Raw genomic sequence first — 111941 nt, 5'->3', positions numbered from 1 at the left:
GCGCTGGTCAGCGGCGTGCCGACGGGCCGGCGGGCCGCTGCCGACGGGGACGGGCGGGATCGCGCCGCAGGTCGGGCCGGAAAGGCACTGTCCGCCGTCGGTACCGCGCGGATAGGAATGGGCGGGGCGCGGACCCACCGCGCCGCCGAGAGGAGCCGACCCGTGACCCGCCTTCGTTCCGCCGTCCTGGCCCTGGGCTGTACCGCCGCCGCGCTGACGCTGACCGCCGGGGCGGCCCAGGCCGCACCCGGCGACACCACGACCGTCTGCTCCTCCTCGCTGACGCCGGGCGGCTCCGTGGACGTCCAGTGGTGGAACAGCGCCGGCTGCGGCTCGGGCTTCACCCCGAACACCAAGAAGATCATGCAGCTCACCGGGTACCCGGTCGGCACCGTGGTCAACGCCTGCGCCTCCACCTGGCCGCCGGCCGGCTGGACGATCGTGAGCAGCTTCTACGGCTCCGGCTGCAACTACTCCGCGGTGCCGAGCCTGGAGAAGAACTCCTGGCAGCTCAAGCGCGTCTCCTGAGGCCGCTCCGCGCGACTCCCGAGGCCGGTCCGCGGTGGGGGTGGTGCCGGGCCTGACGGCGGCCGGGCGGCCTCAGCTCTCCGGGCCCTCGCGACCGCCGCGCGGACCTCCGGGTGCGGATCGATCGCCAGGGCGTCCAGCAGTCGGCGGCCCCCGGGGTGGACCAGCCGCGGGCGGCTCAGGCCCAGTCCTCCCGCACCTCGGGGCCGGGTGGGCCGTCCGGTGGGCGAGCGCCTCCACCGGGCCGCGGCGGCGCAGCCCGAACCAGTGCGGTGCGGAGCGCAGCTGGGCCGGGTCGCCGGGGTCGCCTGCGGTGCGGAGCGCAGCTCGGCCGGGTCGCCGGGGTCGCCGACCGCCGCGATCCGGGCGAGCAGCACCGGGACGGGCGGCGGCGGGCCGTCCCGCGGGTGCGGGTGGCGCTCGCGCAGCCGGCGGCTGCCGTACTCGCCGCGGACGCGGCAGCCGCAGCACGTGCGTGCAGGGCCGGGTGCCGTGGGCGTCCGGGCGGTAGCGCCAGCCGCTGACCTGCGGCACGGCGCGGACCCGGTGCAGCTCGCGGGCGGCCGCCGCGCGCGGCAGCAACACCTCCCACCCGCGTGGATCCGGCAGTGCGCCGATCCGCCGGACGGCCTCCGCGGCCCGCACCGTCCGCGGGGCGCCCCCGGGCCCGGCCGCCGTAGTGCCCGGCCGGCACCTCCTGTGGGCCGAGCGGAGTTCCCGGTGCGGTGTGTGATGCGGCGGGGCCGCCGGCGGGCGGGGCCGGGCCGTCCGGGTCAGGCGCGGCCCGTGCGGCGGTCGATCAGGGCCGCGAGGCCGTCCAGGATGCGCTCCAGGCCGAACTCCAGTGCCTGGTCGCGGCCGTCAGGATCGGCCATGGCGGCGGCGACCGCCGGGAAGCAGTCGGCGTTCTCCCGGACCACCGTGCCGAGGGCGGCGAGGAGATCGGACTCCGGGGTGCCGGCCGGTCCGGCGGCACGGGACTGCGCGGCGATCCCGCGCACGTGCCCGGTGAGCAGTACGGCGGCGTCCATCCGTTCCGGTCCGGTCAGCCCGTGGCCGTCGAGCACCGCCACCACCCGCTCCAGCCAGGCGAGTTCACGGGGGCCGAGGACCCGCGCGCCGACGGTGGCGTCCAGCAGCCACGGATGCCCGGCGAAGGAGTCGGCCAAGTGGTGGGCCCAGCCCCTGAGTTGCTCCCGCCAGTCGGCGCCCTCCCGGGCGTCCGGCGGCGTACCGACGGCCGACTCGACCATCAGGGCGATCAGTTCGGCCTTCCCGGGGACGTAGCGGTAGAGCGACATCTTGGTGAAGTCGAGCAGTCCGGCCACCTTCTGCATGGAGACCGCGCCGAGACCCTCGGCGTCGGCGACCTCGACCCCGGCGGCGGCGATCCGCTCCAGGCTGAGGGCCGGCTTCGGCCCCCGGGTGGGCCTGGCCGCCGGGCCCCAGAGCAGCCGCACCGTGTCGTTCGCCGCCTCGGTCATCATCCGCTCCCGTCCTGAGGTCCTGAGGTCGCGCGCCAGGGGCTACCACCCGGCGATTCCGCCCCGGGCGTCCCCGCGGTGTGCCCCGTGGGGGTTGCCCTTCCCGTCCAACTGTGTCTACCGTACACAGCAATAAATCCTGTCCGCCAGACACAGTTTCTCGATCCTCGGACGGAGTGGTTTCCATGGGCACCAAGGTCCTCATCTCGGGCGCGAGCATCGCCGGCCCCGCGCTCGCCCACTGGCTGGGCCGGTACGGCTTCGAGGTGACGGTGGTCGAGCTGGCCCCCGCGCTGCGCGAGGGCGGCCAGGACGTCGACTTCCGCGGCCGCACCCATCTGACCGTGCTGGAGTGGATGGGCCTCCTGGAGGAACTGCGCGCACTGGGCACCGGTGGCAGCCCGATGACCTTCGTGGGCCCCGACGGACGCCGAGTGCTGCACCTGCCCGCCGAGTTCGCCGGCGGCGACCTGGAGGTCCCGCGCGGGGAACTGGCCCAGCTGCTCCACCGGCACAGCCGTGCCCGCGCCGAGTACGTCTTCGGCGACACGGTCACGGCGCTGGAGCAGACCCCGGACGCGGTCCGCGTCGCCTTCCGGCACGGTGCGCCGCGCGAGTTCGACCTGGTGATCGGCGCCGACGGGCTGCACTCCACCGTGCGCCGGCTCGCCTTCGGCCCCGAGCGGCGCTACGTCCGCCACCTCGGCTACTACGCGGCCACCTGGCAGCTGCCCGACGACCTCGGTCTGCCGGTCGGCGCGACCGGCCTCAACGTCCCCGGCCGGCTGGCCTCCGCCGGGGCCTCCCACCGCGACCCGCGCCGGGCCGGTGCGTTCTTTCTCTTCGCCTCGCCCGGGCTGCGCTACGACCGCCACGACCCGGCGGGGCAGAAGGCGCTGGTCCGGGCCGCGTTCGCGGGCCTCGGCTGGCGGGTGCCGCAGCTGTTGAAGAGCCTGGACACCGCTCCCGAGCTGTACTTCGACTCGATCAGCCGGGCGGACGTGCCCGTCTGGTCGACCGGGCGGATCGCCCTGGTCGGCGACGCCGCCTGCGGCGCGACCATCGGCGGCATGGGCACCGGTACGGCGGTGGTGGCCGCGTACGTCCTGGCGGGCGAACTGGCCCGGGCGCGCGGCGACCACCGGGCCGCCTTCGCGCGCTACGAGCGGCTGCTGCGCGGCTACGCGCAGGGCTGCCAGAAGGGCGGGGACCGGACCGGTCCGTTCCTCGCCCCGCGTACGGCCGCCGGGCTGCGGTTCCGCAACGCGCTGCTCAACCGCCGCTGGGCGCTGGAGAGGATGCTGGAGCTGGGCCGGCAGGTCAGCAGCGTCGACCTGCCGGACTACGAGCGGGAGTCCGCCCGTGGGGCGGCGGTCGCGGGCTGAGCGGTCGGCGCCCGGCCCGGGAGGTCCGGCGGGGCCGGCGGGTTCAGGGCGCGGCGGGGAGCGGGCCGATCGTGGTGCCGTTGTCGAGCAGTGCCTCCACCTGCGCGGCCGTCCGGGCGGCGCGTTCGACGGCCAGGGTGCGGTCGGGCGCGGGGCGCTCGGCGGACCAGTCCGGGCCCTTGGCGGCGAGCCGGGTGACCCGGCGGCTGCCCGCGGCCAGCAGGAACTCCGTGCCGCGCGGGGAGCGCCACCACGCGGTGTCGGAGGCGCGTCGGGGCCGCAGGCCCAAGGTCCCACCCGTTCGGCCCCTTGGCCCCTGGCGGTCCGGGCCGCCACGGGTGATGCTGCCGGTACCGGTCGGGACGATCCGCGCCCGGGCGGACCAGGAGCGTTTGGACGAGGTGAACCGGCGTGCGGCATGCCACCGTCGAATCCGTGATGACCAGCCCCGTGGTCGTGGTCTCACCCGAGACCGGATTCCAGGAGATCGTGGCGCTGCTGAGCGAGTACGAGATCACCGGCGTACCGGTGGTGGACCCGGACGGCCGGCCGCTCGGCGTGGTCTCGGAGGCCGACCTGCTGCGCACCCTGGCCGCGCAGGAGGACCCGGCCAGTCTGCTGCCCGCGCCCGAGTCGGCGCCCGTCGGACCGGACGGCGAGGTGACCGCGGCCGACCTGATGACGGCCCAACCGGTCTGCACCACGCCCGGCACCAGTGTGGTCGCGGCGGCCCGGCTGATGAGCCGGCACGGTCTGAAGCGGCTGCCGGTGCTGGACGAGGAGGGCCGGGTCGTCGGCATGGTCAGCCGCGGCGACCTGCTGCGGGTGTTCCTGCGCGAGGACATGGTGATCCGGCGGGAGATCGTCGAGGAGGTGCTCGGGCGGATCGACGGCGTCAGCCCGGCCGAGGTCGGGGTGGAGGTCAACCAGGGGCGGGTGGTGCTCAGCGGTACCGTGCCGGAGCCGCACCTGGTGCCGATCGTGCTCAACCTGTGCCGCTCGGTGGACGGGGTGGTCTCGGTGACCGACCGGCTCGGGGCCGGGGGTACGGCTCCGGTCGGCTGACCGGCCGGCAGCTCGTGTGTCCCTTCGTACGTTCCTTCGTGTGTCCCGTCGTACGTTCCTTCGTGTGTCCCCCCGTGCGTCCCGTGGCGTGTCCGTGAAGGGGGACTGGTCGTCCCGGGCCGTGGTCGCCGGTCGTTCGCCCGGGCCCGGACGACCCGTTCCGCATACTGCGGAGGGTATCGGGTAACTCACCCTGTGTGCCCGGCGGTGTGGACTGCCGGGGCGCCGGAGCTTCGGGGAGGCGGCCGTGGCAGTCGTGTTCGACGCGGACTTCACTTCGACCAGGCAGTGGACCGCCGGGCGCAGCAGCGCCTATCCCCGGATGGGGCCGACCAACCGGAGCGACCACAAGCTCGACTACCTCAGCCGCGACTACTGCCCCGACGGGGAGTTCGTGGCGGTCCGGCGGCACAGCGGCGGCCTGTGGAGCTGCAGCCTGCTGACCACCGAGGGCAGTCCGGACGGCTTCCAGCTCCGCGCCGGGGACGAGCTGTCGGCAAGAGTGACGCTGCCCGTCCAGCTGGGCGCCTGGCCGGCCATCTGGACCTGGCGGGACGGCGGCAACGAGGTGGACGTCTTCGAGTACCACCCGGACAATCCGGACCTGCTGGAGATCTCCAACCACGTCCGGGGCGGTTTCCGGTACTGGCACGGCGCGAGCGCCGGGATCGGGCCGGGGGCGACCTTCGACCTGCGGGTGGTGCTCGGCGCGAACTCGGTGGACTGGTACGTGGCGGACGAGCTGGTCTACGCGGACCTGCACGGGGTCGGCTCGGCGTGGCACGCGTACCTGATCGTCAACATCTCGGTGGCGGACGGGACGTACCACGCCCGGCCGCCGTACGGCGGGCCCGACCGGCTGAGCTGGGTGTGCCACAGCCTCCGGGTCGAGCGCTGAGGGCGCTTCTGCGGGCGGGTGGTCGTGGTTGGTCCCCTGCGGTCGGTCACTTGGTCGGTCGCGGTCGCGGTCGCGGTCGCTTGCGGTCGGTCGCGGTCGGTCGCTTGCGGTCGGTGGAGGGCCCGCGGGTCCGAGGGGGCTACGCTCCCGGGGCCGCCCACGGTCCGTGGGGCGCGAAGGAGGCGGTGATCGGGCCGCGGGGGGCGTACCCGCCGTGGGAGCGGGGCAGTGCGGAGCGCCGGAACCAGACCGCCCGACGGTTCGGACCGATGTGCGCGGGGTCGGCCACGTAGAGGTCGTCGCGCGGGGCGCGTTCGTTGCCCGGGGCGAGTGCCGCGTCCACGGCCTGGTCGGCGATCGCGCGCAGCAGCGCGGTGGCGGTGTTCTCGGCGGCGGCCGGTGCGATGGCGAGGGCGGCGAGTTCGGCCCACAGGGCGGTCGAGACGTAGCCGATCGGGGAGTGGCCGAGCGCCGGGTGGGGGCGCGGGTCGGGGTGGTGCCGCAGCAGTCCGGCGGCGACGAGCTGCTCCGGGGAGCGGTCGTCCTCCACGGGATGGAGGGCCACGGGCGGCTGGTGAGCCATGGGCCGCTGGGGGTCGAACACGGGCGGCGGGTGCTGGGTCACGAGCGGCACGCTACCCCGGCGGATGGCCGGGCCGCGTGCCCGGATCCACTTTCCGGGCTTTCCGCGCGTCGTTCCGGCCGTGGACGGGCGCACGATGGTGGTAGCGCGCTGCTCGCCTCGGCGGGCCCCGACGGGCCGGAGGAGGAGGTCCTGATGAGGTACTGGCACGGCCACGGCCGCTTCGACGGCGGCTGGGGCATGGGCTTCATGGCGTTCGGGACGCTGTTGCTGCTGGTGATCGCCGTCCTGCTGGCCGTCGCCCTGTTCCGCTACCTGTCGCGTTCGCGGCAGCCGCTCCCGCCCGGGCGGGCCGCTCCGAGGGGCGGAACGGTGGGAGCGGGTGGTCCGCAGGGCTGGGGCCAGGGCGGGCAGGGGAGCCCGAGGGTGCCCCCGGAGCAGGTGCTCGCGGAGCGGTTCGCGCGGGGCGAGATCGATGCCGAGGAGTACCGGCACCGACTGGAGACGCTGCGTGCGGTGAACGGCCCGGGCGGCGACTGAGCCCGGGGGCGAGGCGCCCGGGCGACGGGGTGTAGGCGAGGGGCTGCGGGCGAGGGGCCGGGCGCGCCGTGGTTCGGGTGCGGCGGGCCCGGCCTGTCGCCGGGGCTTCGGGCGGTCGATGCCGGCGGTCGGTGCTGCGCCGGGGTGCTGAGGGGCTTACTCGACGACCAGCTCGACCGGGATGTTGCCCCGGGTGGCACGGGAGTACGGGCACACCTCGTGCGCCTGCTTGACCAGCAGCTCGCCGGTCTCCCCGGCCAGGGCGTCGGGCAGCTCGACGCGCAGCACGACGGCGAGGCCGAAGCCGGCGCCGTCCTTGCCGATGGACACCTCGGCCGTCACCGAGACCTCGCTGGTGTCCACCCGGGCCTGGCGGCCGACCAGGCCGAGGGCGCTGGCGAAGCAGGCCGCGTAGCCGGCAGCGAAGAGCTGCTCGGGGTTGGTGCCCTCGCCGTTGCCGCCGAGCGCGGGCGGCATGGCCAGGGCGAGGTCCAGTCGGCCGTCGGAGCTGACGGCGCGGCCCTCCCGGCCGTTGGCGGTGGCGGCTGCGGTGTAGAGCGCGTCCATGGTGGCGTTCCCTTCGGTCCTGGGTGGTCCTGCGGTCGGTCGTCCGGGCCGTTTCCGGACCGGTGTCCCGCAGGGCGGCCGCTCCCGGTTGCCCGGGGCCGCTGCGTCGAGCTAAGTAGAGCACGCAATTCAATTGCGCACAACTTAATGGTGCAGTGGCGATCGGTACCATGGCTCCATGACCACTGACCCCGCCGTGGCGGACGAGGAGCTGCTCCGCCTCGACCAGCAGATCTGCTTCTCGCTCAACGCGGCCTCCCGTGCCTTCGGCGGCGTGTACCGGGTGCTGTTGCGGGATCTCGGGCTCACCTACCCGCAGTACCTGGTCATGCTGGTGCTGTGGGAGGAGGGCGGGCTGCCCGTCAAGCGGATCGGCGAGCGGCTGCGGCTGGACTCCGGGACGCTCTCCCCGCTGCTCAAGCGGCTGGAGGCAGGCGGGCTGGTGCGCCGAGAGCGGAGCGCGGCGGACGAGCGGTCGGTCACCGTCCGCCTGACTCCCGAGGGGTCCGCGCTGCGCGAGCGGGCCGGCCAGGTCCCGCGTCGACTGCTCTCGGCGACCGGCCTGCCGTTGGAGGACCTGGCCGCGCTGCGCGGACTGCTGGACCGGCTGACCGTCGCCCTGGATGCGGCGGAGGTGGAGCCGGCGCCGTAGGGGGGTGGGCCGGGCTTCGGGGGCTTGTCAAGCCCCTCGCCCGATCGATGTGATCTGGGTCACATGGTGGCTTCCATGGCCCGGTCTCTGCGGGCGAACCGGCAGGTCAGCGCTGGTGCTCAAAAGTGAACGGAAACGTTCGGCAATTGTCCGCCCGATCCGGTCAACATCCCGGACCTCCCGGACGGTTACACGACGAGCCCCAAGGGGCCGTCGGTGTGCCACCAGGCGGGCCGGCCAGTCGACCCACGAAAGGGGGGCCGCGTGAGCACTCCCGGGCCGGGCGAGGAGCGGGGCCTGCGAGCCGATCCGCTCGGCGACCTGCCGAACGACTTCGAGGCCTTCTTCACCCGAGAGAACTCCGGCTACCTCCGCTACGCCCAGCAGCGCCTGCGTCACCGTGAGGACGCCCAGGACGCCGTCCAGAACGCGGGCGCCGCGCTCTACAAGAACTGGCGCCGGGCCCTGGCCAGCGCCGATCCGCAGGCCTTCGCCTTCAAGATCGTCAAGGACGCGGTGGTGGACGTGCTGCGCGAGCGCCGCCGGGCCGAACGCAAGCGACTGCGGGTGATCGCCCAGCGCCGCCCCGACACCAGCCAGGACGAGCTGGACGAGCTCGCCGAGCTGGACGCCCTGGACTGGGCGATGGAGGAACTCGCGCGGGCCGCGCCCGTCCAGGCCGACGTCGTCCGGCTGCGCCAGGCGGGGCTGTCGTACCACGACATCGGGCGCTCCCTCGGCATCGCGCACACCACCGCCCGCACCTACTACAGCCTCGGACGGCGCCACCTCGAGTACCTGCTGGAGCACCCGGACGACGGCGGGGCGCGGAAGTGAGGGTCGCGGAGCTGCTGCGCGCGCACGCCGTCGAGCTGGAGCGCGAGTTCGACGACCACGACGCCCTGGACTTCACCCGCCGGCTGGCCGAGCGGCTCGCGGCCGCGCGGTGGCCCGCCCCGGCCGGGCGCGAACGTCCCGCCCGGCCGCCCGCCGGTGCCCGGCCGCCGCACGTGCCGGTCTCGGGGGCGAGCCCCGGCCCGGCGGCGGGGGCGGGTGCCGGGGCCGGGGCGGGTGCGGGGGCCGTGTCCGCTCCGCGGTCGGGCGCCGGACCGGGCGCCGCTGCCGGGCAGGCCCGCCGGGCCGGCGGAGGGGCGGAGCTGCGGCGGGACCTGCGGCACCTGTGCGCGGGCGTCGCGGGCGCGGTGGAGCCGGGGGAGCTGGCGCTGGACCTCGAACTCGCCGAGAAGACCGCCTTCCGCACCCTCGGCTGCCTGCTGTACGGCATGGGCCGCACGGCGGATGGCGTCTTCTGGTGGCGGATAGCCGCCCAGTACGGGGACCAACTGGCCGTGCACTGCCTCGCGGTGCACTACACCGCCGAGGGCGAACGCTGCGACGCGGCGCACTGGGCCGCCCAGGCCCAGGACCTCAGTGCCCCCGGACGGCTGCCGGAGCTGGCGCCCGAGGTCCGGCCCGGCGGGGCGGCGGAGCTGGCGCGGGTGCTCGCGGAGCGCTACGACGGCGAGATCCTGCTGACGGTGCGGGAGGCGGTGGAGGCCCGGCCGGGGGCGGACCCCGGGCGGTTGCGGGTCCGCGCCGTGCGGGGGCGGGGGGTGGTGCGGATCCGCTGACGGGGCCGCCGGCGAGGGCCGGGGCGGTGCAGGCAGGAGCGGGACAGGGAGTTAGAGCCGGGCAGGGGGTCAGGCGAGCCCGGAGACGGCGGCTCCCAGGTACTCGGCGCCCAGCAGCAGCGGGACGGCGATCATGATCGCCGCGTTGTGCGTGGCCGTCCAGGCCCGCCACTCGTTGAGGCTCTGCCGTGCGCGGCCGTTCCCCCGGAGGTGGACCGCCAGCGGCAGCAGGGTGCCCAGCGAGCCGAGCAGCACCATCAGGGCTGCGGCCACCGCCTTCTGCCCGCCGCCGGTGGGCGCGGCGGCGATGGACGTGGCCCCGCCGACGACGGGAACCAGGGTCGTCGCGCGGGTGGTGGCCAGGGCCACCGCGAGACCGGCGGACCGGGCGGGCGTCAGCCGGTCGATCGCGAGCAGCCAGGCCGGCGGTGCGGTGACCCGGCCCGGGCGCGGTCGTTCGCGCCACTGCCGCGCGGCCAGCAGGACCAGCACGGTGCCGAGGGCGAGCTTCAGCCAGGACGGCCAGGTCGGTGTGGTGCGGGCGGGGCTCCAGGTGCTGCCCGCCGCCACGACGACCGCCGCCACCGCGGCCAGGCCCAACAGCCAGCCGGCCGTGAAGGCGGCCCCCCGGGCCCGGCCGCGCGGTGAGGCGAGGATCAGCAGGACGGCGATCAGTGGCAGCGGGCCGAGCGCGACCGCCACCGCGGAGGCCAGCATCGGGCCGATCGCCTCACCCATCCGCGCACCTGCCTTCCCGCCGCCGCCCGCCCGTCCGCCATTCAGCGCCGGACGGGCGGGCGGCGCACGGCCGGTGCCGCCGTCCGGGTGAGCGGGTGTGCGGAGGGGTGGGCGGGCGGCTGTGCGGCTGGGCACGCTTGCGGGTCGTGCGCGTTTGCGTGACTGCGGGGGGGGCTATCGGGAGCGGGGAGTGGCGGAGGGCCGCCGCACCGGTGGGGTGCGGCGGCCCCCCGCGGGCGCGCGGCGGGTCAGTCGGTGCCGGACTCGATCGCCGCGTGGTCGAGCGCCGTCGGGTCCTCCTCGTCACCGGTGCCGGCGGCGATCGGGGCGGCACCGCCCGGGGCGAGCTCGCCGATCAGGCCGCTCCACGGCGCCAGCTGGCCGTGCACCGCGTACTGCTCCAGCTTGCTGCGCGAGTCGGCGATGTCGAGGTTGCGCATGGTCAGCTGGCCGATGCGGTCGTCCGGGACGAACGCGGCGTCGACGCTGCGCTCCATCGACAGCTTCTCGGGGTGGTAGCTGAAGTTGGGGCCCTGGGTGTCGATGACCGAGTAGTCCTGGCCGCGCCGCAGCCGCAGGGTGACGCTGCCGGTGACCGGGTGGCCGATCCAGCGCTGGATGCTGTCGCGGAGCATCAGCGACTGCGGGTCGAACCAGCGGCCCTCGTACAGCAGCCGACCGAGCCGCCGGCCCTGGGTGTGGTACGTGGCGATGGTGTCCTCGTTGTGGATGGCGTTGAGCAGCCGCTCGTAGGCGATGTGCAGCAGCGCCATGCCCGGGGCCTCGTAGATGCCCCGGCTCTTCGCCTCGATGATGCGGTTCTCGATCTGGTCCGACATGCCCAGACCGTGCCGCCCGCCGATGGTGTTGGCCTCGTGGACCAGGTCGACGGCGCTGGCGAACTCCTGGCCGTTGATCCGGACCGGGCGGCCGAACTCGAACTCGACGGTGACGTCCTCGGTCGGGATCTCGACCGCCGGGTCCCAGAAGGCCACGCCCATGATCGGGCTGACGATCTCCAGGGAGGCGTCCAGGTACTCCAGCCGCTTGGCCTCGTGGGTGGCGCCCCAGATGTTGGCGTCGGTGGAGTAGGCCTTCTCGGCCGAGTCCCGGTACGGCAGGTCCCGCTCGGCGAGCCACTCGGACATCTCCTTGCGGCCGCCGAGCTGGTCGACGAAGGCCTGGTCCAGCCAGGGCTTGTAGATCCGCAGGTTGGGGTTGGCGAGCAGGCCGTAGCGGTAGAACCGCTCGATGTCGTTGCCCTTGTAGGTGGAGCCGTCGCCCCAGATGGAGACGCCGTCCTCCTGCATGGCGCGCACCAGCAGGGTGCCGGTCACGGCGCGGCCGAGCGGGGTGGTGTTGAAGTACGTCTGCCCGGCGGAGCGGATGTGGAAGGCGCCGCAGGCGAGGGCGGCCAGGCCCTCCTCGACCAGCGCGGCCCGGCAGTCGACCAGCCGGGCCTGCTCGGCGCCGTACGCGCGGCCCCGGGCCGGGACGTCGGCGAGGTTGGGCTCGTCGTACTGGCCGATGTCGGCCGTGTAGGCGTAGGGGAAGGCACCGTGCTCGCGCATCCACGCGACGGCGACGGAGGTGTCCAACCCACCGGAGAATGCGATGCCGATCCGTTCACCGACCGGCAGCTTGCTCAAGACCTTCGACATGGATGCACCCTTGACCCGCGTGAGCGGGCCCCTGATCTAGCGATGTGTAACGGGCTTCGGCGTAATCGATCCGATGCCCGAACTCTGGCATAGATTTGCAGAGTAATGCAAGAGCATGCGGAGACAGGGGGGTGGTGGAGGCCCGCCCAGCCGGTGAGCGCCCAGCGGGGAGGCGGTCAACCCGCCTGCCCGGACGGGTTGTTGCGGTGGTTCAGGAGGCCGCCACGGCCGGCCGGGGCCGCGCCCGGGTGTGCAGCCAGGCGGACCGGGAGGCGAGTGCGCCCAGCCCGAGGGCGACGAGGTGGCCGGCGTCGGCCAGCTGCTGGTCCAGTGCCCAGGCGGCGGCCAGGGCCACGGCGAGCGCCGGCAGGCCGTAGCGGCGCAGCGGGCGCGGGCCCAGCGCGAGGAGGCAGGCGCCGGTGGCGACCAGCCCGTAGCTGATGCCCACGTCCCGGGCCCGGGAGAGCGCGCCTGGGATGCGGGCGGTCACCATCACCCACATGGCGCCCTCGGTGAGCAGCGTGGCGCCCAGGTGCCCGGAGACGAAGACCGCGCCGGCCCGGGCCGGGCCCCAGCGCCACTCCGCCAGCCCCAGGACGGCCGCGACCGCCGCGATGCCCGCCCAGGCCGGGACGCCGTCGACCACCAGGCCGCTGGTGAAGAGCGTCCACCACCGGCCGAGTTCCAGGTGGTGGACGTTGCTGCTGTTGTGGCGGACGAACCGGGCCCGTTCGGCGTGACTGCCGCTCGCCAGCCAGGCGGCCGTCACGGTCAGCAGCAGGACGTAGGCGGCGGTGAGCCGCAGGCGGACGGCGACTCCCAGTGCCGGGTGGCGGGTGTCGGAGGGGCCGGTGGGTGTCCTCGTCGCGAGGCGATCGCTCATCGTGCCTGATGCCCTTGTTCGGCGGTTCCCGGTACCGGCCCGACCGGTGCGTGGCGGGAGGGCCGGGCGCGCCCCGGGACGGTCCGAGCGCCAGCGTACGCGAGCGGTCAGCGGCCCGGTGGGCGGGCGGTGGGCGGCTGCCGGCTGCCGGCTGCTGGTGGCAGGTGGCAGGTGGCGGCAGGGCCGGGCGGGGGCGAGGGTGATGAGGGGGAGGGCGAGGGCGCGCAGTGTCGAGGAGGCGTCGATGGCCGGCAGTACCGCCCGGGGCTCCGGGGTGCACCGGCGGCCCCGGTGGGCGCGGGTCGGCCACGCGGTGTGGGCCTACATCCGGCGCGCGCCGGGCACCTACATCTGGCTGGCGATCCTGCTCGTCACCACGCAGGTGATCCGGCACGTCGATCCGGCGACGGCGGACCGCATCCTGCAGCGGCGCTCGACCAACCTCCACCACCTCCAGAAGTCCCCGGTGCGCGTCCTGGTGACCAGCGCCCTGTGGATCGCCGGCGGCGGCTGGCCGTCCTACTTCCTGCTGTACAACCTCTTCCACGTGCCGGCCGAGCGGTGGCTCGGCACGCTGCGCTGGATCTCGGTGGCGGCGCTCGCGCACGTCGGCGCCACCTACCTCAGCGAGGGCGTCCTCGGCTGGGCGATCCACCGCGGACTGGCCTCCCCGAGGGCCGTCTACACCCTGGACTACGGCGTCAGCTACGCACTCGCCGGGGTGATCGCGGTCCTCGCCTACCTGATCGTGCGGCCCTGGCGGTACCTGTACGCGGCGGGCGTGCTGCTGGTCTACGGGCTGGGTGTGCAGCAGAGCCGGGACTACACCAGCATCGGCCACCTCAGCGCGGCGCTGATCGGATTCGCCTGCTACCCGTTGACCCGGGAGCGCCCGGGCTCCTTCGATCCGGTCGCCTCGGCCCGCGCGGTCCGGCGGTGGGCACGCCGGCGGTGACCGGCGGCGCGTGGCGGCGGGCGGCGCCGGGCTCCCGAACGGCCGAGGCGGCCGCCGGTGCGGGGGCCGGCCGGTATTCGGTGAATGCCAACTGTTCGAACCCGTAAGGCTCTTACCGGCTTCTTACCGTCCGGCTCTTCCCCCCGCCGGGCCGGGCCCAGCAGGCTGACCCCCTGTTTCCGCCGAGTGCGCGCGACCGCGCGACCGGCTCCAGGGGAGGACCGCTACCGTGCCCACCAGGCAACGACGACGGCTGCTGATGAGCGCCGTCACTCTCACCGCGATCGGACTGACCACCACCCAGGCGCTCGCCGCCCCGACGGTGCCGCCGCAGCCGCAGCCGTGGCAGGTCCGGCACCAGGCGGACATCGGGAAGGCGCACGCCCAGAAGGTCCGTGGCGGCGCCGGGGCGACCGTCGCGCCGGGCCTCAGCCCGAAGGCCGAGGCCGAGGCCGGGGACGGCGGGGACGAGGCGGAGAACTCCGCGGAGGGCACCGCGCAGTACACCGAGGCCCGGACCGCCCCCGGCGTGATCGCACCGGGCGCCTACAGCGCGGCCTGGGCGCAGCTGCAGTCCATGCCGCGCACCGGCGGCAACTGGGACCACGTCACCGACAAGCCGTACAACTCCGACGACCCGCGCTACCGGGACGTCAACTCCAACTCCAGCGGCGGCGCCGGCCTGGTGACCGGCCGCATCACCGGCCTGGCAGCCGACCAGGACGGCTACGTCTACGCGGGCGGGGCCAACGGCGGGGTGTTCCGCTCCCGCACCGGCGGCGGGCACTGGGAGCCGATCGCCGACCGGCTGCCCACGCTGTCCACCGGGACCCTGAACCTCGACGAGGGCGGCCGGCTCTGGTACGCGACCGGTGAGTCCAACACCGGTGCGACCTCCTACGTCGGTACCGGCGTGTACCTGCTCGCGGATCCGAAGCACGGCGAGTTCCAGCCCGGCGACCGGATCGGCGGGACGGAGCTGGAGTCCACCATCATCCACGCGCTGCGCTTCGGCGGCGGCCGGGTCTGGGCGGCCACCAGCCGCGGGGTGTGGAGCCACTCCACCACGGACCTCTCCGGCCCGTGGAGGCTGGAGTTCGCGCCCAACCCGGACTACCTGCCGGGCGGCCCGAAGGCCGGTGACCCGGCCGCGCCGTACAAGAACATCGCCAACGACATCGCGATCGACCCCAGGGACCCGGGCAAGGTCGTCCTGGCCGTCGGCTGGCGCGGCGGCGACGGCTACAACGGCTTCTACAGCAAGGGCGCGGACGGGAGCTGGCAGCGCGTCGGTTCGCTCGGCGACCTGCCGACGGACGCGGCGAACGTCGGCAACGTGACCTTCGCCCGCTCGGCCGACGGCTCGCGCTACTACGCGATCGACCAGTCCCCGGAGGTCGCGGCCACCGACCCGGACACCGGGCTCAAGGGCATCTACGTCTCCAAGTCCGGCTCGCCGTTCGGACCGTGGACGCTGGTGGCGGACAAGGAGAAGCTGAAGGGCTCCGGCTCCGCACTCCAGGACGAGGGGTACCAGCCCGGCATCCAGGCCTGGTACAACCAGTTCCTCCAGGTCGACCCGGCCGACCCGGACCACGTCTACGCGGGCCTGGAGGAGGTCTTCGAGACCACCGACGGCGGCGCCGAGTGGGCCACCGTCGGGCCGTACTGGAACAACGGCTTCCCGTGCTGGAGCATCGACCCGGCCAAGCAGACCGGTGACTGCTCGCCCACCACCCACTCCGACCAGCACGCCGTCGCCTTCGGCAGCTACCAGGGCAAGGTCAACGTCTACGTCGGCAACGACGGCGGCATCTACCGCCGCCCCGGCAAGGGCCAGTTGGACGCGTACGGGCACGCCAAGGACTGGACGCCGCTCAACGACGGCACCATCGACACCCTCCAGTACTACTCGGTCGGCGTCGGCAAGGACCCGGCGGACCGCTCCGGGCGGGGCGTGATCGTCAGCGGTGGTCTCCAGGACAACGGCGAGTCCGTCCTGCGGGCCCACGACAAGGTGATGGGCTCCGACTTCGGCGGCGACGGCGCCGACACGATCGTTGACCCGGCCAACGGCTGCAACATCGCCGAGGAGTACGTCTACCTCGACGTCTGGGTCACCCAGAACTGCGCGACCAACGACGGCAGCTGGACGAAGGACCCGAGCAAGGCCACCTCCTTCGAGGTCGCCCCGCCGGACAAGGAGACCAGCGCCGCCCGCTTCATCGCCCCGATCACCGCCGACCCGAAGGACGGCAACACCTGGATCGCCGGTGGCCGGCACGTCTGGGTGCAGCACAGGGGCTACGCGATCCGCAGCGGCAGCGAGTGGGCGAACGCCTACGACCTGGGCGAGGGCCACGTCGCCACGGCGGTGGCGACGGTCGACGGCACGGTGTACGCGGGCTGGTGCGGGCCGTGCAACAACGTCGGCTTCAGCCGCGGCATCGCGGTGGGCCGGACCGACGGCACCGGCTGGCACCAGCTCGCCCTGCCCGTGGACGGCACCCTGCCGAACCGCTACATCTCCTCCTTCGCGGTGGACGAGAAGGACGCCCAGCACGTCCTCGTCGCCTTCAACGGCTTCTCGCGGACCTGGACCGAAGGGCCCGGCGCGGGCGTCGGCCACCTCTTCGAGACCCGTGACGGCGGCGCCACCTGGACCGACGTCTCGGCGAACCTGCCGGACGTCCCCGCGACGTCGGTCAGGATCCTGCCGAACGGCGGCCTCGCCCTCGGCACCGACCTCGCCGCCTTCTACCGCGCGCCGGGCACCACCGACTGGCGGGTCCTCGGCCGCAACCTGCCCACCACCGCGGTGCAGCAGCTGAAGATCGGCCCGGACGGCAAGCTCTACGCCGCCACCTTCGGGCGCGGCATCTGGTCCTTCGACCTGCGCCGCCTCGGCCACGGCCGCTACGACGAGACGGACGACTGACCTGCCGCACCCTCACCCGGCCGGCGGACGTCCGCCCGGGACCTGCCGCCGCTGCCCGGCCCGCTCATGGAAGCGGACCGGGCAGCGGCATCGCGCCGACGGCCGCGCCGCGGCCGTCGGACCCACGGGCGGCGGGACGGCTACCCGCCGACCCGCTGGGACACGCAGACGATGTTGCCTTCGCTGTCCTTGAACCAGGCCGCGCGCATGCCGTCGCCCTCGGCGACGCCGTCGACGGTCCGCAGACCGGGGAAGTCGTACTCCTCGAAGGTGATGCCGCGGTCGCGCAGGCCGGCCATCTCGCCGTCGAGGTCGGTGACCTTGAAGCTGGCGAGGGTGTGAGCGGCCTGCCCGCCGCTGGGGGTGCGGTAGACGGTGAACTGGGTGCCGCCGCTGTCGCAGACGAATTCCTCCTCACTCTCCTCGGCGAGCTTGAGACCGAGGGTGTCGGTGTAGAAGGCTTTGGCGCGGGCGAGATCGGTGGCGGGGATGACTGCTTGCAGCGGAGCGTCTCCAAGCATGGTGATTCGCCTCCTCCCAGTCACCAGGCTAGGGAGGTACGGGCCCGGCCGCCCGGTGGGCACGGGGCCGCTTCGGCGTGTGTGCGGCAGGTCGCCGGGAGTCATGCGGGGGCCAGCCTCCACAGCGAGGTGACTTCGGCGGCACGGGCGGCGCGGAGGAGGGGATCGGCCCGCTCGGGGGCGGTGGCCCGAGGGTGGCGCGGAGCGGTGTCGAGGCGGCCGGTGACGCGCAGACCGGCTCCGGACACCGCGCCGAGGAGGTCTGCGCGGGACCGCAGGCCGAGGTGCTCGGCGAGGTCCGACAGGACGAGCCAGCCCTCGCCGCCGGGCAGCAGACGGTCGGCCAGACCGTCGAGGAAGCCGCGGAGCATGCGGCTGCCCGGGTCGTAGACGCCCTCGTCGAGCCTGGAGCTCGGCCGGCCGGGCAACCAGGGGGGATTGCACACGACCAGGGCGGCCCGGCCCCGACCGGCAGGGTAGAGACCGGTGCCGGCAGCCTCGATCCGGTCGGTGAGACCGAGACGGCGGGCGTTGTCGCGGGCGCAGGCGAGGGCGCGCGGATTGGCGTCGGTGACCAGGACCTGGCGCAGGCCGCGCCGGGCGAGGAGCACGGCGAGCACACCGGTGCCGGTGCCCAGGTCGTAGGCGGTGGGGTGGGTACGGGCGGCCGGCGGCAGCGGCGCCCGGGCGACGAGGTCGACGTACTCGCCGCGGACCGGTGAGAAGACCCCGTAGTGCGGGTGGATGCGGGCGCCGAGGGCCGGGACCTCGACGCCCCTGGTGCGCCACTGGTGTGCGCCGACCACACCGAGGAGCTCGCGCAGGGACACGATTCTGTTGTCAAGGAGCGGTCCGTAGGCAGCCTGGCAGGCCTCGCGGACATCGGGCGCCCGGTGGAGCCGGACGCGGTGATCCGCGCCGAGCGGGACCAGCAGCATGCCGAGGACGCGCGCGAGGCGGGCGCGCTCGCGGCGGTACTGCCGGAAGGCCTCGGCCGGGGAGCCGGGGGCGGATCGGGGCCGGCGCCGCTCGGCGCGGCGGCGCATGGCGTGCAGGAGGCGGAGTGCGCCGGGGTAGCCGCCGTGCCAGAGCAGGGCAGTGCCCTCGCAGGCCAACCGGTAGGCGGCCTCGGCGCGCAGGGTGTCGTCGGCGGCGATCAGGCGGCGCGGTGGCGGCGTGCCGTTCTCGCTGTGCCAGGGCGCGGGCAGGGCGGAGAGGGTGGGCAGGGAGGTGGTACTCGGCCGGTGGGTGTCGGACACCGGGGGCTCCTCGTGGTCGAACGTGCAGGGGGCACGAAGAGCGCTTCGACGAGGAGACGAGCAGCAGGCCGTCGGGCGGCGGCGCCGGCGACAGGGCGGACGCGGGCGTCAGGCCCGGTGCGGCTCGCGCGTCGAAGCGCGAGCCGGGGTGTCACCGAGGACGAGGCCCGGCACGACGGCGAGTCGTATGCCACTGACCATCGGTGGGCCTCCTTTCCGAACGGCTGGTCCTGCGCGGTCGTTCGTACACTTTCACGCACGGTGGCCGTTTGGCAACCGATTTATCACCGGCCCCCGGGCCAGTCGTGCGGCACGCGTTCCAGCACGCCCGCACCGAACAGCTCGTACAGTGGCAGTGACTCCAGGTGGACGTAGCCGATGTGGCAGTCGCAGACCGGCAACGGGCAGGGGCGCGGCCGCAGGCGGGAGCGGTAGCTGCCGTTGTAGAGGTTGCCGAGGACGTCCCGCACGAAGTGGCAGCGGCGCACGGTGCCGTCGCCGTCCACCGACAGCACGGAATCCCCGGTGCGGCACGGCAGCCCGGCGCTGGGGTGGGCGTGGCGGCTGTAGCCGAAGTGCGGGTCGACGGCGGTCCACCCGGCGGCTTCGGCGTCGCTGTAGCGCAGGCCCTCGGCGGCGTTGACCCACAGGTAGACGTCCTCGGCCAGCTCGGCGCGCAGTCGGCGGGCCTCCCCCAGGTGCTCCGGCAGGCCCACGACGCCGACGCTGTAGCGCACGCCGAGCGCGTCCAGCTCCCGGCACTTGGCGAGGAAGCGCTCCCGGGCGACCTGGCCCGGATGGAAGGTGACCCACAGGGCGACGGCATCGAGGTCCGCCTCGGCGAGCCAGCCGGTGCGGCAGCTGAGGTTGGTCTGGATCGCGACGCGGCGCACGTGCGGCAGCCGGCTCAGCTCGACCAGCGCGCGCCGGTACCAGGACCGCACCAGCCCCTCGCCCCAGGGGGTGAACAGCAGCGACAGGGTGTCGCCGGTGCCCGCGCGTCCGGCCGCCCAGCCGGTGAAGCGCTCCAACGCGGCCCGGTCGGCCCGCAGTTGCCCCGGGCTGTCGCGCCGCTTGGCGAACGGGCAGTACGGGCAGTCGTAGTCGCAGGAGGCGAGCGGGCCGCGGTAGAGCAGCGTCAGGTCCCGCGCGCCGTCCTCCGGCAGCGGCGCGGCGGAGGGCATGCCGAGGAAGGTCATTTCGCCTCGTACGCCGTCATCAGCGCCCGGACCTCGGGCGAGAAGAGCATCGGCCCGGCGGCGTCCGAGTGGGCCAGCCCCTCCGGGCTGAGCCGCAGGAACGCCGCGTCGCCCTCGTCGAGCCACCCGCGTTCGGCGAACGCGGCCAGCTCCGCGGGGAAGTCCTCGGCCGGTGAACTGCCGAAGCGGGCGCGGTAGTCCGCCAAGGGCATGCCCCCGGCCTGGAGCAGCGACTGCACCAGGTGCCGCCGGCGCGGCTCCGTGCCGCCCATCCAGTGGCCCACCTCGGCGCGGTGGAAGTCCTCGGTGGCGACGTAGTCGTCGATGATGCCGCGCACCTCGGTGGCGTTCACCGCGTAGTCGAAGGAGTAGTGCAGCCGCGAGGTGTAGGAGCGGGCGCCGCAGCCCAGACCGACCATGCCGTCGGTCTGGCAGGCGTACTCGGCGGCCCCGGCCTGCGGCGAGGCGGCGCGGCGGAACATCCGCATCGACACCTGCTGGTAGCCGCGGGCGAGCAGGTGGTCGCGGCCGGCCCGGTAGAGCGCGAGCCGCCGGGCGTCCCAGGCGGACGCGCTCTCCTGCTCGCCGCGCCGGGCCAGGCCGGTCAGCGGACGGACGTACAGCGGGTACAGGTACAGCTCCTCGGGCTGCCAGCCGAGCGCGGTGTCCAGCGAGCGGAGCCAGCTCGCCTCGGTCTGGCCGTCGATGCCGTAGATGAGGTCGATGTTGAGCACCGGGAACCCGGCCGCACGGATCCGGCCCAGGGCGGCCTCCACCTCGGCCCGCTTCTGCGGGCGGACGGCGGAGCGCGCCTCGGCGTCGTCGAAGGACTGCACGCCCAGGCTCAGCCGGGTGGTGCCCCGGGCGGCCAGCACCTCCAGCCGGTCGGCGGTCGCGGTGGCGGGCGAGGCCTCCACCGAGAGCGGCACCGCCCGCAGGTCGGCGCCCATCCGCCGCTCGGCGATGTCGCACAGCCGCTCCAGCTCACCGGCCGTCAGGTAGGTGGGGGTGCCGCCGCCGAACGCGGCCAGCGCGAACCGTGCCCCCTCGTCCAGCGCCGCGCGCACCGCCGTGGCCTGGCGCTCCAGGGCGTCCAGGTAGGCCGTGGTCAGGCCCTCGGGGCTGCCGATCCGGGTGAACAGGTTGCAGAAGCCGCAGCGGACCTCGCAGAACGGGATGTGCAGGTAGAGGGAGAGGGCGTGCTGCGCCTCGCCGGCCCACAGCTCGCGCAGCGGCGGGCGATCGGGCAGCGGACGGTAGGCCGTCTTGTGCGGGTAGGCGTAGACGTACGACTGGTACGGCGAGTCCGGGCGCGGGGGTGCGGTGGTCATGCGCGCTCCTCGGAGGTCGCGGTGGGGCCCGCCGGCCGGGCGGGGAGGATGAAGTGGGCGTACGGAACCGACCAGACCACCTCGTGGCCGATCCGGTGCCCGGTGTAGCCGTCCTCGCCGTAGGCGGTGCCGTGGTCGGAGCAGACGATCGCGAAGCAGGGGCGGCGGGTGCTCATCGCGGTGAACAGCCGGCCGATGTGCGCGTCCACGTACTCCAGGGCGGCCGCGTGGCTGGCCCGGGAGTCCCCGTGCTCGCGGGTGGCCCCGGGCAGGTGGAACCAGTTCGGCTGGTGCAGCGCCGAGACGTTCAGGAAGAGGAACAGCGGCTGGTCGGCGGGCTGGTCGGCGGCGACCCGCTCGGCCCGGGCGACCTGCTCCTCGAAGGACGTCGGCGAGGCCACGCCCAACTCGGGTGCCCAGTGGCTCTCCTGGAAGAGGCCGGGCAGCACCGAGCCCAGCGGGCCCTGCTTGTTGAAGAACCCGACGCCGCCGATGCACACCGTGCGGTACCCGGCCGCGGCCAGGGCCGTCGGGAGGTCGGCGGCGTCGAAGACCCAGGTGCGCGGGGCGGTGCTCTCCGATCCGGCGAAGCGGGCCGCGAACAGCCGCGGGTGCGGGCCGTCCGGGGAGGCCGGCGTCGGCAGGAAACCGGCCAGGATCGCCTGGTGCGAGGCGTAGGTGAAGCTGCCGGGCGCATGCCGGCGCTCCCAGCGGCCGCCGGGCAGGACGGCGGCGAGGTTCGGGATGCGGCCGGCCGCGGCCAGTTCCTCGGCGACGTCGAAGCGGAGCGTGTCGAGGGTGACGAGCAGCAGGTCGTGGCTGCCCACGACGGCGTTCATGTCGGGGGCCGGGGCGGTGGTCCGGTGGTTCATCGGGCGGGTTCCGTGATCTGGTGGCCCGTCGCCGCGGGCGGCGACGGGGAGGGGGTGGTGAGTGCGGCCAGCTGGGCGCCGTAGGTGTCGAGGCCCGCGGCGGGGCCCTCGGGCAGGCCGGTGAGGTTGGGGAGCAGGTCGCCGAAGGCGTTCACCTCGCCGACCAGGGCGCGCCGCCAGCCGGCCGTCGGCAGCACGTCGACGCCGACCATCGGCGAGCCGGGGAAGCAGGCCGCCGCGCGCTCGGCCGTCTCCAGCAGGACCGGCCAGGCCGGGCCGGCCGCCTCCCGGACCTGCTCGATGCTGCCGCGGGCGCCGCCCAGGTGCAGGTTGGTCATCGGCTGGCCGCTGGTGCGCACCACGGCGTGGGTGGCGCGGCCGGCGACCACCACGACCCGCAGGTCCGCCGAGCGCCCGGACTGCGAGGCCTTCGGGATCCACTGCTCGACGTGCAGCCCGTCCGGCGCCAGGCCGTCGACGATCGCGGCGACCTCCCGCTCGCCGCGGTAGCGGCGCACCCGCAGCGAGTTGTACAGCCGGCCGTCGGCCAGCTCCACCGAGGTGGTGGCCTGCACCTGCCCGCGCGGCCCGAACTCCAGGGCCATCACCCCGGAGGCGGAGGAGCCGTGGGCGGGCTTGACGAAGACCCGGTGCAGCCCGGCCTCGGCGAGGCGCCCGCGCAGGTGCTCCCAGCCGGTGACCTCGCCGCCGAGCGCCCTGGGCACCGGCACCCCGGCCCCGGAGAGCAGGGCGTGCGCCCGGCGCTTGTCGAACATCACGGCGATCTCCTCCGGATCGCCGAGCAGCCGCGGGCCGGGCCGGGCGGCCAGCCGGCGCAGCGCGGTCATGACCCCCGCGTACCAGGGCGCCGTGCCCTCGACCCTGGTCGGCGCATAGCCGGGGCCGAGCGCGGCGCCGCGCAGCAGCCGGTCGACCTCCGGCTCCTCGCCGGGCGACTCGATCCGCAGCAGCCCGTCCTCGGGCAACCGGTACCGGCCGCGCAGCACGTCCAGCCAGGGCAGGACGGCGGGCTCCGGCAGCCCGGCGGCCCGGGCGGCGGCGGCGAAGAGCGTCACACGTCGGTGCCCCGGGTTGCCCAGGACGGTCAGCCGCACGGTCATCTCCTGTGTCCCCGTCTACTCGGCGACGGAGACGTAGCGGTCGTCCTCGTCGTCCAGGTCGTCGATCTCGGCCTCGCTGAGGTCGAGGTCGACCCCGGGCAGGGCCGCGCACAGCCGCTCCGTCATCGCGTCGCTCAGGTAGTGGTGGTGCAGGTCGAGGGTGCGCAGGTGGGTGAGCGGCTGGCCCTCCAGCAGGGCGGTGGCGCCCTCGTCGGAGAGCACGCCCATGGAGAGGTCCAGCGACTCCAGCCGGGCCACCACCGGGGCGTGGGCGACGGCGGCGGCGATCTCGTCCTGGAGCTCGCTGTTGGCCAGCCCGAGGTGGCGCAGCCGCGGCAGCCTGGAGCCGTCCAGGAACGGCGCCAGGTCGTCCAGCGTCGCGTCGCCGCCGTACTCGTCCACGCCGAGCCAGAGGTCCAGGCGCTCCAGCGCCGGCAGCTCGGAGGCGGCGACCGCGCGCACCACGGGGGCGGGCAGCCCGCCGGACTCGAAGCGCAGGCTGGTCAGCGCGTCGTGACGGACCGGCTCCAGGACGAGGTCCGTGCCGCCGCGCACGGCCAGGTACTTCAGCGCGGGGAAGGCGGTGAGCACCGGTGTGACGTCGTCCATCACCAGCCAGGAGACCTCGCACTCGTCGAAGGTCACCTCGGCGAGGAACAGCGCCTCCAGCGCGGGCAGGCGCCCGGCCGCGGCGGTGAGGGCCTCGATCACCGGGCCTATGGAGACGTAGCCCTCCCGGCCGTTCCACCACGGGCCGATCACCAGGGCGCGGACGCCCGCCGGATCGACGTCCCGGAGGAAGGACTGCCAGAGCCGGCCGAAGTCCTGCTCGGAGCGGTAGCCGAGCGCCAGCCGCCAGGCGACGGCGCCGGCGGCGGGCCGCGGCCGGGCGTCGCCGGGGACGAACTCGTGGATCGGCAGCTCGTGGAAGTGTTCGAGGTGGCGGGAGACGGCCATGTCGGATCCTGGTCGGTCGGAGTGGGCGGGGAAAGCGTGGTCGGGGGCGTCGGCGACTACTCGGCCACGGCCACGTAGCGCCACTGGTCGTCCGGCTTGCCGGGCTCGGAGAGGTCGACCTCGACGCCGCCCAGGGCCTGGCGCAGGCGCTGCTGCATCTCCTCGGTGAGGTAGTGGTGGTGCAGGTCGAGGGAGCGCAGGTGGGTGAGCGGCTGGCCCTCCAGCAGCGCGGTGGCGCCCTGGTCGGTCAGCACGCCCATGGAGAGGTTGAGCGACTCCAGCCGGGCGACGACGGGAGCGTGCGCCACGGCGGCCGCGATGTCGTCCTGGAACTCGCTGTTCTGGAGGCCGAGGTGGCGCAGCGCCGGGAACCGGGTGCCGTCCAGGAAGGGCGCGAGGTCGGCCAGCGTCGCGTCGCCGCCGTAGTTCTCCACGCCCAGCCAGAGCTCCAGCCGCTCCAGGGCCGGGAAGTCGCAGCCCGCCACCGAGCGGACGACCGAGGCCGGAAGCCCGCCGGCCTCGAAGCGCAGCGCCTCGAGCGCCTCGTGCCGCAACGGCTCCAGCGCCAGACCTCCCGCGCCTTCCCAGTCCTGCGAAGCGCCGCGCACCACCAGCTCGGTCAGCCGCGGGAAGGCCTTCAACAGCGGCGTGATGTCGCACTGCTGGATCCAGGAGATCTCGCACTCCTCGTAGGTGATGTCGCCGACGAACAGCGCGCGCAGGGCGGGCAGCCGGCCGGCGGCGGCGACGACCGCCTCCATCGGCCCCTGGAAGCTGTCGGGCTCGTCCGGGGCCCACTGGCCGATCACCAGGGCGGTGACGCGCTCGGTGTCCACGGCGCCGAGGAACTGCTCCCAGCACTCGGTGAACGTCGACTCGGACTCGTACTCCAGCCGGATCCGCCAGGCGGCCGCCGCCGCGTCCGGCAGCTTCGCGGCGCCGGAGCCGCCCGGCTCCCCGGCCGCCTGCACGGCCTCCACGAAGTCGAAGACGGGAAGGCCGTGGAACCGCTCGATGTGGGCGTTGACAGTCATGCGCTGCTCCTCTGGGGTCTGGGCCGAACAACTGTCTACCAGCCGGGACTGACAATCCGGTGGCCGGGTCGCCGTCCGGGCGCGTTGTCAGACCCTTGCTCTATGTTCGGGTCCTGGCTCCGGAGAGTGACCGCGGAAGGCGCGGCGGAGCCCTGGGTTCCGGCGACCGCCGGGGTCCGGCCGTACGGCGAGGGAGGACTGATGTACCGCCAGGGCGACGTGCTGATCGTGCCGGTCGAGGAGAGCGCGGTGCCGCCGCGGATCGCGGACCTGGCCGTGCAGCCCAGGGACGCGCGGGGCCGGATGGTGCTCGCGCTCGGCGAGGTCACCGGGCACGCGCACGCCGTGGTCGGCCCCGGGCAGCTGCGCCGGGAGGCCGGGCCGTTCGGCGCGGGCTGGCTGCACCTGCCCGAGGGCGGCCGGGTGGTGCACGAGGAGCACGCGGCGATACCGCTGCCCAAGGGCTGGTACCGGGTGGTCCGTCAGCGCGAGTACGTGCCGGGCGCGGTACGGATGGTCGCGGACTGACGGCCGCCGCTCCGCCCGCCGTACGGGGGTCGGCGGGCGGAGCCGGACACGGCGGCGCAACGCGGTTGTGGCCGCGGCAGGGAACGGGAACGGACGGCCGGGCGGGGAGCCCGGTCGGGAACGGAGCAGGGATGGAGACGGTGATCCGGCACGAGGCCCACGGCGACGGGGCGCAGGAACGGGCGCTGCCCGGGCCCGCCGAGGTGACGGCCCGCTGGCGGGCGGCCGCGGCGGCCACCGGCCCGGGCGACCGGGCGACGGCCGAGCGCGCCGTCCGTGCCGCCTACCGGGCGGCCGGGCTGCCCGAACCCGCGGCGGTCCGCTGGTTCGACTCGCCGCTCGCCGCGACCCAGGCGGCCCTGGAACTGCGCGCGGCGGGCGCGGAGAGCGTGCGCGAGGCGGTGCGCACCCGCCCCTGGGAGCAGGCCAGGCGACGGGCCGTCGAGCGGGTCGGCGCCACCGGGTGGGCGGGCCACTGGGCGCTCACCGGCGGCGAACTCGGCCCGGTCACCACCCCGCTCGCCGACCGGTTGCGCAACGCCGTGCTCGACTGCCTCGCCCCCGAGGCGGACCGGGACGCCGACTCCGCGGTGGCCGAGGAGGCCAGGGCCCGGCGCACCACCGTGCGGCTCGCCCTGCTGGACGCCGTGCGCGGCCAGCACGACGCGCCGTGGTTCGCGGCCTTCGAGGCCGCCGGGGCGGGCGCCGACGCTGCGGCACCCCTCGCCGAGCTGGCCCGGGAGGCCGGCTGGTGGTGGCCGTACCGGGACGTGGCGCTGCTCAGCGAGCGGCCGACGGCCCTGCACCGCGACGAGGCCGGGCGGCTCGACCGGGCGGACGGGCCGGCCCTGGAGTACCCCGACGGCTTCGCCCTGCACGCCTGGCGCGGCATGCCCGTCCCGCCGGACTTCCTGGCGGGCCTGGCCGAGGTGACGGTCGAGCGGATCCGCACCGAGGAGAACGCCGAGCTGCGCCGCGTCCTGCTGGAGCACTACGGCTACGAGCGCTACCTGGCCGACTCCGGCGCCGAGCCCGTCCACCGGGACGAGACCGGGGTGCTCTGGCGGATCGTGCTGCCCGACGACGAACCGGTGGTGATGGTCGAGGTCGTCAACTCCACCCCCGAGCCGGACGGCACCCACCGCACCTACTGGCTGCGCGTCCCCCCGAGCACCCGCACCGCGCGGGCCGGGGTCGCCTGGACCTTCGGCATACCCGAGACGGCCTACCACCCGCAGCGCGAGACCTGACCGAGGGCGCCGACCGGCGTCCCGCAGCGGGCCCCGAGCCGCGCGTGTTGACCCTGACCCCACGTCAGGCCGCACGGTGGGGCGCAACACGAGACACCGACGATCGGAGGGGAACATGAGCTGGTCGGTGGGACAGGTCTCCGGCTTCGCCGGGGTCACGATCCGGACCCTGCACTACTACGACCGGTCCGGGCTGCTCTCGCCCAGTGAGCGCAGCCCGGCCGGCTACCGGCTCTACAACGGCGCGGACCTGGCCAGGCTCCAGCAGATCCTCTTCTACCGGGAGCTCGGCTTCCCGCTCGACGAGATCGCCGAGATCCTGGGGGATCCGCAGGCCAACGCCCTGGACCACCTGCTGGCGAGGCGCCAGGCCCTGACCGAGCAGATCACCCGCCTGCAGAAGCTGGTCGACGTCGCCGAGCGTGCCATCGAGGTCCAGCGCACCGGGGTCGAGCTGACTCCCGAGGAACGCTTCGAGGTCTTCGGAGACGTCGTCTTCGACCTCAGCTACGCGGCCGACGCGCACCTCAAGTGGGGCGAGCGGGACAGCCACCGGGAGGCCCTGGCCCGGGCGGCCACCCATTCCAAGGAGGACTGGCAGCGGCTGATGGCGGAGGCGGCCGAGTGGCGCGGCCGACTCCTGGAGGCCTTCGACGAGGGCCTGCCGGCCGAGGACCGGACGGTGCTGGACCTCGCCGAGCAGCACCGGCAGCACATCAGTCGGTGGTTCACGCCCTGCCCACCGGAGATGCACTGCCGGATCGCCGACGACTACGAGGCGGACGCCCGGGCCTGGCCGGCTACCTCCGTACGGCGATCGGTGCCAACGCCGAGCGGTGCGGCGGGAACGACCGGGAGGCCGTCCGATGAGGATCCTCGTCATGGCCGCCGGGTCGTACGGCGACGTCGCGCCCTACACCGGTCTCGGCGCGCACCTGCGCGGAGCGGGGCACGAGGTCGTACTCGCGGCGCCGGAGGCCTTCCGCGAGCTGGTGGCCGGCAGCGGTCTCGGCTTCCGCCCGCTGCCGGTCGACCCGCGCGTGCCGGGGGGGCGGGTCGACGGGCGGCCGCTCCGAACTGCTCGCGCGGGCCGCGGCGTTCATCGGGAAGCTGGGCGACGCCCTCGCGGACGCCGCCGCGCCCGGAGCCGATCTGCTGCTGCTCGGCACCACCACCGCGCCGCTGGGCTGGCACCTCGCGGAGGCGATGGACGTGCCCAGCCTGGGGGTCTACCTCCAGCTCACGCTGCCGACCCGGGAGTTCCCGCCGGTCGTCGGGGGCGTCCGCTCGCTGGGGAGCTGGGCAACCGGGCGGCGGGGGCGCTCGGCCAGCGGGTCGTCGACCGGCTGCACGCCGAGGCCGCAGGCCGGCTGCGCGCACGGCTCGGCCTCCCGGCGCTCTCCCAGGCCGCGCGCCGGCGGGCGGTGGAGCGGGCGCACTGGCCGGTGCTGCACGGTTTCAGCCCGACGGTCGTGCCGCGCCCGGCCGACTGGCGGCCCGGGCTGCGGGTGGTCGGCAACTGGTGGCCGCACGTGGCGGACGGCTACCGCCTCCCGGCCGAGGTCGAGGACTTCCTGCGGGCCGGGCCACCGCCGGTGTTCGTCGGTTTCGGCAGCATGGCGGCCGGGCAGGGCGAACGGCTGGGCACCCTCGCGGTGGAGGCCCTCCGGAGAGCGGGCGTCCGGGGCGTGGTCCAGGCCGGCTGGGCCGGGATCGCCGGGAAGGGCGACGACGTGCTGACGGTCGGTGAACTGCCGCACGCCCGGCTGTTCCCGCACATGGCGGCCGTCGTGCACCATGCGGGGGCGGGAACGGCGGCAGCGGCGCTGCGCGCGGGGGTGCCGAGCGTCCCTGTGCCGGTGACGGCGGACCAGCCGTTCTGGGCCGCCCGGCTCGTCCGGCTCGGCGCGGCCGCCGGTCCGGTCCGGTTCGCCGAGCTGACCGTCGACCGGCTGGCGGAGGCCGTCCGCCAGGCCGTCGAGGAGCAGCGGCTGCGGGACCGGGCGCAGGCAGTGGCGCGGGCGATGGCGACGGAGGACGGAGCGGGGCGGGTTGCGGAGGCGGTGGCGGCCATGGGCGGGTAGGTGAGGAGGCGAGCGGTCCGGCCTCCGAAGGCCCTCGGGCCGGACGCCAGGAGCCAGGAGGCGCGAGGACAGGAGGACAGGAGCGCAGGAGGTCAGGGTGCTCGGGAGAGCAGGACGGGCTGGAAGAAGCCGGGCCGGAGCTGGAAGAGGACGGAGCGCCGCCCGCCGTAGTCGGCGGCTTGGGGCGCGGTGGAGGTGGGGCGGTCGCGGCGCAGCTCGTCGTACGGGTGGGTGGTGACCAGCAGCAGCCCGCCCGGGCGCAGCACGGGGCGCATCGCGCCGAGCGCGGCGCGGACGTCCTCCGCCGTGTGCAGGTGGGGCAGCGCGTTGTGAGCGCAGACGACGGCGTCGAACCGCCCGTCAGGAAAGGGGAGTGCTTGCATGTCGGCAGCCGTGATGGGCAGCCGAAGGCCGCGCCCGGCGGCCTCGGCAGCGGCGCGGGCGGCGGAGGCCGGGCTGAGGTCGCCGCCGGTGACGCGGTGGCCGAGCGCCGCCAGGCCGAGGGCCTGGGTGCCGGTGCCGCAGGCGCAGTCCAGCACCTCGGCGGGCCCGGCGCCGAGGGCCGCGCGGATCAGGGCGTCCAGCGTGGTGCCCACCGAGGCGCGGAGGGCCGTGCGTACGGCGGTACCGCCGCATGCGCGGTGGCGGGCCGCGGCACGGCCGCTCAGGGCCTCCGGGGCGCGGTGGGCCGTGCAGGTCGGGTCCCCTTCGGCGGCCGCCGCGGGTTTCGGCAGCGGTTCGGCGGCGAACGCCTGGGCACCGGTCCCGAGCACGGCGAGCAGGGACGAGACGAGGGCGGCGAGCAGAAGGGCGAGCCGCTTGCCGCGCGAGATGCGCCGTGCCGACACTGCCGCCTCCCCGCGGGCCCGTTGCCGTCACCGTCGCACTCGGCGTACCGACGGCATGTAACCACGAGGTGAGCTCCGGGCTCCGCCGAGGTGAGATGTCCGCTGCGTCGTGTGAGGATTCTGTCGGGGCCAATCGAGCTTCAGCCAAAGGTGTATGAGTATACGTCAATCGTGTGAAGAATGTGTCGTCCTGTTCGTGGCCGTTCAGCGGTCGCCCGACCCGCCGAGCACGAACGGCTGCCCGTACGGGCAACGCCTCGTGCCTGTACGCCACTTACCCGTGACGGCCGTACCGGGTAAGGAAGGAGGGCACAGCGAAACCGCCGGCCCGAGGAGCGGAAGTCCATGCACGCGCATGAGCCGACGAAGAGCGAGGGGCAACCGCAGCGCACCACCAGGAGCGCGGAGGCCCGGGCGGGGGAGTCGCCAGCCCGGCAGGTGACCGAAGGGCTTCTCCACCTGCAACGCACGGCCGGCAACGCGGCCGTCGGTCGGATGCTCCAGCGGAACCGGCACCAGCACGACGAGGAGTGGATCGGGGCGGGGACGGTGCAGCGCTCCGCCGTGCACGCGGTGCTGCGCACGTCGGGCCGGCCGCTGGAGGAACCGCTGCGGCAGGAGATGGAGTCGCGTCTCGGCGCCGACTTCTCCGACGTCCGCCTGCACACCGGCTCCGCGGCCCGGGAATCCGCCGCCGAGGTCGGGGCGCGGGCCTACACCGCCGGCAGCCACGTCGTGATCGGCGACGGCGGCGGCGACAAGCACACCCTCGCCCACGAGTTGACGCACGTGCTCCAGCAGCGCCAGGGCCCGGTGGCCGGCACCGACAACGGCGCCGGGCTGAGCGTCTCCGACCCGGGGGACCGCTTCGAGCGGGAGGCCGAGGCGAACGCGGTCCGGGTGATGCGCCGGGCACTCGACCGGACCACCCCCGGGGAACCGCCGCGACCCCGCTGACGACCACGACCACGCCAAACATCGGGGCCTCGGCGCCGGCACCGCCCGGGCCACGGCGCGCGGCGGCACCGACACGCGGCCGTGCAGCGCTTCACCGAGGTCGACAGCCCCGAGCTGGGGCGGGTGCGGAGGTCGGAGGGCGGCCTCTACCTCATGCCCCTCACCGACGGCGCGGACACCACCGTCATCTGGGTCGCCGAGGGCGCTCCCCCGCCCCGGGTCTGCGTGGCGACCGGGGAGAGCGGGTCGGTCCTGGGGCGCACCTACGCGGAGTACGAGCCGTCGTCGGCCTTCCTCGCGGACTGCGCCCACACCGCCGAGGAGATCATGCAGGAGCAGCGGCTCGCCCTGGGGCAGGACGCCAGCGAATTCACCCTGGGTGGCAGCCGGTTCGGCCTGGGGCACAAGAAGAACGCCCAGGGCGCCGTGGCCTACGCGAACGCCGGGCCCGGCGGCCCGGAGGCGAACGGCGAGGAACGGCCGCAGCCCGGCCAGGCGTTCGCCATCGTGGAGACCGCGTGGTCGGGCAACTACCGGCGGCCCAGGAACGGGAAGGGGTGGCCGCACCACGTGGCGGCCGTGGTCGCCGTGGACGGGGACGACCACATCACCGTGGAACAGGCCGCGGACACCAATGACGCCCAGGCCGGACAGGGGCACGAGGGCATCGTCGACATGTATACCGCGGGGACGGACCCGACCACCGGGAAGGCGCTGCCCCGCAGCTTCCACAGCCGGAACACCGGCGGCCCGGTGCAGTACTTCTCGGAAGGCGCGATCACCGTCATCCTCCAGCCGATCAACGTGGGCAAGCTCGACGGCGACGACGTGGAGCGGGACCTGGTGTGGTCCTGCCCGGCGGGTCTCCTGCCCGGCGGGCCGGCCCCGCGGCCCCGCGTTCTCAGGACAGCGTGACCAGGTCCAGGTAGGTGTCGTGCCAGAGGTCCTCGTCGCCGTCCGGCAGCAGGAGCACGCGGTCCGGCCGCAGGGCCTCGATCGCGCCCGGGTCGTGGGTGACCATCACGATCGCGCCCGGGTAGGTGCCGACCGCCGCCAGGACCTCGGCGCGGGAGGCCGGGTCGAGGTTGTTGGTCGGCTCGTCGAGCAGCAGGACGTTGGCGCCGGAGTGCACCAGGCCGGCCAGCGCGAGCCTCGTCTTCTCGCCGCCGGACAGCACCCCGGCCGGCTTGTCGGCGTCGTCGCCGCGGAACATGAACGCGCCGAGCACGTGCCGCAGTTCGCCGTCGGTCAGGCCGGGCGCGGCCAGGGCGAGGTTGTCGCGCACGCTGAGCGCCGGGTCGAGGGTGTCGTGCTCCTGGGCGAAGTAGCCCAGCCGCAGCCCGGTGCCGGGGACGACGCGGCCCGAGTCCGGGGCCTCCCGGCCGGCCAGGACGCGCAGCAGGGTGGTCTTGCCGGCCCCGTTCGGGCCGAGCACGACCAGTCGGCTGCCGCGGTCCACGGCGAGGTCCAGGCCGGCCAGCACCGCCCGGCCGTCGTAGGACTTGGCGAGGCTGATCGCGCCCAGCGGCATCCGGCCGCACGGGGCGGGCTCGGGCAGCCGGATCCGGGCGGTGCGCTCGGCCTGCCGGACGGGTTCGAGCCCGGCGAGCATCCGGTCGGCCCGGCGGGCCATGCTGCGGGCGGTGGTCGCGGTGGCGACGTTGGCCCGCATCCGGTCGGCCTGCGCGTGCAGGGCGGCGGCCTTGCGCTCGGCGTTGGCCCGCTCCCGGGTGCGGCGGCGTTCGTCGGCGGCGCGCTGGGCCAGGTAGGCCCGCCAGCCGGTGTTGTGGACGTCGATCGCGGCGCGCTGCGGGTCCAGGTGGAAGACCCGGTTGACGGTCTCCTCCAGCAGGCCGAGGTCGTGGCTGACCAGGACCAGCCCGCCCTGGTGGGCTGCGAGGAACCCGCGCAGCCAGGCGACGGAGTCGGCGTCCAGGTGGTTGGTCGGCTCGTCCAGCAGCAGGGTGTCGTGGTCGGCGAACAGGATGCGGGCCAGCTCGACGCGGCGGCGCTGACCCCCGGAGAGGGTGCCGACGGGGGAGTCCGTGGCCCGGGCGGGCAGGCCGAGCCCGGCCGCGATCCGGGCCGCCTCGGCCTCGGCGGCGTAGCCGCCCCGGGCCTGGAACCGGTCCTCCGCCCGGACGTACGCGTCCATCGCCCGGCGCTCCTCGGCGGGCGACCCGGCCCGGGCCATCGCGGCCTCGGCGGCGCGCAGGTCGCGGACGGCGGCGTCCAGGCCGCGGGCGGACAGGATGCGGTCGGTGACGGTGGCCGACGGGTCGGCGGCGCGGGAGTCCTGCGCGAGGTAGCCGACGGCACCGGTGCGGGTGACCGTGCCGGCGGCGGGCTCCAACTGCCCGGCGAGGGTGGCGAGCAGGGTGGTCTTGCCGGCGCCGTTGCGGCCGACCAGGCCGATCCGGTCGCCGGGTGCGATGTGCAGGGTGACGTCGGACAGCAGCAGGCGGGCGCCGACGCGCACGTCGACACCACGGGTGGTGATCATGGGATAACGCTCCGAAAAAGCAGGCGGACACACGGGTGGCGTGGAAGCTGGTCCGCTGGCTAGGAGATTCGGGGCGTAGACATGGGAGGCACGGTACCGCCCGGGCGGTTCGCGCGCATCCGCATTACGCGGGCGCCGCCGGAAGCGCGGCGGGGCGCTTTCGGCCACCCGCCGGGCGGATGGCGCGCGGAGCCTTCTTGTCGTGGTCACGCTGTGCTCGTTTGCATGTCCGCATGGCCCGACGCGACCTCGTACTCCTGACCGACCACAGCTCGACCGGAGGCAGCCGGCAGGTGCTGGCCGCCGCGGCGCGGACGCTGACCGGGCGGGAGCCCGTCCAACTGGACGCCCGGCACTTCCTGACCGGCGCCGGCGGCCGGATCGAGGCGGACGACGCGGGCGGGCTCCGGCTGGAGGCGGGCGGCCGGACGGTGACCGCCGACACGGTGATCGTCTACGAGGTCCCGCCGCACCGGCGCCGCGCCTTCGAGGACTGCCAGCGGAGGCTGCGCGGATTCGGCGCCCGCTCGCTGGGCACCGGCGCCGAGGCCTGGCGGGCGGCCACCGAGAAGGACCTCACCCTCGCCCGTCTCGCTCGGGACGGCGTGCCGCAGATGCCCGCGATCGCGCTGTCCGGGCCGAGCCCGCAGGCCGCCGCGGACGCCTTCGAGGCGCTCGGCGGCGACGTCTGGGCCCGGCCCTGCGTCGGGAGGGGCGGCGACGACGTCTTCCACGTCACCACCCGCGCCCAACTCGACGCCGCCGTACGGCACTACGCGCGGGCGGGCCTGGACTGGCTGATCACCCGTGACGCCCGGAACCTCCTCCCGGACGGGCGCCGCCACCGGTACCAGGTGGTGGTGCTGCACGGGCGGGTGGTCCGGGCGGTCGAGCACGTCCAGGGGGTCGAGTGCGCCCAGAGGGTCGAGCGCGTCCGGGCGGTCGGGCACGCCCAGGCGATCGAGCGGGTCGAGACGGCCGCCCACGTCCGGGCGGGCCGGGGCGCGCCCCGCCACGATCGCCCGGGTACCGCCCCCACCCTGCTCGACTACACCGAACTGCCGGACGGGCTCGCGGAGACGGCCGTCGCGGCGGCCGCCTCCCTGGGCCTGGAGCTCGCCGGGGTGGACCTCGCCGCGGAGAGCGGCGGTGTGGTCCTGGAGGTCGACGTCCACCCCGCCCTCGGCCGGCGCTGCCTGGAGCAGGTGGCACTGCCGTACGTCGCCGCGCACCTCGGCGAGTAGCGCCCCCGGGTGCGGGGCCGGCGCGGCCCGCGGGCCACGCCGGCCCCGCACCCGCTGCCCCGCTCCCGGATGGCTCAGGCCCGCAGGACCGCCGCCAGCACCGACGGCCGGAACAGCAGCGACGGCGGCTCGATCAGCGACATCACCTCGTGGAACGACGCGGTGACCGCCGGGTCCCGGGTGCTGGCGGCCAGCACCCGGTCGAAGAACCGGTGCTGGAGGCCGACCAGCGGGCCGGAGGGCGCGCCGGTGGTGGCGGGGAAGCGGGCGTCCTCGGTGCCGGAGATCGTCCACGGCACCGCGGAGGCGGCGGCGATGGCGCGCTGTGCCGTCCGCGCCGTGCCGTGCCCGATGCCGCCGTGCCGCTTCACCGTGCGGCGCAGCTCCCGGGCGCAGAACAGGGCGACGGTCAGGCCGTGCCCGTACACCGGGTTGAAGGTGCTCGCGGCGTCGCCGACCACCACCAGCCCGTCCGGTCCACCGCGCTCGTAGCGGCGGCGCACGCCCGGGCCGGGGCGGAAGCCGCGCACCTCGCCCGCCGGTTCGGCCTCCCGCAGCACCTCGTACAGGAGGGGGTCGCGCAGCAGGCGCAGGTGCTCGGTGAAGCCCTCCTCCCCGGCTCCCGGTTCGGCGCCGCGCATCCCGGCGAGGCTGACGATCCAGCGGTCGCCCTCGATCGGCAGCAGCACGGCCATCCGCAGCGCGCTCGGCGCCTTGGTCTGGAGGTAGACCGCCCGGTCGCCGAGGTCGGAGCCGGCCGGCCGGTGGAAGATCCGCGAGGAGTACGCGACGCCCGCGTCCACCCGCTCCTCGGGCACCGGTGGGCAGCCCAGCTCGGCGAGCCAGGCCGGTACGGAGGTCGAGCGGCCGGCCGCGTCCACCACCAACTCGGCCGGTATCCCGACGATCTCGCCGCGCTCCGAGCCGCGCTCCGATCCCCGTTCCGAGCCGCGCTCCGATCCCCGTTCCGAGCCGCGCTCCGATCCCCGTTCCGAGCCGCGCTCGCGGACCTTCACGCCGGTCACCGCGGCCGGCGAGCCGAGCAGCCCGACCACGTCCGTCCCCTCCAGGAACTCGATCGCGGGGTGGGCGCGGACCCGCTCCAGGACGAACGAGTCCAGCAGCGGCCGGCTGCAGGAGAGGAAGCCCGTCCGTGACGGGTACTCGGCCAGCCAGCCGGCGGAGCTCAGCCACCGGACGTCCGAGGCGGTCACCCGCAGCGCGCCCGCGTCGAACAGCTGCTGCCGGATGCCGGGCATCATCTCCTCCAGCAGCCGGTGCCCGGCCTCCACCACCAGGTGGGCGTGCCGCCCCTGCGGAACCCCGGCCCGGAACTCCGCCCCCGCCGGGTACCGGTCCCGCTCCACCACGACGATCCGCTCGGCGAACCCGCGCAGCGCCCAGGCGGCCGCCAGCCCCGCGAGCCCGCCGCCGATCACCACCGCCGTGCCCCGCCCGGGGGCCCTGTCCGAAGAAGTCATGACACGCAGCGTAGTGGCGTACCCGCTCCTGCGTGACGGCTTCGCTGTGGACGAACGTTCCTTCCGGCCAGGGGTGTTGACGGCCTGCGGGGGAGCGGCGCCGGGCGGCCCGCGGGGCGCGGGCGCAGCCGGCGGGCGGCGGCCGCGACGGGGCGGGGCGGAGCCCGGGCCGCACGGGTACTAGACTCGGTCGGGTTGTGTCGGCGCCACCGCCTGGTGCGTGAGTGCCCGGAGGCGAGGAGGTGAGAGCCGTGGAGTGCAGTAGTACGGGTCGAAGTCGGCCCCGCCCCCGGTTGTCCCGCACCACTCGCGGCCCCCGGCACACCTCCTCCCGTACGGCTCCCGCGCGGCACTGACCCCGTCCTCCCGACGGGCGCCGCCGGTCGCGCCGTGCGCGTGGCGGCCGGCCGGGCGCCTCCGGCCCGCCGTGTCCCGTACGGCGGCCGGGCATCCCCCGTGGAGGTCCCCGCCATGTCCGACTGGCGTGTGCGCGCCGTGCGCGCGAGCAAGCGTCCGTTCTCCCGGCCCGTCGTCCGGCCCGCCGACTCCCAGCCGGCGCCCGAGCACTCGATGGACCCGCGCCCCGACCAGCCGGTCGAGCCGGTGACGCTGGAACGTTCCGTCGTGGACGCGGCGGTCTACCGGGACGGCCGCCGGATCGAGGCGCCGACCGACCTCGCCGACATCTACCGGACGCTGCCCGACCGGCCCGGCACGATGGCCTGGATCGGCCTGTTCCGCCCCGCCGAGGCGCAGCTGCTGGAGGCCGCCGACCGGTTCGACCTGCACGAGCTGGCCGTCGAGGACGCGATCGTGGCCCACCAGCGGCCGAAGCTGGAGCGCTACGGCGACACCCTGTTCGTGGTGCTGCGCGCCGCCCGCTACCTGGACGAGGCGGAGGAGGTCGACTTCGGCGAGATCCACCTCTTCGTCGGCCCGGACTTCGTGCTCACCGTCCGGCACTCCCAGGCCCCGGACCTGTCGGCGGTGCGCCGTCGGCTGGAGGCCGACCCGGAGCTGCTGGCCCTCGGCCCGGAGGCGGTGCTCTACGCGGTGCTGGACGCCGTGGTGGACGGCTACGCGCCGGTGATCGCGGGCCTCCAGCACGACATCGACGAGATCGAGACCGAGGTGTTCAGCGGGGACCCGCAGGTCTCCCGCCGCATCTACGAACTCTCCCGCGAGGTGATCGAGTTCCAGCGGGCCACCCGCCCGCTGCTGGAGATCATGAAGAGCCTGGAGGCGGGCTTCGGCAAGTACGGCACCGACGAGGAGCTCCAGCGCTACCTGCGCGACGTCGCCGACCACGCCACCTACGCCGCCGAACGGGTGGACGGCTTCCGGCAGATGCTCCAGAACATCCTGACCGTCAACGCGACGCTGGTCTCGCAGCGGCAGAACGAGGAGATGAAGCAGCTCGCCGAGGCCGGGCACGCGCAGAACGACGAGATCAAGAAGATCTCCTCGTGGGCCGCCATCCTCTTCGCGCCGACCCTGATCGGAACGGTCTACGGGATGAACTTCGAGATCATGCCGGAGCTCAAGTGGGCCTTCGGCTACCCGTTCGCGATCGGGCTGATGGCACTGGTGTGCACCGGGCTGTACCTGGTCTTCAAGAAGCGGGACTGGCTGTAGGGGGCGGGAGGACGGGCGGGCCCGCGCCGGCAGCCGGAGGCGGCCCGTGCCGGTGGCCCCCGCAGCCGGCCGCGGCGGCCGGGCAGCGGGGACGGCGAGCGGGCCCTCACCCGTGTGCCGGATTGACAAGAGGCCTTGCCGCACCGGCAAATGGCAGGCATGGCCGACGAAGAGTTCGAGAACGTCCTCACCACGGTGGGCCCGCGGCTGCGGGCACTGCGCCGGGAGCGCGGCACCACGCTCGCCACACTGGCCGCCGCCACCGGCATCTCGCTCAGCACGCTGTCCCGGCTGGAGTCCGGGCAGCGCAAGCCGACGCTGGAGCTGCTGCTGCCGCTGGCCCGGGAGTACCGCGTGCCGCTGGACGAACTGGTCGGCGCCCCGGCCACCGGCGATCCGAGGATCCACCCGCGCCCGGTGACCAGGAACGGCCAGACCATCGTCCCGCTCACCCGCCACCTGGGCGGCCTGCACGCCTACAAGCACATCGTGCCGCCGGGCCGGAACGCCGGCCCCGACCTGGAGCTGAAGGTCCACGAGGGCTACGAGTGGCTGTACGTGCTCTCCGGGCGGCTCCGGCTGGTGCTCGGCACCCACGACCTGGTGCTGACGGCCGGTGAGGCCGCCGAGTTCGACACCCGCACCCCGCACGCCTTCGGCAACGCGGGCCCGCAGCCGGTGGAGTTCCTCAGCCTGTTCGGTCCGCAGGGGGAGCGCATCCACGTCAGGGCGCGCCCGGGAACCTCTGTTCGGTAGGTTCGTTCCTGACAGGGGGTCTTCGTACCGGCTCCCGCCAGGCCGTCGGGAGGGGCCCAGGAAATGAGTGTGCAGCAGAGCGAGGAGTCCGGCGAGGGCGGCGCGGCCGCGGAGCACGACGGCCCCGGGGCCGGCCGGGCGGCGGAGCCGGGGCCGGGCACCGCGGCGGCCGGTGCGGCGGCCGGTGGGGCCGACGCGGGCACCGGCGCCCCCGAGAAGTCCGGCGAGCAGGCCCGGCGCCCCCGGAAGAAGCGCCCGTTCTGGCAGGAGCTGCCGATCCTGCTGGTGATCGCGCTGCTGCTCTCGCTCGGCATCAAGACCTTCTTCGTCCAGGCCTTCTCCATCCCCTCCGGCTCGATGGAGCAGACCCTCGCGATCGGCGACCGGGTGCTGGTCGACAAGTTCACCCCGTGGTTCGGCGCCGAGCCCGAGCGCGGCGAGGTGGTGGTGTTCCGCGATCCGGGCGGCTGGCTGGAGGGCACGCCGACCACCCCCGGCGACTCCGTCACCGGCACCGTCCAGAAGGTGCTCAGCACCGTCGGCCTGATGCCCTCGGCGGACGAGAAGGACCTGATCAAGCGGGTGATCGCGGTCGGTGGCGACACCGTCGACTGCGAGGCGGGCGCACCGCTGAGGGTGAACGGGGTCGCGCTGGACGAGCCCTACCTGTTCCCCGGGGCGACGCCGTGCGACAACGACCCGGTGGGCACCGTCACCGTGCCCAAGGGCAAGCTGTGGGTGATGGGCGACCACCGCAACAACTCACGGGACTCCCGCTGGCACCACAACGAGACCGGCGACGGCTTCGTGCCGGTGGACAACGTGGTCGGGCGGGCCTTCGTGGTCGCCTGGCCGGTGTCCGACTGGTCCTTCCTGCCCGTCCCGGACACCTTCGACCGGGTGCCGGGCGGGGCCGCGGGTGCGGCCGGCGCGCCGGTCGAGGCGCCGCCCGCGCCGGAGGCCGCGGCGCTCGCCGGGATCGTGCCGCTGGCCCTGTGGCAGCGGCGGCGGTCGCGGAAGGACCGCTGAGGCGGGCCGTCCCCGCCGGCCCGGCACCCCCGTCCCCGCCGGCCCGACCCTCCCCGTCCCGGGTTCGAGCGGCTTCCACGGAACTCCTCCCGCCGATCTCTACACGCCTGTAGAGTTCGGGAGGAGAGCTGCACCCCCGGCGGCCGGGCGCCCCGAGCGGGCAGCCCGGTGGCCGGGTCCGGGTCGGGAGGCGGAGCCGTGATGGAGAGTCAGTGCAGTCCCGTGGGCGCCGGCGGCACGGCGGGGGCGGAGCCGGCGGAGCGGGACGTCCTGTGGGTCTACCAGCCGGTCGAGGTGGACCTCGGGGACGGCGCGTGGGCGCTCGGCCGGATCAGCGGGTGGTGGCGGGACGGCGCCGGGCAGCGCTGGTGCCGGCTGCGGATCGGCCGCAGCGGACAGCCCGCGCACTGGCAGCCGTTCGATCCGGCGAGGGTGCTGCTGCTGCCGGTCTCGGGGCTGTGATCAGGTCGGCCGGAGATTCCTGGCGGAACCGTTCGCTCGGCCCTATCGTCCCTGGGAGCGACCGCTGACAGGCCACTGAGCGACCGGGGACGACGTGAGTTCCGAAATCTACTTCAGCAACAACTACCGCGACCTGTGCGAGCAGCACGGCACCGGCGCGGGCTTCCAGTTCGAGTTCAGCTGCTACCGCTGTTCGGACACCTGGCGCTCGGCGTTCGAGCCGTTCCGGACGGGCCAGATGGCCGGCTGGATAGGCAAGGGCGTCAGCGCGGCCTGGAACCTGATCGGCGGCAACGCCAACACCATCAGCAACGCCGCCGACGGTCTGGCCGGCCAGACCTGGGGCACCTCGCGGGACGCCGCCTTCCAACGGGCCATCGGCAACGCCCAGTCCCACTTCAACCGCTGCGCCCGGTGCACCCACTACGTCTGCGCACGCTGCTTCGACCCGGCCCGCGGCCTGTGCCACAGCTGCGCCCCGGACACCGCGGCCGAGGCGGTGGCGGCCCAGCACCGCGGCCTCAACGATTCCGTCACCGAGCGCGCCTACAAGGCCGGGCAGCAGACCGGTTCCGGGTACGACGTCAACGTGCAGCGCCAGCTGGTCTGCCCGCAGTGCCACACCGAGACCCACGGCACGCCGTTCTGCCCGGGTTGCGGCTTCCGGCTGGCCCAGCCCGTCCAGTGCACGAGCTGTCACCAGGACGTCCCGGACGGCTCCGCGTTCTGCCCGTCCTGCGGGACGAGGCGCTGACACCCCCCCCGGAACGCGGTACGGCGGGGCGCTCCCGGAGCCGTGGCCCGGGGGTGCCCCGCCGTTGCGCGCGGGGTCGGGGTCAGCCGTAGGAGAGGTTGGCGCAGGGGTCGTCGTCCGCCGAGCGGGCGGCGCCGCTGACGCTGCTGGGCAGCGGGGCCGGGGCGGTGGCGGCGCCGGGGGCCGGCGCGGCGGGGCTCGCCGGGTTGGCGGCGGCGAAGTCGTGGCCGAGGACGACGCTGATGCCCCGCCCGCCGGGCTGCAGGGTCGCGCCGGGGAAGAGCCTGGCGACCGCCTCGGCGGCGGTGCGCTCGCCGGTGCCGTACTCGACGACGGTGGTGACGCGCGGCTTGCCGACGGCGTTGCCGACGCCGGTGACGGTGTATCCGGCGCCCTTGACGGTCTCCGCGGCCCGGCCGCCGAGCCCGGTCTCGCCGGTGCTGTTGAGTACGGAGACCTTCACCTCGGCGGCCTTGACCTCCGGAGTCCGGGTCGGTGCGGCCGGGGCCGCGGGAGTGGTGGCGGGAGCCTCGGCGGGGGCGGGGGAGCCGGCGTCGGCGGGGGCGCTCGCGTCCTGGCCGTCGATGGTGCGGTCGGCCTTGAGCGCGGCCCACAGCTGGTCCACGTCCGGGTGCACCAGGGCGACCCGCGGGCCCTCGTAACGCCAGGGCACGGTCAGGAACTTGATGTCGTGCAGGTCGACGTCCTTGAGCTCCATGGCGAAGGAGAGCAGCTTGGCGGCCGAGCCGAGGCCCGGGTCGACGGTCAGCGAGCTGGTGGCCGCGTCGGCGAGCGGCAGCAGCGTGGTCGGGTCCATGCCGCGGGACTTGACCTCCTTGATGAGGGAGGAGAGGAAGGCCTGCTGGCGCTTGGTGCGGCCGATGTCGGAGCCGTCGCCGATGCCGTGCCGGACGCGCACGTAGTCCAGCGCGCTCTGGCCCTCGACCTTCTGCTTGCCCTTGGGGAAGAGCAGCTTTCCCTTGCGGCCGAGGTTGGGGTTGAGGTCCCCCTCGTGGACGTCGTTCGGCAGGCAGACCTCGACGCCGCCGACGGCCTTGGTCATCGACGCGAAGCCGTTGAAGTCCACCACGATCGTGTGGTCGACCCGCAGGTTGGTCAGTTTCTCGACGGCGTTCTGGGTGCAGGCCGGGTTGCCCTGGTCGCTGTTGCCGACCGAGAAGGCGCTGTTGAACATGACGTTGGTCTGCTCCTTGGTCCACCTGCCGTTGGGGAGCTTGCACGGCGGGATGGTGACCAGGGAGTCGCGGGGGATCGATATGCCGACGGCGTGCTTGTGGTCGGCGTAGACGTGCAGCAGGATCGCGGTGTCCGAGCGGGCGCCGCCGTCCCCGCCGCCGCCCAGGTCGCTGTTGCCGTTGCCGCGGCTGTCCGAGCCGATCAGCAGCACGTTGACCGGGGTGCGGCCCTGGGCGTCCGGGGCCGCGGCCTCGGGGCGGTCCTTGCTGAGGGCGTCGCCGTCGAAGGTGTTGAGGTTGCTGTTCAGGCGGTAGTAGAGGGCACCGCCGCCGAGGGCGGCGAGGGCGGTGCAGCCGGCGGTCGCCCAGACCACCTTCTCCTTGGTGCTGCGCTTGGGCTTCGGCTTCGCCCGGCTCGCCGCGCGGCCTTCCGGCATGTCCGAAATGCCCGGGTTCCGACCGGTTCTCCGGCCGGTGCCCCGGCGGCCGCCCGCGCGGTGCGGCGAATTCTCGGCTTCGGGGGAACCCTTGCGGCCAGACACGTCGTCATCCTCCACAGTTGCCACGCGCCCCCGTCGAAGCGGCGGGTTCGCGTGGCCCGGGGCCGGAGCCGATCCGGGCCGGGCCCGTCGCTAAACTTTTACACCGCTGTAGAACTTCAGTGGAGCATACTAGGCGCGGCTGGGAAATCAGCTGGTCAGACCATGAGAAATTGGTCAGAGCGGCTGGCGCGCGCTGCTCCGAACCCTACGAGGAGCACGATGACTGATCGGATCGCACGTTCGATAGCCGGCGCCCTGGTGGCCCTGCTGGCCGCCGTCGGCCTCACCGCCGCGGCGTCGGGGGCGGCAGCGGTGGCCGCACCCCGGACCGTCGCGGCCGCCGCCGCGAACCCGGCGCCCGCCGCGGACCGGGCGCTCGCCGCTGCCCCGGCGCCCGCCGCGAACCCTGCCGGCACCAGTGCGCGGGCCGCCTCCGCCGCCTCCGCAGCCGACTCCGCGCACCTCGCGGCCAAGGACGAGAAGAAGAAAAAGGGCTTCTTCGCCAAGCTGGGCAAGTTCCTGCTGGTCGTGGTGATCCTGATCATCCTGTTCTTCGTGCTGCTGATCGTCGGCATCGTCTACGCCGCCAAGCGGATCTTCAGCCGCCGCAAGTAGCCGCAAGTAGCCGCAAGTAGCCGCACGGAGTCGCATGTAGTCGCACGGAGGCACATCCAGTCGCAAGGCCGCCCGAACCGGCCGGAACGACCCCCCGGGGCAGGCCACTTGGCGGCGATTGGCCCTGTCCCGGGCGCCCGGGCCGCCCGAGGATGAGCGCCATGAGCGACTACCCCTCCCGCCAGGCCCCCGACGAGCTGCACCCCGAGAGCCGGGTCGTCCACCCGCCGCTCGTCGAGGCCGCCGGCAGCCGTCCGCTGGGCGTCCCGCTGCACCAGGGCCACCTGTTCGCCTTCGACACCGGCGACGCACTCGCCGCGGCCCACGGCGGGCCGGACGGCACCTTCTTCTACAACCGCTTCGGCAACCCCACCGTCCGCTCGCTGGAACAGGCCGTCGCCGGACTCGAGGGCGGCGCCGGAGCCCTCGCCACCGCCTCCGGGATGGCGGCGATCAGCACCGTGCTGCTCACCCTGCTGCGCACCGGCGACCACGTGGTCGCCCAGCGCAGCCTGTACGGCGGCACCGTCGGCGCGCTGGCCGACCTCACCGAACGCTGGGGCGTCGAGGTCGACTACGTGGGCGGCGACGACCCGGCCGCGGTGGCGGCCGCGCTGCGCCCCCGGACCAGGGTGCTGCTCCTGGAGACCGTCTCCAACCCCACCACCAGGGTCACCGACCTGCCCGGGCTGATCGCCGTCGCCGCCCGGGCCGGGGTGGTGAGCGTGGTCGACAACACCTTCGCGACGCCGCTGCTCTGCCGCCCGATCGAGCACGGCGCGGACGTCGTGGTCCACTCCGCGACCAAGTACCTCGGCGGGCACTCGGACGTCCTCGGCGGCGTCGCCGTCTTCGCCGACCCGGAGGTGCACCGACGGGTCTGGCGGCGCTCGCTCGAACTCGGCGCCGCCGCCGACCCGTTCGCCGCCTGGCTGACCCTGCGCGGCATGCAGACCCTCGCCCTGCGGGTCCGCCGCCAGTGCCGGAGCGCGCTCGACCTGGCCGGCCGGCTCGCCGCCCACCCGGCGGTCACCGCCGTCCACTACCCGGGCCTGCCCGGCCACCCCGACCACGACCTCGCCCGCCGCCTGCTGCCCGACGGCCACGGCGGCGTGCTGGCCTTCGACCTCGCGGGCGGGCGCGCGGCCGCCGGCACGTTCACCGAGTCGCTCCGGCTCGCCTCGCTAGCCCCGTCCCTGGGCGACGTGCACACCCTGGTGCTGCACCCGGCCAGCACCTCCCACCGGCAGCTGTCCGACGAGCAGCTGGCGGCGGTGGGCATCGGCCCGGGAACGGTGCGGGTGTCGGTGGGCGTCGAGCACCCGGAGGACCTGTGGGCGGACGTGCGGCAGGCGTTGGCGAAGGTGTGAGGCGCGGGGGAGGCGGCCGGGGGGCGGGCTGTCGGCAGTGCTGTGGCATCTCCGGCGCGGGCCGTGGGCCGTGGGCCGGGGTGAGCGGGTGGCGGGTGCAGGTGCAGTGCTGCCGTCCGGCTCGGTGAGATGTCGGTGTCCTCGGCCCGGGAAGGGTACGGGTGTCGGTGGGCGTCGAGCACCCGGAGGACCTGTGGGCGGACATGCGGCAGGCGTTGGCGAAGGTGTGAGGCGCGGGGGAGGCGGCCGGGGGGCGGGCTGCCGGCAGTGGTTGTGTGGTCCTCGGCGCGGGCCGCGGCCGCGGTGAGCGGGTGGCGGACGTAGGCGCAGTGCTGCCGTCCGGCTCGGTGAGATGTCGGTGTCCTCGGCCCGGGAACGGTGCGGGTGTCGGTGGGCGTCGAGCACCCGGAGGACCTGTGGGCGGACGTGCGGCAGGGGTTGGCGAGGGTGTGAGGTACGGGAGAGCCGGGGCGGCCCGCCGCCCGTGGTCCGTCAGCGCGGTCGGGGGCGGGCGACCAGCAGTGCTATGTCGTCCTCGGCGCGGGCCGCCGGCGGGGCGAGCGGGTGGAGGACGGCGTCCAGCAGCTCGTCGAGGTCCCCGGCGGCCGGCAGGCGCAGCGCCGCGAGCCGGCCCAGTGAGACGTCGATGTCCTCGCCCCGGCGCTCGACCAGGCCGTCGGTGTAGAGCAGCAGCGTCTGGCCCGGCAGGAGCGGGTGGGAGGTCTGCTCGTAGCCGCCGAGGCCGGTGCCGAGCGGCGGGCCGGTGGGGACGCGCAGCAGCTCGGTCGGGCGGCCCGGGGCGAGCAGGGCGGGCGGCAGGTGGCCCGCGCTGGAGAGGGTCCAGCGGCCGCGGCCCGGATCGGCGAGGGCCAGCAGGCAGGTCGCCGGACGGGCGGAGTCGTCGGCGGAGATGACATTGTCGAGCTGGCGCAGGATCCGGTGCGGGGGCAGGTCCATCCCGGCGAGGTCGCGCAGCGCCGAGCGGTAGTGGCTCATGTCGACGGCGGCCTCGACGCCGTGCCCCATGACGTCGCCCATCGCCAGCAGGGTGCGCCCGAACGGCAGCCGGACCGTCTCGAACCAGTCGCCGCCGACCACGGAGCTGCTTCCGGAGGGCAGGTAGCGGGAGGCGAGGGCGAGGTTCTGGTGCGGGCTGCCGGGCTCGCTCAGCAGCGCCCGCTGGAGCTCCAGGGCGATGCCCTGGGACCGGGCGAAGCGGCGGGCGTTGTCGAGCGAGGCGGCGGCGCGGGCGGCCAGGTCGCCGAACAGGGCCGCCTCGTCGGCGGTGAAGGCCGGAACGGCGGCGGTGCGCCCGAGGGTGAGCAGCCCGACCACCCGGCCCCGGGCGGCCAGCGGGAGGACCAGCAGCGAGGCCGTCCCGGCCGGGCAGCCGTCCTCGGGCCCGGGCTCGCTGAGCACGGCGACACCGGCGGCCAGGCTGCGCGCGGCGGCCGAGCCCTGCGGGTGGCGGATCGATTTGCCGGGCCGGGGCAGCTCGGCCAGGGCCCCGGCCAGCGCGGGCACCGACCGGGCGCCGGCCCGGTGCAGCCGCTGCGGCGCGCCGTGCCCGGCCCGGGCGGGTTCGGCTGCGGGCGGCAGCACGTCCACAGCGGCGAACTCGGCGAGCCGGGGCACCGCGAAGGCGGCGAGCTCGGTGCCGGTGGTGCCGACGTCCAGGGTGGTGCCGATCCGTTCGGCGGCGGCGTCCAGCAGGGCGAGCCGGGCCCGGGCCTGCTCCAGCTCGCGCAGCTGCTCGCGGGCCGGGTCGGGGTCGTCCAGCACGACGACGACCACGCCGGTGGTCCGCCCGGCGCGCCGCAGGGCCCGGTAGCGCACCCGCAGGCCCGGCGGCACCGGGGCGCCCGCGCCGCCCGGGCCCCCGGTGGCCTGTTCCCGGTCGAGCCCGTCGGCGAGGACCCGGTGCAGGACGCCCAGCGCCCCGGCGAAGGCGGTCCTCCCGGCGGACCGGCCGAGCAGGTCCGCGCGGCGCAGCCCGGTGGCGGCGGTGAAGGCCTCGTTCAGGTACTGCCAGCGCAGTCGCGCGTCGAGCAGCGCGACGCCGACCGGGGCGGCGGCCAGGACCTCCCGCAGCCGCTCCGGATCCTCGTCCGCGCCGTCGCCGCCCGTGATCGCGCCGAGCCGGGCGGCGAGGGCCGCCGCGGTCGCCGCCAGGGAGCGGGCGTCCGGCGTCGCGGGCCGCGGCCCCTGTGCTCGGTTGCCGTGCCGGAAGTGCATACGCCCATGATCACGCGCCGGAGTGCGGCACGCCCACGATCGGGGCGAACGTTGACTGGCCGGAGACGGTGTTGTAACGGAGCGGACGGCGGCGGCCCCGCCCGGGCGGAGCGGCCGAGCCGTCCGGGAGCGGCGGGGGAGCGGGCGGGAGAGCGCCGGATGATCACCGGTCATACTTGGGCGTCGGCGCCCGGCCCCGCACGCCGCGGGCCGGACACCCGGCCGTGCCGTCCCGAGCAGCGCCCGAAGACCGAGACCCGGAGGAACCCGATGCACCCCCACCAGCCGACCAGTCGTCCGGCGGCCGGGGCCCCCGGGGTGCCGTGGAACCGGCAGCGGCTGCGCAGCAACAACGAGTGGCTGCTGCTGGAGCTGCTGCGCACCGGCGGCGGCTCCTCGCGCGCCCAGCTGGCCCGGGACACCGGCCTGTCCAAGCCGACCGTCTCCGCCGCGCTGGCCGAGCTGGAGCGGGTCGGGCTCGTCCGGGAGGCCGGGCGGCTGGCTCCCGAGCGCGGCCGCACCGCCGTACTGTACGAGGTCGACCCGACGGCCGGGCACGTGCTCGGCGTGGACATCGGGCGGGCCCGGCTGCGGGTGGCGGTGGCGGACCTCGCCGGGACGGTGGTCGCCCGCCGGGACGTGCCCAACCGGGGCCGCTCGGCGAACGCCGTCGCGGACGCCGTCGTCGCCGCCGCGCACGAGGCGATCGCCGAGGCGGGCCTGGCGGCCGGGGACATCGTGCACGCGGTGATCGGCACCCCGGGGGTGTGGGAGGAGCAGCGGCGCGGGGTGCGCTACGCCAGCAGCCTGCCCGGCTGGGGCCGGCCGGGGCTGTTCGACCGGATAGGGGAGGGCCTGGGGACGGCCGTCTCGGTGGCCAACGACGCCAACCTGGCGGCGCTCGGGGAGTACACCCTGGGTGCCGGCCGGGGCAGCCGGATGTTCGCCTACCTGCTGGTCGGCACCGGGCTCGGGCTGGGCGTGGTGAAGGACGGCGAGCTGCTGCTGGGAGCGCACGGCGCGCTGGGCGAGATCGGTCTGGTCCCGCTCCCGGGCCGGGCGGGGGAGCCGGCCGTGACGATCGAGCAGGACGCCGCCGCGGACGCCGTGGTGCGCGCCGCCCGGGACTTCGGGCTGGACGGGGACGGCGCGGCGCGGCAGCTGACGGCCAAGCGGGTCTTCGAGCTGGCCCGGGCCGGGGAGCCGGCCGCCGTCCGCGCGGTGGAGCGGGAGGCCGAGCGGCTGGCCTACGCGGTGGCCGTGCTGTCGGCCCTGCTGGACCCGGACCTGGTGGTGCTGGGCGGCGGGATCGGCGGCAGCGCGGACCTGCTCCTGGAGCCGCTGGAGTCGGCCCTGCACCGGCTCGCCCCGATGCGTCCGACGCTCGCGCCGAGCCTGCTGGGCCAGGACGCGGTGCTCTTCGGGGCGGTCTCCACGGCACTGGAGACCGCCCGCCCGGAGGTGTTCGAGCGCCGGACGGCGGGGCCGCGCTGACGGCCGGTCGGCGCTCGGACACCCCGGGCCGGGGGATCAGCCGGTGGCCAGGGTCAGGCCGTAGGCGCCGAGGATCGGGTTGACGGGCTGGAAGTAGGTCTCCCCGCCGTAGGTGCAGTCGCCGGAGCCGCCGGAGGTCACCCCCTGGGCCTGGCTGCCGGAGATGAACGACCCGCCGGAGTCGCCCGGTTCGGCGCACACGGTGGTGCGGGTGACGCCGTAGACGCTGCCCTCCTGGTACGTGACGGTGGTGTTCTGCTCCTGGACGGTGCCGCAGTGCCAGCCGGTGGTGGAGCCGGAGCGGCAGACCGAGCCGCCGACCGTCTGCTCGGTCGAGCCGGTCACCGTCACCGTGCCGCCCGCGTAGTCGTCCACCTGCGGCCGGGCGTACCAGCCGGAGCCGGCCGCGACCCAGGAGTAGTCGTTGCCGGGGAAGGTCGAGCCCTGGAAGGTGCCGATCGAGCTGCCGTTGGCCGCGGTCGCGTAGGAGCCCGGTTGGCCGCAGTGGCCGGCGCTGACGAAGCCCGGCCGCCCGCTCCGGGTGACCGGGAAGCCGATCGAACAGCGGGCGGCGTTGTCGATGTAGTAGGCGTCCCCGCCGCGCAGGTCGGCGAGCGGCCGCGGGGTGGCGGTGGCCGGCTGGATGCGGACCAGCGAGCGGTCCGCCCCGGAGCCGTGCAGGAACGTTTCGGTCTGCGCGGTGTCGGTGGACTGCAGCACCACGGTGTTGGCCCGGACGTCCACGTACCAGAGCGGGGTCGCGCCCGGCGTGCGGGCCGCGGCGGCCCGGTCCAGTGCGTCCTTGGCCCGGGTCAGCTCGGCGAGGGAGTGCCGGACGACGGCGGGCCGCGCGCCGTGGGCGGCGACCGTCCCGGCGGCGGAGGCGTCGGTGATGGCGACCACCAGGGTGGCGTCCGGGCCGTCGAGCCAGGCCCCGCCGAAGCGGTCGCCCAGGGCGCGGGCGAGCACCGGGCGGATCTCGGCGGCCCGGCCCTCCCGGGCGAGCCGGTCGGCGGCGGCTTGCGGGGAGAGGCCGAGGTCGCGCTGCAGGGCGGGCAGCAGCGCGGCCGGGACGGTGGCGGGGGCGGCGGCGGACGGCGCGTCAGCGGGCGCGCCGACGGCGGGGGCCGCGGTGAGGGCGACGGTCGCCAGGGCGGCGGCGGCCGACAGCGCACGGATGCGGAGCATGGGGGATCTCCTCGATCGGTGTGGGGGTTGCCGGAACCGTAGTCGGCCGACCGGCATGGCCGGAACATGCCGAACGCCCCCGCGCTCCGGAGCTATACACCGGTCGAGGGCGCCGGTGGAGGGGCGCCGGTGCCCGGCCGCCCGAAGGTCTCGATCTGCCAACGAGTGGGGGTTCGGTGGACGGTGCGTGTGTGACTCCTGTTTGAATCACACGACTCGTCCAGACGGAACGGAGCGTTCTCCCCCCATGCCTTCACGGATACCCGGCCGCCGCCGGGCCGGCCTGGCCGGATTCGCCGGACTCGTGCTCACCGTCGGCCTGGCGCTGACGGGGTGCGACCCGTCGGCAGCCGACGGCGGCGCCACGGCCACGGCCCCGGCCTCGCCGACCACCGCCGTCACCACGGCCGCGGCGACCACCCCGCCGGTGACGCCCGCCGCACCGGCGCCGGTCGACACCCCGTCGGCCCAGCCGACGCCCGCGGCACCGCCGGCCACGACCCCGCCCGCCGCGCCGCCGGCCCAGCCCACCGCCCCGGCGCAACCGCCCGCGGCCAGGACTCCGCAGCCCAAGGTGACCACGGCCCAGCCGCCGACCGATCCGGAGCCGCCCGCGGCGGCGGCCGGCGCCGGGTGCGACATCCGCTCGGCCGCGGGCAACTGCTACGAGGCCGGGCAGTTCTGCCGGACCGCGGACCTGGGCAGGAGCACCCACGACGCCGCCGGCCGGGTGATCACCTGCCGGATGGTCAGCGGGAAGCCGCACTGGCAGGCCTGAGCCTGCCCGGGGGTTGGGCCGGACTGTCGGGCAGGGCGGGGCCGAGGGTCGGGCCAGACTGTCGGGCAGGGCGGGCCAAGGGTCGGGCCGGGCCTCGGGCAGGCGCAGGCGCGCTCGGCCCGGCTCAGGCGTCGATGACGCCCAGGGTGTCCCAGAACAGGTGCTCGTACCCCTGGAGCAGCAGTCCGTACTCGCGCGCGGTGGCCAGGGCCGGCTCGTCCAGCCGGTCCGGGCCCAGCGCGTCGGCGGCCTGCTGCTCCAGCTCGGGCGCGGGCCGGGCGAAGAAGTCGAAGAACGCGCAGGCCTCGTCGGAGAAGCCGTACCGGCGGCGCAGCGCCTGCGCGATGGCGGCGCAGTAGCCGCCCCAGGCCGCGAAGTTGGCGACGAGGGCGGCGGCCGCGGAGTCGGGCTCGCCGTTCAGGGCGAGCCAGGCGAGGTAGTGCGGGTAGGCCTGGCAGCCGGGCAGCGGCGGGCGCCTCTCCAGGGCGCCGCGGTCGAGGCCGGCGGCGGCACCGAGGGCGGGCAGGGTGCGCAGGGCGGCGCTCTCGCCCTCGGCCAGGGTGGCGAACCAGGCGCTCACCGGCCGGTCCGCGCAGCGGCCGGCGAGCAGCAGCAGGCTGCGGCGGTCGGAACGGATGATCCGGTGCTGCTGGGCGGCGAGCTCGGCCAGCGCCGAGCGCGGTGCGGTGCCGTCGGCGAGTGCGCTGACCAGTGCGGGGGTCGTGTCGCCGGGCGCCAGTTCGGCCCGCAGGTCCTGGATCTGGTCGAGGATCGGGTGGTTCACCGGGGCCTCCGAGGTGCGGTTCGGTCCGGTGCCATTCCTACCGCCTGGTGGTGCCGACACGACGGCGACAGGCCGGGCGCCCGGCGGGGACGCGCCCCCGGTCGGCGGGGTGTCGGGCCGACCGGGAGCCGGTGGTGCGTGCGTGCTGACGGGCGCCGCGCGTGCGACGGGCCGTCAGGAGTCCGCGCAGGCCTTCCCGATGTCGCCGGCGGCGCCGGTGATCGGTGCGAAGTCGGGCTGCTTGCCGTCGGCGACCCGCTTGACGGCGTCCTCCACCGCCTTGGCGAGCCGGTCGGCGGCCGCGTCGACCTTCTCCCCGCTGCCCTGGCGGATCTTCTTGGCCTCCTCGGAGACCTTGCGCAGGGCCTCGACGGTGTGCTTGCGGTGGCTCTCGTCGGTGATCTGCCCGACGTTGATCGCCGAGTCCGCGAGGTCCTGGACGTCCCCGGTGAGGCTGATCGCCCGCTTCCCGCAGTCCAGGGCCTTGTCGGTGTCGCACGCGGTGAACAGCGGGGCCGCGAGCAGCAGCGCGAGCGTGGCGGCGGCCGGACGGTACGGCTTCCTTGTCATGTCCCTATCCCTCCCGACGTCTCAACGCCGCGCCGCCGTACGGAGGTTCCGGAAGTCCGGGGGAACGGCCGGGAGGCCTTCGCCCGCTGCGGACGCCGCCCGTCCGGACACCGGCCCGTGCGGGGCCGGCGTCCGCCCCGCGGGCCGCGTCCGCGGCGCGGGCACCCGGGCGGCCGCTACCGGTCGGAGGGCCCGGACAGCTCCCGCACCAGGCGGGCGATGGTCGGTACGGCCACCGCGTGCGCGTCGGCCGCCCGCAGCACGGCGCCGCCGACGGCGTCCAGCTCGATCGGGCGGCCGGCCTCCACGTCGCGCTGCATCGAGGACTTCATCGTCCCGGGGATGCGGTCGAAGGAGGCGAGCAGCGTCCCTGCGTCCGCCGGCGCGCCGACCGCTCGGGTGACGGCGGCGATCTCGTCCAGCACGGCCAGGAGTTCGGCCCGGTGCTCGGTGCGCACGGTGCCGATCCCGCTCGCGTGGCGGGTGGTCAGCAGGGCGAACGGGGCGAGGAAGGACAGCTTGCCCCACAGCATCGCCGTCTCGTCCTCGCGCACCGCGACCTCCAGCCCGGCGTGCCGCAGCCGCTCGGCGAACCCGGCCACCGGGGAGGCGGGGCCGGCGGCCGGACCGAGCTCGACGGTGGCGAACGGGCTGGTGTGCTCGATCCGCCCGGGCGCCGTCCGGGTGGCCTCGACCCGGATCGTTCCGGCCACCACCCGCCCGGCCGGGTAGTGCTCGCGCAGCACCGCCATGTGGTCCAGGCCGTTGAGCAGCGGCACCACGATCCCGGTGCCGAGCGCCTCCGCGGGCATCCGCCCGAGCGCGGCGGCCAGCGCCGTCTCCTTGACCGTCACGAAGGCGGCGTCCACCGGCTCGCGCAGCACGGTCGCGGCCTCCACCCGGGCGGTGAAGTCGCCGAACCGGGCGCTGTGGACCCGCAGTCCGTCCCGGGCGATGGCGGCCGCCGTCTCCTCGCCGGCCAGGCAGACGACCCGGTGGCCGTCGCGGGCGAGCAGCCCGCCGATCAGTCCGCCGACGCCGCCGGGCCCGAGGACGGCGACGGTCAGGGGGGTGGTGGTCATGGGGGTGGTGGTCATGGGGAACTCCCTTGGTGCGGAGGGTGGCTGAGAGGTGCTGGGGGAGCCGGGCGCGGTTACGGGCGCGGCCGCGGGTGCTGCGGTGGGCGTGGGACGGCGGCGGGCTCGTCCGGGTGGCCGGGAGCCGGTCCGGGCGCGTAGAGGGAGGCCGAGTCGAAGAAGTAGGGCTCCTCGTGGCGCGGCTTGCGGCCCGGGGCGGGCGGCCGGCGCCGGGTGCCGGGCGCTCGGCGCAGCTGGAGACCGTCGAGTTGCAGCACACCGCCCGCCGGGTCGGGCACCGGCAGGCCCTCGGCGCGCAGGGCGGCGGCCAGCTCGTGCGCCGGCCAGCCGAACAGGTCGATCCCGTGGTAGCCGACCGGGCAGGCGGGCCGCGGGTCGTTCGGGTTCCGGCCGACCATGACGGCGTGGAACCGGCCGTCGTCGGCCGCGCCGAGGGTGACGCCCACCCCGGGCAGCGCGAAGGACAGCGCCCAGGAGCAGCCGCAGACGAAGATGCCCTCCACCCCGTCGGGCAGCAGGCCGCCGTGCGGGGCGAGCAGCCCGCGCACCTGCGTCTCGGTGAGGCCGAAGAGCAGTTCGGGCAGCGGGGCCGGCAGGCGCACGCCGTGGCCGGGCAGCAGGTCGATGGTCACCGGCCCATGATTGCCCGGCGGGCGCGGCCGTCGGGAGGCGGGGGCCGGAATGCCGCGGGGCGGGCGGGGCGCTCCCGTGTCCGGGGCTCGGGCCGCCGGGAGGCGGGGAAGCTGCTCCACGCGGCCGGGTGCGCGCCCCCGCTGTCGGGCCGTCACCCGAAGCGGCGATTTCGACGCGGTGGCGCCACGGGCGCGCCGACCGCCCACCGGGCCACCGGGGACGGCCCGGTAGGGCGACACCGCGCCCGACCGGCCGGGACGGCCTCACCCGAACGGCCGAGCGCGGACCGGGACGCGGGCGGCTCCGGCCGGTATAGGTGGCGTGATCCATCGTTCGGAGAGCACCTGCGAGGGGCCCATGACCGACCCGGCCGACACGTCGTCAAGGACGGCCGCCGAGACGCTGCCGGACGCCTACGCCCCCCGGGTCGCCCGGATCCGCGGCGCCATGGAGGCCGGGGACACGGTCCTGGCGGGCCGCCTGGCGGAGGAGCTCCACCACCACGTCGCCCGGGAGCGCGGCGCCCTGCACCCGGAGGCGCTGCGCGCGCAGGAGGTGCGGGCGTACGTCGCGGCCGTCGGCGGGGACTGCCTGCGGGCGGCCGACCTGTTCACCGCGTCCGCCGCCGCCTGGGCCGGGCTGGGCGCGTCGGAGCAGTGGGCGGCGTCGCGCAACGCGGAGGTCTGTCGGCGCCGGGCGGAATCGGCGGCGGCCGCTCCCTCGGCGCCCTCCGGCGCTCCTACGGCCTCCGCGGCCGGGCGGCGCCCGCCCGGCTGCCCGTCTCCGGCCCGGGCGTTCGGGCGCGGCGCCGTGGTCGCGGTCGTCCTGGCGACGGCGCTGCTCTCCGGAGCGGCGGACGCCGGCCCGCGGGCCTACCTCGGGCCCGGTCCGTGGCCGGCCCCCGACGACCAGCCGACCGCCCCCGCCGTCGTGGGCACCCTGGAGCGCTCCGCCCAGTCGGCCTCCCCGGCCCCGGGCCCGGTGCCGCCCCCGCCGGAGGCCACGGCCGCCTCGCCCGTCCCCGCCCCGGACGCCGGACCCGGGGGTGAGCAGGGATCCCCGACCGCCGACCCGGACGACGGCGGGCCCCGGGCGGGGCGCACACCGGTGCCGTCCCCGGGGCGCCGACCGGGCTCCCCGGCCGCCGCTCCCCGGCCGCGCCCCGCCCCCGGCGCGGGCGCGGCCTCCGGCGGCCGCCCCGCCGCATCTGGCGCGGACCCCTGTGACACCGCCCGCGCATACGGCGGCGGGCTCCTCGGCCCCCTCATCGAGCTGTGCCACCGCGCCGCCGGGGCGTCGGGCACGCGGTCGCCCGTCCGCTGACCCGGCCTCACGGACACCCCGGAGGCCCGGGGGGAGGCGCCGAACGCCCGGGCGCCGACGCCGACGGCCGCTCCCGGTTCGTCCACGGCCCGATCGGGCCGCGCGGCCCGATCGGGCGGCCGGCCCGGAGTGCCGTGTGTCGATCCTTCGACAGACCGCTGTCCTACGGCTGTCGTCGCGCGCGAGCGCCCGCCTCCAGCTCCGCCGGGTGCGGCGGGGCGCCGCCGGCGGAGCGGACGGCACCGCGCGAACGGACGGGCCGGTGCCCGATGCGACCGCGGCCGGCTCGGGGTCCGTCGGCACCGCGGGCCGCAGGAGTGAGAGGGTTGGCCGGTGACGGACTATCAATGCGGGAGTTGCTCCCACAGGAGCAGCGATCCCGATGCGTTTCGACAGCACGTGCACCGGACCGGGCAGGTCGACACCTGCGAGGAGGCCGGCATCGGGACCGATGGGGTCGGTGAGGCCGCGGCGGAGTCCGGGCCGGCCGAAGGCAGGCCCGGCAGAGGCAGGGTCGCGGCCGAGATCGGCTTCGGCCTGGCAGCCGCTGTCGCGATCGGGGCTCTCGTCTGGAGCAGGAAGGAAGCCCTGGCCGAGCTGGCGGAGAAGGTGACGGAGAACGAGTACCTGAAGTCTGCCGGCGGTGCGGGGAGGACGCTCAACGGCTACCGCGGACGCTGAGTCCGGCGCCGTGCTCCGCCCGCGGCCGGCTCGACGAGCGGACCGCGGGCCGAGGCGACCTGGAGCCCGGTGTCTCCGGTGCACGGCAGCCCGGCGGGTTCCGGCGGGGCCGAGCAGGCGGAACGCCCGGGCCTCGGCGCGCCCCGGAACGTGCGCCCCGGGTGTGAAGCGCGTGGAACGTGGGAAGCGCCACACTCCCGGCTCCCCAGCGCGCCGGTGCTCGCGGCCCGGTCGGCGGGCGTGGACACTGATCGCCGTGACTGATGTGCGTGAGATCCTGGACTACCAGACCTTCGGACGGGCGGTGCGCGAACTCGCGCAGACGATCGCCGACGACGGCTACGAGCCCGACCTCGTCCTGAGCATCGCCCGCGGCGGGGTGTTCGTGGCGGGCGGTCTGGCGTACGCGCTGGACTGCAAGAACATCCACCTGGTGAACGTCGAGTTCTACACCGGCGTGGGCACCACGCTCGACATGCCCATCATGTTGGCGCCCGTTCCCGCCGCGATCGACTTCACCGACAAGAAGGTCCTGATCACCGACGACGTCGCCGACACCGGCAAGACCCTGAGGCTCGTGCACGACTTCTGCCTGGAGCACGTCGCCGAGGTGCGGTCCGCCGTCATCTACGAGAAGTCGCACTCCCTGGTGAAGTGCGAGTACGTGTGGAAGCGGACCGACGACTGGATCGAGTTCCCGTGGTCGGCGCAGGGCCCGGTGGTCAGGCGCCACGGCCAGGTGCTCGACGCCTGACCGGAGGACGGCGCGCCCCCGGACTATGCTCGCGGCAGGAACACGGGCACACGTGTGAGGGGGGCCATGAGCCGGGTCGTCGTGGTGCACGGAGTGGGGCGGCAGCTCGACACCGCCGAGACGCTGTCGGCCGAGGTGGAGCCGGCGCTGCGCGGCGGCGTCGGCCTCGCGCTGCGCCGGAACCCGGCGCTCGGGCGGCTGGCGGACGGCGACATCGCCTGCGCCGGGTACGGGGACCTCTACCGGCAGGCCGGGACGCGCGGTGAGCGGTACTACCGGGCGGAGGACGTCGAGCCGGGGTACGAGACCGAGCTGCTGGAGGCCTGGTGGCGGGAGGCCGCCCGGCTCGACCCCGGCGTTCCCGGACCGGACGCCCCGGGTGGCGCTCCCGCCGCCCGCGGCGCGGTCGGCCACCTCGCCTCCCGCCCGCTCGCCGTGGACCGGGTCCGCCGAGCCCTGCACGCCCTCACCCGCACCCGCTTCTTCGGCTCCCTCTCCGACCGCCTGCTCGTCTCGGACCTCAAGCAGGTGCGCCGGTACTTCACCGAGCCCGCGCTGCGCGCCGCGATACGGGCCCGGGTCGAGGAGCTGGTCACGCCGGACACCGAGGTGGTCGTGGGGCACTCGCTCGGATCGGTGGTCGCCTACGAGGTGCTGTGCGGGCTGCGGCCGGACCGGCCGCCGCTGACGCTGGTCACCCTCGGCTCCCCGCTGGGGCTGGCGGGGCTGGTCTTCGACCGCCTGCACCCGGCTCCACGGCCCGACGGCACGGGGGTCTGGCCGGGCCCCGTCAAGCAGTGGACCAACCTCGCCGACCGGTGCGACCTGGTCGCCGTCGTCCGCGAACTCGCACCCCGGTTCGGCCCGCAGGTCGTGGACGTGCCGGTGGACAACGGCGCCGAGATGCACAGCATGCGCGCCTACCTGACGGCGGTGGAGACCGGCACGGCGATCGCCGCGGGACTGTCCCGGTGACGGACCGTCCGGCGGAGCACGGTCCGGTGCCCGGCGCCCGGAGCGCGGGCGCGGTGGCGTCCTAGGCTCCGGCGACGAGCATGCCGCCCATCGCGAGCATGGTCGCCGCGACCAGGCCGTCCAGCACCCGCCAGGCCTTCGGCCGGGACAGGACGCCGCTCAGCAGGCGGGCGCCGAAGCCCAGGGCGGTGAACCAGCACAGGCTGGCCAGTGCCGCGCCCGCGCCGAACGCCCAGCGCAGGTCGCCGCGGCCGGAGGCGAGCGAGCCCAGCAGGAGCACGGTGTCGAGGTACACGTGGGGGTTCAGCCAGGTCATCGCCAGGCAGGTCAGGACCGCCCGCCGGACGGAACCCGTCGCCGGGCCGCCGCCGGTGAGCGCGGCCGTCGGGTCGGGGCGCAGTACCCGTCGGGCCGCCAGGAAGCCGTAGCAGAGCAGGAACGCCCCGCCCACCAGGCCGACGGCGGTCAGCGCGGCCGGCCAGGCCGTGACCACCGTGCCCACGCCCGTCACACCGAGCGCGATCAGCACCGCGTCCGAGACGGCGCAGATGGCGACCACCGCGAGGACGGCGTGCCGGCGGGCGCCCTGGCGCAGGACGAAGGCGTTCTGGGCCCCGATGGCCACGATGAGGGAGAGCCCGGTACCGAATCCGGCGACCGCGGCGGCGAGGGTGCTGCTGTTCATGGCTCGACCGTATGGATCGCATATGGATCAGTACAGCTAAAGATTCTAAGGTAACCTTAGCGCTACTTATGGACGAGCTCCCCCTGGACCAGGTCCGGACCCTGCTCGCGGTGGTCGACGAGGGCACCTTCGACGCCGCGGCCGCCGCCCTGCACGTGACCCCGTCGGCCGTCAGCCAGCGCGTCAAGGCCCTGGAGCAGCGCACCGGGCGGGTCCTGCTGATGCGTACCAAGCCGGTACGGCTCACCGAGTCCGGCGAGGTGGTGGTCCGTTTCGCCCGCCAGCTGGCCCGGCTGGAGCGCGACGCCCGCGCCGAACTGGGCCTGGCGGCCGAGCGGGGCCCGGCCCGGGTGCCGATCGCGGTCAACGCCGACTCGCTGGCGACCTGGTTCCTGCCCGCGCTCACCCGGGTGCCGCAGGACCCGCCGATCTGCTTCGAGCTCTACCGGGAGGACGAGTCCCACACCACCGCCCTGCTGCGCGAGGGCCGGGTGATGGCCGCCGTCACCTCCTCGCCCGACCCGGTGGCCGGCTGCACCGTGCGGCGGCTCGGGCAGGCCCGCTACCTGGCCGCGGCCACGCCGGAGTTCGCCGCCCGTCACCTCACCGGGGACCTGGCCGAGGACCTGTGCCGGGCCCCCACCGTGGTCTTCGACCGGCGCGACGAGCTCCAGGACGACTTCGTCCGCTCCCTCACTCGGGGGCGGTCGGGCGCCGGGCCGGTCCGCCACCTGGTGCCCGCCTCGGACGGGTTCCGGGACGCGGTGGCCGCCGGGTTCGGCTGGGGCCTGGTGCCCGAACCGCAGGCCGAGCCGCTGCTGCGGTCCGGCCGGCTGGTGGAGTTGGCGCCCGGCCGGCCGATGGACGTTCCGCTGTACTGGCAGCAGTGGAAGCTCGACTCGCCCGCCCTGTCCACCGTCGCCGAGGTCGTCGTGGCGGCCGCGGCGCAGGCCCTCACGGCCGGCGCCGGGCGCCGTCGGCCGTAGACCTCTCCGTGGGGGCGTGCCGTGGACGCCCCCGCCGCCTGCCGCGCCGTCAGCGCTCGCCCTCCCCGTCCCGTCCGGCCCGGAGGGCGGGGCCGTGGGCGAGCAGGAGGCTCAGCGCCGCGTAGTCCGACCCGGGGCGGCGGACCGGCGTGAACACCTCCAGCCGGTCCCGTTCGGTGCGGTAGCCCGCCCTCGTCGCGCGCCCCGACAGGGCCGGGCTGCCGACGTGTGCCGCCAGCCCCTGGACGTCGAGCCGGACCCCGACGTCCGGGCCCGCGGAGACGAGGGCGATCCGGGACCAGGCGACCGGCGCGGGGAAGGGGGCGAGCGTCATCCCCTCGGCGGTGAAGGTCAGGGCGCCCCAGCGGAACGCGCCGCCCGCGTCGAGCTCGGCCAGGAGGCGTTGCGCACGGGCCTCGGCGACGGCCCGCGTCGCGTCCGTGACGAAGCGCGCGCCGGTGTCGGGGTGCACCTGGGTGATCATCCTCCAGAACCCGCACTCCTCCCGGACCCTGATGTAGTCCAGGCCCCTGAGCCGGATCCGGCCGCCCGCGGAGGGGCGGATCACGGTCTTGAGCACGTCGTGCGAGTGCGCCATGTTGATGCGGACGGACACCCGGGTGGACGTGACGGAGTCGATCTCCTGCCACGTGTACCGCAGCGTGCGGCGCCCCGGGCGGTGCAGCTCGAAGCCGTGCTCGTACTCCCGGATCCGGATCCGGGAGTGCCGCACGCACAGGGCGAGGCACCCCACGGCCGCCCCGAGCACCGACCAGAACGCCAGGCGGAACGAGGACTCCCCGTCGTAGTGTTCGCCGACGAGGGAGCACAGCACGCCGAACACGATGAGGAGCACGAACAGCCCGGTCATCGGCCTGCGGGCGTAGGCCCCCTGGTAGGTCCACACCCGCCGCCCCAGCCGTCCGGTCCGCTCCGGGCCCGCCGTCGTGCCTGCCGACACCCCACACCTCGCCTCGTCGTCCGCCATCGCGCCGTCGAGTCTCGGGCGGGCCGGCGAGGGGGAGCAAGGGGAGAACTACTCAATTCCGCGTGCCCGCGGTGCCGGTACCGTCGGCGCGCGTCCGTAAGATGGCCAGCCATGGGAACGGGGCCGGCCTGGGGAACGGTGGCAGCCAGGGCAAAAGGGGCAGCCACGGGGAGGACCGCGGGCCTCGGCGGTGAACTGACGCCGTTGATCGGGCGGGGGGCGGAGACGGCCCGGATCGCCCGGATGCTCTCCGGCGCCCGCCTCGTCACGCTCACCGGAACCGGCGGCGTGGGCAAGACCCGGCTGGCGCTGCGCGTGGCGGCGGACGCGGCACGCTCCGCCTTCCCCGACGGCGTGCACGTCGCCGAACTCGCCGGCCTGCGGGATCCGGAGCTGCTCGCACCGAGCGTCCTCGGCGCCCTCGACGTGGCGAGCCCGGAGTGCCCCGGCGGCGGTGCGGCGGCCGTCCTCGCCGCCCGGCTGCGCGAGCGGCGCGCCCTGCTGGTCCTGGACAACTGCGAGCACCTGGTCGAGGCGTGCGCGCGCCTGGCCGACGCCCTGCTGCGGGCCGCGCCCGGACTGCGCGTCCTGGCGACGAGCCGGCAGCCGCTCGGCATCGCGGGCGAACGGGTCTTCCCGGTGGAGCCGTTGCCGGTGCCGGACGCGGTGGCCGAGGCCGACGCGGGCCGCGGCCTGCGCGCCCTGAGCGGCAACCCGGCCGTCGCGCTGTTCGTCGACCGGGCCGCCGCCGTGCTGCCCGGCTTCGCCCTGACCAGCTCCGACGCCGATGCCGTCGCCGAGCTGGTCCGCCGCCTGGACGGTCTGCCCTTCGCCATCGAGCTGGCCGCCGGCCGCGTCCGGAGCCTGACACCGCAGGAGATCCTGGAGCGGCTCACGGACCGGTTCGCGCTGCTGACCGGTGGGAGCAGCGTCGCCGCCGACCGGCAGCGCACCCTGCGCGCGTTGATCGACTGGAGCCACGACCTGTGCACGGGCCCCGAGCGGCTGCTGTGGGCGCGGGCCTCGGTGTTCCGCGGCGGCTTCGACCTGGAGAGCCTCGAACGGGTCTGCGCGGACGCCGAACTGCCACCCGCCGCCCTGCTCGCCGCCCTCGACGGACTGGTGGCCAGGTCGATCGTCAACTGCCGTCAGGCAGACGGGCGTTCGCGTTATCACATACTGGAGACGGTGCGGGAGTACGGGCACCAGCGGCTGGCCGCGTCCGGCTCGCTCGACGCGCTGCGAGCCCGCCACCGGGACCGGTACGCCGAACTGACCGCACGCGCCGGGCGGGAGTGGTTCGGGCCCCGCCAGGTCGACTGGTTCACCCGCCTGCGCCTCGACCACCCGAACCTGCGCGCGGCGCTGGAGTTCTGCCTGGAGCGGCCCGGGCAGGCGCGGGCCGGCCTGGCCCTGGCCGTGTCGCCCCGGCACTACTGGATGACCGCGGGCCTGCTCTCCGAGGGGCGGCACTGGCTGTCGCAGCTGCTCGCCGCCGACCACGCGCAGGACGACGGCGGCGACCGGACCGCCCCGGACACCGCCCTCCGCCTCCGGGCCCTGGCCACCGACACGTACCTGCGCATCCTCCAGGGCGCCCCGGAGGCCGAGGTGGGGCACGCGCTCGCCGCCTGCGAGGCGGCGGCCGGGCAGGGCGGCCACCGGCGGGAGGCGGCGTGGGTGCGGCACCACCACGGGATCCTCGCCGTCTGGCGCGAGGACTTCGCGAGCGCCGCCGAGCTGTTCGCGCGGGCGCGCACCGAGTTCCGCGCGCTGGGCTGCCTCGACGCGGCCCTCGAGTGCCGGGTCAAGTTCGCCATCGCGCACGCCTACGGAGGCGAGGCCGCCGCGGCCGCCGAGGCCTGCGACGAGGTCGAGACGGCCGCCCGCGCGCACGGCGAGTCCTGGCTGCACGGCATGGCCCTGCTCGCCCGCGCCCTACTGGCCCTGCGCGCCGGCGCACCCGCCGACGCGACCGCGCACGCCAGGGCGGCCATCGCCCGGCTGCGCCCCTTCCAGGACTGGTGGGACGTGGCCATGTGCGTGGAGGTCGTCGCCTGGAGCACCCGGGACACCCCGCGGCGTGCGGCCCGGCTCCTGGGGGTGCTGCACCTGCTGTGGGAGTCGCTGGGCGGGCGGCTCGGCGCGGCGCCGTTCATGCGCAGGCAGCACCTGCGCCTGGACGCCGAGGTGCGGGAGGCACTGGGCGCCGCCGCCTTCGACCGGGAGTTCCGCCGCGGCGCGCGCACCACCCTGGACGAGGCGCTGGCCTACGTGCTGGACGACCCGGCCGGGGTGCCGGGGCTGACGAAGCGCGAGAGCCAGGTCGCGGAGCTGGTCGCCGAAGGCCTCACCAACAAGGACATCGCGGCGCGCCTCACGATCGCGCAGCGCACCGCGGAGAACCACGTCGAACGGATCCTGGGCAAGCTGGGGTTCGCCTCGCGCACGCAGCTGGCGGTGTGGACGTACGAGCAGCGGGGCTCGGGTCGCCGCGGCGGCCCGGAGTCCGCCGCGGCGGACGGCCGCTGACGGGGCGGCTCCTCGGGGTGCCCGCCGGGTATTCGGCGGCGGCGGGCCGGGCGCGGGGGAAGGATGCCGCCATGGCAGCCGTCTTCACCCTGTCCCGGCAGTACCGTGCCGGGCTGGTGCCCGCCGAGGACCTGCCGATGGCCGCCGCCGGACTGCTGGCGGCGGGCGCCGGCGCTGGCTCGCCCGCGCTGTGCGACCTCGCGGGGCGGGGACGGTACGAACCCATGGCCGCGCTGGCCGAGGTGCTGCGGCAGGCGCTGGAGGAGCCGGGCCTGCCCGCCCCGGGCGAGGACCTCGCCGAGCGTCTCCTGCTGCGGCACACGGCCACCCGGCTGACGGCCGGGGAGATCACCGCGGAGGACGCCCTCGGGGTGCTCCGGCAGGGACCGGCGAGAACGGGACCGGGGTGGAGCGCCGGTTCGCGGCGGTGGTCGGCGAGCCCTGCTGCCGGGACTGCGCGCGCTTCTGGCCGGACGGGGTGCGGCAGGCCTGGGAGCGGGAGGTGCCGGCGGCGGCCGCGCGGGTGGCGGACGCCGACGACCCGCGCGGCGCCCGCTGAGCCCGACGGGGCGGCAGCGGGCGGCGCGGCTGCCCCGCCTCCCGGCCACGGCCACGCGGCCACGGGCCCCCGCCTACGCCTCCGGCACCCGTCGGAGCGGGCCGTCGTGGTCCGCGCCGCCGTCCGCGGTGGCGACGCCCGGCGTGCCGCGCCCGTCGGCCGGGTCCGCGCCCAGCCCCGCGAGCAGGCGCAGCCCGTCCTCGGCCGGGCTGCCGGGGGCCGCCGAGAGGACCAGCAGCTCGATGCCCGGCTCGTCCGGCAGCGCGAAGTTCTCCTGGTGCAGTTCCAACAGCCCGACCAGGGGGTGCCGGTACGCCTTGCGACCGTGGGTGCGGGCGCGGACGTCCGCGCGGGCCCAGAGGCGGCGGAAGCGCTCGCTGCCCATCGCCAGCTCGCCGACGAGCGAGGCCAGCCGGGGGTCCTCGGGGTACTGGCCGGCGGCCAGGCGCAGGTGCCCCACCACGTCGAGGGTGCAGTTCTCCCAGTCCGCGTAGAGGCCGCGCTCGGCCTCCTCGAGGAAGAGGTGCCGGGCGATGTTGAGACCCGGCATCGGGCGGCCGAAGAGGAGCCCGGCGAGGCGGTTCCCGGCGAGCGCGTCCAGGCGGTGGTTCATGATCAGCGCGGGGGCGTCGGCGACCAGGCCGAGGACGCGCAGCAGTTCCGGCCGGACCCGGGTGCCCGGCGTCGTCGCGCGGCGGCGGCGCTGCCGCGCGAGGCGGTAGAGGTGCCCGCGTTCGGTCCCGTCGAGGTCGAGGACGCGGGCGAGTGCGTCCAGGACCTGCTCGGAGGGCTGGGTCGCGCGGCCCTGCTCCAGGCGCACGTAGTAGTCGACGCTGACGCCGGACAGGTGCGCGACCTCCTCGCGGCGCAGCCCCGTGACCCGGCGGCGGCTGTCGGTGGGGATGCCGACGGCGGCCGGATCGACCCGGGAACGCCTGGTCCGGAGGAAGCCCGCGAGATCGTCCATGCGCTCCAGTATGGCCGCGGCGGTGCCGGTGAGGGTGGCCCTGCCGGTACCAGGAAGTCCCGTCCTACGGAAGCGGCGCCCCTGAACGCCGGGCGTCGCGGCGCCCAGGATCGGAGGCGTCCGGTCCGAAGACCTCAAGGAGTCCCCGTGAAGACGCTGATCGTCCACGCCCACCCCGAGCCGAAGTCGCTCAACGGCTCGCTGAAGGACCTCGCGGTGTCCACCCTGGAGGCCGCCGGGCACGAGGTGCGGGTGAGCGACCTGTACGCGATGAACTGGAAGGCGGTCGTGGACGCCGCCGACTACGGCCCCGAGGCGTCGAGCCCGCTGGAGGTCGCCCGGGACTCGGGCCGGGCCTTCGAGGCCGGCACGCTCACCCCGGACGTCCGCGCCGAGCAGGAGAAGCTGCTGTGGGCGGACACGGTCGTCTTCCAGTTCCCGCTGTGGTGGTACACGATGCCCGCGATCCTCAAGGGCTGGGTGGACCGGGTGTTCACCCACCGCTTCGCCTACGGCGTCGGCGAGCACAGCGACACCAGGTACGGCGAGCGGTTCGGCGAGGGCACCCTGGCCGGCCGCAGGGCCCTGCTGTCGGTGACCGTCGGCGGCCCGGAGTCGCACTACGCCGCCCGCGGGATCAACGGGCCCATCGACGACCTGCTGTTCCCGTTCCAGCACGGCATCCTCTACTACCCGGGCATCGAGGTGCTGCCGCCGTTCGTGGTGTACGGGGCGGACCGGCTGACCGCCGAGGACTACCCGGCCGTCGCCAGGGCGTGGGAGCGGCGCCTGCTCACCCTGGAGTCGACCGAGCCGATCGCGTTTCGGCGGCAGAACTTCGGCGACTACGAGATCCCCTCGCTGCACCTGAAGGAGGGTCTGGAGCCGGCCGGCCGTACGGGCTTCGGGCTGCACGTGCGCGGCTGACGGCGGTCCGCCGTCCCGCCCGGCGGGGAGGAGCCGCGGCCGGGCGCGGCTCCTCCTGCGCACGGTCGCGGTGCCGACTACCCGACCGCGCGCAGGGCGTTGACGACGCCGAAGCCGTAGAAGCCGTTGACGCGCCCGCCGCCGGCGCAGGTGGCGTCCACGGTGCCGTCGCCGTTCCCGTCGTACGGGCCGGCCGGGCACCCCGGGTTGTCCGCCTGGGCCCTGAGCATCGCTCGCAGCTGGGCCGGGGTCGCCTGCGGGTGGGCGGACTTCAGCAGCGCGGCCACGCCGGAGACGTGCGGGGCGGCCATGGACGTGCCCTGCTCGTAGCCGTACTGGTTGTTCGGCAGCGTCGACAGGACACCGGGGTGCCCGGACGGCGTGTCGGAGGCCTGGTAGATGTCGCCGCCCGGCGCCGCGACGTCGATCACGCCGAGGCCGTAGCTGGAGTAGGACGACTTGGTGCCCTTGGCGCCGGTCGCACTGACCGTGACGACACCGGGCAGTTGGGCGGGCAGCTGCCAGCAGCGGTGCGGGTCGACCGTCCGGCTCGCCGGGGTGGAGTCGTTGGGGCTGCGGTTGTCGGCGAGGCCGTCGGAGGCCAGGTCGTGGTTGGAGTTGCCCGCCCCGGCGACGGTGAGGGTGCCCTTGCGCTGCGCGTAGCGCTGGGCGCGGTCGACGGCGTCGACGACGGCCTTCTGGTCGGGGTCGTCCAGGCAGTTGTACTGCCACGGGTCCACGTAGTAGCTGTTGTTGGTGATCTGCACCCCGTGGTCGGCGGCGAACACGAAGGCGCAGACGACGCTCTCGGCGTAGATCAGCTGGCGCGGGGTGGGCTGGGAGACGGTGATGCCGGAGACCCGCACGCCGGGTGCCACGCCCGCGATGCCGACGCCGTTGCGGGCGGCGGCGATCGTGCCCGCCACGTGGGTGCCGTGGAAGTAGTCCGGGTCCACCGGGCGCCAGGCGCCGTACGTGGTGTCGGCCCTGCCGCTGGCGCAGTTCGCGGACTGCGCCGGGGAGAAGTTGTCGGCGAGGTCCGGGTGGGTGTCGTCCACGCCGGTGTCGATCACGGCGACCGTGACGTCCCTGCTGCCGGGGTCGGTCTTCGCGGCCCGGTCCGCGCCGATCGCCCGCAGGGCCCACTGCTCGGCTTCGAGGGGCTCGGTGCCGCCGCCGGAGGCCTGCCCGATCCGCGCGGCTTCGGCCGCCGAGAGGCGCCGCACCGCGCCCGTGCCGTCGCCGGTAGCCGCGCCCGCGCCCGGGCGTACGCCTTCGCCCGCGCCTGCGCCTTCGCCCGCGCCGGCCGTCGCCGCGCTGAGCGGTGCGGTCCGCGTGGCGCCCGCCGACCGCACTCCGGGCACCGCGCGCAGCACCCTGCCGAAGTCGGGGTTCGCCGAGTGGGCGACGATGACGCCGATCGTGTCGTAGCTGACGAGGACGGTGCCGCCGGCCGCGGTGACGGCCTTCTGTACCGCCGCGATCGTATGACGGTCGGTCTCGGTGTTGACGACGTACGCCAGGGAGCCGGCGTCCACGGTCTGGGCGGGGGACGGTGTTCGGGGCGTCGCCGAGGCCGACGCGGGGAGGAAGCCGAGCGAGGCGGTCAGCGACAGCACGACCGGTACGGCCGGGCCGAGCCGGAGCAGGGAACGTCGTCGAGCCATGTGGTCTCCACATCTTCCGGGTGCCGGGCCCGGCCGCAGGCGCGGGGCCGGCGGCCGGGCGGGAGCAGGGCGGTGGCCCAAGCCTCGCCCGCCGACGACGGGCGCGACTAGCCGGAAAGTGGCCGGTCCGAGCGCACCGAATCGGATTGCCGTCCGGCGCTCTCCGCTCTCCGCTCTCCGTCCCGCTTGCCCCGCTTGCCCCGCTCGCCCCGTGCCGGGTGCCGGGTGGCCGGGACAACGGCGGGCGGCAGGCGGGCGGTTCAGCCGAACCGGCGGACTGCCGGAAGTCGGGCCCGTGGCAGTACGTCAGCGCTCCGCCGTACGCCGCAGGTCGGAGCACGGGGCCATCCCGGAGCCGTACGGGGGCGGCCGGGGGCGGAACGGAGACTGGAGGCGATCCGAGAAACGCTTCTGCACGAAGGACTGGCATGGCTCTGCGAGACGGACGAACGATTCCCGCGCTGACGGTCGGTGCCGTGACGGCCGCGATCGCGGCGCTCACCCCCGCGACGGCGTTCGCGGCGCAGGAACCGCTCGGGCGGTACGCGCAGCAGGAACTGCGCTGGGAGCGCTGCGACGCGGAGCAGCCGGCGGCCTTCGAGTGCGCCACCCTCCACGTGCCGCTGGACTACGCCGACCCAGGGGGCCGGAGGATCGACCTCGCGGTGTCGCGGATCAGGGCGGGCGGTGGGAAGGTGCGGCACGGGGTGCTGCTGATGAACCCCGGCGGCCCGGGCGTCGGGGGGCTGACCATGCCGGCGGAGCTGGAGCCGCTGCTGGCACCGGAGGTGCGGGAGCGGTTCGACCTGGTCGGGTTCGACCCGCGCGGGGTCGGCAGGAGCACGCCGGTGGCCTGCGGTCTGACGGCCGACGAGCGGAGCATCCCGCACCCCTATGCGGCGGAGACCTTCGCCCGGGACGTGGCCCGGGCCCGGACGGTGGCCGACAAGTGCTGGGCCAAGGCGGGGGACCTGCTGCCGCACATCACCACCCGCAACACGGCGCGCGACATGGACGTCCTCCGGGCGGCGCTGGGAGAGCGCAGGATCTCCTACTTCGGCTACTCGTACGGCACCTACCTGGGCGCCGTCTACACCCAGATGTTCCCCCGGCGCTCCGACCGCTTCGTGCTCGACAGCGCGCTCGACCCGGCGCTCGCCTGGCGGGGGACGCTCCGCGGCGCCGCGCCGGGCGCCGAACTCGCCTTCACCCGGTGGACCGGGTGGGCCGCCGCGCGCAACGCCGAGTACGGGCTGGGCGCCACCCCCGCCGAGGTCCGCACGACGTACTGGGACCTGATCGCCCGCGCCGACCGCACGCCCGTCCCCACCACGGGCGGGGCGCTCGACGGGGGCGCCATCCGTACCAGGTACGCCGACTTCGTCCACGTCGCCGCCGTCACCCCCTGGATCGTCGCGCTGAAGGCGGCGGCGGAGGGCGGGCCGGCCGCACCGGCCGGGCCCGGGGCGTCCGCGGACCCGGGAACCGCCGGCGCGGGGCCCGCCGCCGCGGGCACCGGAACCTCCGCCGCGGGCACCGGAACCTCCGCCGCGGACGCGAGGCCCTCCGGTGCGGAGCAGCAGCAGGACAACCAGACCGCCGTCACCTGGGCCCTGTTCTGCGGTGACGCCCGCGGCTGGCCGCGTGACCCGGAGCAGTACCGCCGGGACGCGATCCGGGACCGGGCCGCCTACCCGCTGGCGGGCGACCTGGGCGCCGGCATCCAACCGTGCGCGTTCTGGAAGTCGCCGGCCCGCGAGGCGGCCACCGCGGTGAACAACGGCGTCGGCGCGCTGATCGTGCAGAACCAGTGGGACCCGCAGGCCACGCTCGCCATGGCGCAGGGCATGCGGCGGGCACTGCACGGGGCGCGGATGGTCACGGTGGCCGGCGGCGAGGGCCACGGCGTGGTGGTGGCCGGGCCGTCCTGCGCGGGCACCGACGTCACGCGCTACCTGACCACGGGCCGGCTGCCGGCCGCGGACCGGACCTGCGGCTGAGGCGGGTCCGGTCCCGGCGGCGCAGGAGGTCGAGGCGGTGGCTCGGGGCGAGCGCGCCCCGGCCCGCCCGTCAGAGCGGCGGCAGATCCGCGGGGCACGGCCCCGACGCCCCCGCCCGTCGCCACCCGCGGCGGGCGGGGGCGATCGACCCGGAGAAGGCGCTCGCGCTCGCGGAGAAGACGCCGTACGCGGCCACCCAGGCCACGGCCGAAGGCGGCCCGATGAGCGCCGTCACCAGGGCCCGGGTGAACCTCAACGGACCGGTCCGCTCCGGACGGATCACCGAGTCGGCGAGCGTGGGCGGCGAGGACCTGCTCGGCGACGGGAGCGCCGACTACCACGGCTACTTTCCAAGGCGCTGCCGGCCCCCGGCCCGTCCACCCGCAAGGGGATGGAGGACTGCGAGGGCACGCCCTGCCACCACCTCGGCGGCACGGTCGACCTGGAGGCGATGAAGGCCGTCGAGCCCGAGCAGTACACGATCCTCAAGGGCAAGGGGGTGCCGGACTTCCAGCTCGACCAGTGGATCGACGCCCAGGGCCGCACCGTCCGCTACGACCGGAAGAACGACCTGCGGGGCGTCCCGGTGCGCTCCCACGGCACCTTCCGGGACTTCGGCCCGGTCGAGAAGGTCGGGCCGCCGCGCTAGGGTCCTGGACGCCATGGCGCCTGTGATGATTGTCAGGTGAACGAAGACCTGACCGTGCCGACGCCCGTCATCCTCGGCATCGACGACCTCCGGGCGCTCCCCAGGGCCACCCGGGTCGCCCGGACCAGCGCCGAAGGCGTCCGGCTCCTGGAGGAGCACCGTGAGGCCTTCGTCGACGAGCTCTGGCTGGACCACGATCTCGGCGGCGAGGACAGCATCATGCCGGTGGTGACCCTCCTGGAGGAAGCCGCCTTCAGCGGACGGCCCTTCCGGATCGGAACGGTCTTCGTGCACAGCGCCAACCCCGTCGGCGCCCAGACCGTCGTCCGGTCCCTCACGCGCTGGGACTACCGGGTCCGGCGGGCGACGGCGTAGGGCGTCCGGCACCGGGCCTGCGTCTCACCCCCGGCCGAGCGCCGGCTCGCCGGGAAGCTCGGTCGGAAGGTGGTCGTAGCCGTGCCGGCCCGGAACGGCCCGGGCGAGCGCCCGGACCAGCGGGGCCGGCGGCGCGGCGAAGATCCCGGGACAGTCGCGCTCGCCGAGCTCCGGCCGGACCGGCCAGGCCAGCCGCTCCCGGTCCAGGTCGTACTGGGCGTCCACCCCCTCCCGGTTGCCCCGGGCGTCCAGGCGCGACCAACGGCCCTCCAGGTGCACGGCGTTGAGGGCGTGCACCACGAATCCGCCCTGGCCGTCCGCCAGCCGCTGGTAGCACAGACCGGTCGGCACGCCCTGCGCCCGCAGCAGCGCGGCCAGCAGGTGCGCCTTGCCGTGGCAGATCGCGTTGCGCGCGGCCAGCACCTCGGAGGCGCGGAACGCCCCGCTGTACGTGCCCGCGTCCGCGGAGTGCGCCACCTGGTCGCGGACGTGCCGGAACGCCGCCTCGGGCGTGGCGGACTCGGCGGCCAGTCGCCGTACTTCGGGGTGCTGATGGTCGATCACCTCGTCCGCCGCGAGGTAGGCGGCGAGGTCGTCGGTCTCCGGTCGCAGGATCATGCCCTCCACGGTGCCGTACGGACGGCGCGTCGCGGGCGGGAATCCACCCCGTGGACAGCAGGAGCCGGGGGCGGGCCGGGCTGCCGGAGGGACCGGGGCGCTCCGGGCCGGGAGCGGCGTCGGGCCGTCCACGCCGGGCCGTCCACGCCGCCGGGGCGTCCGGCAGCCCGACGGCCCGCGGGCCGCTCCTCGGGCCGGGCCCGACGCCCTCGACGCCGAGGCCGGACGCGGCCACTCCACCCGCGGCCGGGCGTGCGGTCCTCAGTCCGTCGTCGCGAGCGGGCGGGTCCGCAGCAGGGCCCGCGCCGGGAGGGCCGTCGCGACGAGGCAGAGCAGCACCGCCGAGGCGGCCAGTGGCACGGCGGTGCCCGGCGGGACGTACGGCGCCGTACCGGCGAGGCCGCGGGCGATCGGGACCAGGGTGATCCAGGCGATCGCGCTGCCCAGCAGCAGCCCGGCCGCGGCCACCAGCAGGGCCTCCCAGCGCATCATGCCGCGCACCTGGCGACGGGTGGCGCCCGCGAGGCGCAGCAGGGCCACCTCGCGGCGGCGGTCCAGGACGGTCATCACCAGGGTGTTGGCGGCGGTGATCGCCGCGAAGCCGCCGAGCACGCCCGCCATCACGGAGTTCGCCCAGTCGCCGGCCTCGCGCCGGCGGTCGGTCTGGGCGACGTACCCGGCACGGTCGGCGACGGTCAGTCCGGCCACCGTGGGCCCGCCGGCCGCCGCGGCCCCGGCGGGGGAGGTTTCGGCGGGGAGCGCCGCCAGCCGCGCGGCGACGTCGGCGCGGTCGGCGCCGGGGGCGTCCGCGACCAGCACCTGGCTGTCGTAGGCCACCGCGGCGTGCGCGGCGACGGCCGCCCGGGGCAGGATCAGCTGGCCGAAGCCGAGGCCGCGATCGTAGGTGGCGACGACCGTCAGCTGGGCCTGGGTGCCGTCGCCGAGCCAGAAGGAGGCGCGGTCGCCGGTCCGGTGGCCGAGCTTGTCGGCGAGGCCGGTGTCGAGGGCGACGGTGTCCGTGCCCCGGGCGAGGTCGGCGAGCGAGCCGGTCCGCACCCCCAGGTCGAGGACCCGGGGCAGCTTCGCCGGGTCGCCGGAGACGGCGAGGACGCCGGCGGAGCGGAGCTTGCCGTCGGAGCGGTAGACGGCGCCGGTGCGCAGCACGCCCACGGCGGTGTCGACGCCGGGCACCCGGGCGGCCTGGTCGGCGGTGCCGGCGGGCAGGCCGGGGCCGGTGGAGCCGAGCACGTGGTCGGCGGTGATCCCGTCGCGCACCTGCTCGCCGGTGGCGTGCTGGACGCTGCTCTGGATGAACAGCATGGTGCCGCAGAAGGCCGTCACCATCGCGATGGGGGTGAGCGCGGACGTCAGCCGGCGGGCGTTGGCGCGGGCGTTGTCGGCAGCCAGCGAGCCGCCGGCCCCGCCCGCGCCCGCCCGCAGCGGCAGGCCCAGGACCCCGGCGGCGATCCGGGCCACCCAGGGGCCGAGCAGGGCGACGGCCACCAGGAAGCACATCACCACGCCGAGCGCGGTGTTGGCGGCGCTCTCGCCGCTCAGGCCGGCCGCGACCACGGTCAGCACCACGCCCCCGGCGATCGCCAGCACGCCGAGCAGGGTGCGCACCACGCCCGCGCGGCCCACCGGCACCGACGCCTCGCCGAGCGCCTGGCCGGGCCGCAGGTTGGAGGCCCGGCGGGCGGCGAGGTGGCCCGCGGCGAGGGCGGCCAGCAGGCAGGTGGCGACGGCGACGAGCGCGGGGAGCGGGCCGACGTCGAGTTCGACGCCCGCCGGGACGGCGCCGCGCGACGCGAGGCCGTCGAACCACCAACGGGCCAGTGCCACACCGGGGACGAGGCCGAGCAGACCGGCGAGGGGGGCCACCAGCACCGCCTCGGTGGCGACGGTGCGGCGGATCTGGCGGGGCGTCGCGCCCACGGCGCGCAGCAGGGCGAACTCCCGGGCCCGTTGGCCGATGGCCAGCGCGATGGTGGACACCACCACGAAGACGGCCGTCATCGTCGCGGTGCCGCCGAAGGAGCCGCCGATCGCGATGAGCAGCGTCCGGCTGTCCCCGAGCGCGGGCTGCTCGACGGAGCCGCGGTCCTCGCCGGTGACCACCCGGAGCCCGGTGGGGGAGGCCCCGGCGGCGTTGCGCCCGGCGGTGTCGCGCAGTGCCTCGCGCAGGTGCCGGGCGAGGTCACCGGCGCTCACGCCCTCGCGCGGTTGGACGGCGACGGCGTCGACGCGGCCGGGGTGGCCGGAGAGCCGGCCGGCCGCGTCGTCGGCGAACCAGGCGGTGGGGCCGGCGCTCTGCGGCGCGGCCAGGCCGGAGATCCGGTACGTCCCGCTGCCGCCGGGGGCGACCAGGCTCAGGCTCGCGCCCGGGGCGAGGTGGGCGGCGCGCGCGGTCGCGGCGTCGAGCACGACCTCGCCGTCGCCGGGCGCGCGGCCCTCGACCAGGGTGTCCGCGCCGCCGGCGATGCCGAGCGCCGCATAGCCACGCCCCGTTAGGCCCGGTGTCGCCGGGCCGGGCTGGACCGGGAAGGCGGAGTCCGCGCGGGCCGCCGCCACCCCCGGCAGCGCGGCGATCCGCTGGGCCAGCGCGGCGTCCACCCGGGCCCGGTCGGCGACGGGCCGGTCGACGGTCTTCTCCTTCTTGTTGACCTTGCGGACGATCTCGACGTCCGGGTTCGCCGCGACGACGACCGGCGCGTTCGCGTAGCGGACCGGCGGCACGGCGGCGGTGATGCCGGTCTGCAGCATGGTGCCGCAGGCCATGATGACGGCCGCCCCGAACAGCAGGGCGACGAAGGTGCCCGCGAAGGAGGCGGGCCGGAAGCGCACCGAGGCGCGGGCGAGTCCGTTGCTCACGCCGCGGCCCCCAGCCGGCCGGTGGCGAGCGCGACCATCCGGTCCGCGACGGACTTCGGATCCGGGTGGGGCAGCTCGCCCGCCAGGGCGCCGTCGGCCAGGAAGACCACGCGGTCGGCGAACGAGGCCGCCACCGGGTCGTGCGTCACCATGGCCACCGTCGCGTCCATCGTGTCCACCGCGTGCCGCAGCAGCCCCAGCACCTCGTGCGCGGTGCGGGTGTCCAACGCGCCCGTCGGCTCGTCCGCGAACAGCACGTCCGGGCGGGTGATCAGCGCCCGCGCGATGGCCACCCGCTGCTGCTGACCCCCCGACAACTGCCCGGGCCGGCGCGCCGCATGCTCGGCCAGCCCGACCTGGTCCAGCAACTCCCGTGCCCTGCCGCGGTCCTGGCGCTCACCGGCCAGGCGCAGCGGGAGTAGCACGTTCTGCACCACGCTCAGCGAGGGCAGCAGGTTGAACGACTGGAACACGAACCCCACCCGGCTGCGCCGCAGCACGGTCAGCCGGTCCTCGCTCAGGCCGGTGATCTCCTCGCCACCGAGGAACACCTCGCCCGAGGTCGGCTTGTCCAGGCCCGCGGCGCACTGCAGGAAGGTGCTCTTGCCGGAGCCGGAGGGGCCCATCACGGCGGTGAAGGTGCCGCGCCCGAGCGCCAGGTCGATGCCGCGCAGCGCGTGCACCGTCTCGGCGCCGCGCCCGTAACTGCGCCGCACCGCCCGCAGCTCGATCGCGGCTCGGGCCCGGTCGGGAGGCCCGGCGGTCGGCCCGTCGTCGGAGCGGTCGTGGCGGCGTGCCATGCTGGTGCCTTCCCTCGTGGATCGTCGCTGGTCATCGACGTGACCAGGCTAGGAACGGCGGGTGCGGCGAACCATGGAGGCTGCTGGCGGAAGGGGGGTGGGGTTATCCCCACCCGCCGTCCCGCGGCCGCGCATTATAGGAGGAGCGCCGAAGGGTATTGCCGCCCCCGGAGTCCGTGGGTCAGTGTGGAAGCGGTGCGACAACCGGCCCGGACGCGCCGTGAGTCGACCACGGAGGTGCCATGGGATCCGCAGCGGTTCACCCGGAGGGCCGTCCGGCCGCGACCGGCGGGGCGCGGGTGCGCGACGTGGTCCGTGACGTGGTGGCCGAGGCCGCCGCGGAGGAACTGCCGCTCGTCGTGTGGCTGACCCGCTTCGACGACGCCTCGGCCGTACGCCGGCTCGCCGGACGCGGCCGCAGCGAGCCGCTGGGCTTCGGACTCGGCGAGGTCGCCGCCCTGGTGACCCCCGTGGTGTGGCTGGCGCTGGACCAGGTGGGGCAGAAGCTCGCGGGCGCCGCGGTGGACGGGGCCGCCAAGGGGCTGAAGGCGGGGCTGCGCAGGGTCTTCCGCAAGGGGGCCGAGCCGGTGACGATTCCGCCGCTGACGCGCGAACAGCTCGCCGACGTACGGCGGTCGGTGCTGGAGTCGGCCGCGCAGCGGGGGATGGCGGAGGACCGGGCGGCGGCGATCGCCGACGCGGTGGTGGCCCGGCTGGCACTGGCCGAACCGGGCGGCGGCGGGCACGAGCCGGCCGGGCTCGCGGCGGGTGGCGACGGAACCGGGGCGGGCGCGCAGGGCCGGGCCGAACCCGACCAGGCCGAACCCGACCAGGCCGACCCGGGCCAGGGCGGCGACCCCGGCCAGGGCGACTCCGACCAGGCTGCGGGGGGCCCGGCCGCCGACGGCGAGGGACGATGACCGACGCACCCGCCGACGCCGCCACCGGCGCAGGACCGCGCCCCGCCCGGGCCCCGGCCCCCGTCCCGGCCCCGCCCGACGAGCGCGTCCTCGCCGCCGGCACCACGCTGCGCTTCGTCCTGCTCCTGCTCCTGCTGGCGGCGGCCGGTGCCAGCATGGTCCCGAGGACCGTCTGGCAGCTCCTCGCCTCCTCCCAGCAGGCCGACAAGGAGGCCGCCTGCTGGTTGGCCGCCGGTCTCGACCCCGGCGCCCCCGTGAACGCCGGCCTCGCCCTGTCCGCCCGGAACGGCTCGGCGCTCAAGGCCTGCACGGCCCGCTACGCCCAGGACTTCGACGGTGTGTCCGTCACCGTGGGCGCGCTGCTGGTCGTCGCGGTCCTCGCCGTGTACTGGCTGCTGCCGGTCTGGAAGGCGCGCAGCTCCCGGGTCGTCGCCCTGGCGGAGCTGGACACGACCGGAGGGCTGCGGCAGCAGCTCGACGAGCTGGTGGCCGCCGCCGGACTCGCCCGCGCGCCCCGCTTCGTCGTCGCCCCGGTCGTGCCGCAGGTCGGCGCCGCGGTGTTCGGCCGCTGGCGCCGACCCACCGTCTGCCTGTACGGCGGGCTGTTCGCCACCAGCGGTACGGACCGCGAGCGGTTCCGTGCCGTGGTCCTGCACGAGCTCGCGCACCTGCGGAACCGGGACGTCGGCATCACCTACGCCACCGTCGCCCTGTGGCGGGTCTTCCTCCTCCTGGTCCTGCTGCCGTGGGCCGCGGTGGGCCTGAAGAACCTCTTCGTCACCGCGACCCCGGCCGCCCGGGGGCAGTTCGCCCCCTTCAACACGCACCAACTGGTGCTCGGCCTCCTGATCGTCGTCGCCGTCCACCTCACGCGCGCCGGGATCCTGCGCAACCGCGAGATCCACGCCGACCTGACGGCGGCCCGCTGGGGCGCGAGCCGGGAGTCCTGGAACGTCCCCGCCCCGCCGCGCCCCGGCCGCGAACGGCCGCGCGCCCTCGCCGCCTTCGTCGAACTCTGGCGCACCCACCCGTCCTGGGAGCTGCGCCGGGCCTCGCTGACCGACCCGAAGGCGCTGTTCGCGCTGGACGCCCTGCCGCTGTTCCTCACCGGGCTCGCCGCCGACATCCTCGTCTGGCAGCTCGGAGGCCTGCCCTTCGAGGCCCTCCCCGCCAAGGCGGTCCTCATCGCGGCACTCGTCGTCGGCATCGGTGGTGTCGCCCTGTGGCGCGCCGTGGTGTACGCCGTCCTCACCGGGCGCCCGGCCCCGCGGGGGTGGCCCGTCGGCCTCTGGCTCGGCACCGGCCTCGTCGCGGGCGAACTCCTCGGCCCCAGGGCGGCCTGGAACCACTGGTGGCCGGCCCACCCCGAGGCCCTGCTGGTCCTGGTCGCCGCGCTGGTCCTGGTGATGACCTGGACCGCCCAGAACGCCGGCTGGTGGATCGCCGCCTGGCGCGGGCGCTCGCTGCGCCCGGTGATGGCGGCGGGCCTCGCCGCCGCCTCGCTGGCCCTGGCCTGCGTCCTGTACTGGTGGTACACCCAGGGCGAAGTGCTGACCGGAGGCTGGCCGTTCAGCACGGCCGGGCTCCTGGGCTCGTACGGCCTGCCCGGGCTGCCGCCGGCCCGCATCGGACCGCTGCTGGAGGTCGCCGCGGTGGTGGGCGTCCTGCCCGGAAGCGTCACGGCGGCGCACAGCCTGTGGTGGGCCGCGGTGCTGCTCTGGCTGCTGCCGCCGCTCGCGCTGGCGGCCGGGCGGCCGGCGGGCCGGCCGAGGTGGCTCGCCGGGGCGCTGCCCGGGCCGGCGGCGGGTGTGCCGCCGACGGCGGGTGACGTGCCGCCGGAGCCGCCCGTACCTCCGCTCCTCGCCCCTCCCGGGCGGCTCCCGGCCCGTCCGGGCCGGTTGCCGGCCGCCGGCCTGGCGGGCGGGCTGGTCTGCTGGGCCGGGCTGGCGGCGGCGAAGGCGCACATGGACACGCCGTCCCCGGCGGCCGTGCGCATGACGGGCCCGTTCCAGCTCGCGTACCTGATGTGGCCGGTGCTGGTGGTCTGCGTCGCGATGGCGCTGACCGCCGCGGTGGTCGCCGCCGTGACGAGGGAGGCCTGGCTGCTCGCCGGGCTCGTCGCGGCCGGCGTCACCGCCCTGGTCGGCACGGCGGGCTCGTTCCTCCTGGCGAGCGCGGACGGCTGCCTCGGCCCGTTGGACGTCATGACCCACACCTGCGGTTGGCGGCCGGGGGCGGTGTGGAAGCTGCTGCGGATCGAGACGGCCTACCTCCTGACCCTGGGGACGCTGCTGGCCGGCCTGGCCGCCTTCGCGGGCCGGGGCGCGGGCCGTGCCGTGAGCCTGCTGTGGCGGCGGCGAGGGCGGGCCGAGCGGCCCCCGGCGGTACCGTCCGCGCCGGCGGTGCGGCCGCCGGCCCGGCCCCGACCGGCGCGGCGGCACGCCGTCAGGGTGGCGCTCCTCGCGGTCGTCGCGGCCGGGGCCCTCGTGACGACGGTGACCGCCGTCCAGCCGTCCGGCCCGCGCGGCGGGACCGCCCGCGCGGTGGAGTCGATGCTGGAGCGGAGCACGAGCGCTCCCTCGGCGGCGATCGCCCTGGTCCAGAACCAGGCCTGGGCCGCGGTCGGGGGCCTGGACCACGTCAACGCGCTGTACACGGCGCAGCGGGCCTACGCCGCCGCCGTCGAAGCCGTGGTGAGCACCGCCGCGAGCGCCACCTCCGACGCCCAGGTCGAGGCGGCGATACGGAGGGTGGGCGACACCTGCGAGGCGCTCGACGGCGCGACCCGGCGGGCCGACGGGTACTTCACCGTTCCCGACCCGGCGGGGCAGCGGCTGTGGGCCGGACTGCTCACCGGCTACCGGCAGTTGGCCACCGCGTGCCGCGACCTCGTGGCCCGGCCGGACGCCGCCGGCGCCCAGGCCGGCGTGACGGCGTACCGGGCCGCCACCGAGGCCGGGGGGCGGATGGTCTCCTGGCTCGCCGCGTCGGGGGCGGTCCGCCGGACCGCCCCCCGGTGATCCGCCACCACCGCGCGCCCCCGGGTGGAGGGGACGTGGCACCACCAGCGGGGTTCGGTTTTCCGAACCCCGGATTCGGGTGCCGGCCCTATCCGGTTCGCGGCTCCGGGCGCCCATGATGGAGGGCATGAACGGGATGACGACGGCCACCGTCACGGCGGCGTGCGACGGACGGACGGGTGCGGCCCGGTCTTCCGCCGCTGCCCTGTCGGTAGCGCCCTGCGACGGGGAGACTGGGGGACATGGGATTCGCCGTCTTCGTGACCTTGCCCGGGCTGATCATCGCGTTGACCGCTGTGGCCTTCGCGGACCAGTTGCTTCTCCGCGCCGGCCGCGCCGGCCTGCTGCCGTGGCGGAACAGCGCCCGGCAGGGCCAGATATCCGCGACCGGGTTCGAGCAGCTCCACGCGAGCTTCTCGCCCGGGAAGCAGAACGAACTCAAGGAGCGGCAGTCGTCGCTGACGATGAGGGAGGACGAGGAGGACGGGGCGCCGCCGAACCGGACGAGGATCGACCTGGACGGGGGCGTCGCGGTCCTCCGGTTGCCGCCGACCGGTCGGTAGAGGCCCGGGCCGGGCCGCCGACCCGGCCCGGGCGCCGGTGGCCCGGGCCGGAGTGCGCACCTTCGGCCCCCGGGCGGGTGGCGGGTGGTCAGTGAGCCTCGGGGGCGCTGCCGCGCCAGGCGTGGATGCCCGGCGAGAGCTCGACCACCTCGGCCGGGTAGGCGCTCCGGACGCGTCGGAGCAGGGCGCGCTGCTCCGCCAGCCAGCCGGGTGCGGGGGAGAGCACGACCCGCAGCGTGACGCCGGTCTCCTCGGCGTCGGAGACGGTCACCCAGAGGCCGCCCGGCCGGCCGGGTTCGATCCGCAGCTCCGGTCCGTGCTCCTCGTCCAGCCAGCGGACGGCTGACCCGCGCCCGAGACGGTCCAGGGCGCTCTCCCACTGTCCGAGGTGGCGGTCCGTCACGAGGGTGACGAACTGCGCGCGCACCGAGTCCGCGGTGACGGTGATCTCGCAGTCCAGCCAGTCGTGTCCGAGCAGCGAGCCCGGCGCGTGTCGTCCGAGGACCCGTACGCGGACGTTCCGGCCGCCGGTCCGTCCGTCGCAGCCGGGGGCGTCCTCGGTGCCGGGGCGGTCGGTCAGTCGTATCAACTCGTTCTGCTGCGAAGCGACTTCACTCACGTCTTGCTCCTGTGGGCAGCGGATCCAGGGGCTGACATCCTCGCGCAGGTGTTCGCCCCGGTGCCAGCCCGGAACCGGCGTGTTCCGGCCGTGCCCGGCCCGGGAAGCGGCAGCGGCCGCCCCGCCCGGGGGCGACGGCGGTGCGCGGGCGGCAGCGCGCGGGCGGCGGTGCGCGGGTGGCAGCGCGCGGACGGCAGCGCGCACCGGGAGCGCCCGCGCGTACGCGGACGGCCCGCCGGACCGTGTGGGTCGGGCGGGCCGTCCGGACGCCGCGGTGTGCGCCGCCGTGCGTGGCGGGTCCGGCGCCGTCAAGGGCACCGTCCTTCGGTGGGTGCGGACCGCTGCCCGGGCCGTACCGGTTTCCGGTCGGTGTGGTGGCGGTCGGCGGGTCAGCGGTGGTCCGGGTGGCCGGTGAGCACGGTGGTGAAGATCGGCTCGCCGTGCTGGTGGCCGGTCACGGTGGTGGTGAGGGCGTCCTGGTCGCCGCCGGGGGTGTGTCGGGCGGTGATCGTGGTGGGCGCGTCGTGCTCGGCGTACCGGTGGAAGGTGGTGGCCGCGGCGGTCGGCAGGACGGCGACCGGGCTGCTCAGTGCGTTGGCGGCCTGCCGGGCCGCCTCCATCAGCACCATGCCGGGGATGTGGTCGTTGGCGTGGTCGAACAGGATCGGGTGCCAGAAGTCGGGGGTGAGGTGCCAGCTGCCGGGAGCGTCCGCCGGGGCCAGGACGACGTCGCACGGGCGGAGCCGGCCGACCCGGGCCGGCGGGAGCGGCTCGGCGGTGACGACCGGCGCGGCCGGGTGCCCGGCGACGTGCCGCCCCCGGCGCAGCCGCTGGTAGGTGGCGTCGGGCACGGTGGTGAAGCGGGCGTACCCGGTGGCGGCCAGCTGGGCTCCCCGGCGCACCACGGTCTCCAGTGCGAAGTCGACCGTGGTGCCGGCGCGGCGCGGCCGGGCGAGGAGCTGGACTTCCAGGGTGAGGTCGGTCGGCGCTGCGCCGATCACCAGCTGGCGCGGCCGGGTGGTGTAGTCGAGGTTCCACATCATGAACTTGTGGTCCAGCGGCACCCCGAAGCGGGTGTGGGCGAGGTAGAGCCCGGCCTGGCGGATCGTTTCGGCGGCCTGGATCGGGTCATGCCGGGTGCCGTCCGGGGTACTGAAGAAGGTGTGCGCTCGCGGCCACTGCGCGGTGACGGCGAAGGTCGTGTCGGTCAGCTGCTCGCTGCCGGTCAGGAAGACCTCGGCGTGGCAGGCGCGGTGGACGTACTCCTTGGCGACGGTGCTGGTCAGGCGAGGCGCCGGGGCTGCTGCCGCGGCCGGGCCGGGGATCGTCCCGGAATCCGTGCCGGCGGCGAGGGCGGAGGCGGGCGTACGGAAGGCAAGCAGAGTCATGGGGAGCGCTCCGAAAGGCCGTGACGGGCGGGGTGGGCTGCTCAGGGCTCGTAAGATACGTACCTTCCGGTTTGGTTTTCAAGGAGCCAGAACAAAGGTTCGTCGGCGGCCGAGCGTGGTCGTACGGGCACGGTAGGTGGTCGGCGAGCACCGCCCGAAGATCGGTTGACCGGAGACGCCTTCGTGACCTGTGAAGATGTCTATACCAAGCCTTGACAGGTTCATTGCCATCCCTGGACCGTTCGTCCCCGTCCCGGCTGCAAGTGGGAGAGGTGACTCCGCTTCAAGGGGCTGTCGGTGAGTTGGTGGTCATCTGTTCGCCTCATACCGTCTACGCGGTTTTCGTCCGCTTGAAGACCGCCCTATGTGACCTGGGACGCAGAGATCCCGACCGGCTGTCGCGGGTAAGATACGGGGTGTTTGGTTTTGTTTGCCGAGCGTTTCGGGTGGGGTGGTTGCGGTGGTGCGACAGGAGCGGGCGATCCGGACGCGTCGGTTGATCCTGGAGGCGGCGGCGTCGGTCTTCGACGAGCACGGGTACGAGGGGGCCACGATCGGTGAGGTGGTGGCCCGCGCGGGAGTGACGCGCGGTGCGGTGTACTTCCACTTCGCCTCCAAGCGGGAGCTCGCCCAGGGGGTCGTGGAGGAGCAGTTCGGCCGCGACGAGATTCCCGAACGGCACTGCAAGCTCCAGGAGTTCGTGGACCTCGGGATGGTGGTCGCGCACCTGATGCCGCGTGATCCGGTGCTGAGCGCGGGCGCCCGCCTCTCGCTCGGCCACGACGTGTTCGGCGACTTCAGCGGCGGTGCGGCGCCCGGCTGGATCCAGCGGGCCGAGGCGGTGCTGGAGACGGCCGGCCGGCGCGGCGAGCTGCTGCCCCAGGTGGTGCCCGCCGAGACGGCTTGGCTGGTCACCGGGGCCTGGACGGGCGTGCAGATCCAGTCCCAGAAGATGTCCGGCCGGTCGGACCTGGAGCGCCGGATCGCCTCGCTGTACCAGCACGTGATGCCCAGTATCGCGGTGCCCGGGGTGCTGGCCACGCTGGACCTCGCGGCGGACCGGGGGAGCCGGGTGGTCGCGGAGCTGGCGGCGGCTCGGGCGGCGGCGGAGGCGGCGGAGGCTGCGGGCGGGGCGGACGGCGAGGCTGCCGAGCGGGCCTGAACCCGGCCTGGTCGAGGCCGGACCGGCGGTCCGGAGCACGAATCCCCGAGGATTGCTCTGCCCAAAAACAAACAGTGCGTTCGGTTTTGTATTGACAAACCGTCTGTCCTGTTTTTGGATAAGCCTCGGGTGCTCGACCGACCTTCCAGCGGACCGTCGCGGACGGTGAGCAGCGGAGCACCCGCCCGGCCGGCGGCCGTCGGGGCCGCCGATCCGTCTGGATATGGGGTGGTCGTCGTGGAGATCCGGGTGCTGGGGTCCTTGGGGGTCCGACTGTGCGGGGTGTCGGTGGTGCCGTCGGCGCCGAAGCCACGGCAGGTCCTCGCCCTGCTGGCGTTACGGGCCGACCACATCGTCCCGGCGGGCGTCCTCGCCGAAGAGCTGTGGTCCGGTCGCCCACCGCGCAGCGCCCGCACCACCGTGCAGACCTACGTCCTCCAGCTGCGCGACCTCATCGACCGCGCGCTCGCCCAGGGCGACGGCGGCCCGGGCGCCTCCTGCGCCAAGGACGTCCTGGTCACCTCGGCCGGCGGCTACATGCTGAACAGCGGTGGCGGAACCGTCGACCTCCAGGAGTTCGACCGCCTGGCCGGCCACGGTTACCGCGCCATGGACGGGGGCGACTTCCCGCTCGCCGCCCGTCAGCTGGGCGACGCACTGGCGCTGTGGCGCGGAGCGGCGTTCGCGGACGTCCCGCTCGGCGGCCAACTCGCGGTCGAATCGAAGCGGTTGGAGGAGAGCAGGCTCTGCGCGCTGGACCAGCGGATCGAGGCGGACCTGCGCCTGGGGCGGCACCGGGTACTGCTCGCCGAGCTCACCGTCCTGGTGGACCGCTACCGCACCCACGAGAGCCTGCACGGCCAGTACATGATCGCGCTGCACCGCTCCGGGCGCCGCGGCGAGGCCCTGGAGGCCTACCAGCGCCTGCGGAACACCCTGGTACGGGAGTTGGGCATGGAGCCGTCCGCGGCCCTGCGCCGGCTCCAGCGCTCCATCCTGCTCGCCGCCCCCGAACGCCCGGAGCAGGAGCAGCCGGGCGTACTCGCCGACGGGCCCGTCGGCCGCGCCGCCCGTCTCACCAGGGTCGGTTGAGCGGTTCCGACCACCGCCGGCCCGGCCCGCCCCGAACGGCGGCCTGCCGTTCGGAGCGGGACCACCGGACATCGGGCTGCGGCGCGCCGCAGCCCGATGTCCGTCCGGTCGCAGCGGGCCCGTGCGCCGCTGCCGGCGGGCGCCGGGACAGACCCGGCCGGCCGGACGACTACTCCCGTCCGGCCAGCACTGCGGTGTTCTGGCAGGCGTGCAGCAGCCACCGCCCGTCGTCCTGCCTGGTCATGACGTACAGCGGGGACCCCTCCGAGCCGCTCCCCGAGCCGCCCTCCCAGTCGTCCACCGCGTCGGAGGCCGCGGAGTGGTAGGCCTGGCGGACCTTGTCGGCGGCGACGTCGGGGCGCAGGAACCGGATGTGCACCGGTTCGTAGGTGGCCTGGCCGTCCCACGCCGCGGCGGGCAGGACGGCCCGGGTGAACTCGGCGATCGCGCACGGGCCGAGGAGGACCCTGCCGTGCGCGGTGGTCCGGATCGCGTCCGGGTGGAACAGGGCGAGGAAGGCCTCCGGTTCCGTGGCGCACTGGGTGTGCCCGACGGCGGCCACGACGCGCTCGATGGCACGGACGTCGTCGGGAACGTTCGGTGCGGCTTCGGTGGCCATCCGGATCACTCCGGGATCTCAAGTGCCCTTGAGGTCAAGCCCGTCGGGGCGTCCCGAAGCGCCCCGAAGCGTCTCGGGTGTCTCGGGCGTCTCGGGGCGCAGCGCCAGGTAGGCGTGGAGGCGGGCCGAGGCGGTGAGCATGGCCAGCCCGCGGGCGGTGAGTCGCTGCTGCCAGCCGTCGAGGGCGGCGGCCGGCTCGCCCGCGCCGCCCGCGGTGCGGATCCGGCGCAGTACGGTGGCGACGTGGGCCAGCGGGTAGCCGCCGCGGCGGAGCAGGTGGGCGAGATCGGCGTCGCGCACGTCGGCCGGGAGGTAGCGCCGGTGGCCGGTGGCGCGGTCCCGGGCGGGGGTCAGGATGCCGGCGGCCTCCCAGGCCCGCAGGGTCGCAGGGGTGACACCGAGCCGGTGCGCGACCTCGCCCACGGAGCGGGGGCCCGGGAGCAGGGGCAGGCCGGTGCCGGGCGGGGCGCCGCCGGCCAGTCGGCCGACGGCCTTGCGGACGGTCGCGAGGGTCTCCCGGTCGCGCAGCAACTGGCGGTGCCCCCGGTCGAGTTCGGTGAGTGCGTCGTCGAGCCGACCGGTGTGGATGCCGGCCATCACCGAGCCGGCGGTCGCGTGGCCGAAGGCCGCGACGAGGGCCAGGAAGGCGCGCAGGGCGGCGGCGTGCAGCTCGGTGTAGACCCGGTACCCGGTGGGCGTGCGGTCGGCGGGCGGGAGGTGGCCGTCGCGCTCGTAGTTGCGGATCGCCTGGGTCGAGATGCCGTGCTCGCGAGCGAGGTCGGCCGGTCGCATGGTCGTCTCCGGTTCGGGGCTGTTTGAGGCTTCGGGCGACGGCTGGGCCGGACGAGCGCGGTGGTGGGGTCGAAAGTCTCAACCGTTTCATCAAGGATACGCTTGAGGCTCATGCATCAGGACAGGTACGACTTCGTCACCCCGGCTTGCGGGCTCCTGGGGCTCGGTGAGCCGACCCACCGGGAACCGGCCTTCGGACGGATCCGCAACGGGCTGTTCGCCCGGCTGGTCGCCGCCCGGGGCTTCCGGTCGATCGCGCTGGAGACCGACCGGGTGGCCGCCCTCGCCGTGGACGCCTATGTCCGCGCGGGCGTCGGCACCCTCGACGCGGTGCTGGCGGAGGGCTTCAGCCACGGCTTCGGGGAGCTCGACCACAACCGCCGACTCGTCGCCTGGGCAAGGGAGTTCAACCGGGAGCGGCCGCCGGGCGAGCAGGTGGCCTTCCACGGGTTCGACCTCCCGACCGAGAACACCAGCGCCCCCAGCCCGCGCCGGTACCTGGAACACGCCTGCGACTACCTGGGGCTGGAGCTCGAACCCGCCGAGGTGGCAGGCGAGGACGAGCGGTGGAGCCGCGCGGAGGCGGTGCTCGATCCGGTGCGGTCGCCGGGCGCCACGCCCGAGGCCGCGCGGCTGCGCTGCCTCGCCGACGACCTCCTTCTCCAACTCCACGCGCGCGCACCGGAACTGGTCGCCGCGAGCTCGTCCGCCAAGTGGACCGAGGCCCGCACCCGGCTGACCACCGGCATCGGCCTGCTGCGCTACCACGCGCAGTCGGCCGTGCGCGGCCTCACCCCGAGCGCCCGGCTCAGCGGCCTGCTCGGCGTGCGGGACGCGCTGATGGCGCAGAACCTGCTGGACATCCGTGCGATCGAGGAGCGGCGCGGACCGACCCTGGTCTTCGCCCACAACCGGCACCTGCAACGCACCCCGAGCGCCTGGGCGCTGGGCGAGCTGGACTGCCGGTGGAACGGAGCGGGCCACATCGTGGGCGCGCTGCTGGGCGACCGCTACGCCTTCGTCGCCGGGAGCCTGGGGCGCAGCGCGGCGATCGCGCTGGCCGAGCCGGCGCCGGGGACGTACGAGGCCCACCTCCAGGGGCGCGGTGCGGTGTGGGTGCTGACGGACCCGGCGCTGCCGGCCGGGGCGCGCCCGCGCACCGACACCGTCCCGAGCCAGGGCTACTTCCCGCTCGACCGGGAGGTGCTCGACGGCGCGGCCGCGCTGCTGCACGTGGCCGACGGGGCGGCGGTGCCGGGCGGGGCCCGGATGGAGGCCGGAGCCTGACCGACGGCAAAGCCTGAGCGCTGTGGGGCCTGAGCGCTGTGGGGCCTGAGCGGCTGCGGGGCCGCCACCGGGCGAGGGGGGCTACCCGGCCTCCGGTTCCTCCCCGGCGCCCGGCCCTGGGTAGGCCCGCCGCAGGTGGGCCACCAGGGCGGCGGTCGGTGGCGCGGCGGGCCGGTCGGTCGGCCAGGCGAGCGCGATCCGCACCCGGGGCACGGGGCTGGTGAGCGGGCGCACCCGTAGGTCAGGCACCGGCCCCGGGTCCGGCAGGACGGCGACGCCGAGCCCGTGTGCGGCGAGATCGGCCAACTGCGGCGGAGCGGCGGCCTCGACGCCGACGGCCGGTTCGACGCCGGCCTCGGCCAGGGCGCACTCCAGCGCGGCGCGCAGTCCGGTGCCGCGCGGGGTGCTCACCAGGGTGTGCCCGGCGAGCGCGGCGACCGGGAGCGCCTTCCCGGCCGCGGCGCCCTCGCCCGGCTCCGGCTCCGGCTCCGGCTCCGGGTCCGCGTCGCCCGGGCCCGGACCGCCCGCGAGCGGGTGGTCCCGCGCACAGGCCGCGACCAGCGGGACCTCCAGCACGGTGTGCAGCGCGAGCCCCGCCGGCGCGGACCGGTCGTCCTCGCCCGGCCGCCCGTTCCCCGGGGTGGTCAGACCGACCACCGCGAGGTCCAGCCGGCCGTCGCGCAGGGCGGCGAGCATCCGCTCGGTGGTGTCCTCGGTGAGCGAGAAGTCGATGCCGGGGTGCTCCTGGCGGAAGGCCGCGAGCGTGGTGGCGAGCCCGGGGAAGGTGCCGAGTGCGGACGGCGGGGTCAGGGCCGCGCCCGCGACCATGCCCAGGCGGACGTGCCCGCGCCGCAGCCCGCCGAACTCCTGGGCCGTGCGGCGGGCCGCGGCCGCGGCGGCGAGCGCCGCCCGGGCGTGCGGCAGCACCGCCTCGCCGACCGGGGTGAGCCGCACGGTGCGGCCCGAGCGGTCGAACAGCGGGTGCCCCAACTCCCGCTCCAGCTGCCGGATCTGGGAGCTCACCCCGGGCTGGCTCAGGTGCAGGAGCTGCGCGGCCCGGGTGAAGCTGCCGTGCTGGGCGACGGTGACGAAGTACTGGAGCTGCCGCAGTTCCATGACTCCTGATCATAGGTGGCAGAACGACCAGGCCTTGGACGGGCGTACGGTTCCGGCCGCAGGCCGGTCACATGACGACCGTGCCGCAGGACCTGGACACCGCGCGGATCCACCGGATCCGCGAGCACCCCGCGGCACAGCGCCGTGAACTCTCCGCGGTGCGCGCCCCCTTGACCCCAAAGCAGGGGAACGCGCCGTCGCCGTACGGAGGTTGGCGGGCCCGCGGGGTGGCCGCGCACATGAGCACCGGCTTCCGGCGCTCGACGGCGCGTACGCTCCTCGGACCCGCCCGCTCCGGTGGCCGGATCCACCGGACGGCCGACCCGGGGCGCCCGCCGGGACGCCGCCGCGACGAGCGGGCGTGAAGCGGCCGCGGCGCCAGCCGAGCACGCCGGACACCCCTGGCGCCCGCCCGTCGGCGGCCTGATCCCGGCCCTCGCCCACGACGCCGTCCACGGCTCCGACATCACCGTGGCGCTCGACGACCTGCCGCCCCGGCTGCCGTTGCCGCGCACGCGGGCCCGGCCGGACGGGGTCTCGCCGCGGGCGCCGCGGTTCTCCGGGGCCCGGCCGAACGGCGTCCGGCCGGAGGCGACGGACACCGGCTGGGCGTACGGCGACGGGCCGCTCACCGTGGCGGGGCGGGCGGGGCACCTGCTGCTGCTCGCGTACGGCCGCCGGGTCCCGGAGGGCCGGCCGGCGGGCCCCGGTGCGGAACGGTCCAGGGCGGTCGACGGGTGGCGAGAGGCCGCCGCCCGGCGGCCCCGGCCGCCGTCATGCGGCTCCCGGGGCCGCGCGACTACGATCGGAAGGAGCCCTTCCGGATGGTGGCGAGACGGAAGCCAGGTCCCCGATGGCCCCGAGGTCCGTGCAGTGGCCGCCGTACGTGCGGGTCGCGCCGTGGTCGCTGACCACCGGCGGGCTGCTGTGGAACGCGCTGGACCCGACCGACTACTGGGGCGATCCGATGCTGGCGGCGGCCGCCGTCCTGGCGGGCGCGCTGCTGACGCTGCGCGACACCGTCGCGGTGGGCGTGGCCACGGTGCTCGGCATCCTGGTGCTGTCCACCCAGGACGGGTCGATCGGGACCGGGGCCGGCTACCTGGAGCTGGCGAACACGGCGTCCGCCGCGCTGCTCGGGATCGGGGTGAACCGGGTGGTGGCCCGGCACGGGCGGCGGCTGGAGCGGGTGCGCTCGGTGGCCGAGGCGGCGCAGCGCGCGGTGCTGCCGGAGCCGCCCGCGCGGGTGGGGCGGCTGACGGTGGCGGCCTGCTACCGGGCCGCCCAGGACGAGGCCCTGATCGGCGGCGACGCGTACGCGCTGCAGTCCACGCCGTACGGCGTGCGCGGGCTGATCGCCGACGTGCGGGGCAAGGGGCTGCACGCGGTCGGGGCGGTGTCGATGCTGCTGGGCGCCTTCCGGGAGGAGTCGCACCGGCTGCCCGGCCTGGCCGCGCTCGCCGACGCGCTGGAGGAGTCGCTGCTGCGGGACGGCGACCGGATGAGCGAGGAACTGCGGCTGGAGGGCTTCATCACCGCGCTGCTGGTGGAGTTCCCGCCGGGGGAGGAGAGCGTGCGCACGCTGGACTGCGGGCACCCGGCCCCGTACCTGCTGGGCCCGTACCCGCCCGGCGGAGCGGCGCCCGGGGTGCGCCGGCTGGACGCGGCCGACCCGGGGCTGCCGCTGGGGATGGGCGGGCTGGGCGTGGCGCGGCCGGAGCCGGAGGGCCGGCCGTTCCCGGCCGGGTGCACGCTGCTGCTGGTGACCGACGGGGTGACCGAGGCCCGGGACGCGGCGGGGGAGTTCTACGACCCGGTGCTCGGGCTGGCGCCGCTGGGGCCGTTCGCCGGGCCGGGCGAGGTGCTGGACGCCCTGGTGGCGGATGTCGAGCGGTGGACCGGCGGGCCACGGGACGACGACATGGCGGTGCTGGCGATCACCCGCCGGGAGGCCGACGGCTGACCGGGGCCGGGGGCCGGGGGCGGGGGCCGGGGATCCACGGGTGCCGCACGGCACGTCCGCCGGCCGGGCCCGGCCGAGGGCCGGGGAGCCCGAGGGCGGCCGGAACCCGTCCGGCGTCGGCCCGCTGGTCCCCTGCTACGGCTCGCTACGGTCACGCCGATATCACGATGAGGTGACGGCGGGGCGGTACTCCATGGGATCCGGCCAAGTTGAGCCTCGTCGTCCGGTGGCCGGAAAGCTCGCGTCCGAATACCGGACGGCGAAATGGACCGCCGGGACCGGAGCCGGCCGGGGCGCCCGATGGGCCGTGCCCCCTTGGCCGACGGGCGCCGTGGGCGGCGCGGCGGCGCGTGAGGCCGCCGTAAGGAGCGCGCAAGGGCCCGCGGGACGAGTGGCGGGATTCGGCCGAGCTGCGGTCCGTCCGGAAAAGGACCTGGTGCTTGCCCCGTGTCGAATGGGTGACCGAGAGTCGCACCGATGAACGAGAAGCCCAGCCCCCGCCAGGCCCGTCTGCTCGGCCACCGCGACTTCCGGCTCCTGCTGACCGGAGCCGCGGCGGCCCAGACGGGCAGTCAGGTCACCCTCGTCGCCCTCCCCCTGGTCGCGGTGGTGGTGCTCGACGCCACACCGTTCGAGGTCGGCCTGCTGACCGCCGCCGAGACCGCCGCCTTCCTGCTCGTCGGGCTTCCGGCGGGCGCCTGGCTGGACCGGATGCGCAAGCTGCCGGTGCTGGTCAGGGCGGACGTGGTGCGCTGCCTGGCCGTGGGGTCGATCCCGCCGGCCGCCGCGCTCGGGGTGCTGACCATGCCGCAGCTCTACCTGGTGGCGCTGGTCACCGGGGTGGCGACGGTGTTCTTCGACGTCGCCCACCAGTCCTTCCTGCCCGCCGTCCTGCCGCGCGAGCACCTGGTGGGCGGCAACGGGGCGCTGGAGACGGTCCGTTCCTCGGCGCAGATCGCCGGGCCGGGCCTCGGCGGCGGACTGGTCCAGCTCCTCGGGGCGCCGCTCGCCATCGTGGCCGACGCCTGCGGCTACCTGGCCTCCGCGCTGCTGCTCGTCCGGATCAGGGCCGAGGAGCAGCTGCCGGAGCCCGCGCCGGGGCGCTCGCTGCGCGCCGAGGTCGGGGAGGGCGTGCGCTTCGTGCTCGGCCACCCGCTGCTGCGGGCGATCGCCACCGCCACCGCCACGTCCAACCTGTTCTCGGCCGTGCTGACCGCCGTGCAGACGGTGTTCTGGGTGCGGGTGCTCGACCTGTCGCCGGGCGCCATCGGTGTGCTGCTGTCGGTCTCCGCGATCGGCGGCCTGGCCGGCGCCCTGTGCGCCGGGCAGCTCGCCCGGTGGATCGGGCAGGCCCGGCTGATCTGGCTGTCCACGGTGGTGACGGCGCCGTTCGCGCTGCTGTGGCCGCTGTCCGGCAGCGGCGCGGGCGTGGTGCTGTTCGGCGTGGCCTCCGGGGTGGTGCTGTTCGGCGCGGTCGCCTACAACGTCGCCCAGGTGAGCTTCCGGCAGAGCGTCTGCCCGCCGGAGCTGCTCGGCCGGATGAACGCCACCATGCGGTTCCTGGTGTGGGGCACCCTGCCGATCGGCGCCCTGGTCGGCGGCGTGGTCGCCGACGCGGCCGGGCCGCGCACCGCGCTCTGGGTCTGCGCCGTCGGCTTCCTGCTGGTGCCGCTGCCGCTGCTGCTCTCGCCGCTGCGGCGGATGCGCGAGCTGCCGGGCCCCGACCGTACGGCCGGGCAGGTGGCGGGGGCCGGCCAGGCGGGGGCCGCCGAGGAGGAGGGCGCGGTGAGTCCCACCGCGTCCTGACCCACCGCTTGCGACCGATCCACGACTCCTTCCGACCGATGCACGACTCCTTTCGACCGAGCCCTGACCGAGCCGCGACCGGAAACCGGAGACCGTTCCCGTGCACGCCAGCATCACCGCCGCCTACCTCGCCCGGTACCGCTCCGCCGCCGCCGAATCCCCGGTGGAGCTGCTCCCGCTGACCGGTGCCCAGCGACGGTTCCTGATCACCCGCCGACTCGCGCCGCAGAGCCGGACCGACGTCGTCCCGCTGTTCTTCGCCTACCCGCGCGGCACCCTCGACCCGGCCCGGCTGGCCCGGGCCGCGGCCGCCGTGGCCGCCCACCACCCGGCGCTGTGCGGCGGTTTCGCGACCGTGCGCGGCACACCCGTGCTGCGCACCGGCGGCCCCTGTGCCGAAGCCGCCCGGATCGCCGTCGCCCCCGGCGGCAGCGCCCGCGCGGCGCTGCTGGCGGCCCTGCTGGACTGGCCCGCCGACGGGCCGGCGCTGCGCCTGCTGCTCGCCGCGGACCCGGACGGCGACGAGGAGCTGCTCGCCCTCGCCCTGGACCACGCCGCCTGCGACGAGCAGTCGCTCGGCGTGCTCACCGCCGAGCTCGGCGCGGCGTACGAGCAGGGCGAGGAGCCCGCGGCCGGGCCGGCCCCCCGGGCGCTGGCCGACTACCGGCAGGCCGTCGAGCTCCAGCTCGCCGCCGAGGACGCCGCCGGCGGGCCCGCCGCGCAGGCCCACTGGGGCCGCCGGCTGGGCGGGTTGGCCGGGGCGGGCGGCGGGGTGGCCACCTCCACCGGCATGCTCGCCGAGCGGCTGCCCGCCGCCGGGGGCGCCGCCCGCGGCGCCGTCTTCCCGGCCCTGCTGGACGCCGTCGGCTCGGCCCTGCGCCGGCTGCACGGGCCGACGGCCGACGGGGGCCCGCTCGCGCTCGGCTACCCGTGGGGCGGCCGCCCGGCCGGTGCGCCCGCCGTGCTCGGCTGCTTCCTCAACACCCTGGTGCACCCGGCGGCTTCGGGGCCGGCTACGGACCTCGACGCCCTCGCGGACGCCTGGTGGGACGACCTGGACCAGGCCGGCACCCCCTTCGACGAGGTGGTCCGCGCCGCCCGCACCGCCGGGGCCCCGTGGTCGGGCGCCCTGGACGGCCTGCTCACCCTGGAGGACCTGCACCGCCGCCCGCCGCTGGTGCTCGGCGGCGTCCCCGGCCGGGAGACCCACCTGGACGGGCGCCCGCTCGCCGCGCCGCTGGCCGTCTCCGCGTCGCAGGGCGACGACCTGCTGGTCCGGCTGGCCTGGGACCGCGACCGGTTCGCCGAGGCCGACGCCCATGAGGCCTTCGACGGACTGCTCGCCGTACTGCGCCACCACCTGCACGCCGGACCGGCCCCGGCGCCGGCCCCCGTCCAGGCCCCTGTCCAGGCCCCTGTCCAGGCCCCGGTTCCGCAGGTCTGACCGGGCCGACCCACCCGGCCCTCGTACCCACCCGAGCCGTCGCACCCGCGCGGCCCCTCGCACTCACCCGAGCCCTCGAACCCGCGCGGCTCCTCGAACCCACCCGAGCCCTCGCACCCGCCCGCCCCCGACCGGCGGGCCCCGTATCCCCGCGGGCCCCACGCCCCGCGGGCCCCGAGCCCCCACCGGATCCACCAGGACGGATCCACCCTGCCCGCCCGCGCGCGCCCGAAGCGCCGCCGGTCGGGCCCCGGACCCCGGGCCGCACCTCACCCCGGTGCGGCCCGGCCACCGGCCGGTACCGGAACACCCCACACCCGCCCCCGGCCACCGCAGTGCCGACAAAGCCCACCACACAAGGGAATCGACGATGTTCGCACTCTCTCCGTCACAGGAGATCGTCTGGCTGCACGAGCAGATGCTGCCCGGCAGCCGCGCCTACAACTTCACCGCCGTCCTCGACCTGTGGGGCGCCCTCGACCAGGACGCGCTGCACACCGGCCTGGCCGCCGTAGTGGCCCACCACCCCGGCCTGCGCCTGGAGTTGGTGCCCAGCACGGAGGGCCTGCCCGGCCAGCGGGTCGCCGAGGACTGCGAGCCGGAGCTGCGCCGCAGCGACTTCTCCGCCGAGCCGGACCCGGAGGCCGCCTTCCGCCGGCTGCTCGCCGCCGAGGCCGAGGAGCCGCTGGACACCGGGCGCGCACCGGTGCTCCGCTGGCACCTGGTCCGGCTCGGCGAGGAGCACCACCGGCTGATCCACGTCGAGCACCACCTCGTCCACGACGGCCACTCCTTCGCGATCCTGCTGCGCGACCTGTTCACCGTCTACCGCGCCACCGTCCTCGGCGAGCCGTACCAGCTGCCCGCCGCCCCCTCCTACGAGGAGCACGCCCGGTCTGCCGCCGACCTCCCCCGGGACCGCGCACTGGACTTCTGGACCCGGGAGCTGGCCGACGCTCCGCGCGAGGTCACGCTGCCCGGCCTGGCCCGGCCGGGCGCCCAACGGCGCCACCGCGGCGGCCAGTTGCGCCAGTCGATCGGCGCTGACCTGGCCGAGCGGCTGCGCGAGCGCAGCCGGACGGACGGCCACACCCCGTTCAGCACCCTGCTCGCCCTGCTCGCCGAACTGCTCCGCCGGCACAGCGGCCACCGCGAACTGGTGATCGGCACCGCCGTCGGCAACCGCCCGGAGGGCTTCGAGGGCACCGTCGGGATGTTCGTCAACACCGTCCCGCTGCGCCTGCGGCTGGACCCGACGGCCCCCGGCACCGAGGCCGTGGACGAGGTGACCGACGTCCTGCTGCGCGCGCTGCCGTACCAGGACCTGCCCGTCCAGGAACTGACCCGCCGGCTCGGGCTGCACACCACCGGCGCCGACAACCCGCTGTTCAACGTGATGTTCAGCGCGCACGACGCCGCCCTGCCCGACGTCCAGGCGCCCGGCCTGGAGGTCTCGCTGTACGAGGGCTTCAACACCGGCACCACCCGCTTCGACCTCGACCTGGTGCTGCTGCCCGACGACCGCCGGGTGGTCGGCGAGAAGCACGGCGCCGCCGGGATGACCCTGGTCTGGGACTACGACGCGGACCTGTTCCGCGAGTCCGAGGCGGTGCTGCTGTCCGAGCGGCTGCTGGAGCTGCTGCGCTGCTACCTGGACCGCCCGCAGGCGCCGATCGCCGACCTGGCCCCCGCGCCCGGGCGCGAGGAGGCCGCTCCGGCCCTGCCCGCCACCCCGGCCGCGCTCGACCCGGCCGCCGCCCACGACCCGGCCGCGCTCGCCCTGCTGGCCGGCACCGAGCGGATCAGCTACGGCGAACTCGACCGGCGCGTCGCCGAGTTGGCCGACCGGCTGCGCGCCGCCGGGGTCGCCCCCGGCCAGCCGGTGGCCGCCGTACTGCCGCGCGGCGTGGACAACGTGGTCGCCCTGCTGGCCTGTCTGCGCCACGGCGCCGTGTACGCGCCGCTGTCCACCGAGGACCCGGCCGCCCGGCTCGGGCTGCTGCTGGAGCGGCTGAGCCCGGCGCTCGTCCTCGCCACCCGGCAGAGCGCGCTGGCGCTGCCCGCCGAGGGCGTCGTCCCGGCGCTGCTGGACGGCCCCGCCTTCCCGAAGGCCGAGCCCGCCGCCGTCCTGGACGGCGCCGCGTACGTGATCCACACCTCCGGCTCCACCGGCGTCCCCAAGCCCGTCCTGGTCGGCCGCGAGGCCCTCGCCGGGTACGTCACCGCGATCGCCGACCGCTACCGCCTCGGCCCCGCCGACCGGGTGCTGCTGTTCGCCCGGCCGTCCTTCGACGTCGCCCTGGAGGAGGTGCTGCCCGCCCTCGCGGCCGGCGCCGCCCTCGTCGTGCCGCAGCGCGACGTGCCCACCGGGCCCGAGCTGGTGGCCGTGCTGGCCGCCCGCGGCGTGACCGTCGCCAACCTGCCGACCAGCTACCTGCTCGCCGTCCGCGAGGACCTGCGCGAGGCGCTGCGCGACGGCCGCTGGACGCCCCGGCTGCTGGTGCTCGGCGGCGAGCGGCTGCCCGCCCGGGCCCTGGCCGGGCTGACCGGCGCCACCACCGTGCTCAACGCGTACGGCGTCACCGAGGCCACCGTCACCTCCACCGTGCACGAGGTCACCGCCGCCGACGTCGAGGAGGACGGCGAGATCCCGCTCGGCGTCGAGCTCGACGGCGTCGGCGTGCACGTCCTGGACGACACCCTGCGCCCGCTCGCCCCCGGCTGCGTCGGCGAACTCGTCGTCTCCGGCGCCATGCTGGCCGAGGGCTACCTGGGCCTGCCGGAACCCACCGCGGCCCGCTTCACGACCGTCCCCGCGCTCGGCGGCGCCCGGGTGTACCGCACCGGCGACCGCGGCTACCGCGACCTGGACGGCCGGCTGCGCTTCCTGGGCCGGGCCGACAACCAGGTCAAGCTGCGCGGCCACCGGATCGAGCTGGAGGAGATCGAGGCCGCCGCCTCGGCCGAACTCGGCGGCCGCTCCTGCGCGGTGCTGCTGCACACCGACCCGCAGGCCGGCCCCCGCCTGGTCGGCTTCCTGGAGGGGGCCGACCGCCCCGACCAGGCCGCCCTGCACGAGGCCCTCGCCCGCCGGCTGCCCGGCGGACTCATCCCGGCGAGCTGGACGGCCGTCGCCACGATGCCGACCCTGCCCGGCGGCAAGCCCGACCGCGCCGCCCTCGCGCGCCTGGCCGAGCAGGCCCCCGAGCCCGAGGAGAGCGCGCCGAGCGACTTCGCCGACCCCGGCCAGCGGCTGATCGCCGACGCCTGGCGCGAGGTGCTCGGCCACGACCGCTTCACCGCGGACTCGCACTTCTTCGAGGTCGGCGGCCACTCGCTGCTCGCCGCCCAGCTCGCCGCGTACCTGGAGCCCCACCTCGGCAGCCGCCCGCCGCTGCGCACCCTGTTCCGCCACGCCGTGCTGGCCGACCAGGCCGCGGCCCTCACCGCCGGAGACGCCAAGTGACCGCCCCCTCCGCCGTCCTGGAGGACGGCCACCGCGAGCTCGTCGAGGCCTTCGAGAGCTTCGTCCGCCGCGAACTCGTGCCGCTGGCCGCCGAGTTGCCCGAGACCGCCGACCAGGTCCCGGCCGACCTGCGGACCTACGTCCGCAAGCGCTCCGCCGCCCTCGGCTTCTACGCGGGCGACTACCCCGAGGAACTCGGCGGCGCGGACATGCCGTTCACCGCCGTCGTCCTGCTGCACCACGCCGCCGGGCGCAGCGGCTGCGTGCTCGCCCCGTACGCGCTGGCCGGCTCCGACGGGCCCAGCCCGCTGCTGCGGCACGGCACCCCCGAGCAGGTCGAGCGCCACCTCGTCCCGCTGGTGCGCGGCGAGCAGACCCGCTGCCTCGCCCTCACCGAACCGCACGCCGGCTCCGACGCGTTCCACCTCACCACCACCGCCGTGCGCACCGGCGACACCTGGGTGCTGAACGGCCGCAAGACCTTCGTCAGCAACGCCGAGCACGCCGGGATCGCCCTGGTCGTCACCGCCACCGACCTCGGCGACGGGGCCGGGCCGACGGCCGGCGCCACCGCCTTCGTGTTGCCGATGGACCAGCCCGGGCTGCGGATCGGCCAGCGCTACGAGGGGATGTCCGGCGAGCCGCTGTTCGAACTGCTGCTGGACGGCGTCACCGTCGGCCCGGAGGCCGTGATCGGCGGCGAGGAGGGCGTCGGCGCGGCCACCGCCCTGGCCATCGACAGCCTCTCGCGCGGGCGCCTGGTGGTCGCCGCCATGTGCAACGGCATCGCCGAGCACGCGCTGCGCATCGGCGTCGAGTACGCCCGGGACCGCCGCGCCTTCGGCCGGGTGATCGGCGACTACCAGCACGTCCAGGAGCACCTGGTGGCCACCCGGGCCGAGGTCGAGGCCTCCAAGCTGCTCACCCTCGCCTGCGCCCGGCTGGTCGACGAGGGCACCGAGTCGCCGGAGAACGCGGCGCTCGCCAAGCTCACCGCCTCCGAGACCGCCGTGCGCGCGGTGGACCGCTCGCTCCAGGTGCACGGGGCCACCGGCTGGGTGCGCGGGCACCCGCTGGAGTTCCTGTACCGCTACGTCCGGATGACCACGATCATCGAGGGGACCTCGGAGGTCCAGAAGGTGATCATCGCCCGTTCCATGGGCCTGAACTGACGCTACGTCACCTTCTGGGAGATGATGATGACGGCACACCCTGACACCACGGCACCCCGCACCGAGGCACCCGCTACCACCGCACCCGCTACCACCGCACCCGCTACCTCGGCACCCGGCACCTCGGCACCCGGCACCGAGGCCCCGAGCATCGGGTACGGCAGACCGCACCGGGACGGCGCGGTGCTCGACCTGTTCACCAGCTGGGTGCACCGCACCCCCGACGCCCCCGCCCTGATCGACGGCGAGCGGGCGTACAGCTACGCCGAACTCGACCGCCTCGCCGACACCGTGGCCGAGACCCTGCGCGGCCGGGTCGGCCCCGGCGACCTGCTCGGCGTCTGCCTCCCCCACTCGGCCGCGCTGGTCGCCGTCACCCTGGCCGCCGCCAAGCTCGGCGCCGTCCACCTGCCGCTCGGCCCGCGCCCCGGCGAGCAGCGGCTGCGCGCCGTCGCCGAGCAGCTGCGCCCGGCCTGCCTGGTCGGCGAGCCGGAGCTGCTGCCGCCCGGCGGCGAGCGGCTGGCGCTGCACCTGCCCACCGCGGGCGTGGTGGCCGCCCTGAGCCCGGGCGGGCAGGTGCGCGTCCCGGCCGGCACCCACTACGCGGTACTCACCTCCGGCTCCACCGGCACCCCGAAGGCCGTCGCCGTCACCGAGCCCGCGCTCGGCTCCCTGCTGCGGTGGTACCGCGACCTGGTCGGCCTCGGCCCCGGGGAGCGGCACAGCCTGCTGATCGGCGTCGCCTTCGACCCGCACCTCCAGGAACTGTGGGCCGGCCTCACCTCCGGCGCGACCCTGGTCGTCGCCCCCGAGGCGGTGCGCTGGGACACCGGCGCGCTCACCGACTGGTGGCGCGAGGCGGGCATCACCGTGGCCATCCTGCCCACCCCGCTGGCCGAGCCCGTCCTCGGCCGGCCCTGGCCCGAGGGCCTGGCGCTGCGCCACCTGCTGATCGGCGGCGACCGGCTGCGCCGCACCCCCGGGCCGGACGTCACCGCGACCGTCCACAACGCCTACGGCCCCGCCGAGGCCACCGTCACCACCACCATGCACGCCATGGCCCCCGGCGGCGACCACGGCACCGGCGCCCCGCCGATCGGCCTGCCGATCGACGGCGTCGTCCTCGTCGTCACCGACGAGGACGGCCGCCCGGTGCCGCGCGGCACGGCCGGGGAGCTGCGGATCGGCGGCCGCGGCCTGGCCGCCGGCTACCTCGACCCGGAGCTGACCGCCCGCCGCTTCGTCGACGCGCCCGTCGGCGTGGAGGGCACCGACCGGGTCTACCGCACCGGTGACAAGGTGGTGATGCGGCCCGACGGCGTGCTGGAGTTCCACGGCCGCCTGGACGACCAGGTCAAGGTCAGCGGCGTGCGGGTGGAGCCCGCCGAGGTCGAGGCGGCGTTCGAGCGCGACCCGCGGGTGCGCCGGGCGGTGGTCGCCGCCGAGCAGGCGCCGACCGGCGGGGCCCGGCTGCTCGCCTTCGTCCGGGCCGAGGACGGCGCCGACCCCGCGGCGCTGCTCGACACCGTCCGGCCCTGGCTGCCCGAGCAGGCCGTGCCGTCCGCCGTCCGACTGGTGGAGCGCTTCCCGCTGGACGCCAACGGCAAGGTGGACCGCCGGGCCCTGCTGGCCGACCGGCCGGCGGCCGACGCCGCGCCGCAGGCCCCCGCGGACGGGGGCAGCCCGGTCGAGCGCACCGTGCTGGAGCTCTGCCGCGAGCTGATCGGCCGCGCCGACCTCGCCCCGGAGGACAACTTCCTGGCGTCGGGCGGCAACTCGCTCGCCGCGGCGAGGCTGCTGGAGGCCCTGGAGAACGAGTACGGCGTACGGCTGCGGGCCCCGCTGGTGCTGCGCCAGCCCGACCTGCGGGCCGTCGCCCGGCTGGTCGAGGAGCGGGCGGCCGGCCTGACCGCGACCGCCTGACCCCGCCGAACCTCCTCAGCGGGGCGCCCCGGCCCACCCGGCCGGGGCGCCCGGAAGGGAACCACCATGACCACCACGACCCCCGAGGCCGCCGCGGCCCCGTCCGGCCGGGCCGCCGCGGCCGCCGGCTCCAGCGCGCCCACCGTGCCCGCCCTGATCGCCCGGCAGGCCCGGCTGCGGCCCGACGCGCTCGCCGTGACCGACGGCAGCACCGCCCTGACCTACCGCGAACTCGTGGACGCCGCAGGGCGGTTGGCCGCCGTCCTGGCCGCCCGGGGCATCGGCCCCGGCAGCGCCGTCGCCCTGCTGTGCGCCCGCTCCACCCGGTTCGCCGTCGCCCAGCTCGCCGTCTGGCGGGCCGGCGCCCTGGCCGTCCCGATCGACCCGGCCTACCCGCGCCCGCGGATCGCCGAGATGACCGCCGACGCGGACGTCCGGCTCGTCCTCGGCGACAAGGGCCTGCTCGCCGAGGCCGGGCTCCCCGAGGAGCGCACCCTGGTGCTCGCCGAGCGCGGCACCGAGGCCGCCGGCGGCACCGCGCCCGACGCCCCCGACGCCGCCGACCCGGCCGCGCTCGCCCTGCTGTACTACACCTCCGGCTCCACCGGCCGCCCCAAGGGCGTGCTCGTCCCGCACGGCGCCGTCGCCGACCTCGTCACCGCCGAGGACGCGATCGAACTCGGCCCGCGCGACCGGGTGCTCTTCCACTCCACCGTCTCCTTCGACGCCGCCACCTTCGAGCTGTGGGCCCCGCTCGCCCGCGGCGCCGCCGTGGCCGTCTCGCAGAGCGAACGGCCCAGCGCCGAGGACCTGGTGCGCGACGTCGAGGGCTTCGGCGTCACCACCCTCTTCCTCACCACCGCGCTCTTCCACCACCTGGCCGCCCGGCGCTCCCGCGTCTTCGGCGTGCTGCGCACCCTGGCCGTCGGCGGCGAGGCGCTGTCCGCCGAGCACGCGGGCGCCGTGCTGCGGGCCTTCCCCTGGCTCGAACTGTTCAACGTCTACGGGCCGACCGAGGCCACCACCTTCACCACCCTGCACCGGATCACCCCGGCCGACTGCGCCGGCTCCGTCCCGATCGGCCGGACCTTCGGCGGCGCCCGCGGGTACGTCCTGGACGAGCGGCGCGCGCCGGTGGCGATCGGCGCCGTCGGCGAACTGTGGATCGCCGGGGAGCGGCTGGCCCTCGGCTACCTCGACCGGCCGGAGCTGACCGCCGAGTGCTTCCGCGAACTGCCGGGCATCGGCCGCGCCTACCGCACCGGCGACCGCGTCGCCCAACTGCCGGACGGCACCCTGGAGTACCACGGGCGCACCGACGACCAGGTCAAGGTGCGCGGCTTCCGGATCGAACCCGGCGAGGTCGAGCACGCGCTGCTCCGGCTGCCCGAGGTCGCCGAGGCGGCCGTCGTGGTGCGCCGCGCCGGGCAGGCCGACGCCGCGCTCACCGCCTGCCTGGTGCTCGCCGAGGGCGCCCGCCCGCCCGTCGAGGCGCTGCGCGCCCGGCTGGCCGAGCAGCTGCCCGCCCACCTGGTGCCCACCGCCTGGAGCGTGCTCGCCGCGCTGCCGCTGACCGGCAGCGGCAAGGTGGACCGACGCGCGCTGGCCGCCGACCGCCCGGCCGAGGCACCGCCGACCGGCACCGCCGGACTCGGCCCGATCGAGCAGGTCGTCGCCGAGGCGTGGAGCCGGGCCCTGGAACGCCCGATCACCGACCCGGCCGCCGACTTCCTCGCCGAGGGCGGCCACTCGCTGCTCGCCATGTGGGTGGTGGACGACCTGCGCGAGGACCTCGGCGTCGAGCTGTCGCTCGCCGACTTCCTCGCCCACCCGACCGTCGCCGCCCAGGCCGACCTGCTGGAGCGCGCCCTGCGCGCCGCCGACGACACCTCCGGAGCCGACCGATGAGCACCGTGGACCAGGCCGACCTGCTGCGCCGCGCCCGCGGCCGCCGCGCCGCCAGCCCACCCGCACCCGACGCCCGGCCCGCCGGGCCGACCGGCCCCGCCCCACTCTCGCACGCCCAGCAGCGGATGTGGCTGATGGACCGCCTCGGCCAGGGCGGCGCCCTCTACAACGTGCCGGTCGCCACCCGGCTGCGCGGCCCGCTCGACCACGCGGCCCTCGCCACCGCGATCACCGGCCTGACCGAGCGGCACGCCGTGCTGCGCACCCGCTACCTGTGCCGGGGCGACGAGCCCTACCAGCAGACCGACCCGGCCGTCCCGGTGCCGCTGCCGGTGCTGGACGCCACCGGCCCGGAGCAGCTCGCCGCCGAGGCCGCCCGTCCGTTCGACCTCGCCACCGGGCCGGTGCTGCGCGCCGTCCTGCTGCGGCACGCGGAGGAGGACCACACCCTTCTCCTGACGTTCCATCACATCGCGGTGGACGGCGGGTCGTTGCGCTTCATCGCGGCGGACCTCGCCGAGCTCTACCGCGCCGCGCGCGACGGCGTGCCGGATCGCCTCCCGTCGCCGGCCCCGCCGTACGCCGACTACGCCCGCCAGGAGCGTGCCCGCGAGGCCGAGCTGACGGCCGCCGCCGACACCCTGGCGGCCGGGCTGGCCGGGGCCGGGCCGCTGTCGCTGCTGCGGCCCGTCCCGCCCGGCGCCCGCGAGCGCCGCGCCCTGCTGCACACCGCCCCGCTGGAGCCGGCCGTGGTGGAGCAGCTGCGCGTCCTCGGCGCGCGGCACGGCGCGACGCTCTTCACCGTCGTCCTGACGGCCGCGTTCGCCACGCTGGGCATCGCCTCCGGGCAGGACGACCTCGTCCTCGGCTGCGCCGCCGGCCACCGCGGACGGCCCGAGTTCCGCCGGACCGTCGGCCTCGCGGTGAACACCCTCGCGGTGCGGGCGAACCCCTGCGGGGACCGGCCGTTCACGGAGCTGCTCGGCCTGGTGCGCACCGCCCTGCTCGACGCGCAGCAGCACCACGAGGTGCCGTTCGACCTGGTGGTCGAGCGGCTCGGCGCGGCCGGGCGCGGTGCGGACGGCACGCCGCTGCTCTCGGTCAGCTGCGACCTGGTGCAGACCGTCGACCCGCTGGTGCTGCCGGGCCTGGCGGCCGAGAACGTCGAACTCGACCTGGGGTTGGCCAAGTTCGGCCTCACCCTGCTGCTGGAGGACGGCCCGCGGCCGCGCTGCCTGCTCCAGCACGACCTGGCCGCGCTGGACCGGGACACCGCCGCCCGGCTGCTCGACGCCTTCGCCCGGCTGCTCACCGCCGTGGCGGGCGAGCCGGAGCGGCGGCTGTCCGAACTGCCGGGGGAGCGGCTGACGGCCGCCGGGCAGCCGGCCGCCGAGCACCCCGTCGTGGCAGCCCTCTCGGCGGCCCCGGCGGTGGTCGAGGCGGCCGTCGTCGAGCGCCCCGACGGCCCGCCGCTCGCCTACGCGGTGGTGCGCGGGCCCGTCGCGCCGAGCGGCAGCGCCCTGCGGGCCGCCCTGCGCGATCGGCTGCCGGCCGCCGACCTGCCGCTCGCGGTCGTGCTGGTGGACCGGCTGCCGCGCCACCCGGACGGCACCCCGGACCGCGACCGGCTGCCCGGGGCCGTGCCGGGGCCCGGTTCCGCCGGGCCGGCCGACCGTCCGTCGGGGAGCGGTCCGTCGGAGAACGGTCCGTCGGGGAGCGCACCGACGCAGGACGGCCTGCTGGACGCCGTGCGGCAGGCGTTCGGCGACCTGCTCGGCACCGCCCCGCCCGCCGACGGCGACTTCTTCGCCCTCGGCGGCCACTCCCTGGTCGCCGTCCAACTCGCCGAGCGCCTGCGCACCCGCACCGGGCTGCCGCTCACCGGCCTCGACATCCTGGAGCAGCGCACCCCGCGCGCCCTCTGCGCCCTGCTCGCCGCCCGCGAGGACGAGCGCCGCGCCGCCCTCGCCCGGGCCGGGGCCCGGCCGCGGGCGGCCGGTGCCCGCACCGGCACCGTCCTGCTCACCGGCGCCACCGGCGGGGTCGGCGCGGCCGTGCTCCAGGAGCTGGTGGCCCAGGGCCGGCCGGTCCGGGTCCTGGTGCGGCCCGAGTCCGCGCACCTGCCCGCGTTGACCGGCACCGAGGTCGTGGCGGGCGACCTCGCCGACCCCGACAGCCTGCGCCGGGCCGTCGAGGGCGTCGACGCCGTGATCCACTCCGCCTGCACCTTCACCGACCACGCCACCGACCTCGCCGCGATGCGCGCGCTCGTCGACGGCTGGCGCGGCGGCCCGTTCGTCTTCGTCAGCAGCATCGACGCGTACGGCCGCCCGGCGGGCACCGAGGTCCCGGAGGGCAGCCCCAGCGGCGCGCCGGTCAGCCCGTACGGGCAGGCCAAGCTGGACTGTGAGCGGATCCTCTTCGAGGCGGCCGCGACCGGCCGGGGCCAGGCCGTCGCCGTCCGCTCGCCGATCGTCTGGGGCCCGCACCACCGGCTGCGCGACCAGCTCCGCTGGGGCGCCACCGGAGCCCTCTACCAGGCCGCCCTGGCGGGTCGGCCGATCGAGGTGCCGGCCGGCGACGAGTGGGCCGGCGCGTCCTGGGTGCACGCCGCCGCCCTGGCCCGCGCGCTCGCCGACTGCCTCGCCCCGGACCACCCCGCCGCCGGCCGGGTCGTCAACGCGGTGAGCGGGCACGTCTCCTGGGCCGAGTTCACCGCCGAACTCGTCCGGCTGCTCGGCTCCGACAGCCCGGTCACCGCCACCGCGGCCGCCGACGAGGAGCTCCGCCGCCCCTGGCACTACCGGGCGGACACCCTGGCGGGCCCGCTCGCCCCCGAGCCCGGCGAGGACTGGCGCAGCGTCCTGGCGGCCATGGTCCGCTGAACTCCCCGCTGACCCCCCGCGAAGGGCGGAGGAGCCCGGCCGCCGGGCTCCTCCGCCCTTCGCATGCTCGCCCCGGCCTCAACCGACGTGCCGCCGACCGGCGCGAGAGCACGTGATCCCCGGGGCCGGAGCCACCGGCAACCCCGGACCGGCCCTGCGGGCCCGCTGTGCGCCCCTGCCCGGTTCCCCGAGGACGGGGAGGCGCGCGAAGGGACCTCGCCGACCCGGCCTCCCCGGCGTCGGCATCGTCCGTCACCGTCGAGCCGCACCCGCGCCTCCGCCTCGCCCCGTCCCGCCCCGCAGGACGCGGCCGTCGAGTGGCCGGTCGGGGACAGCGGCCCGGCGCGGACGGCCCTGCGGCCGACGCGGTGCGCCCTCCGACGCCCTCCGGCGGGCCCCGACGGTCCGCGGGGCCCGACGGTCCGGGGGCCGTACAAGGACGCCCGGCTGCCGACCAGCCGCCCGACCAGCCGCCCGGCCGGCAGCGCGCGCCGGTGGCGCGGGCGGCGCTGACCGGGGACGGCCACTGGAGGCGGGGCGTGGCCCTCGCGGAGACCGTCCGGCCACAGGCCCGCCGGGAGCCGGCCGCCGTGCCGGGCGCCGGGGCGGCGGACGCTGCGCTCGACGTCAGGGGCGGGGCCGTCGACGACGGCCTGCCGGCGGTGCGCGAGACCGTCGAGCGGTCACCGCAGTGCCCGCCGGGCCGTTCCACCGGCGGGCCGCCGAGAACCGTGCCGCCTTTCCGCCGGGGCGCCCGCCCGGGGTGCGGCCCCCGAGCGGGCCGGCCGGAGTGCTCAAGGGCCGCTGGAGGGCAGGTCGAGACGGGTGGTTGGTGGCGGCCCGGGTGTGTTCTGGTGGAGGGCGGAGGGGCGCGAGGGCCGGTAGACGCTCGCGCATGGAGCTGAGTGCGGAGGCTATGGTCCGTCGGCCCGCGGTGGCCTTGACTGGTGGACACGAAGACGGACACGCGGGGTTCACCGAACCCCGGAGGGTCCGACGATCCGAACAAGGCTCCTACTCCGAGTGAGGGTGATGGTCATGGCTGGTGTGGTGGATCTCGCGGTCGAGTCCGGTGTCGTGCTGGTGGTCGGGGGGACGGGGAAGACGGGGCGCCGGGTGGCGGACCGGCTGGTGGCGCGGGGCTACGAGGTGCGGGTGGGTTCGCGTTCGGGTGCGGTGCCGTTCGACTGGCACGACGAGGGGACGTGGGAGGCGGCGCTGGAGGGTGTGAGTGCGGCGTACCTGACGTACTACCCGGATCTGGCGTTCCCGGGGGCGGTGGAGGCGGTGGGGGCGTTCTCGCGGTTGGCGGCGCGGCGGGGGGTGGGCCGGCTGGTGCTGCTGTCGGGGCGTGGCGAGGAGGCGGCGGAGGCGGGGGAGAAGGCGGTGATGGAGTCGGGGGCTGCGTGGACGGTGGTGCGGTGCGCGTGGTTCAACCAGAACTTCAGTGAGTCGTTCTTCCTGGAGCCGGTGCTGGCGGGGGAGTTGGCGTTGCCGGTGGGTGGTGCGGTGGAGCCGTTCGTTGACGCGGAGGACATCGCGGACGTGGCGGTGGCGGCGTTGACGGAGGCGGGGCACGCGGGGGAGGTGTACGAGCTGACGGGGCCGCGGTTGCTGTCGTTCGCGGATGTGGCGGTGGAGTTGTCGGCGGCGACGGGGCGTGAGGTGCGGTTCGAGGCGGTGTCGCAGGAGGCGTACCGGGCGGTGCTGGAGGAGGCTGGGCTGCCGGCGGACTTCGCGGAGCTGTTCTCGGTGATCCTGGACGGCCGCAACGCGTCGCTGGGGGACGGGGTGCGGCGGGCGTTGGGCCGTGAGCCGCGGGACTTCGCCGACTACGCCCGTGAGGCCGCCGCCTCGGGCGTGTGGAACGCGTGACCAGCCAGAAGGGCAACACCTGCCGTCCGTACGGCAGTCCAGTTGATCGTCGGTGCCGGGCGGCGCCGACCGCCTGACCGACTACCCGGCCGCGGCCGGGAGCGGTGAGGAGGCCGGCGGCCCGGACACCGGGAGGGTCCCCGCGTCGGGCGGGGACCGGGGAGACCGAAGGAATTACCGATGCGCTCGAACCAGACCGCGACCCCTGCTTCCTACACCGCCGCGCAGTCCCTCACCGGCCTCGCGCCGGGCGGCGCCGCGCCCGCCCTGCCCACCACCCGAGGGGGCCGGGCCGCCGGACCGCTCCTGGTGGGCGCCACCGTCGCGATGGGCCTGATGGCGGGCCTGTTCTTCGCCTTCGACGTCTCGGTGATGCCGGGCCTGGCGGCCGGCGACGACGCGACGTACGTGACGGCGATGCAGCACATCAACAAGGCGATCGACGGGAACGGGCTGTTCGGCCTCGTCTTCCTCGGCGCCTTCCTCGCCACCGGCGTCGCCGCCTGGCTCCAGCACCGGGCGGGGCGGCGCCAGGCCGCGCTGTGGGCGGCGGCCGGGACGGCGCTGTACCTGGTGGCACTGATCGTCACCATGGGCGTCAACATCCCGCTCAACAACGAGCTGGCCGCCGCCGGGGACGCCGCGCAGATCCACGACCTCGCCGCCGTGCGGGCCAAGTTCGCGGACACCTGGGTGCCGGTGAACATGCTCCGCACCGCGCTGTGCACCGGCGGTCTGCTCGCGCTGACCCGCTCCCTGGTGCTGCACGGCCGCGCGGGGCGCTGACCGCCGCGGCCCCCGCCGAGTGCCCCCGCCGGGACGCCCGCCGGGGGCCTTCGGTGTGCCCGGCGGCGGGCCCCCGGGGGCGTTCGGCGTGCCCGGCCGGCGCGCAAGGCCCGTGCCCGACTGGCCGATTCCGTTCGCTCGCGCCCGACGACGGGTCGCGGCGGGCGCCTGCCCGGGCGCAGACTGGCGGTCGGTGCACGGGAGTTCCGACCGCAGGGGGCAGGCATGTTCGTACGACCCGTCGGGCGCAGCGCAGTCGGCAGGATCCGGGCCGCGATCGGCGTCCTCGTCGTCGCGCTGGCGGCGGGCGCGGCGGTGGCGCTGCCGGCCGCGGAGGCGGAGGCGGCCGGGGCCAAGGGCGGCAAGGTGGTCTACCTGACCTTCGACGACGGCCCCAGCCCCGCGTACACGCCCAAGGTCCTCTCCACGCTCGCCCGTTACGGGGTGCGTGCGACCTTCTTCGAGATCGGGCAGAACGCCGCCGCCAACCCCGCGCTGACCGCGCAGGTCGCCCGCCAGGGCCACAGCGTGCAGAACCACTCGTGGTCGCACCCGGACCTGCGCAGGCTCTCCGCCGCCGCGATCGCCGCCCAGGTGGCCGACACCGACCGCGCCGTGCGCGCGCGGACCGGCCGCACCCCCGGCTGCCTGCGCCCGCCGTACGGCGCGGTCAACGGGACGGTGCGCGCCCAGGCCGCGGCGCTCGGCAAGCAGGTCGTGCTCTGGTCGGTGGACCCGGCGGACTGGTCCCGCCCCGGCACGGCCGCGATCCGCTCGCGGGTGCTGAACAGCGTGCGCCCCGGTTCGGTGGTCCTGCTGCACGACGGCGGCGGTGACCGCAGCCAGACGGTGGCCGCGCTGCCGGAGATCATCTCCACGCTCAAGGCCCGCGGGTACGGCTTCGCCACCCTCTGCGGCTGATTCCGGCCGGCGGCAGAGGGTGGCGTGCGGATACGGGCGGGGCCCGGTGGGCCCACCCGTCGTCGAGCGGTAACGGGCCGGTCAGCTCTGCCCGTTGAGGGCGAGCGCCCAGGCGAGGCAGGCCAGCGCGCCGGTCGACAGCAGGGTGCGCAGCACGTTGAAGCGCACCCAGCGCTCCTCGAAGCGGCGGCGCACCGCGGCCGGGTCGGCGATCCGCTGGACCGAACCGGCCGCCTCCAGCTCGTCGTTCAGCGGGATGTTGACCGAGCGGGTCACCCCGATCATCGCGACGTACAGCACCAGCGCGGCGATCGTCGCGGGCAGCACGTCGTGCCCGTCCGAGGGCAGGTGCAGGGCCACCGCGGCCGCGGTGGCGAGGAGGGCGCCGACGAAGCCGAGGACGAACCAGCCGTTCAGGATCGCCTTGTTGATGCGCTGCATGACCTCGATGAAGGTCCGGTCCTCGGCCCGCGCGAGCGCGGGCATCACCGAGCACGAGAACCCGTAGAACAGTCCTGCGGTCAGTCCACAGGTGACAGTGGCCGCCACCAGGACGAGTGTGCGTGCCGTTTCCATCGTCGTGAGCCCCTCACTTCTCGCCGTCGGTACCAGCCGTACCGCGGTCGCCGTGTCTCGGTCCATACCCCCGTGGGCAGATCATCCGGCATCCGTCCGGCGCGAGCCACCTCGATCACTCAAGAGTCCCTCAAATGACGAGCCGTCAAATGATGTCCCGCCGTCTACACTTGGCGCATGGACACTCTGACGGGACTCCTCGACGGCCCCAAGGCCCGTGGCGCGTTCCTGCTGCGCTCCATCCTCACCCCGCCGTGGTCGCTGCGGATCGAGGACCGGGCCCCGCTCTCGGTGGTGACGATGGTCCGCGGTGACGCCTGGATCCTGCCCGAGCGCGGTACCCCGCTGCTGCTGCACCCCGGGGACGTGGCGATCGTGCGCGGCCCGGAGCCGTACACCGTGGCGGACGACCCGGACACCCCGGTGGACGTGATCGTCGGGCCGGGCCAGGTCTGCACCAAGGGCGGGGTGGACGTCTCCGAGGTGATGTCGCTCGGCGTCCGGACCTGGGGCCAGGGGCGGGAGGGCGACCAGGCCTCCTCGGTGGTGCTCTCCGGCACCTACCAGGCCGAGCACGAGATCGGCCAGCGGCTGCTGGGCTGCCTGCCCGCGCTGCTGGTCCGCCCGGCCGGCACCGGCGCCGACGACACCCTGGTGCACCTGCTGGCCGCCGAGATAGGGCGCAACGAACCCGGCCAGGAGCTCGTCCTGGACCGCATCCTGGACCTGCTGGTGGTCTCGGTGCTGCGCGCCTGGCTGGCCGCGCCCGACTCCGGCGCCCCCGCCTGGTACCGCGCCCAGCACGACCAGGTGGTCGGCCCGGTGCTGCGGCTGATGCACGACGACCCGGCCACCGCCTGGACGGTCGCCGAACTGGCCCAGCGGGTCGGCGTCTCCCGGGCGGGCCTGGCCCGGCGCTTCACCGCCCTGGTCGGCGAGCCCCCGATGGCGTACCTGGCGGGCTGGCGCCTGGCCGTCGCCGCCGACCTGCTGCGCGAGCCCGAGTGCACCGTCGCCTTCGCCGCCCGCAAGGTCGGCTACAGCAACGCCTTCGCCCTCTCGGCGGCGTTCAAGCGGGTGCGCGGGATCAGCCCGCAGGAGCACCGCCGGCTGGCCGCCACGGGCGCCCAGTCGCAGCAGGTGGGCTTCTCGGGGCCGGCGGAGACGGTGATCCTGGCCGGCTGAGCGGGTCTTTCCCATTTGCCTAATCCGTTTAGGCAATCCCATACTGTCCGTAGGAAGCCAGGGGGTCCCAACGGCCCCCTGGTCCACCGGCGCGACCGTACGGGAGGAAGCACATGGCCAGGGCAGGGCTGACCGTCGAACGCGTGGTCGCCGCGGGCGCCGAACTCGCCGACCGGGTCGGCTTCGACCAGGTGACCGTCGCCGAGGTCGCCCGCGGCTTCGGCGTCCGGACGGCCAGCCTCTACTCCCACGTCAAGAGCACCCAGGACCTCAGGACCCGGATCGCCCTGTACGCCCTGGAGGAACTCGCCGACCTCGTCGCCGACGCCCTCGCGGGCCGGTCGGGCCGCGACGCGCTCGCCGCCTTCGCGGGCGCCTACCGCGACTACGCGGCCCGCCACCCCGGACGCTACGACGCCACCCGCCTGCGCCTGGACGCCGAGACGGCCGCCGCCAGCGCCGGCGTCCGGCACGCCCGGATGGCCAGGGCGCTGCTGCGCGGCTACGACCTGGGCGAGCCGGAGCAGACGCACGCCGTGCGCATGCTCGGCAGCGTCTTCCACGGCTACATCAGCCTGGAGGCGGCCGGCGGGTTCAGCCACACCGCCGTCGACCCGCGGCAGTCCTGGGACTGGATCATCGACTCCCTCGACGCCCAGCTGCGAGCGGGCGGAGCCCGAACGGCGTGACGAGCCGCCGCCGTCGGCGCCGCGGCCTGCCGCCCGCCGCCTCCGAGCCCCCGAGTCCCTCCGAACCGAAGAAGCTCCCATGACGACCATCACCACCCCCGTCACCGAGGACCTCCTGCACGGCCACCTCGACGTCGAGCACACCCGCCGCGGCCTGCTGCCGCACCGCCTGCCCGCCGCCGCCCGCCGCCGCATCCCGGACGAGCAGCTCGCGATGGCCGAGTCCCAGCCCTCCGGCGTCCGGCTCGCCTTCCGCACCCGCGCCACCACCGTCACCCTGCACGCCGTCCCGACCAAGCGCGCCTACCCGGGCGTCCCGACCGTCCCGGACGGCGTCTACGACCTCCTGGTGGACGGCCGGCTCACCGCCCGGACCGGCATCCCCGGCGGCAACCTGCGCACCGTCGACCTCGCCACCGGCCGCTTCGAGCTGACCGAAGGGCCCTCCGGCAGCGCCCGGTTCACCGGCCTGCCGGAGCGGGACAAGACCGTCGAGATCTGGCTGCCGCACACCGAGACCACCGAACTCGTCGCCCTCGACACCGACGCCCCGATCGAGCCGTTGCCGGCCGGCACCCGCAAGCGCTGGCTGCACCACGGCAGTTCGATCAGCCACGGCTCCAACGCGGCCCACCCGACCGGCACCTGGCCCGCCCTGGTCGCCCACCACGCGGGCCTGGACCTGACCAACCTCGGCTTCGGCGGCGGCGCCCTGCTCGACCCGTTCACCGCGCGCGCCATCCGCGACGCCCCGGCGGACCTGATCAGCCTCAAGCTCGGCATCAACGTGGTGAACAGCGACCTGATGCGGCTGCGCGCCTTCACCCCGGCCGTCCACGGCTTCCTCGACACCGTCCGGGACGGCCACCCGACCACGCCGCTGCTGGTCGTCTCCCCGCTGCTGTGCCCGCTCCACGAAACCGTGCCGGGCCCGCTCGCCCCCGACTTCAGCAGTGGCACCCTGCGCTTCCGCGCCACCGGCGACCCGGCCGACGTCGCCGCCGGCCGCCTCACCCTCACCGTCGTCCGCGCCGAACTGGCCCGCATCGTCGCCGACCGCCGCGCCGACGGCGACCACCACCTGCACCACCTGGACGGCCTGGCCCTCTACGGCGAGCCCGACCACGACGCGCACCCGCTCCCCGACGGCCTCCACCCCTCCCCGGAGGCCCACCGGCTGATCGCCGAGCGCTTCGCCGCCCTCGCCCTCGCCCCCGGCGGCCCGCTGGCGCCGGGCACGGCTGCGCCCGACTCCCGTACGGGAGACGGGGGGTGAGAGGCCGGGCCGAGCGGCTCAGGCGGCGACGGCCAGAGGCGCCGGGAGCGCGAGCGCGGTGACGACGGTGCCGTGGCGCACGGCCCAGGTCCCGGTGCGGACCACCGGCTGGTGCGGATGCCGGGCCGTGAAGGTGCCGTCGGCGCGCACGGCGACGGTGATGGCCGCGAGCGGCGCCCAGGTGCCGGTCAGCGGATGGACGGCCTTGTAGGCGGCCTCCTTGGCGCTGAACAGGACGGTGTCCCACGGGGCCCCGCCCTCGGGCAGCAGCGCCAGGCCGTCCCGCTCGGCCGCGCTGCTGACCAGTTGCAGCACGCCCCCGGGAAGCGGCCGGGCCGGCTCGGCGTCGATCCCGAGCGAGCGGAGCCGGCCGGTCCCGGCGACGGCGCAGGCCGTGTACCCGTCCGTGTGGGTGATGCTGCCCGTGACACCCGCCGGCCACCGGGGCGCCCCGCCGGGCCCGGGCAGCAGCGGCACCGGAGGGTGCCCGAGCGCACCGAGCGCCTGGCGGGCGAGCGCCCGGGCGGTGGCGAACTGCCGGCGGCGGCGCGGTGAGCGGTCCCGGATGTACGCCGCCTCCGTCGGCAGCAGCCGCTCCTCGGACGGGAGGCCGAAGGACTCGGCGCAGTGGACGTGCGGCGGGAGCAGCGCGGCCAGGACGTCGGCGGTGGCGGTGGTCACGGTCGTCAGCGGCCGGTCGTGACCAGCTGGTGGATGCGGTGCGCGAGGAGCCGCGGGGCCTCCAACGGCACCATGTGGCCGGTGTCGGGAATCCGGTGCAGGTCGGCGTGCGGCAGCGCCGCGGCGAGCTCCTGGCTGAAGCTGGGCTTCACGATCTTGTCCTCGGTGCCGGTGACGACCGCCGTCGGCGCCGTGATCCCGGCCAGCCCCGGCCGCTGGTCCATCTCCTGGGTCGAGGCGAAGCAGGCGGCCCGCACCGCCGGTGAGGTGCTGGCGAACAGCAGGCGGTTGGCCTCCCGCGCCGGCAGCGAGGCGCTCGGCCCGTGTGTCCCGCTGAGCAGCCGGCGGCCCAGCCACGGCGTCCGCAGGGCCCGGCTGAACAGCTTCGACCCCATCATCCTGACCTCGTTCGCGGGCGTGTTCTGCCCGTGCGAAGCCGTCGACACCAGCACCAGCCCGGCCAGCTGCCCGACACTCGCGCCGGCCTCGGCGCCCTTCGGATCCTTAGTGCTTTTCGCGTCCGACAGCGCCGCTGCCCAGGCCAGCGCGGCGTACCCGCCGCCGGAGTGCCCCACCACAACGACCGGCTGCCCCGGTGCGAGGAGCGTCCCGACCACGGTGTCCAGGTCCCGCGCCAGCCGCTCGATGCTGATCGGCTCCCGCCCGGACGTCGAGGAGGCGTGCCCGCGCTGGTCGTACGTGGCCACCGTGTGCCCGGCCGCCGCGAGCTGCTGCGCGACGGCGTGCCAGACCGTCCGGCTCGCGGCCCACCCGTGGACGAGCAGCACCAGCGGGCGGCTCGGGTCCGGCCGGCCCGGCTGGTGGACCGTGACGGCGAGCTTCGCGTGGTCGTCGGTGGTCGCGGTGCGGTCGGTGGTGGTGACGGACTGCTGGGCGGGGAGCACGGGGATCTCGGTGATGGTCACTGGTGGCCTCCTTCTCCGGTGGCGGTTCTCAGCGCTGGCTGTCGAGGTGGCGCTGGAGGTTGCTGAGGGCGTGCTGGGTGGCGGTGGTGTGCTTGGTGGTGAGGTTGGTGAGCTTGTGGAGAACCTTGGCCAGGCCGTGCGGCGTGGTGGCGAAGGTGATGGTGAGGAGGGTCTGGGCGCCGTCGTTGCGCGGGGTCAGCTGGTAGGTCGTGGTGCCGTGGAAGCTCCCCGTGTGCTTCTGGGTGAGCAGGGCGTTCGGGGTCACGTCGGTCGTGGTGGAGGTGAACCGGAGCTTGGGGCCCGGCTTGCCCACGCCCGCGGGGTGGATCGTGGTCGTCGTGGTGCCGCCGGGGTGCTGCGGGCCGGTGGGGCCGGGCTGGTGGGTGTTGTGGGGGTGCCACCAGGTGGTCCTGCCGTTGAGTTCGTCGACGATCGCGTTCCAGACCTCGTGGACGGGGTGGTCGAGAACGGTCCGGTCGGTGTGGTGGATGGCCTGCATGGGGAATCGGGCCTTTCACTCGGCGAATTGGGGATCTGGCGGTTTCGGCGGGGGGCTTGGGAATCCGGTGAATGCGTCGAATTGGTGGTTGTGGTTGGTTGGTGGGTGGGGGGTGGTGTTAGGGGAAGATGTTGTGGCCGGGGGTGAGGGTGTGGGTGGGGTCGTAGGTGTTTTTGGCGTTGGTGAGGGT

Annotated in this window: 94 protein-coding genes and 4 pseudogenes; 57 read left to right on the top strand and 41 right to left on the bottom strand. The window is 75.9% G+C overall.

Translation table 11 applies throughout. The annotated features are described in order from the left end of the window. Positions 1-162 precede the first annotated feature (162 nt). On the top strand, positions 163-528 hold the full coding sequence (locus ACH5AR_RS24010; RefSeq protein WP_396303536.1) for a hypothetical protein: 366 nt from the start codon (positions 163-165) through the stop codon (positions 526-528). A gap of 773 nt (positions 529-1301) precedes the next feature. On the opposite strand, the gene ACH5AR_RS24005 is transcribed toward ACH5AR_RS24010, so the two are convergent. Then, entirely contained in the window at positions 1302-2012 is a 711-nt protein-coding gene (locus ACH5AR_RS24005; protein ID WP_396303535.1) for a TetR/AcrR family transcriptional regulator, read from the bottom strand. 185 nt (positions 2013-2197) lie between these two features. Between ACH5AR_RS24005 and ACH5AR_RS24000 the strand changes: the two genes are divergently transcribed. Next, entirely contained in the window at positions 2198-3397 is a 1200-nt protein-coding gene (locus ACH5AR_RS24000; RefSeq protein ID WP_396303534.1) for an FAD-dependent monooxygenase, read from the top strand. Positions 3398-3440: 43 nt separating this feature from the next. Here ACH5AR_RS24000 and ACH5AR_RS23995 read toward each other — a convergent pair whose 3' ends face one another. After that, on the bottom strand, positions 3441-3686 hold the full coding sequence (locus ACH5AR_RS23995; RefSeq protein ID WP_396303533.1) for a hypothetical protein: 246 nt from the start codon (positions 3684-3686) through the stop codon (positions 3441-3443). A gap of 149 nt (positions 3687-3835) precedes the next feature. On the opposite strand from ACH5AR_RS23995, the gene ACH5AR_RS23990 reads away from it, so the two are divergent. Both ACH5AR_RS23990 and ACH5AR_RS23985 read left to right on the top strand, forming a co-directional pair. Further along, positions 3836-4462 (top strand): CBS domain-containing protein, encoded by a 627-nt coding sequence (locus tag ACH5AR_RS23990; protein WP_396303617.1) that lies wholly within the window; start codon positions 3836-3838, stop codon positions 4460-4462. Positions 4463-4709: 247 nt separating this feature from the next. After that, entirely contained in the window at positions 4710-5360 is a 651-nt protein-coding gene (locus ACH5AR_RS23985) for a beta-glucanase (protein WP_396303532.1), read from the top strand. A gap of 139 nt (positions 5361-5499) precedes the next feature. On the opposite strand, the gene ACH5AR_RS23980 is transcribed toward ACH5AR_RS23985, so the two are convergent. Then, positions 5500-5925, bottom strand: coding sequence for a hypothetical protein (locus tag ACH5AR_RS23980; RefSeq protein WP_396303531.1), 426 nt, complete (start codon positions 5923-5925; stop codon positions 5500-5502). 213 nt (positions 5926-6138) lie between these two features. On the opposite strand from ACH5AR_RS23980, the gene ACH5AR_RS23975 reads away from it, so the two are divergent. Next, entirely contained in the window at positions 6139-6483 is a 345-nt protein-coding gene (locus ACH5AR_RS23975; RefSeq protein WP_396303530.1) for an SHOCT domain-containing protein, read from the top strand. Between the two features lie 156 nt (positions 6484-6639). Here ACH5AR_RS23975 and ACH5AR_RS23970 read toward each other — a convergent pair whose 3' ends face one another. Beyond that, positions 6640-7050 (bottom strand): organic hydroperoxide resistance protein, encoded by a 411-nt coding sequence (locus ACH5AR_RS23970; protein ID WP_396303529.1) that lies wholly within the window; start codon positions 7048-7050, stop codon positions 6640-6642. 178 nt (positions 7051-7228) lie between these two features. On the opposite strand from ACH5AR_RS23970, the gene ACH5AR_RS23965 reads away from it, so the two are divergent. From ACH5AR_RS23965 to ACH5AR_RS23955, 3 genes are all read left to right on the top strand, one after another. Further along, positions 7229-7702 carry a MarR family winged helix-turn-helix transcriptional regulator gene (locus ACH5AR_RS23965; protein ID WP_396303528.1) on the top strand — a complete coding sequence of 158 codons (474 nt, stop codon included), beginning with the start codon at positions 7229-7231 and terminating at the stop codon, positions 7700-7702. Positions 7703-7966: 264 nt separating this feature from the next. Next, complete coding sequence (locus tag ACH5AR_RS23960) at positions 7967-8539, top strand: RNA polymerase sigma factor (protein WP_396303527.1); 573 nt, start codon at positions 7967-7969, stop codon at positions 8537-8539. Continuing rightward, on the top strand, positions 8536-9333 hold the full coding sequence (locus ACH5AR_RS23955; RefSeq protein WP_396303526.1) for a hypothetical protein: 798 nt from the start codon (positions 8536-8538) through the stop codon (positions 9331-9333). Before ACH5AR_RS23960 ends, ACH5AR_RS23955 begins: the two co-directional genes overlap by 4 nt. 69 nt (positions 9334-9402) lie before the next feature. Here ACH5AR_RS23955 and ACH5AR_RS23950 read toward each other — a convergent pair whose 3' ends face one another. From ACH5AR_RS23950 to ACH5AR_RS23940, 3 genes are all read right to left on the bottom strand, one after another. Further along, positions 9403-10071 (bottom strand): GAP family protein, encoded by a 669-nt coding sequence (locus tag ACH5AR_RS23950; protein ID WP_396303525.1) that lies wholly within the window; start codon positions 10069-10071, stop codon positions 9403-9405. 248 nt (positions 10072-10319) lie between these two features. Next, entirely contained in the window at positions 10320-11732 is a 1413-nt protein-coding gene (argG, locus tag ACH5AR_RS23945; RefSeq protein ID WP_396303524.1) for an argininosuccinate synthase, read from the bottom strand. Positions 11733-11943: 211 nt separating this feature from the next. Continuing rightward, on the bottom strand, positions 11944-12615 hold the full coding sequence (locus ACH5AR_RS23940) for a rhomboid-like protein (protein WP_396303523.1): 672 nt from the start codon (positions 12613-12615) through the stop codon (positions 11944-11946). 244 nt (positions 12616-12859) lie between these two features. On the opposite strand from ACH5AR_RS23940, the gene ACH5AR_RS23935 reads away from it, so the two are divergent. Further along, entirely contained in the window at positions 12860-13570 is a 711-nt protein-coding gene (locus ACH5AR_RS23935; protein WP_396303522.1) for a rhomboid-like protein, read from the top strand. 229 nt (positions 13571-13799) lie between these two features. Further along, positions 13800-16508: a glycosyl hydrolase gene (locus tag ACH5AR_RS23930; RefSeq protein WP_396303521.1), complete on the top strand. Its 2709-nt coding sequence runs from the start codon at positions 13800-13802 to the stop codon at positions 16506-16508. A gap of 140 nt (positions 16509-16648) precedes the next feature. Here the strand turns inward: ACH5AR_RS23930 and ACH5AR_RS23925 are convergent, their stop codons facing one another. From ACH5AR_RS23925 to ACH5AR_RS23890, 8 genes are all read right to left on the bottom strand, one after another. Next, positions 16649-17029: a VOC family protein gene (locus tag ACH5AR_RS23925; protein WP_396303520.1), complete on the bottom strand. Its 381-nt coding sequence runs from the start codon at positions 17027-17029 to the stop codon at positions 16649-16651. Positions 17030-17130: 101 nt separating this feature from the next. Next, positions 17131-18288 carry a methyltransferase gene (locus tag ACH5AR_RS23920; RefSeq protein WP_396303519.1) on the bottom strand — a complete coding sequence of 386 codons (1158 nt, stop codon included), beginning with the start codon at positions 18286-18288 and terminating at the stop codon, positions 17131-17133. Between the two features lie 284 nt (positions 18289-18572). Then, positions 18573-19487, bottom strand: a complete 915-nt coding sequence (locus tag ACH5AR_RS23915; RefSeq protein ID WP_396303518.1) for an STM4011 family radical SAM protein — start codon at positions 19485-19487, stop codon at positions 18573-18575. Continuing rightward, positions 19484-20818: an STM4012 family radical SAM protein gene (locus ACH5AR_RS23910; protein WP_396303517.1), complete on the bottom strand. Its 1335-nt coding sequence runs from the start codon at positions 20816-20818 to the stop codon at positions 19484-19486. Before ACH5AR_RS23910 ends, ACH5AR_RS23915 begins: the two co-directional genes overlap by 4 nt. After that, positions 20815-21657, bottom strand: coding sequence for an STM4013/SEN3800 family hydrolase (locus ACH5AR_RS23905; RefSeq protein ID WP_396303616.1), 843 nt, complete (start codon positions 21655-21657; stop codon positions 20815-20817). The genes ACH5AR_RS23910 and ACH5AR_RS23905 overlap by 4 nt, the downstream gene beginning before the upstream one ends. 29 nt (positions 21658-21686) lie before the next feature. Then, a complete protein-coding gene (locus ACH5AR_RS23900; protein WP_396303516.1) occupies positions 21687-22811 on the bottom strand; it encodes an STM4014 family protein in 1125 nt (374 codons plus the stop codon). Positions 22812-22826: 15 nt separating this feature from the next. Beyond that, the gene (locus ACH5AR_RS23895; RefSeq protein WP_396303515.1) at positions 22827-23768 is read right to left on the bottom strand and encodes an STM4015 family protein; all 942 of its coding nucleotides are present in this window, start codon (positions 23766-23768) and stop codon (positions 22827-22829) included. 56 nt (positions 23769-23824) lie between these two features. Next, positions 23825-24802 carry an STM4015 family protein gene (locus ACH5AR_RS23890; protein ID WP_396303514.1) on the bottom strand — a complete coding sequence of 326 codons (978 nt, stop codon included), beginning with the start codon at positions 24800-24802 and terminating at the stop codon, positions 23825-23827. 201 nt (positions 24803-25003) lie between these two features. On the opposite strand from ACH5AR_RS23890, the gene ACH5AR_RS23885 reads away from it, so the two are divergent. From ACH5AR_RS23885 to ACH5AR_RS23870, 4 genes and pseudogenes are all read left to right on the top strand, one after another. After that, positions 25004-25330, top strand: a complete 327-nt coding sequence (locus tag ACH5AR_RS23885; RefSeq protein ID WP_396303513.1) for a hypothetical protein — start codon at positions 25004-25006, stop codon at positions 25328-25330. Positions 25331-25461: 131 nt separating this feature from the next. After that, positions 25462-26580 carry a DUF6745 domain-containing protein gene (locus ACH5AR_RS23880; protein ID WP_396303512.1) on the top strand — a complete coding sequence of 373 codons (1119 nt, stop codon included), beginning with the start codon at positions 25462-25464 and terminating at the stop codon, positions 26578-26580. 115 nt (positions 26581-26695) lie between these two features. Beyond that, positions 26696-27457, top strand: a pseudogene (locus ACH5AR_RS23875) (MerR family transcriptional regulator); the annotation flags it as partial. Beyond that, positions 27447-28664 (top strand): annotated as a pseudogene (locus ACH5AR_RS23870) (glycosyltransferase). The pseudogenes ACH5AR_RS23875 and ACH5AR_RS23870, both read left to right, overlap by 11 nt. A gap of 137 nt (positions 28665-28801) precedes the next feature. Here ACH5AR_RS23870 and ACH5AR_RS23865 read toward each other — a convergent pair. After that, positions 28802-29257, bottom strand: a pseudogene (locus ACH5AR_RS23865) (class I SAM-dependent methyltransferase); the annotation flags it as partial. Positions 29258-29857: 600 nt separating this feature from the next. Here ACH5AR_RS23865 and ACH5AR_RS23860 point away from each other — a divergent pair. Continuing rightward, positions 29858-31384, top strand: a pseudogene (locus ACH5AR_RS23860) (DUF4157 domain-containing protein). Here ACH5AR_RS23860 and ACH5AR_RS23855 read toward each other — a convergent pair. Next, positions 31371-32972, bottom strand: coding sequence for an ABC-F family ATP-binding cassette domain-containing protein (locus tag ACH5AR_RS23855; protein ID WP_396303511.1), 1602 nt, complete (start codon positions 32970-32972; stop codon positions 31371-31373). The pseudogene ACH5AR_RS23860 and the gene ACH5AR_RS23855 overlap by 14 nt on opposite strands. A 233-nt stretch (positions 32973-33205) precedes the next feature. Here ACH5AR_RS23855 and ACH5AR_RS23850 point away from each other — a divergent pair, with 233 nt between their 5' ends. Beyond that, positions 33206-34216: a RimK family alpha-L-glutamate ligase gene (locus ACH5AR_RS23850; RefSeq protein WP_396303510.1), complete on the top strand. Its 1011-nt coding sequence runs from the start codon at positions 33206-33208 to the stop codon at positions 34214-34216. A 74-nt stretch (positions 34217-34290) separates the two neighbouring features. On the opposite strand, the gene ACH5AR_RS23845 is transcribed toward ACH5AR_RS23850, so the two are convergent. After that, the gene (locus tag ACH5AR_RS23845) at positions 34291-35697 is read right to left on the bottom strand and encodes an NAD(P)-binding protein (protein WP_396303509.1); all 1407 of its coding nucleotides are present in this window, start codon (positions 35695-35697) and stop codon (positions 34291-34293) included. Positions 35698-36168: 471 nt separating this feature from the next. Between ACH5AR_RS23845 and ACH5AR_RS23840 the strand changes: the two genes are divergently transcribed. The 5 genes from ACH5AR_RS23840 (at position 36169) to ACH5AR_RS23820 (ending at position 40333) form a co-directional block, all read left to right on the top strand. Continuing rightward, complete coding sequence (locus ACH5AR_RS23840) at positions 36169-37332, top strand: magnesium and cobalt transport protein CorA (protein WP_396303508.1); 1164 nt, start codon at positions 36169-36171, stop codon at positions 37330-37332. A 159-nt stretch (positions 37333-37491) separates the two neighbouring features. After that, the gene (locus ACH5AR_RS23835) at positions 37492-38088 is read left to right on the top strand and encodes a helix-turn-helix domain-containing protein (protein WP_396303507.1); all 597 of its coding nucleotides are present in this window, start codon (positions 37492-37494) and stop codon (positions 38086-38088) included. Between the two features lie 63 nt (positions 38089-38151). Continuing rightward, a complete protein-coding gene (gene lepB, locus ACH5AR_RS23830; RefSeq protein WP_396303506.1) occupies positions 38152-39117 on the top strand; it encodes a signal peptidase I in 966 nt (321 codons plus the stop codon). Between the two features lie 201 nt (positions 39118-39318). After that, positions 39319-39579 (top strand): hypothetical protein, encoded by a 261-nt coding sequence (locus ACH5AR_RS23825; RefSeq protein WP_396303505.1) that lies wholly within the window; start codon positions 39319-39321, stop codon positions 39577-39579. A gap of 94 nt (positions 39580-39673) precedes the next feature. Further along, a complete protein-coding gene (locus ACH5AR_RS23820; protein ID WP_396303504.1) occupies positions 39674-40333 on the top strand; it encodes a zinc ribbon domain-containing protein in 660 nt (219 codons plus the stop codon). Positions 40334-40415: 82 nt separating this feature from the next. On the opposite strand, the gene ACH5AR_RS23815 is transcribed toward ACH5AR_RS23820, so the two are convergent. Next, a complete protein-coding gene (locus tag ACH5AR_RS23815; RefSeq protein ID WP_396303503.1) occupies positions 40416-41966 on the bottom strand; it encodes an LCP family protein in 1551 nt (516 codons plus the stop codon). Between the two features lie 324 nt (positions 41967-42290). Between ACH5AR_RS23815 and ACH5AR_RS23810 the strand changes: the two genes are divergently transcribed. Both ACH5AR_RS23810 and ACH5AR_RS23805 read left to right on the top strand, forming a co-directional pair. Then, positions 42291-42686 carry a hypothetical protein gene (locus ACH5AR_RS23810; protein WP_396303502.1) on the top strand — a complete coding sequence of 132 codons (396 nt, stop codon included), beginning with the start codon at positions 42291-42293 and terminating at the stop codon, positions 42684-42686. A 161-nt stretch (positions 42687-42847) separates the two neighbouring features. Further along, positions 42848-44056: a trans-sulfuration enzyme family protein gene (locus tag ACH5AR_RS23805; RefSeq protein ID WP_396303501.1), complete on the top strand. Its 1209-nt coding sequence runs from the start codon at positions 42848-42850 to the stop codon at positions 44054-44056. A gap of 492 nt (positions 44057-44548) precedes the next feature. On the opposite strand, the gene ACH5AR_RS23800 is transcribed toward ACH5AR_RS23805, so the two are convergent. Continuing rightward, on the bottom strand, positions 44549-46291 hold the full coding sequence (locus tag ACH5AR_RS23800; protein ID WP_396303500.1) for a SpoIIE family protein phosphatase: 1743 nt from the start codon (positions 46289-46291) through the stop codon (positions 44549-44551). A 270-nt stretch (positions 46292-46561) separates the two neighbouring features. Here ACH5AR_RS23800 and ACH5AR_RS23795 point away from each other — a divergent pair, with 270 nt between their 5' ends. Beyond that, entirely contained in the window at positions 46562-47785 is a 1224-nt protein-coding gene (locus ACH5AR_RS23795) for an ROK family protein (protein ID WP_396303499.1), read from the top strand. Positions 47786-47821: 36 nt separating this feature from the next. Here ACH5AR_RS23795 and ACH5AR_RS23790 read toward each other — a convergent pair whose 3' ends face one another. Continuing rightward, the gene (locus ACH5AR_RS23790; RefSeq protein ID WP_396303498.1) at positions 47822-48973 is read right to left on the bottom strand and encodes a S1 family peptidase; all 1152 of its coding nucleotides are present in this window, start codon (positions 48971-48973) and stop codon (positions 47822-47824) included. A gap of 247 nt (positions 48974-49220) precedes the next feature. Between ACH5AR_RS23790 and ACH5AR_RS23785 the strand changes: the two genes are divergently transcribed. Beyond that, positions 49221-49751, top strand: coding sequence for a hypothetical protein (locus tag ACH5AR_RS23785; RefSeq protein ID WP_396303497.1), 531 nt, complete (start codon positions 49221-49223; stop codon positions 49749-49751). A 124-nt stretch (positions 49752-49875) separates the two neighbouring features. Here ACH5AR_RS23785 and ACH5AR_RS23780 read toward each other — a convergent pair whose 3' ends face one another. From ACH5AR_RS23780 to ACH5AR_RS23765, 4 genes are all read right to left on the bottom strand, one after another. Continuing rightward, complete coding sequence (locus ACH5AR_RS23780) at positions 49876-50535, bottom strand: transcriptional regulator (RefSeq protein ID WP_396303496.1); 660 nt, start codon at positions 50533-50535, stop codon at positions 49876-49878. A 174-nt stretch (positions 50536-50709) separates the two neighbouring features. Then, on the bottom strand, positions 50710-51105 hold the full coding sequence (locus tag ACH5AR_RS23775; RefSeq protein ID WP_396303495.1) for a hypothetical protein: 396 nt from the start codon (positions 51103-51105) through the stop codon (positions 50710-50712). Positions 51106-51281: 176 nt separating this feature from the next. Further along, a complete protein-coding gene (locus ACH5AR_RS23770) occupies positions 51282-52202 on the bottom strand; it encodes a ketopantoate reductase family protein (RefSeq protein ID WP_396303494.1) in 921 nt (306 codons plus the stop codon). Between the two features lie 56 nt (positions 52203-52258). Next, positions 52259-52834, bottom strand: a complete 576-nt coding sequence (locus tag ACH5AR_RS23765) for a hypothetical protein (RefSeq protein WP_396303493.1) — start codon at positions 52832-52834, stop codon at positions 52259-52261. A gap of 358 nt (positions 52835-53192) precedes the next feature. Here ACH5AR_RS23765 and ACH5AR_RS23760 point away from each other — a divergent pair, with 358 nt between their 5' ends. The 4 genes from ACH5AR_RS23760 to ACH5AR_RS23745 all read left to right on the top strand — a co-directional run bounded on the left by ACH5AR_RS23760 (position 53193) and on the right by ACH5AR_RS23745 (position 56568). Further along, positions 53193-54158, top strand: a complete 966-nt coding sequence (locus ACH5AR_RS23760; protein ID WP_396303492.1) for a hypothetical protein — start codon at positions 53193-53195, stop codon at positions 54156-54158. A 333-nt stretch (positions 54159-54491) separates the two neighbouring features. Beyond that, the gene (locus ACH5AR_RS23755) at positions 54492-54839 is read left to right on the top strand and encodes a hypothetical protein (protein ID WP_396303491.1); all 348 of its coding nucleotides are present in this window, start codon (positions 54492-54494) and stop codon (positions 54837-54839) included. 256 nt (positions 54840-55095) lie between these two features. Further along, positions 55096-55593 (top strand): phosphoribosyltransferase, encoded by a 498-nt coding sequence (locus ACH5AR_RS23750; RefSeq protein WP_396303490.1) that lies wholly within the window; start codon positions 55096-55098, stop codon positions 55591-55593. Between the two features lie 66 nt (positions 55594-55659). Further along, positions 55660-56568 carry a hypothetical protein gene (locus ACH5AR_RS23745; RefSeq protein WP_396303489.1) on the top strand — a complete coding sequence of 303 codons (909 nt, stop codon included), beginning with the start codon at positions 55660-55662 and terminating at the stop codon, positions 56566-56568. A gap of 61 nt (positions 56569-56629) precedes the next feature. Here the strand turns inward: ACH5AR_RS23745 and ACH5AR_RS23740 are convergent, their stop codons facing one another. Next, the gene (locus ACH5AR_RS23740; protein WP_396303488.1) at positions 56630-57253 is read right to left on the bottom strand and encodes a LysE/ArgO family amino acid transporter; all 624 of its coding nucleotides are present in this window, start codon (positions 57251-57253) and stop codon (positions 56630-56632) included. 68 nt (positions 57254-57321) lie between these two features. Between ACH5AR_RS23740 and ACH5AR_RS23735 the strand changes: the two genes are divergently transcribed. Beyond that, entirely contained in the window at positions 57322-58239 is a 918-nt protein-coding gene (locus tag ACH5AR_RS23735; protein WP_396303487.1) for a LysR family transcriptional regulator ArgP, read from the top strand. A 49-nt stretch (positions 58240-58288) separates the two neighbouring features. Here ACH5AR_RS23735 and ACH5AR_RS23730 read toward each other — a convergent pair whose 3' ends face one another. Continuing rightward, entirely contained in the window at positions 58289-59200 is a 912-nt protein-coding gene (locus tag ACH5AR_RS23730) for a hypothetical protein (protein WP_396303486.1), read from the bottom strand. Between the two features lie 231 nt (positions 59201-59431). On the opposite strand from ACH5AR_RS23730, the gene ACH5AR_RS23725 reads away from it, so the two are divergent. Continuing rightward, positions 59432-61759 carry an ATP-binding protein gene (locus ACH5AR_RS23725; protein WP_396303485.1) on the top strand — a complete coding sequence of 776 codons (2328 nt, stop codon included), beginning with the start codon at positions 59432-59434 and terminating at the stop codon, positions 61757-61759. Positions 61760-62165: 406 nt separating this feature from the next. After that, positions 62166-62318 carry a hypothetical protein gene (locus ACH5AR_RS23720; protein ID WP_396303484.1) on the top strand — a complete coding sequence of 51 codons (153 nt, stop codon included), beginning with the start codon at positions 62166-62168 and terminating at the stop codon, positions 62316-62318. 73 nt (positions 62319-62391) lie between these two features. On the opposite strand, the gene ACH5AR_RS23715 is transcribed toward ACH5AR_RS23720, so the two are convergent. Further along, positions 62392-63285 (bottom strand): helix-turn-helix transcriptional regulator, encoded by an 894-nt coding sequence (locus tag ACH5AR_RS23715; RefSeq protein WP_396303483.1) that lies wholly within the window; start codon positions 63283-63285, stop codon positions 62392-62394. A 147-nt stretch (positions 63286-63432) separates the two neighbouring features. Here ACH5AR_RS23715 and ACH5AR_RS23710 point away from each other — a divergent pair, with 147 nt between their 5' ends. After that, on the top strand, positions 63433-64212 hold the full coding sequence (locus ACH5AR_RS23710) for an NAD(P)H-dependent oxidoreductase (RefSeq protein WP_396303482.1): 780 nt from the start codon (positions 63433-63435) through the stop codon (positions 64210-64212). 77 nt (positions 64213-64289) lie between these two features. Here the strand turns inward: ACH5AR_RS23710 and ACH5AR_RS23705 are convergent, their stop codons facing one another. Beyond that, the gene (locus tag ACH5AR_RS23705) at positions 64290-65879 is read right to left on the bottom strand and encodes a S8 family serine peptidase (protein WP_396303481.1); all 1590 of its coding nucleotides are present in this window, start codon (positions 65877-65879) and stop codon (positions 64290-64292) included. Positions 65880-66307: 428 nt separating this feature from the next. Between ACH5AR_RS23705 and ACH5AR_RS23700 the strand changes: the two genes are divergently transcribed. The 3 genes from ACH5AR_RS23700 (at position 66308) to ACH5AR_RS23690 (ending at position 68903) form a co-directional block, all read left to right on the top strand. After that, positions 66308-67879, top strand: coding sequence for an alpha/beta fold hydrolase (locus ACH5AR_RS23700; RefSeq protein WP_396303480.1), 1572 nt, complete (start codon positions 66308-66310; stop codon positions 67877-67879). A gap of 391 nt (positions 67880-68270) precedes the next feature. Beyond that, on the top strand, positions 68271-68528 hold the full coding sequence (locus tag ACH5AR_RS23695) for a hypothetical protein (protein ID WP_396303479.1): 258 nt from the start codon (positions 68271-68273) through the stop codon (positions 68526-68528). Positions 68529-68564: 36 nt separating this feature from the next. After that, positions 68565-68903 (top strand): cyclic-phosphate processing receiver domain-containing protein, encoded by a 339-nt coding sequence (locus ACH5AR_RS23690; protein WP_396303478.1) that lies wholly within the window; start codon positions 68565-68567, stop codon positions 68901-68903. Between the two features lie 24 nt (positions 68904-68927). Here the strand turns inward: ACH5AR_RS23690 and ACH5AR_RS23685 are convergent, their stop codons facing one another. The 3 genes from ACH5AR_RS23685 to ACH5AR_RS23675 all read right to left on the bottom strand — a co-directional run bounded on the left by ACH5AR_RS23685 (position 68928) and on the right by ACH5AR_RS23675 (position 73192). Next, the gene (locus ACH5AR_RS23685) at positions 68928-69521 is read right to left on the bottom strand and encodes a transglutaminase domain-containing protein (protein ID WP_396303477.1); all 594 of its coding nucleotides are present in this window, start codon (positions 69519-69521) and stop codon (positions 68928-68930) included. A gap of 261 nt (positions 69522-69782) precedes the next feature. Then, positions 69783-72392: an FtsX-like permease family protein gene (locus tag ACH5AR_RS23680; RefSeq protein WP_396303476.1), complete on the bottom strand. Its 2610-nt coding sequence runs from the start codon at positions 72390-72392 to the stop codon at positions 69783-69785. Continuing rightward, positions 72389-73192 carry an ABC transporter ATP-binding protein gene (locus ACH5AR_RS23675; RefSeq protein ID WP_396303475.1) on the bottom strand — a complete coding sequence of 268 codons (804 nt, stop codon included), beginning with the start codon at positions 73190-73192 and terminating at the stop codon, positions 72389-72391. Before ACH5AR_RS23675 ends, ACH5AR_RS23680 begins: the two co-directional genes overlap by 4 nt. A gap of 242 nt (positions 73193-73434) precedes the next feature. On the opposite strand from ACH5AR_RS23675, the gene ACH5AR_RS23670 reads away from it, so the two are divergent. From ACH5AR_RS23670 to ACH5AR_RS23660, 3 genes are all read left to right on the top strand, one after another. Then, a complete protein-coding gene (locus tag ACH5AR_RS23670) occupies positions 73435-74112 on the top strand; it encodes a hypothetical protein (protein WP_396303474.1) in 678 nt (225 codons plus the stop codon). Beyond that, a complete protein-coding gene (locus ACH5AR_RS23665; protein ID WP_396303473.1) occupies positions 74109-77132 on the top strand; it encodes a M48 family metalloprotease in 3024 nt (1007 codons plus the stop codon). Before ACH5AR_RS23670 ends, ACH5AR_RS23665 begins: the two co-directional genes overlap by 4 nt. A gap of 242 nt (positions 77133-77374) precedes the next feature. Beyond that, complete coding sequence (locus ACH5AR_RS23660) at positions 77375-77695, top strand: DUF6191 domain-containing protein (protein ID WP_396303472.1); 321 nt, start codon at positions 77375-77377, stop codon at positions 77693-77695. An 88-nt stretch (positions 77696-77783) separates the two neighbouring features. Here the strand turns inward: ACH5AR_RS23660 and ACH5AR_RS23655 are convergent, their stop codons facing one another. Further along, complete coding sequence (locus ACH5AR_RS23655; RefSeq protein WP_396303471.1) at positions 77784-78314, bottom strand: DUF5959 family protein; 531 nt, start codon at positions 78312-78314, stop codon at positions 77784-77786. Between the two features lie 389 nt (positions 78315-78703). Then, positions 78704-79702 (bottom strand): ScbA/BarX family gamma-butyrolactone biosynthesis protein, encoded by a 999-nt coding sequence (locus ACH5AR_RS23650; protein ID WP_396303470.1) that lies wholly within the window; start codon positions 79700-79702, stop codon positions 78704-78706. 460 nt (positions 79703-80162) lie between these two features. Here ACH5AR_RS23650 and ACH5AR_RS23645 point away from each other — a divergent pair, with 460 nt between their 5' ends. Both ACH5AR_RS23645 and ACH5AR_RS23640 read left to right on the top strand, forming a co-directional pair. Beyond that, a complete protein-coding gene (locus tag ACH5AR_RS23645) occupies positions 80163-80864 on the top strand; it encodes a ScbR family autoregulator-binding transcription factor (protein WP_396303469.1) in 702 nt (233 codons plus the stop codon). Between the two features lie 237 nt (positions 80865-81101). Next, positions 81102-81956 carry a BTAD domain-containing putative transcriptional regulator gene (locus tag ACH5AR_RS23640; protein ID WP_396303615.1) on the top strand — a complete coding sequence of 285 codons (855 nt, stop codon included), beginning with the start codon at positions 81102-81104 and terminating at the stop codon, positions 81954-81956. 169 nt (positions 81957-82125) lie between these two features. Here the strand turns inward: ACH5AR_RS23640 and ACH5AR_RS23635 are convergent, their stop codons facing one another. Together ACH5AR_RS23635 and ACH5AR_RS23630 are read right to left on the bottom strand one after the other, a co-directional pair. Next, positions 82126-82575, bottom strand: coding sequence for an SgcJ/EcaC family oxidoreductase (locus ACH5AR_RS23635; RefSeq protein WP_396303468.1), 450 nt, complete (start codon positions 82573-82575; stop codon positions 82126-82128). Between the two features lie 18 nt (positions 82576-82593). Continuing rightward, on the bottom strand, positions 82594-83367 hold the full coding sequence (locus ACH5AR_RS23630; protein ID WP_396303467.1) for a TioE family transcriptional regulator: 774 nt from the start codon (positions 83365-83367) through the stop codon (positions 82594-82596). Between the two features lie 111 nt (positions 83368-83478). On the opposite strand from ACH5AR_RS23630, the gene ACH5AR_RS23625 reads away from it, so the two are divergent. After that, positions 83479-84654 carry an erythromycin esterase family protein gene (locus tag ACH5AR_RS23625; protein ID WP_396303466.1) on the top strand — a complete coding sequence of 392 codons (1176 nt, stop codon included), beginning with the start codon at positions 83479-83481 and terminating at the stop codon, positions 84652-84654. A gap of 81 nt (positions 84655-84735) precedes the next feature. On the opposite strand, the gene ACH5AR_RS23620 is transcribed toward ACH5AR_RS23625, so the two are convergent. Continuing rightward, the gene (locus tag ACH5AR_RS23620; protein WP_396303465.1) at positions 84736-85770 is read right to left on the bottom strand and encodes a LysR family transcriptional regulator; all 1035 of its coding nucleotides are present in this window, start codon (positions 85768-85770) and stop codon (positions 84736-84738) included. A gap of 71 nt (positions 85771-85841) precedes the next feature. Between ACH5AR_RS23620 and ACH5AR_RS23615 the strand changes: the two genes are divergently transcribed. From ACH5AR_RS23615 to ACH5AR_RS23560, 12 genes are all read left to right on the top strand, one after another. Continuing rightward, positions 85842-86135 carry a maleylpyruvate isomerase N-terminal domain-containing protein gene (locus ACH5AR_RS23615; RefSeq protein WP_396303464.1) on the top strand — a complete coding sequence of 98 codons (294 nt, stop codon included), beginning with the start codon at positions 85842-85844 and terminating at the stop codon, positions 86133-86135. A 488-nt stretch (positions 86136-86623) separates the two neighbouring features. Further along, on the top strand, positions 86624-87733 hold the full coding sequence (locus ACH5AR_RS23610; protein ID WP_396303463.1) for a PP2C family protein-serine/threonine phosphatase: 1110 nt from the start codon (positions 86624-86626) through the stop codon (positions 87731-87733). A 477-nt stretch (positions 87734-88210) separates the two neighbouring features. After that, positions 88211-89539, top strand: coding sequence for an MFS transporter (locus ACH5AR_RS23605; protein ID WP_396303462.1), 1329 nt, complete (start codon positions 88211-88213; stop codon positions 89537-89539). A gap of 100 nt (positions 89540-89639) precedes the next feature. Further along, positions 89640-90983: a non-ribosomal peptide synthetase gene (locus ACH5AR_RS23600; protein ID WP_396303461.1), complete on the top strand. Its 1344-nt coding sequence runs from the start codon at positions 89640-89642 to the stop codon at positions 90981-90983. A 370-nt stretch (positions 90984-91353) separates the two neighbouring features. Continuing rightward, a complete protein-coding gene (locus tag ACH5AR_RS23595) occupies positions 91354-94449 on the top strand; it encodes an amino acid adenylation domain-containing protein (protein WP_396303460.1) in 3096 nt (1031 codons plus the stop codon). Next, entirely contained in the window at positions 94446-95621 is a 1176-nt protein-coding gene (locus ACH5AR_RS23590; RefSeq protein WP_396303459.1) for an acyl-CoA dehydrogenase family protein, read from the top strand. The genes ACH5AR_RS23595 and ACH5AR_RS23590 overlap by 4 nt, the downstream gene beginning before the upstream one ends. Positions 95622-95648: 27 nt before the next feature. Continuing rightward, positions 95649-97544, top strand: a complete 1896-nt coding sequence (locus ACH5AR_RS23585) for an amino acid adenylation domain-containing protein (RefSeq protein WP_396303458.1) — start codon at positions 95649-95651, stop codon at positions 97542-97544. A 66-nt stretch (positions 97545-97610) separates the two neighbouring features. Beyond that, entirely contained in the window at positions 97611-99452 is a 1842-nt protein-coding gene (locus tag ACH5AR_RS23580) for a non-ribosomal peptide synthetase (RefSeq protein ID WP_396303457.1), read from the top strand. Continuing rightward, on the top strand, positions 99449-102337 hold the full coding sequence (locus ACH5AR_RS23575) for a condensation domain-containing protein (protein ID WP_396303456.1): 2889 nt from the start codon (positions 99449-99451) through the stop codon (positions 102335-102337). The genes ACH5AR_RS23580 and ACH5AR_RS23575 overlap by 4 nt, the downstream gene beginning before the upstream one ends. A 1038-nt stretch (positions 102338-103375) precedes the next feature. Beyond that, positions 103376-104212 (top strand): NmrA family transcriptional regulator, encoded by an 837-nt coding sequence (locus ACH5AR_RS23570; RefSeq protein WP_396303455.1) that lies wholly within the window; start codon positions 103376-103378, stop codon positions 104210-104212. A gap of 180 nt (positions 104213-104392) precedes the next feature. Then, positions 104393-104998, top strand: coding sequence for a DUF1772 domain-containing protein (locus ACH5AR_RS23565; protein ID WP_396303454.1), 606 nt, complete (start codon positions 104393-104395; stop codon positions 104996-104998). Between the two features lie 225 nt (positions 104999-105223). Next, positions 105224-105919, top strand: a complete 696-nt coding sequence (locus ACH5AR_RS23560) for a polysaccharide deacetylase family protein (protein ID WP_396303453.1) — start codon at positions 105224-105226, stop codon at positions 105917-105919. An 81-nt stretch (positions 105920-106000) separates the two neighbouring features. Here the strand turns inward: ACH5AR_RS23560 and ACH5AR_RS23555 are convergent, their stop codons facing one another. Then, entirely contained in the window at positions 106001-106468 is a 468-nt protein-coding gene (locus ACH5AR_RS23555; RefSeq protein WP_396303452.1) for a DUF1772 domain-containing protein, read from the bottom strand. Positions 106469-106672: 204 nt separating this feature from the next. Between ACH5AR_RS23555 and ACH5AR_RS23550 the strand changes: the two genes are divergently transcribed. The 3 genes from ACH5AR_RS23550 to ACH5AR_RS23540 all read left to right on the top strand — a co-directional run bounded on the left by ACH5AR_RS23550 (position 106673) and on the right by ACH5AR_RS23540 (position 109645). Continuing rightward, on the top strand, positions 106673-107680 hold the full coding sequence (locus ACH5AR_RS23550) for an AraC family transcriptional regulator (RefSeq protein ID WP_396303451.1): 1008 nt from the start codon (positions 106673-106675) through the stop codon (positions 107678-107680). Between the two features lie 113 nt (positions 107681-107793). After that, the gene (locus ACH5AR_RS23545) at positions 107794-108369 is read left to right on the top strand and encodes a TetR/AcrR family transcriptional regulator (RefSeq protein ID WP_396303450.1); all 576 of its coding nucleotides are present in this window, start codon (positions 107794-107796) and stop codon (positions 108367-108369) included. A gap of 79 nt (positions 108370-108448) precedes the next feature. Next, positions 108449-109645 (top strand): GDSL-type esterase/lipase family protein, encoded by a 1197-nt coding sequence (locus tag ACH5AR_RS23540; protein ID WP_396303449.1) that lies wholly within the window; start codon positions 108449-108451, stop codon positions 109643-109645. Positions 109646-109663: 18 nt separating this feature from the next. Here the strand turns inward: ACH5AR_RS23540 and ACH5AR_RS23535 are convergent, their stop codons facing one another. Genes ACH5AR_RS23535 through ACH5AR_RS23525 form a run of 3 tightly spaced genes read right to left on the bottom strand, consistent with a single transcriptional unit; the run spans position 109664 to position 111751 of the window. After that, positions 109664-110326, bottom strand: a complete 663-nt coding sequence (locus ACH5AR_RS23535; RefSeq protein ID WP_396303448.1) for a 4'-phosphopantetheinyl transferase — start codon at positions 110324-110326, stop codon at positions 109664-109666. A gap of 5 nt (positions 110327-110331) precedes the next feature. Beyond that, the gene (locus ACH5AR_RS23530) at positions 110332-111252 is read right to left on the bottom strand and encodes an alpha/beta fold hydrolase (RefSeq protein WP_396303447.1); all 921 of its coding nucleotides are present in this window, start codon (positions 111250-111252) and stop codon (positions 110332-110334) included. Positions 111253-111280: 28 nt separating this feature from the next. Next, a complete protein-coding gene (locus tag ACH5AR_RS23525; RefSeq protein WP_396303446.1) occupies positions 111281-111751 on the bottom strand; it encodes an SRPBCC domain-containing protein in 471 nt (156 codons plus the stop codon). Between the last annotated feature and the right edge of the window lie 190 nt (positions 111752-111941).

It is taken from the genome of Kitasatospora sp. NPDC018619 (assembly GCF_044391605.1).
Lineage (GTDB): Bacteria > Actinomycetota > Actinomycetes > Streptomycetales > Streptomycetaceae > Kitasatospora.
This window is presented reverse-complemented; position numbering and strand designations above follow the sequence as displayed.

What these genes read in the sequence shown, in the direction of transcription:
- ACH5AR_RS24005 (WP_396303535.1), bottom strand. Translation starts at nt 2,012, where the DNA reads ATGACCGAGGCGGCGAACGACACGGTGCGGCTGCTCTGGGGCCCGGCG.
- ACH5AR_RS24000 (WP_396303534.1), top strand. Translation starts at nt 2,198, where the DNA reads ATGGGCACCAAGGTCCTCATCTCGGGCGCGAGCATCGCCGGCCCCGCG.
- ACH5AR_RS23990 (WP_396303617.1), top strand. Translation starts at nt 3,836, where the DNA reads ATGACCAGCCCCGTGGTCGTGGTCTCACCCGAGACCGGATTCCAGGAG.
- ACH5AR_RS23975 (WP_396303530.1), top strand. Translation starts at nt 6,139, where the DNA reads ATGAGGTACTGGCACGGCCACGGCCGCTTCGACGGCGGCTGGGGCATG.
- ACH5AR_RS23970 (WP_396303529.1), bottom strand. Translation starts at nt 7,050, where the DNA reads ATGGACGCGCTCTACACCGCAGCCGCCACCGCCAACGGCCGGGAGGGC.
- ACH5AR_RS23965 (WP_396303528.1), top strand. Translation starts at nt 7,229, where the DNA reads ATGACCACTGACCCCGCCGTGGCGGACGAGGAGCTGCTCCGCCTCGAC.
- ACH5AR_RS23950 (WP_396303525.1), bottom strand. Translation starts at nt 10,071, where the DNA reads ATGGGTGAGGCGATCGGCCCGATGCTGGCCTCCGCGGTGGCGGTCGCG.
- argG (WP_396303524.1), bottom strand. Translation starts at nt 11,732, where the DNA reads ATGTCGAAGGTCTTGAGCAAGCTGCCGGTCGGTGAACGGATCGGCATC.
- ACH5AR_RS23940 (WP_396303523.1), bottom strand. Translation starts at nt 12,615, where the DNA reads ATGAGCGATCGCCTCGCGACGAGGACACCCACCGGCCCCTCCGACACC.
- ACH5AR_RS23935 (WP_396303522.1), top strand. Translation starts at nt 12,860, where the DNA reads ATGGCCGGCAGTACCGCCCGGGGCTCCGGGGTGCACCGGCGGCCCCGG.
- ACH5AR_RS23925 (WP_396303520.1), bottom strand. Translation starts at nt 17,029, where the DNA reads ATGCTTGGAGACGCTCCGCTGCAAGCAGTCATCCCCGCCACCGATCTC.
- ACH5AR_RS23915 (WP_396303518.1), bottom strand. Translation starts at nt 19,487, where the DNA reads ATGACCTTCCTCGGCATGCCCTCCGCCGCGCCGCTGCCGGAGGACGGC.
- ACH5AR_RS23910 (WP_396303517.1), bottom strand. Translation starts at nt 20,818, where the DNA reads ATGACCACCGCACCCCCGCGCCCGGACTCGCCGTACCAGTCGTACGTC.
- ACH5AR_RS23905 (WP_396303616.1), bottom strand. Translation starts at nt 21,657, where the DNA reads ATGAACGCCGTCGTGGGCAGCCACGACCTGCTGCTCGTCACCCTCGAC.
- ACH5AR_RS23900 (WP_396303516.1), bottom strand. Translation starts at nt 22,811, where the DNA reads ATGACCGTGCGGCTGACCGTCCTGGGCAACCCGGGGCACCGACGTGTG.
- ACH5AR_RS23895 (WP_396303515.1), bottom strand. Translation starts at nt 23,768, where the DNA reads ATGGCCGTCTCCCGCCACCTCGAACACTTCCACGAGCTGCCGATCCAC.
- ACH5AR_RS23890 (WP_396303514.1), bottom strand. Translation starts at nt 24,802, where the DNA reads ATGACTGTCAACGCCCACATCGAGCGGTTCCACGGCCTTCCCGTCTTC.
- ACH5AR_RS23885 (WP_396303513.1), top strand. Translation starts at nt 25,004, where the DNA reads ATGTACCGCCAGGGCGACGTGCTGATCGTGCCGGTCGAGGAGAGCGCG.
- ACH5AR_RS23880 (WP_396303512.1), top strand. Translation starts at nt 25,462, where the DNA reads ATGGAGACGGTGATCCGGCACGAGGCCCACGGCGACGGGGCGCAGGAA.
- ACH5AR_RS23855 (WP_396303511.1), bottom strand. Translation starts at nt 32,972, where the DNA reads ATGATCACCACCCGTGGTGTCGACGTGCGCGTCGGCGCCCGCCTGCTG.
- ACH5AR_RS23850 (WP_396303510.1), top strand. Translation starts at nt 33,206, where the DNA reads ATGGCCCGACGCGACCTCGTACTCCTGACCGACCACAGCTCGACCGGA.
- ACH5AR_RS23845 (WP_396303509.1), bottom strand. Translation starts at nt 35,697, where the DNA reads ATGACTTCTTCGGACAGGGCCCCCGGGCGGGGCACGGCGGTGGTGATC.
- ACH5AR_RS23840 (WP_396303508.1), top strand. Translation starts at nt 36,169, where the DNA reads ATGTCCGACTGGCGTGTGCGCGCCGTGCGCGCGAGCAAGCGTCCGTTC.
- ACH5AR_RS23835 (WP_396303507.1), top strand. Translation starts at nt 37,492, where the DNA reads ATGGCCGACGAAGAGTTCGAGAACGTCCTCACCACGGTGGGCCCGCGG.
- lepB (WP_396303506.1), top strand. Translation starts at nt 38,152, where the DNA reads ATGAGTGTGCAGCAGAGCGAGGAGTCCGGCGAGGGCGGCGCGGCCGCG.
- ACH5AR_RS23825 (WP_396303505.1), top strand. Translation starts at nt 39,319, where the DNA reads ATGGAGAGTCAGTGCAGTCCCGTGGGCGCCGGCGGCACGGCGGGGGCG.
- ACH5AR_RS23815 (WP_396303503.1), bottom strand. Translation starts at nt 41,966, where the DNA reads ATGCCGGAAGGCCGCGCGGCGAGCCGGGCGAAGCCGAAGCCCAAGCGC.
- ACH5AR_RS23810 (WP_396303502.1), top strand. Translation starts at nt 42,291, where the DNA reads ATGACTGATCGGATCGCACGTTCGATAGCCGGCGCCCTGGTGGCCCTG.
- ACH5AR_RS23805 (WP_396303501.1), top strand. Translation starts at nt 42,848, where the DNA reads ATGAGCGACTACCCCTCCCGCCAGGCCCCCGACGAGCTGCACCCCGAG.
- ACH5AR_RS23800 (WP_396303500.1), bottom strand. Translation starts at nt 46,291, where the DNA reads ATGCACTTCCGGCACGGCAACCGAGCACAGGGGCCGCGGCCCGCGACG.
- ACH5AR_RS23795 (WP_396303499.1), top strand. Translation starts at nt 46,562, where the DNA reads ATGCACCCCCACCAGCCGACCAGTCGTCCGGCGGCCGGGGCCCCCGGG.
- ACH5AR_RS23790 (WP_396303498.1), bottom strand. Translation starts at nt 48,973, where the DNA reads ATGCTCCGCATCCGTGCGCTGTCGGCCGCCGCCGCCCTGGCGACCGTC.
- ACH5AR_RS23785 (WP_396303497.1), top strand. Translation starts at nt 49,221, where the DNA reads ATGCCTTCACGGATACCCGGCCGCCGCCGGGCCGGCCTGGCCGGATTC.
- ACH5AR_RS23775 (WP_396303495.1), bottom strand. Translation starts at nt 51,105, where the DNA reads ATGACAAGGAAGCCGTACCGTCCGGCCGCCGCCACGCTCGCGCTGCTG.
- ACH5AR_RS23770 (WP_396303494.1), bottom strand. Translation starts at nt 52,202, where the DNA reads ATGACCACCACCCCCATGACCACCACCCCCCTGACCGTCGCCGTCCTC.
- ACH5AR_RS23760 (WP_396303492.1), top strand. Translation starts at nt 53,193, where the DNA reads ATGACCGACCCGGCCGACACGTCGTCAAGGACGGCCGCCGAGACGCTG.
- ACH5AR_RS23745 (WP_396303489.1), top strand. Translation starts at nt 55,660, where the DNA reads ATGAGCCGGGTCGTCGTGGTGCACGGAGTGGGGCGGCAGCTCGACACC.
- ACH5AR_RS23740 (WP_396303488.1), bottom strand. Translation starts at nt 57,253, where the DNA reads ATGAACAGCAGCACCCTCGCCGCCGCGGTCGCCGGATTCGGTACCGGG.
- ACH5AR_RS23735 (WP_396303487.1), top strand. Translation starts at nt 57,322, where the DNA reads ATGGACGAGCTCCCCCTGGACCAGGTCCGGACCCTGCTCGCGGTGGTC.
- ACH5AR_RS23715 (WP_396303483.1), bottom strand. Translation starts at nt 63,285, where the DNA reads ATGGACGATCTCGCGGGCTTCCTCCGGACCAGGCGTTCCCGGGTCGAT.
- ACH5AR_RS23705 (WP_396303481.1), bottom strand. Translation starts at nt 65,879, where the DNA reads ATGGCTCGACGACGTTCCCTGCTCCGGCTCGGCCCGGCCGTACCGGTC.
- ACH5AR_RS23700 (WP_396303480.1), top strand. Translation starts at nt 66,308, where the DNA reads ATGGCTCTGCGAGACGGACGAACGATTCCCGCGCTGACGGTCGGTGCC.
- ACH5AR_RS23695 (WP_396303479.1), top strand. Translation starts at nt 68,271, where the DNA reads ATGGAGGACTGCGAGGGCACGCCCTGCCACCACCTCGGCGGCACGGTC.
- ACH5AR_RS23685 (WP_396303477.1), bottom strand. Translation starts at nt 69,521, where the DNA reads ATGATCCTGCGACCGGAGACCGACGACCTCGCCGCCTACCTCGCGGCG.
- ACH5AR_RS23675 (WP_396303475.1), bottom strand. Translation starts at nt 73,192, where the DNA reads ATGGCACGCCGCCACGACCGCTCCGACGACGGGCCGACCGCCGGGCCT.
- ACH5AR_RS23670 (WP_396303474.1), top strand. Translation starts at nt 73,435, where the DNA reads ATGGGATCCGCAGCGGTTCACCCGGAGGGCCGTCCGGCCGCGACCGGC.
- ACH5AR_RS23665 (WP_396303473.1), top strand. Translation starts at nt 74,109, where the DNA reads ATGACCGACGCACCCGCCGACGCCGCCACCGGCGCAGGACCGCGCCCC.
- ACH5AR_RS23660 (WP_396303472.1), top strand. Translation starts at nt 77,375, where the DNA reads ATGGGATTCGCCGTCTTCGTGACCTTGCCCGGGCTGATCATCGCGTTG.
- ACH5AR_RS23650 (WP_396303470.1), bottom strand. Translation starts at nt 79,702, where the DNA reads ATGACTCTGCTTGCCTTCCGTACGCCCGCCTCCGCCCTCGCCGCCGGC.
- ACH5AR_RS23635 (WP_396303468.1), bottom strand. Translation starts at nt 82,575, where the DNA reads ATGGCCACCGAAGCCGCACCGAACGTTCCCGACGACGTCCGTGCCATC.
- ACH5AR_RS23630 (WP_396303467.1), bottom strand. Translation starts at nt 83,367, where the DNA reads ATGCGACCGGCCGACCTCGCTCGCGAGCACGGCATCTCGACCCAGGCG.
- ACH5AR_RS23625 (WP_396303466.1), top strand. Translation starts at nt 83,479, where the DNA reads ATGCATCAGGACAGGTACGACTTCGTCACCCCGGCTTGCGGGCTCCTG.
- ACH5AR_RS23620 (WP_396303465.1), bottom strand. Translation starts at nt 85,770, where the DNA reads ATGGAACTGCGGCAGCTCCAGTACTTCGTCACCGTCGCCCAGCACGGC.
- ACH5AR_RS23615 (WP_396303464.1), top strand. Translation starts at nt 85,842, where the DNA reads ATGACGACCGTGCCGCAGGACCTGGACACCGCGCGGATCCACCGGATC.
- ACH5AR_RS23610 (WP_396303463.1), top strand. Translation starts at nt 86,624, where the DNA reads ATGGCCCCGAGGTCCGTGCAGTGGCCGCCGTACGTGCGGGTCGCGCCG.
- ACH5AR_RS23605 (WP_396303462.1), top strand. Translation starts at nt 88,211, where the DNA reads ATGAACGAGAAGCCCAGCCCCCGCCAGGCCCGTCTGCTCGGCCACCGC.
- ACH5AR_RS23595 (WP_396303460.1), top strand. Translation starts at nt 91,354, where the DNA reads ATGTTCGCACTCTCTCCGTCACAGGAGATCGTCTGGCTGCACGAGCAG.
- ACH5AR_RS23585 (WP_396303458.1), top strand. Translation starts at nt 95,649, where the DNA reads ATGACGGCACACCCTGACACCACGGCACCCCGCACCGAGGCACCCGCT.
- ACH5AR_RS23580 (WP_396303457.1), top strand. Translation starts at nt 97,611, where the DNA reads ATGACCACCACGACCCCCGAGGCCGCCGCGGCCCCGTCCGGCCGGGCC.
- ACH5AR_RS23575 (WP_396303456.1), top strand. Translation starts at nt 99,449, where the DNA reads ATGAGCACCGTGGACCAGGCCGACCTGCTGCGCCGCGCCCGCGGCCGC.
- ACH5AR_RS23570 (WP_396303455.1), top strand. Translation starts at nt 103,376, where the DNA reads ATGGCTGGTGTGGTGGATCTCGCGGTCGAGTCCGGTGTCGTGCTGGTG.
- ACH5AR_RS23565 (WP_396303454.1), top strand. Translation starts at nt 104,393, where the DNA reads ATGCGCTCGAACCAGACCGCGACCCCTGCTTCCTACACCGCCGCGCAG.
- ACH5AR_RS23560 (WP_396303453.1), top strand. Translation starts at nt 105,224, where the DNA reads ATGTTCGTACGACCCGTCGGGCGCAGCGCAGTCGGCAGGATCCGGGCC.
- ACH5AR_RS23550 (WP_396303451.1), top strand. Translation starts at nt 106,673, where the DNA reads ATGGACACTCTGACGGGACTCCTCGACGGCCCCAAGGCCCGTGGCGCG.
- ACH5AR_RS23545 (WP_396303450.1), top strand. Translation starts at nt 107,794, where the DNA reads ATGGCCAGGGCAGGGCTGACCGTCGAACGCGTGGTCGCCGCGGGCGCC.
- ACH5AR_RS23540 (WP_396303449.1), top strand. Translation starts at nt 108,449, where the DNA reads ATGACGACCATCACCACCCCCGTCACCGAGGACCTCCTGCACGGCCAC.
- ACH5AR_RS23525 (WP_396303446.1), bottom strand. Translation starts at nt 111,751, where the DNA reads ATGCAGGCCATCCACCACACCGACCGGACCGTTCTCGACCACCCCGTC.